The sequence below is a fragment of the Marinobacter sp. AL4B genome, assembly GCF_019916045.1.
GTDB lineage: Bacteria > Pseudomonadota > Gammaproteobacteria > Pseudomonadales > Oleiphilaceae > Marinobacter.
In genome coordinates, this window is record NZ_JAILWZ010000013.1 from 514542 (window position 1) to 629884 (window position 115343).

102 protein-coding genes (2 of these 102 cut by a window edge) are annotated in these 115343 nt (G+C 54.9%); 44 read left to right on the forward strand and 58 right to left on the reverse strand.

The window, feature by feature from the left end; genetic code table 11:
* Positions 1-2465: the 5' portion of a DUF1631 family protein gene (locus tag K5L82_RS12735; protein WP_223134399.1), read on the reverse strand. 1270 nt of this gene lie to the left of the window's left edge; only the first 2465 of its 3735 coding nucleotides appear in the window; its start codon is at positions 2463-2465; its stop codon lies beyond the left edge, outside the window.
* A gap of 189 nt (positions 2466-2654) precedes the next feature.
* On the opposite strand from K5L82_RS12735, the gene K5L82_RS12740 reads away from it, so the two are divergent.
* The gene (locus K5L82_RS12740) at positions 2655-3725 is read left to right on the forward strand and encodes an aminopeptidase (protein ID WP_223134400.1); all 1071 of its coding nucleotides are present in this window, start codon (positions 2655-2657) and stop codon (positions 3723-3725) included.
* On the opposite strand, the gene argA is transcribed toward K5L82_RS12740, so the two are convergent.
* The 7 genes from argA to coaBC form a co-directional block, all read right to left on the reverse strand.
* Complete coding sequence (gene argA / locus K5L82_RS12745; protein ID WP_133007233.1) at positions 3699-5006, reverse strand: amino-acid N-acetyltransferase; 1308 nt, start codon at positions 5004-5006, stop codon at positions 3699-3701. The genes K5L82_RS12740 and argA overlap by 27 nt on opposite strands.
* 52 nt (positions 5007-5058) lie before the next feature.
* The gene (gene argE / locus K5L82_RS12750) at positions 5059-6228 is read right to left on the reverse strand and encodes an acetylornithine deacetylase (RefSeq protein ID WP_223134401.1); all 1170 of its coding nucleotides are present in this window, start codon (positions 6226-6228) and stop codon (positions 5059-5061) included.
* A 20-nt stretch (positions 6229-6248) separates the two neighbouring features.
* Positions 6249-7493 carry an acetylornithine deacetylase gene (locus K5L82_RS12755; RefSeq protein WP_223134402.1) on the reverse strand — a complete coding sequence of 415 codons (1245 nt, stop codon included), beginning with the start codon at positions 7491-7493 and terminating at the stop codon, positions 6249-6251.
* 23 nt (positions 7494-7516) lie between these two features.
* The gene (argB, locus tag K5L82_RS12760; RefSeq protein ID WP_133007230.1) at positions 7517-8413 is read right to left on the reverse strand and encodes an acetylglutamate kinase; all 897 of its coding nucleotides are present in this window, start codon (positions 8411-8413) and stop codon (positions 7517-7519) included.
* A 39-nt stretch (positions 8414-8452) separates the two neighbouring features.
* Positions 8453-11086 carry a phosphomannomutase/phosphoglucomutase gene (locus tag K5L82_RS16755; RefSeq protein ID WP_223134403.1) on the reverse strand — a complete coding sequence of 878 codons (2634 nt, stop codon included), beginning with the start codon at positions 11084-11086 and terminating at the stop codon, positions 8453-8455.
* A gap of 96 nt (positions 11087-11182) precedes the next feature.
* Complete coding sequence (gene dut / locus K5L82_RS12770; RefSeq protein ID WP_133007228.1) at positions 11183-11644, reverse strand: dUTP diphosphatase; 462 nt, start codon at positions 11642-11644, stop codon at positions 11183-11185.
* Entirely contained in the window at positions 11644-12855 is a 1212-nt protein-coding gene (coaBC, locus tag K5L82_RS12775; RefSeq protein WP_223134404.1) for a bifunctional phosphopantothenoylcysteine decarboxylase/phosphopantothenate--cysteine ligase CoaBC, read from the reverse strand. Before coaBC ends, dut begins: the two co-directional genes overlap by 1 nt.
* Before the next feature lie 175 nt (positions 12856-13030).
* Between coaBC and radC the strand changes: the two genes are divergently transcribed.
* The 3 genes from radC (at position 13031) to rpmG (ending at position 14327) form a co-directional block, all read left to right on the forward strand.
* Positions 13031-13705, forward strand: coding sequence for a RadC family protein (radC, locus tag K5L82_RS12780; protein ID WP_223134405.1), 675 nt, complete (start codon positions 13031-13033; stop codon positions 13703-13705).
* A gap of 218 nt (positions 13706-13923) precedes the next feature.
* Positions 13924-14160, forward strand: coding sequence for a 50S ribosomal protein L28 (gene rpmB / locus K5L82_RS12785; protein WP_114335425.1), 237 nt, complete (start codon positions 13924-13926; stop codon positions 14158-14160).
* A gap of 11 nt (positions 14161-14171) precedes the next feature.
* On the forward strand, positions 14172-14327 hold the full coding sequence (gene rpmG, locus K5L82_RS12790; RefSeq protein WP_114335424.1) for a 50S ribosomal protein L33: 156 nt from the start codon (positions 14172-14174) through the stop codon (positions 14325-14327).
* A 69-nt stretch (positions 14328-14396) separates the two neighbouring features.
* Here rpmG and K5L82_RS12795 read toward each other — a convergent pair whose 3' ends face one another.
* The 6 genes from K5L82_RS12795 to K5L82_RS12820 form a co-directional block, all read right to left on the reverse strand.
* A complete protein-coding gene (locus K5L82_RS12795) occupies positions 14397-15443 on the reverse strand; it encodes a glycine betaine/L-proline ABC transporter ATP-binding protein (RefSeq protein ID WP_223134406.1) in 1047 nt (348 codons plus the stop codon).
* 9 nt (positions 15444-15452) lie between these two features.
* Entirely contained in the window at positions 15453-16487 is a 1035-nt protein-coding gene (locus K5L82_RS12800; protein ID WP_223134407.1) for an ABC transporter permease, read from the reverse strand.
* 97 nt (positions 16488-16584) lie between these two features.
* Positions 16585-17553 (reverse strand): ABC transporter substrate-binding protein, encoded by a 969-nt coding sequence (locus tag K5L82_RS12805; RefSeq protein WP_133007223.1) that lies wholly within the window; start codon positions 17551-17553, stop codon positions 16585-16587.
* Positions 17554-17792: 239 nt separating this feature from the next.
* Positions 17793-18656, reverse strand: a complete 864-nt coding sequence (locus K5L82_RS12810; protein WP_223134929.1) for an endonuclease/exonuclease/phosphatase family protein — start codon at positions 18654-18656, stop codon at positions 17793-17795.
* Positions 18657-18711: 55 nt separating this feature from the next.
* Positions 18712-19347, reverse strand: coding sequence for a thiol:disulfide interchange protein DsbA/DsbL (locus K5L82_RS12815; protein ID WP_133007221.1), 636 nt, complete (start codon positions 19345-19347; stop codon positions 18712-18714).
* A gap of 184 nt (positions 19348-19531) precedes the next feature.
* Positions 19532-20146, reverse strand: coding sequence for a c-type cytochrome (locus tag K5L82_RS12820; protein WP_223134408.1), 615 nt, complete (start codon positions 20144-20146; stop codon positions 19532-19534).
* A 179-nt stretch (positions 20147-20325) separates the two neighbouring features.
* On the opposite strand from K5L82_RS12820, the gene yihA reads away from it, so the two are divergent.
* Positions 20326-20964, forward strand: coding sequence for a ribosome biogenesis GTP-binding protein YihA/YsxC (yihA, locus tag K5L82_RS12825; protein ID WP_223134409.1), 639 nt, complete (start codon positions 20326-20328; stop codon positions 20962-20964).
* A gap of 182 nt (positions 20965-21146) precedes the next feature.
* Here the strand turns inward: yihA and K5L82_RS12830 are convergent, their stop codons facing one another.
* Complete coding sequence (locus tag K5L82_RS12830) at positions 21147-21818, reverse strand: TetR/AcrR family transcriptional regulator (RefSeq protein ID WP_133007218.1); 672 nt, start codon at positions 21816-21818, stop codon at positions 21147-21149.
* Between the two features lie 175 nt (positions 21819-21993).
* Between K5L82_RS12830 and K5L82_RS12835 the strand changes: the two genes are divergently transcribed.
* From K5L82_RS12835 to coaD, 4 genes are all read left to right on the forward strand, one after another.
* A complete protein-coding gene (locus tag K5L82_RS12835; protein ID WP_223134410.1) occupies positions 21994-23439 on the forward strand; it encodes a coniferyl aldehyde dehydrogenase in 1446 nt (481 codons plus the stop codon).
* 80 nt (positions 23440-23519) lie between these two features.
* Positions 23520-24152: a hypothetical protein gene (locus K5L82_RS12840; protein WP_223134411.1), complete on the forward strand. Its 633-nt coding sequence runs from the start codon at positions 23520-23522 to the stop codon at positions 24150-24152.
* A gap of 24 nt (positions 24153-24176) precedes the next feature.
* The gene (locus tag K5L82_RS12845) at positions 24177-25775 is read left to right on the forward strand and encodes a GMC family oxidoreductase (protein WP_223134412.1); all 1599 of its coding nucleotides are present in this window, start codon (positions 24177-24179) and stop codon (positions 25773-25775) included.
* A gap of 159 nt (positions 25776-25934) precedes the next feature.
* The gene (gene coaD / locus K5L82_RS12850) at positions 25935-26417 is read left to right on the forward strand and encodes a pantetheine-phosphate adenylyltransferase (RefSeq protein WP_223134413.1); all 483 of its coding nucleotides are present in this window, start codon (positions 25935-25937) and stop codon (positions 26415-26417) included.
* Positions 26418-26472: 55 nt separating this feature from the next.
* On the opposite strand, the gene K5L82_RS12855 is transcribed toward coaD, so the two are convergent.
* From K5L82_RS12855 to hemB, 3 genes are read right to left on the reverse strand one after another with little or no spacing between them, the layout of a single operon-like run.
* Positions 26473-27765, reverse strand: coding sequence for a DUF945 family protein (locus tag K5L82_RS12855; RefSeq protein ID WP_223134414.1), 1293 nt, complete (start codon positions 27763-27765; stop codon positions 26473-26475).
* A gap of 55 nt (positions 27766-27820) precedes the next feature.
* Entirely contained in the window at positions 27821-29971 is a 2151-nt protein-coding gene (gene ppk1 / locus K5L82_RS12860) for a polyphosphate kinase 1 (protein ID WP_223134415.1), read from the reverse strand.
* A gap of 43 nt (positions 29972-30014) precedes the next feature.
* Positions 30015-31046 carry a porphobilinogen synthase gene (gene hemB, locus K5L82_RS12865; protein ID WP_316933395.1) on the reverse strand — a complete coding sequence of 344 codons (1032 nt, stop codon included), beginning with the start codon at positions 31044-31046 and terminating at the stop codon, positions 30015-30017.
* Positions 31047-31273: 227 nt separating this feature from the next.
* Here hemB and K5L82_RS12870 point away from each other — a divergent pair, with 227 nt between their 5' ends.
* The 4 genes from K5L82_RS12870 (at position 31274) to panP (ending at position 36050) form a co-directional block, all read left to right on the forward strand.
* Positions 31274-31903, forward strand: a complete 630-nt coding sequence (locus K5L82_RS12870; RefSeq protein WP_133007211.1) for a TetR/AcrR family transcriptional regulator — start codon at positions 31274-31276, stop codon at positions 31901-31903.
* Between the two features lie 2 nt (positions 31904-31905).
* On the forward strand, positions 31906-33612 hold the full coding sequence (locus K5L82_RS12875) for an isovaleryl-CoA dehydrogenase (RefSeq protein ID WP_223134416.1): 1707 nt from the start codon (positions 31906-31908) through the stop codon (positions 33610-33612).
* Positions 33613-33832: 220 nt separating this feature from the next.
* On the forward strand, positions 33833-34183 hold the full coding sequence (locus K5L82_RS12880; RefSeq protein WP_223134417.1) for a DUF503 domain-containing protein: 351 nt from the start codon (positions 33833-33835) through the stop codon (positions 34181-34183).
* Between the two features lie 196 nt (positions 34184-34379).
* On the forward strand, positions 34380-36050 hold the full coding sequence (panP, locus tag K5L82_RS12885; RefSeq protein WP_133007208.1) for a pyridoxal-dependent aspartate 1-decarboxylase PanP: 1671 nt from the start codon (positions 34380-34382) through the stop codon (positions 36048-36050).
* 67 nt (positions 36051-36117) lie between these two features.
* On the opposite strand, the gene K5L82_RS12890 is transcribed toward panP, so the two are convergent.
* Positions 36118-36384, reverse strand: coding sequence for a hypothetical protein (locus K5L82_RS12890; RefSeq protein WP_133007207.1), 267 nt, complete (start codon positions 36382-36384; stop codon positions 36118-36120).
* Positions 36385-36486: 102 nt separating this feature from the next.
* Positions 36487-38052 (reverse strand): inorganic phosphate transporter, encoded by a 1566-nt coding sequence (locus K5L82_RS12895; RefSeq protein ID WP_223134418.1) that lies wholly within the window; start codon positions 38050-38052, stop codon positions 36487-36489.
* A gap of 187 nt (positions 38053-38239) precedes the next feature.
* Between K5L82_RS12895 and K5L82_RS12900 the strand changes: the two genes are divergently transcribed.
* From K5L82_RS12900 to K5L82_RS12910, 3 genes are all read left to right on the forward strand, one after another.
* On the forward strand, positions 38240-39337 hold the full coding sequence (locus K5L82_RS12900; RefSeq protein WP_223134419.1) for a GGDEF domain-containing protein: 1098 nt from the start codon (positions 38240-38242) through the stop codon (positions 39335-39337).
* Positions 39338-39404: 67 nt separating this feature from the next.
* Complete coding sequence (locus K5L82_RS12905) at positions 39405-39851, forward strand: flavodoxin (protein ID WP_223134420.1); 447 nt, start codon at positions 39405-39407, stop codon at positions 39849-39851.
* A gap of 104 nt (positions 39852-39955) precedes the next feature.
* Complete coding sequence (locus tag K5L82_RS12910) at positions 39956-42511, forward strand: EAL domain-containing protein (RefSeq protein WP_316933396.1); 2556 nt, start codon at positions 39956-39958, stop codon at positions 42509-42511.
* On the opposite strand, the gene tesB is transcribed toward K5L82_RS12910, so the two are convergent.
* The 3 genes from tesB to K5L82_RS12925 all read right to left on the reverse strand — a co-directional run bounded on the left by tesB (position 42478) and on the right by K5L82_RS12925 (position 44823).
* The gene (gene tesB, locus K5L82_RS12915; RefSeq protein ID WP_223134421.1) at positions 42478-43338 is read right to left on the reverse strand and encodes an acyl-CoA thioesterase II; all 861 of its coding nucleotides are present in this window, start codon (positions 43336-43338) and stop codon (positions 42478-42480) included. The genes K5L82_RS12910 and tesB overlap by 34 nt on opposite strands.
* A gap of 143 nt (positions 43339-43481) precedes the next feature.
* A complete protein-coding gene (locus K5L82_RS12920; protein ID WP_223134422.1) occupies positions 43482-44639 on the reverse strand; it encodes an NAD(P)/FAD-dependent oxidoreductase in 1158 nt (385 codons plus the stop codon).
* 16 nt (positions 44640-44655) lie between these two features.
* Positions 44656-44823, reverse strand: a complete 168-nt coding sequence (locus tag K5L82_RS12925) for a rubredoxin (protein ID WP_133007201.1) — start codon at positions 44821-44823, stop codon at positions 44656-44658.
* A gap of 273 nt (positions 44824-45096) precedes the next feature.
* On the opposite strand from K5L82_RS12925, the gene K5L82_RS12930 reads away from it, so the two are divergent.
* The 8 genes from K5L82_RS12930 to K5L82_RS12965 all read left to right on the forward strand — a co-directional run bounded on the left by K5L82_RS12930 (position 45097) and on the right by K5L82_RS12965 (position 52501).
* Positions 45097-45654, forward strand: coding sequence for a hypoxanthine-guanine phosphoribosyltransferase (locus K5L82_RS12930; RefSeq protein WP_223134423.1), 558 nt, complete (start codon positions 45097-45099; stop codon positions 45652-45654).
* Positions 45635-46201 (forward strand): chorismate--pyruvate lyase family protein, encoded by a 567-nt coding sequence (locus K5L82_RS12935; protein ID WP_223134424.1) that lies wholly within the window; start codon positions 45635-45637, stop codon positions 46199-46201. The genes K5L82_RS12930 and K5L82_RS12935 overlap by 20 nt, the downstream gene beginning before the upstream one ends.
* A 55-nt stretch (positions 46202-46256) precedes the next feature.
* Positions 46257-47153 (forward strand): 4-hydroxybenzoate octaprenyltransferase, encoded by an 897-nt coding sequence (ubiA, locus tag K5L82_RS12940; RefSeq protein WP_207924310.1) that lies wholly within the window; start codon positions 46257-46259, stop codon positions 47151-47153.
* A gap of 105 nt (positions 47154-47258) precedes the next feature.
* A complete protein-coding gene (phoB, locus tag K5L82_RS12945) occupies positions 47259-47951 on the forward strand; it encodes a phosphate regulon transcriptional regulator PhoB (protein ID WP_133007197.1) in 693 nt (230 codons plus the stop codon).
* Positions 47952-48001: 50 nt separating this feature from the next.
* Entirely contained in the window at positions 48002-49321 is a 1320-nt protein-coding gene (phoR, locus tag K5L82_RS12950) for a phosphate regulon sensor histidine kinase PhoR (protein ID WP_223134425.1), read from the forward strand.
* Positions 49322-49580: 259 nt separating this feature from the next.
* Entirely contained in the window at positions 49581-50717 is a 1137-nt protein-coding gene (locus tag K5L82_RS12955; protein ID WP_262492654.1) for a lytic murein transglycosylase, read from the forward strand.
* Between the two features lie 60 nt (positions 50718-50777).
* A complete protein-coding gene (locus K5L82_RS12960; RefSeq protein ID WP_223134427.1) occupies positions 50778-51806 on the forward strand; it encodes a metal-dependent hydrolase in 1029 nt (342 codons plus the stop codon).
* Positions 51806-52501: a pseudouridine synthase gene (locus K5L82_RS12965; protein ID WP_133007193.1), complete on the forward strand. Its 696-nt coding sequence runs from the start codon at positions 51806-51808 to the stop codon at positions 52499-52501. Before K5L82_RS12960 ends, K5L82_RS12965 begins: the two co-directional genes overlap by 1 nt.
* Here the strand turns inward: K5L82_RS12965 and K5L82_RS12970 are convergent.
* On the reverse strand, positions 52488-53369 hold the full coding sequence (locus K5L82_RS12970) for a serine hydrolase (RefSeq protein WP_223134428.1): 882 nt from the start codon (positions 53367-53369) through the stop codon (positions 52488-52490). The two genes, K5L82_RS12965 and K5L82_RS12970, sit on opposite strands and share 14 nt — an antisense overlap.
* A 193-nt stretch (positions 53370-53562) precedes the next feature.
* Between K5L82_RS12970 and K5L82_RS12975 the strand changes: the two genes are divergently transcribed.
* Positions 53563-54192: an HPP family protein gene (locus K5L82_RS12975; RefSeq protein ID WP_133007191.1), complete on the forward strand. Its 630-nt coding sequence runs from the start codon at positions 53563-53565 to the stop codon at positions 54190-54192.
* A 4-nt stretch (positions 54193-54196) separates the two neighbouring features.
* Here the strand turns inward: K5L82_RS12975 and K5L82_RS12980 are convergent, their stop codons facing one another.
* The 7 genes from K5L82_RS12980 to cysZ form a co-directional block, all read right to left on the reverse strand.
* Complete coding sequence (locus K5L82_RS12980) at positions 54197-54487, reverse strand: type VI secretion system PAAR protein (protein WP_223134429.1); 291 nt, start codon at positions 54485-54487, stop codon at positions 54197-54199.
* Positions 54488-54597: 110 nt separating this feature from the next.
* Complete coding sequence (locus tag K5L82_RS12985; protein ID WP_133007189.1) at positions 54598-55209, reverse strand: Yip1 family protein; 612 nt, start codon at positions 55207-55209, stop codon at positions 54598-54600.
* 262 nt (positions 55210-55471) lie between these two features.
* The gene (locus tag K5L82_RS12990) at positions 55472-55678 is read right to left on the reverse strand and encodes a cold-shock protein (protein WP_058341996.1); all 207 of its coding nucleotides are present in this window, start codon (positions 55676-55678) and stop codon (positions 55472-55474) included.
* A 263-nt stretch (positions 55679-55941) separates the two neighbouring features.
* A complete protein-coding gene (gene crcB, locus K5L82_RS12995; RefSeq protein WP_133007188.1) occupies positions 55942-56322 on the reverse strand; it encodes a fluoride efflux transporter CrcB in 381 nt (126 codons plus the stop codon).
* Positions 56323-56336: 14 nt separating this feature from the next.
* Positions 56337-58784, reverse strand: a complete 2448-nt coding sequence (locus K5L82_RS13000; RefSeq protein ID WP_223134430.1) for an acyl-CoA dehydrogenase — start codon at positions 58782-58784, stop codon at positions 56337-56339.
* A gap of 138 nt (positions 58785-58922) precedes the next feature.
* Entirely contained in the window at positions 58923-61787 is a 2865-nt protein-coding gene (gene rapA / locus K5L82_RS13005) for an RNA polymerase-associated protein RapA (protein ID WP_223134431.1), read from the reverse strand.
* Positions 61788-61804: 17 nt separating this feature from the next.
* Positions 61805-62554 carry a sulfate transporter CysZ gene (gene cysZ / locus K5L82_RS13010; RefSeq protein ID WP_133007185.1) on the reverse strand — a complete coding sequence of 250 codons (750 nt, stop codon included), beginning with the start codon at positions 62552-62554 and terminating at the stop codon, positions 61805-61807.
* Between the two features lie 95 nt (positions 62555-62649).
* Here cysZ and K5L82_RS13015 point away from each other — a divergent pair, with 95 nt between their 5' ends.
* Positions 62650-63030, forward strand: coding sequence for a VanZ family protein (locus K5L82_RS13015; RefSeq protein ID WP_223134432.1), 381 nt, complete (start codon positions 62650-62652; stop codon positions 63028-63030).
* A gap of 483 nt (positions 63031-63513) precedes the next feature.
* Here the strand turns inward: K5L82_RS13015 and K5L82_RS13020 are convergent, their stop codons facing one another.
* Complete coding sequence (locus K5L82_RS13020) at positions 63514-64173, reverse strand: 50S ribosomal protein L11 methyltransferase (protein WP_223134433.1); 660 nt, start codon at positions 64171-64173, stop codon at positions 63514-63516.
* Between the two features lie 114 nt (positions 64174-64287).
* Here K5L82_RS13020 and mnmH point away from each other — a divergent pair, with 114 nt between their 5' ends.
* From mnmH to K5L82_RS13045, 5 genes are all read left to right on the forward strand, one after another.
* Positions 64288-65397: a tRNA 2-selenouridine(34) synthase MnmH gene (gene mnmH, locus K5L82_RS13025; protein WP_223134434.1), complete on the forward strand. Its 1110-nt coding sequence runs from the start codon at positions 64288-64290 to the stop codon at positions 65395-65397.
* A gap of 124 nt (positions 65398-65521) precedes the next feature.
* Positions 65522-66355 (forward strand): mechanosensitive ion channel family protein, encoded by an 834-nt coding sequence (locus tag K5L82_RS13030; protein ID WP_223134435.1) that lies wholly within the window; start codon positions 65522-65524, stop codon positions 66353-66355.
* A gap of 163 nt (positions 66356-66518) precedes the next feature.
* Complete coding sequence (locus K5L82_RS13035; RefSeq protein WP_223134436.1) at positions 66519-67073, forward strand: aminoacyl-tRNA deacylase; 555 nt, start codon at positions 66519-66521, stop codon at positions 67071-67073.
* Between the two features lie 92 nt (positions 67074-67165).
* A complete protein-coding gene (locus K5L82_RS13040; RefSeq protein ID WP_223134437.1) occupies positions 67166-68461 on the forward strand; it encodes an FAD-dependent monooxygenase in 1296 nt (431 codons plus the stop codon).
* A gap of 41 nt (positions 68462-68502) precedes the next feature.
* Complete coding sequence (locus K5L82_RS13045; protein ID WP_223134438.1) at positions 68503-68868, forward strand: histidine triad nucleotide-binding protein; 366 nt, start codon at positions 68503-68505, stop codon at positions 68866-68868.
* A gap of 102 nt (positions 68869-68970) precedes the next feature.
* Here the strand turns inward: K5L82_RS13045 and phoU are convergent, their stop codons facing one another.
* From phoU to K5L82_RS13070, 5 genes are all read right to left on the reverse strand, one after another.
* Entirely contained in the window at positions 68971-69693 is a 723-nt protein-coding gene (phoU, locus tag K5L82_RS13050) for a phosphate signaling complex protein PhoU (RefSeq protein ID WP_133007177.1), read from the reverse strand.
* A gap of 28 nt (positions 69694-69721) precedes the next feature.
* On the reverse strand, positions 69722-70609 hold the full coding sequence (gene pstB, locus K5L82_RS13055) for a phosphate ABC transporter ATP-binding protein PstB (protein WP_223134439.1): 888 nt from the start codon (positions 70607-70609) through the stop codon (positions 69722-69724).
* 11 nt (positions 70610-70620) lie between these two features.
* On the reverse strand, positions 70621-71898 hold the full coding sequence (pstA, locus tag K5L82_RS13060) for a phosphate ABC transporter permease PstA (protein WP_133007175.1): 1278 nt from the start codon (positions 71896-71898) through the stop codon (positions 70621-70623).
* The gene (pstC, locus tag K5L82_RS13065; RefSeq protein ID WP_133007174.1) at positions 71891-73279 is read right to left on the reverse strand and encodes a phosphate ABC transporter permease subunit PstC; all 1389 of its coding nucleotides are present in this window, start codon (positions 73277-73279) and stop codon (positions 71891-71893) included. Before pstC ends, pstA begins: the two co-directional genes overlap by 8 nt.
* Before the next feature lie 107 nt (positions 73280-73386).
* Positions 73387-74433: a substrate-binding domain-containing protein gene (locus K5L82_RS13070; protein ID WP_133007173.1), complete on the reverse strand. Its 1047-nt coding sequence runs from the start codon at positions 74431-74433 to the stop codon at positions 73387-73389.
* Between the two features lie 212 nt (positions 74434-74645).
* Between K5L82_RS13070 and K5L82_RS13075 the strand changes: the two genes are divergently transcribed.
* Positions 74646-75047, forward strand: coding sequence for an acyl-CoA thioesterase (locus tag K5L82_RS13075; protein ID WP_133007172.1), 402 nt, complete (start codon positions 74646-74648; stop codon positions 75045-75047).
* A gap of 7 nt (positions 75048-75054) precedes the next feature.
* On the opposite strand, the gene K5L82_RS13080 is transcribed toward K5L82_RS13075, so the two are convergent.
* Genes K5L82_RS13080 through K5L82_RS13100 form a run of 5 tightly spaced genes read right to left on the reverse strand, consistent with a single transcriptional unit; the run spans position 75055 to position 79474 of the window.
* A complete protein-coding gene (locus K5L82_RS13080) occupies positions 75055-76203 on the reverse strand; it encodes a DUF3524 domain-containing protein (RefSeq protein WP_223134440.1) in 1149 nt (382 codons plus the stop codon).
* The gene (locus K5L82_RS13085; protein WP_223134441.1) at positions 76181-76852 is read right to left on the reverse strand and encodes an SDR family oxidoreductase; all 672 of its coding nucleotides are present in this window, start codon (positions 76850-76852) and stop codon (positions 76181-76183) included. The genes K5L82_RS13080 and K5L82_RS13085 overlap by 23 nt, the downstream gene beginning before the upstream one ends.
* Positions 76845-78056: an organoarsenical effux MFS transporter ArsJ gene (arsJ, locus tag K5L82_RS13090; protein ID WP_223134442.1), complete on the reverse strand. Its 1212-nt coding sequence runs from the start codon at positions 78054-78056 to the stop codon at positions 76845-76847. The genes K5L82_RS13085 and arsJ overlap by 8 nt, the downstream gene beginning before the upstream one ends.
* Position 78057: 1 nt before the next feature.
* Positions 78058-79062 (reverse strand): ArsJ-associated glyceraldehyde-3-phosphate dehydrogenase, encoded by a 1005-nt coding sequence (locus K5L82_RS13095; RefSeq protein ID WP_223134443.1) that lies wholly within the window; start codon positions 79060-79062, stop codon positions 78058-78060.
* 37 nt (positions 79063-79099) lie between these two features.
* Positions 79100-79474, reverse strand: a complete 375-nt coding sequence (locus tag K5L82_RS13100) for an ArsR/SmtB family transcription factor (protein ID WP_262492655.1) — start codon at positions 79472-79474, stop codon at positions 79100-79102.
* A gap of 156 nt (positions 79475-79630) precedes the next feature.
* Between K5L82_RS13100 and arsH the strand changes: the two genes are divergently transcribed.
* The 3 genes from arsH (at position 79631) to K5L82_RS13115 (ending at position 82351) form a co-directional block, all read left to right on the forward strand.
* The gene (arsH, locus tag K5L82_RS13105; RefSeq protein WP_223134932.1) at positions 79631-80344 is read left to right on the forward strand and encodes an arsenical resistance protein ArsH; all 714 of its coding nucleotides are present in this window, start codon (positions 79631-79633) and stop codon (positions 80342-80344) included.
* Positions 80345-80353: 9 nt separating this feature from the next.
* Positions 80354-81424, forward strand: coding sequence for an ACR3 family arsenite efflux transporter (gene arsB, locus K5L82_RS13110; protein WP_223134445.1), 1071 nt, complete (start codon positions 80354-80356; stop codon positions 81422-81424).
* A 129-nt stretch (positions 81425-81553) separates the two neighbouring features.
* A complete protein-coding gene (locus tag K5L82_RS13115; RefSeq protein ID WP_133007165.1) occupies positions 81554-82351 on the forward strand; it encodes an undecaprenyl-diphosphate phosphatase in 798 nt (265 codons plus the stop codon).
* A 30-nt stretch (positions 82352-82381) separates the two neighbouring features.
* On the opposite strand, the gene K5L82_RS13120 is transcribed toward K5L82_RS13115, so the two are convergent.
* From K5L82_RS13120 to K5L82_RS13135, 4 genes are all read right to left on the reverse strand, one after another.
* Positions 82382-82804 (reverse strand): ArsR/SmtB family transcription factor, encoded by a 423-nt coding sequence (locus K5L82_RS13120; RefSeq protein ID WP_133007164.1) that lies wholly within the window; start codon positions 82802-82804, stop codon positions 82382-82384.
* A gap of 161 nt (positions 82805-82965) precedes the next feature.
* Positions 82966-84027, reverse strand: a complete 1062-nt coding sequence (locus tag K5L82_RS13125) for a permease (RefSeq protein ID WP_223134446.1) — start codon at positions 84025-84027, stop codon at positions 82966-82968.
* Positions 84028-84143: 116 nt separating this feature from the next.
* Positions 84144-86309 carry a DNA helicase II gene (gene uvrD, locus K5L82_RS13130; protein WP_223134447.1) on the reverse strand — a complete coding sequence of 722 codons (2166 nt, stop codon included), beginning with the start codon at positions 86307-86309 and terminating at the stop codon, positions 84144-84146.
* 238 nt (positions 86310-86547) lie between these two features.
* Entirely contained in the window at positions 86548-87996 is a 1449-nt protein-coding gene (locus tag K5L82_RS13135; protein WP_223134448.1) for an NAD-dependent succinate-semialdehyde dehydrogenase, read from the reverse strand.
* Positions 87997-88163: 167 nt separating this feature from the next.
* Between K5L82_RS13135 and K5L82_RS13140 the strand changes: the two genes are divergently transcribed.
* Positions 88164-89177, forward strand: coding sequence for a histone deacetylase family protein (locus K5L82_RS13140; RefSeq protein ID WP_133007160.1), 1014 nt, complete (start codon positions 88164-88166; stop codon positions 89175-89177).
* Here K5L82_RS13140 and thiI read toward each other — a convergent pair.
* On the reverse strand, positions 89174-90628 hold the full coding sequence (gene thiI / locus K5L82_RS13145) for a tRNA uracil 4-sulfurtransferase ThiI (RefSeq protein WP_223134449.1): 1455 nt from the start codon (positions 90626-90628) through the stop codon (positions 89174-89176). The genes K5L82_RS13140 and thiI overlap by 4 nt on opposite strands.
* Before the next feature lie 140 nt (positions 90629-90768).
* Here thiI and ppnN point away from each other — a divergent pair, with 140 nt between their 5' ends.
* On the forward strand, positions 90769-92151 hold the full coding sequence (ppnN, locus tag K5L82_RS13150) for a nucleotide 5'-monophosphate nucleosidase PpnN (protein WP_316933398.1): 1383 nt from the start codon (positions 90769-90771) through the stop codon (positions 92149-92151).
* Between the two features lie 35 nt (positions 92152-92186).
* Here ppnN and K5L82_RS13155 read toward each other — a convergent pair whose 3' ends face one another.
* Positions 92187-92522, reverse strand: a complete 336-nt coding sequence (locus K5L82_RS13155) for a c-type cytochrome (protein WP_223134450.1) — start codon at positions 92520-92522, stop codon at positions 92187-92189.
* Between the two features lie 221 nt (positions 92523-92743).
* Between K5L82_RS13155 and K5L82_RS13160 the strand changes: the two genes are divergently transcribed.
* Positions 92744-93847 carry an enoyl-CoA hydratase/isomerase family protein gene (locus tag K5L82_RS13160; RefSeq protein ID WP_223134451.1) on the forward strand — a complete coding sequence of 368 codons (1104 nt, stop codon included), beginning with the start codon at positions 92744-92746 and terminating at the stop codon, positions 93845-93847.
* Between the two features lie 15 nt (positions 93848-93862).
* Here the strand turns inward: K5L82_RS13160 and K5L82_RS13165 are convergent, their stop codons facing one another.
* Both K5L82_RS13165 and K5L82_RS13170 read right to left on the reverse strand, forming a co-directional pair.
* A complete protein-coding gene (locus K5L82_RS13165) occupies positions 93863-94438 on the reverse strand; it encodes an ankyrin repeat domain-containing protein (protein ID WP_223134452.1) in 576 nt (191 codons plus the stop codon).
* Positions 94439-94505: 67 nt separating this feature from the next.
* Complete coding sequence (locus K5L82_RS13170) at positions 94506-96638, reverse strand: tRNA(Met) cytidine acetyltransferase TmcA (protein ID WP_223134934.1); 2133 nt, start codon at positions 96636-96638, stop codon at positions 94506-94508.
* Positions 96639-96891: 253 nt separating this feature from the next.
* On the opposite strand from K5L82_RS13170, the gene K5L82_RS13175 reads away from it, so the two are divergent.
* Both K5L82_RS13175 and K5L82_RS13180 read left to right on the forward strand, forming a co-directional pair.
* A complete protein-coding gene (locus K5L82_RS13175) occupies positions 96892-99168 on the forward strand; it encodes an ATP-dependent helicase (protein ID WP_262492717.1) in 2277 nt (758 codons plus the stop codon).
* A 156-nt stretch (positions 99169-99324) separates the two neighbouring features.
* Positions 99325-100518: an OmpA family protein gene (locus tag K5L82_RS13180; protein ID WP_133007155.1), complete on the forward strand. Its 1194-nt coding sequence runs from the start codon at positions 99325-99327 to the stop codon at positions 100516-100518.
* Positions 100519-100582: 64 nt separating this feature from the next.
* Here K5L82_RS13180 and K5L82_RS13185 read toward each other — a convergent pair whose 3' ends face one another.
* Positions 100583-101833: a methyltransferase gene (locus K5L82_RS13185; protein ID WP_223134453.1), complete on the reverse strand. Its 1251-nt coding sequence runs from the start codon at positions 101831-101833 to the stop codon at positions 100583-100585.
* The gene (locus K5L82_RS13190) at positions 101796-103073 is read right to left on the reverse strand and encodes a D-amino acid dehydrogenase (protein WP_133007153.1); all 1278 of its coding nucleotides are present in this window, start codon (positions 103071-103073) and stop codon (positions 101796-101798) included. Before K5L82_RS13190 ends, K5L82_RS13185 begins: the two co-directional genes overlap by 38 nt.
* A gap of 134 nt (positions 103074-103207) precedes the next feature.
* On the opposite strand from K5L82_RS13190, the gene K5L82_RS13195 reads away from it, so the two are divergent.
* Both K5L82_RS13195 and K5L82_RS13200 read left to right on the forward strand, forming a co-directional pair.
* Positions 103208-104017 carry a TatD family hydrolase gene (locus K5L82_RS13195; RefSeq protein ID WP_133007152.1) on the forward strand — a complete coding sequence of 270 codons (810 nt, stop codon included), beginning with the start codon at positions 103208-103210 and terminating at the stop codon, positions 104015-104017.
* Entirely contained in the window at positions 104014-105225 is a 1212-nt protein-coding gene (locus K5L82_RS13200; protein WP_133007151.1) for an HD-GYP domain-containing protein, read from the forward strand. The genes K5L82_RS13195 and K5L82_RS13200 overlap by 4 nt, the downstream gene beginning before the upstream one ends.
* Here K5L82_RS13200 and K5L82_RS13205 read toward each other — a convergent pair.
* The 5 genes from K5L82_RS13205 to K5L82_RS13225 all read right to left on the reverse strand — a co-directional run bounded on the left by K5L82_RS13205 (position 105222) and on the right by K5L82_RS13225 (position 109862).
* Positions 105222-106130 carry a lysine exporter LysO family protein gene (locus tag K5L82_RS13205; RefSeq protein ID WP_223134454.1) on the reverse strand — a complete coding sequence of 303 codons (909 nt, stop codon included), beginning with the start codon at positions 106128-106130 and terminating at the stop codon, positions 105222-105224. The genes K5L82_RS13200 and K5L82_RS13205 overlap by 4 nt on opposite strands.
* Positions 106131-106197: 67 nt before the next feature.
* On the reverse strand, positions 106198-106509 hold the full coding sequence (locus tag K5L82_RS13210; protein ID WP_133007149.1) for a DUF2288 domain-containing protein: 312 nt from the start codon (positions 106507-106509) through the stop codon (positions 106198-106200).
* Between the two features lie 92 nt (positions 106510-106601).
* On the reverse strand, positions 106602-106997 hold the full coding sequence (locus K5L82_RS13215; protein ID WP_223134455.1) for a response regulator: 396 nt from the start codon (positions 106995-106997) through the stop codon (positions 106602-106604).
* Complete coding sequence (locus K5L82_RS13220; RefSeq protein ID WP_223134456.1) at positions 106987-108135, reverse strand: response regulator; 1149 nt, start codon at positions 108133-108135, stop codon at positions 106987-106989. Before K5L82_RS13220 ends, K5L82_RS13215 begins: the two co-directional genes overlap by 11 nt.
* A gap of 11 nt (positions 108136-108146) precedes the next feature.
* Positions 108147-109862: a diguanylate cyclase gene (locus K5L82_RS13225; protein ID WP_223134457.1), complete on the reverse strand. Its 1716-nt coding sequence runs from the start codon at positions 109860-109862 to the stop codon at positions 108147-108149.
* A gap of 98 nt (positions 109863-109960) precedes the next feature.
* Between K5L82_RS13225 and K5L82_RS13230 the strand changes: the two genes are divergently transcribed.
* Complete coding sequence (locus tag K5L82_RS13230) at positions 109961-111745, forward strand: sensor histidine kinase (RefSeq protein ID WP_223134458.1); 1785 nt, start codon at positions 109961-109963, stop codon at positions 111743-111745.
* On the forward strand, positions 111732-113798 hold the full coding sequence (locus tag K5L82_RS13235; protein WP_223134459.1) for a GAF domain-containing protein: 2067 nt from the start codon (positions 111732-111734) through the stop codon (positions 113796-113798). Before K5L82_RS13230 ends, K5L82_RS13235 begins: the two co-directional genes overlap by 14 nt.
* Before the next feature lie 34 nt (positions 113799-113832).
* Here the strand turns inward: K5L82_RS13235 and acnA are convergent, their stop codons facing one another.
* On the reverse strand, positions 113833-115343 hold the 3' portion of the coding sequence (acnA, locus tag K5L82_RS13240) for an aconitate hydratase AcnA (RefSeq protein WP_223134460.1). The gene runs 1258 nt beyond the window's last position; the window shows 1511 of its 2769 coding nt (coding positions 1259-2769); its start codon lies beyond the right edge, outside the window; its stop codon occupies positions 113833-113835.

Below are 115343 nucleotides of genomic sequence, written 5' to 3' on the forward strand. Positions count from 1 at the left end.
TGGTCGTATACATTCCGCACCATGCGATCAATACTTTCATCGACCAACGGCTTTTCGTACTGGCTGTCCAGAATGAGGACACCTTCCCGCATTTTCCGCGCCAGTGAGGTGGCGTCCAATTCGACCACACGCATACCCTGATGATTCACAAACACAAAGCGCGAGAAGTTATCTGCAACCCAAACCAGCCGGATGTAATGCAGGTCATCCGATTTACTTTGATCTTTAAACCAGTCTCCGACTTGCAATTGCTGGGCGCGATTGACCCAACGCTGAAGACTTATCATTTCTCGCTCGCCCGCGTCCGACTTGGCAGGTTTATCAGACTGAGCCTTCGGCACTTCAACCAACTCAAGAGGCTCGCCTGGCTGCCGAACCATCAGCTGTTTTAGCTCATCCCGTATCTGGGAAGACGGTGTACGGTTGCTGGAAATGGATGCCAAACCGTCCTGAATCAAGCGCAGAAGTTCCGGCAAATTACTGCTGTTGCCGGGGCTTTCAGCATAGGCCATTAACGAATCAATCACGGCCAGATAATCCTGCCACAGCTGCCCCTCTTCGCCCTGCCGTATCCAGGTCAGAGACAAGAGATCGCGCCACCCACTTTCCAACAGGCTGACAACCGCTTTGGGCACCTTGCGGCCGCCCAGTTTTGCATCCAGTGCGGCGGCCACTGCGGCTTTGGATTCGGCTACCTTCTGGGAACCCTGAGCGGCTGCCGTTACACGCTCTACGTTGCGACGGTAGGCGAGGTTTTGTCGTTCGATCAAGCTGTCGAGTTCCTCGACAGCTTCGTCAAAAATCACCGTATCCTTATCAAAGTCGGTCGCGATGCGTTGCACCAACTCATCGACCTTGCGTTGCACCACAGGATTGGGACGAGCGCCTTTTGCACCAATCTGTGCCAGTCGGTTCATCACACTGCGGACAGGGCTGGCCTGATCCTCAAAAAAGCTGGGATCACGCATCACCACTTTCAGCACCGGCACCTGCAATTGACGCATCTTGTCTTGAGCAAAACGGCTGAGTTTGGGGCTTTCGGTCACACTGCGGAAAAACCGATCCACCACATCCAGTGCGTCTTGGCTGTCTTCGTTCAAGCGCGCATTTTCAATGCTGCCTTTCACTTTTGCCACAACGCGTTCCTTAAGCGGAACATCGGGCTCGTTCAGATCAGCTGCCTGTATCTGCAGCTCTTGCAGTTCTTGGCTCAGCTCAGTGCTGGTCAGTGGCCGGGCATCGGGTTCAAACGATTCTGATGCTGGCACGTCGTCTGCAGAGCGGCTCCGCTTCAGGGATGACAACAGGTTTCGAACCGTTGCAAAGGCATTCTGCGCAGATTTGGAATACCCCCGGAACTCACCTGAGGCCTTCGACTCGATTTTGTCTTCTGGCCGGACTGGCGAGGGCTCTATCGCCTCATCCTCACGCGCGGGTTTAGGCTCCGGAGTTTTGGAGGTAACCCCCTCCGCGGCTTGTTCACTGAGGTATTTCGTTAAATCGAGGTCAGGCAATACACCGTGCCTGATAAGGATGTTATTCAGCTCACGGTAAAGCGGGGCTAACTGGCGAATCACCGTTTGCTCAAAAACTTTCAAACACACTTTTTCCACATCGCGACTCACCTTCAGCTGCACCAAAGCATGATGAAAGGCTTCGCAGACCAGCGCCGGCCCCAGTGGATTGTGATGGCCAGTCCGATTGGAGATACCCAAATGATCCAGCCGCAGCTTGAGTTCAAGCAGATCGCCCCGGTACAAGGTGTCCGCCCGGGTGACCATGACCTTAACCGCCAGCCAATCTTCGAATTCGTCTTTATCAACAACCGACAATAGCGCCCCCGGAGCGCCTTTTTGCTCCGGTTTTAAGGGCGACTCCAGGCTGCGGGCCATGTGGTGCCACAAGATGCGCTGACGACCTTCGATTTGCCCCGCCGCATCCATGTATTCATTCGCCAGCTGATCGCTTGACGCTTTCTGAGCCGCCGCTTTTAATCCGTCGACAGTGTTTACAAAACAGGCACCCATCAACGGTTCAATGAACTGGGTAATGGCACGGGCACATTGATGCAGTACAAACTGAACCCTATCGCTGGGCGCTTGCAGTGAAGATCGGCTTTGGTTGTCGCCACTGCCACACAGCCGTATTAGCGCCTCGATGGCCTCTGGGTTTGATCGGACAAAGGAAACCCCCATGGCACGTTCGATTCGTCGTGCAGGGCGAACGTGCAGCTCATGGTGAACGTTGCTGTCCAAGCCGCGAAAGCGCACAACAACTTCTTCCGGCTCCGACCGCTCAAACACACTCCCGAGTTTGAGAGAGGTCTGGCCCGAAAAACGGATGTAGAGGCCTTCGGCGCAAAAGTCTGCGATTTGGCAGGGTAATGACTCTCCGCTACCCACATCGATTTGGGCGGCGAGTTTAATTGGCTGTCGGGGGCTACTGCGACGTTCTCTCGGATCCATCAATAATTGACCAGTTGTTAAGCCGGTTCCGTCAGCGGGAACTAGATACCCGGACCATGTCCCTGTTCAGGTGGAACGTACCACCCACGAAAAATCGGTTAAAGTGGTTGAAGAAATAGCCTACAACCCTGCTCGCACAATGACAAAATATCGAATGCGAGCGTTCACTTCACCATAGCATGATGATTCATGAAACAGCTTAGTCAGGTCTATCTCATATTGCTACTGTTAGCGGCACTTCCGGGCTGCTCATCAATGCGTTATTACACTCAAGCTATTTCCGGCCATGTCTCGTTAATGATGCGCAGCGAGCCGGTAGAGAATGTTTTACAGCACTCCGACACCCCACCGGAATTGTCTAGGGCTTTGTCGTCGGCCCAGTCGGCACGCACCTTTGCAGAGCAAACACTCAGGCTTCCCGTTGACGGTGCGTTTTCCAGTTTTGTGGCGCTCGAGCATCCTTGGGTTGTGGTCAATCTGGTGGCAGCGCCCGAGTTTTCCCTAACGCCAAAACAGTGGTGCTATCCCTTTGTCGGGTGCCAGGCTTACCGGGGTTATTTCGATCTGGCCATGGCCAAAGAAGCCCAGAGACACTTCACCAACCAAGGGTACGATACCTTTATCGGCGCGGTCACGGCCTACTCCACGCTTGGCTGGTTTGATGACCTGCTGCACACCGGATTCACCCACCTTTCCGAAGACCGGATGATTGCCCTGATGTTTCATGAACTGGCGCATAGAGTGGTCTATCTGAATGGAGATACAGCGTTCAATGAGAGTTTTGCCACCGCAGTCGAGCTGGAGGGGTTGCGCTTGTGGCTAGAGCGCGAGGGCTCGCCTGAGGCCTTCGAACGTGCCCTGCTGCGATTGGAGCACCGCAATCGCACGCTGGAATTGGTTGGTGACACCAGCGAGACGTTACGCCGCCTGTATGCACAGCAGAACGAACTGGACCGCATTCAACTCAGGCAACGTAAACAGAAAACGCTGGATGATCTGGCAAGCCAGTACGAAGCTTTGGCGGCCCGCTACCCGGAGCCCGGCCCCTTAGGCTCTGCACCGGTGCAGCTGAACAACGCCAAGCTGGCGCTGTTTCAGCAATACAATCAGCATGTCCCGGCCTTCAGGCAGTTACTGAAAGAATCTGACTTCGATTTCGAGCGGTTTTACGAGACGGTTTCCCGGCTGTCAGACCAACCGGAAACCGAGCGCAAGGACACTCTCAACGCGCTGTCAGAGCGGTTTCACGAACACTTTTGATTTGCGTAGAGGATTGTACGCTGCCAGTTTGGGACCTGGCAGGTTTTCAACCACTGTTGGCTCGAACCCTCGCTCCCTAAACCAGTGCTCGGTTTGAGTGGTCAGCACAAACAACTTCTCAATGCCCTGCCCCCGTGCCTGCTTTTCGATCATCATCAGGATGTCGTCACCGCGCCCGGCGCGACGGTAGGATGGGTCCACGGCGAAACAGGACAGTTCACCGGCCGCTTCTTCGGGATAGTGATACAGGGCCGCACAGCCGACCACGGTGCCGTCCCGCTCTGCGACCACAAAGCGGTCAACTTCGGTTTCCAACATCTCACGGGAGCGCCGCACCAATATGCCCTGCTCTTCCAACGGCTGAATCAATTCCAGAATACCGCCGATGTCCTCTACCCGGGCCGGCCGAATTTGCTCGTAATGGTCTCCGCTGACCAGAGTGCCGGAGCCATCCCGTGTGAACAGCTCTTCCAGCAACGCGCCGTCTTCAGAGTAGCTGATGATGTGAGCACGGCGCACACCTTTCACGCAGGCATCGCAGGCCGCTTTCAAAAGAACCGCGTCATGACCGGTCACATTATTGGCGTTCAGCCGCTCTGTTGCCTGATGGGCACCCAATTCCCGAATCAGCGAGCCATCCTCGTCCAGCAGGCCTTCGTCGTCGATAAAAACAATCAGCTTCTCGGCCTTCAAGGCTGCCGCCACTTGGCTGCCTACGTTTTCGTAGGACAAATTGAAAGCATCACCCGTCGGCGAATACCCCATGGGTGGCAACAGGACTATATGACCCTGTTCAAGCAATCTCTCGATACCTAGGGTATCAATCCGGCGTACCCTGCCGGTATACCCGAAATCGATGCCATCCAGCACACCCACCGGCTTCGCAGTGACGTAGTTGCCGCTGCTGACACGGATTCTGGCGTTGTGCATGGGAGAGTTAACCAACCCCATCGACAACTGGCTTTCCATGTAGGCGCGCAAACCACCAATGGCTTCCATGACCAACGGCAGGTGATCATCCGGTGTCACCCGCAGGCCTCGCTCGAAGGTGGTTTCCAGACCGGCGTCTTCCAAGCGCGACTGAATTTGCGGACGGCCACCAAACGCCACAACCAAGCGCACCCCCAAGCTGCTGAGCAACGCAATGTCATGGATGATGTTGATGAAGTTCCGATGCTCAATAGCATCTCCGGGCATGGTCAACACCACGGTACGGCCTCGGTGGGCATTGATGTACGGAGATGAGTGGCGAAAGCCATGCAGCCAGTCGTTTGATTTCAATCCGGTCTCCCTTTTGAATCCTTTGTGGCCGATTATATTGGCCCGCTTTCTGTTACAAACAATACTGCTTTATCAGCCCGCTCAGAACCTCAATGGTCGGCTGCAATTGCGACAATTCCAGAAACTCATCCGGCTGGTGCGCCTGATCAATCGAGCCCGGCCCCATCACCAGGGTTTCCAGACCCAGTTTTTGCAGCCAGGGCGCCTCTGTGGCGAAGGCAACGGCGTGCGCTTTATGACCAGTCAGGGCTTCGCAGGCTTTCACCAAACCGGCATCCGCCGGGGTTTCAAAAGGCGGTACGCCATCGAACAACGGCTCAAACGTCAAGCTGAGCTGGCGGCGCTCGGCCAATGGATGAATACGGCTCAGAATGGCTTGGCGCAGGGTTTCCATGTTCATGCCCGGCAGCGGGCGCAGATCAAAGTGCAACTCACATTGGGCGCAAATTCGGTTTGGATTGTCGCCCCCGTGGATACAGCCCAAATTCAGGGTGGGCACCTGTACCGCAAAGTTCGGGTTTTGATATTTCTGCTGCCACTCGGACCGCAACGTCAGCAGTTCCGTCATGGCTTCGTGCATGCCTTCCAAGGCATTGCGGCCGAGATCCGGATTGGACGAATGGCCCGACTGCCCTTGGAATTTCAGCCGCTCCATCATGATGCCTTTGTGCATCCGCACTGGCCGGAGACCGGTCGGTTCGCCTATCACCGCATAGCGCGCCTTGGGCTTACCCGCTTCGGCCAACGCCCGGGCACCGTTCATCGAGCTTTCTTCGTCTGCGGTCGCCAGAATAATCAACGGCTGCTGCAACGGCTGGTCAATAAAGCGTTTGGCGGCTTCAATGGCCAGTGCGAAGAAGCCTTTCATATCGCAGGTGCCCAAACCGTACCAGCGGCCACCTTTCTCGGTCAGGGTAAAGGGGTCCGTCTGCCAGCGCTCATCATCGAACGGCACGGTATCGGTATGGCCAGACAACACTAAGCCACCCGAGCCACTGCCCAAGGTGGCGATCAGGTTGTATTTCCCGGGCATGCCCGGAACTTCAAGAATTTCTATGGCGAAGCCCAGCGCTTCCAGCCACTCGGCCAGCGTTCGCACGACGGCTTCGTTGCTGTGATCCCAATCCGGCGATGCACTGCTGATGGAAGGCAGGGATATCAGCCGTGCCATCATGTCGTGAACGCCCGGCACCCGGTTTTTCGTATCCGTACTTTGAACCATGCCCGCCTCCCGGCTTTAGATCAGTTTGCCCGGCCCCTCCGCCAGACTTCGAAGCGCGCAACCGCGCGAATCAACATAGGGTACGCCACTTCGCCGCCGGCAATCATGCGGGCCACTTCCAACTCCCGCTCACCGACACTCTCCAGCCTGCCCTCAACGGATTTACCGTTCGAAAGCGTGACTCGTACAGTTTGCCCCTGCCACATACTGGCGTTTTCCACAGGCTCTGCAAACCATTGAGGCCGGCTTGATGTTTCAGGGTGAGTGACCGGCTCATAGGCTTCGGGAGCCACTTCCGGCTCCGTAGGCTGCATTCGGGTCAAATACACATCTGGTACCTGCACACCGTTATATTTCACCTGCCAAGCAACTCTTGGACTTTCTTCGGTTCGGTCTGGCACTCCGAACGTTTCACTGCCAAAGTTGACGCTGAATTGAAGCTCTCCGCCTTCTGTCAGCCACTGACGATACAATGCAATCAGCTGCCCGCTCCCTTGATAGCCTCGCGCTTCCATCCCTCGCGCAAGGGCGTTAGCGGCCTTCACGCTCCACTCGTTGACGGTCAGGCCGGTTTCCCGGGCGCAATACGCTGAAATGCGTCGCATCAACCCACCGTCTCGCAAGGTTGCCTCGGCCGACTGTTCCTGACCGGTTAGGTCGATGCCCGTTCGGGAGACGTGCAAACGCGCACCTGGCCAGTTCAACTCGAGACTTCCTACCGCCGAGGTATGCAGTTCAACCGTTAAACCGTCGCGGCGTTGTGTCAGCCGAAAATTGCCGCCAATCGAATCAATACCCATACGTTTCAGGTCACCGCTGCCCAAATGCTGTCTGGGGTCGGGCGCACAAGCTAACGCAATCAGCGGGGCGCTCACCGAAGATTCGTCAACATCTTCGGTCACCCAGTTGCGGAACATAGTGGGCTCCAGGAGCATACGGGCCTGCTCGATGACTAAGGTCCAGTCGCCGGATACAGCTTCGGGATTCGCTAATCCGGTCACCAATTCAATCGGTGACTGCGCATCCAGCTCCACCAATCCCATGGTCAAAGGCTGGGTCAACCGGAAGTCGAGCCAACTTGCGCCTTTCAACAGCAGGCGCCCGTCCAGAGCTGAGCTAATTTGCCCCCGTTCGAGAACGCCCACACTCGACAATTCGGTGCGCGCTTCCGCCAGCCGTTGGTTCGCCAACCACCAGACACTGGCTTTGTAGCCGGCAAAAGCGACCAAACTGAATACAACAAGAAAAGACAGTAGACGCTTCATCCAATGGCTCCGGGTCAGACAAATCAGTTACGGGAAATCAGAGTACCAACACCCTCGTCGGTGAAGATTTCCAGTAAGCAGGCATTAGCGACTCGGCCATCAATGATGTGCGATGTGCGCACGCCATTTTCCACAGCACTCAACGCACAACGGATTTTCGGCAGCATACCGCCATGGATGGTGCCGTCTTCGATCAGCTCATTAACCTGCTGGGCGGTGAGGCCAGTGAGCACTTTGTCTTCCTTGCTCTTCAGGCCGGCCACGTTGGTCAACAGCATCAGCTTTTCGGCCTTCATGGCTTCAGCAACCTTACCAGCCACCAAGTCGGCGTTAATGTTGTATGAGGCACCGTCTGGCCCCACACCGATGGGTGCAATCACCGGAATAACATCGCTTCGTGTCAGCATGTCGATGACATTAACGTTCACGCTGGCGACTTCGCCCACGTGGCCGATATCGATGATCTCGGGGCGTTCGAGCTCTGGTGAACGATCAACCACTTCCAGCTTACGGGCGCGAATCAGATTTGCATCTTTACCAGTCAAACCGATAGCCGTGCCTCCCTGGGCGTTGATCAGGGACACAATCTCTTTATTGACCTGCCCACCCAACACCATTTCCACCACATCCATGGTTTCAGAATCGGTCACTCGCATGCCATTCACGAATCGGGACTGGATGTTCAAGCGCTTGAGTAATCCGCCAATTTGAGGCCCACCGCCATGAACAACAATCGGGTTAATTCCGACCAATTTCATCAACACCACGTCACGGGCAAAGCTGCTTTTCAGCTCCTCATTTTCCATGGCGTTACCGCCGTACTTAATGACGACGGTTTTACCGGTAAACCGTTGGATATAAGGCAGGCCTTGGCTCAGTACCGAGGCGACCTGCATGGCTGTTTCACGATTCAGCGCCATGATGATGTGTTGATCCTTACTGTCAGAGAATGGTTAAAATCAGAAATTTGCGACCAGATCCGGCGCAGCTTTCTGTAGTTGTTCCCGGAACACGGTCTTGATTCGCTCAAGTGCTTCTTCGGTTTCTGCTTCGAAACGCAGTACCAGAACAGGCGTGGTATTGGAGGCCCGGCATAGGCCCCAACCGTCAGGGTAATCTACGCGAATACCATCGATACTGCTGACGTTGCCCTCACGGAACTCGCCCAGTTCGCCAAAACGTTCAATGATCGCGAATTTATCGCTTTCCGTCACTTCGACATTCAGTTCCGGGGTGCTGATGTCTTCAGGGAAATCGTCAAATACTTCGTCACTGTGCCGGTCTTCGATGCCTAGAATCTCCAGCAGCCGGGCTGCCGAATACAAACCGTCGTCGAAGCCATACCAACGCTCGCCAAAGAACACGTGGCCGCTGAGTTCACCCGCCAGCAACGCTCCGGTTTCCTTCATCTTGGCTTTCATCAGGGAATGGCCACTTTTCCACATAACTGGGCGGCCACCGGCTTCGGAAATCACCCCTGCCAAGCGGCGGCTGCACTTCACGTCGTACAGCACGTCGGCCCCGGGGTTACGGGATACTACGTCTCGGGCAAATAACATCATTAGCCGGTCTGGCCAGATAATTTTGCCTTTGTTGGTGACCACGCCCAGGCGATCGCCATCGCCATCGAAGGCAATCCCAATGTCGGCGCCGACTTCCTGCACCTTGGCTATCAAGTGCTGAAGGTTATCAGGCTTGCCGGGGTCTGGGTGGTGGTTCGGGAAATCACCATCAATGTCGCAGAACAAAGGCACCACTTCGCACCCTAGCTCTTCAACCAGAATAGGTGCCAGCTCACCAGCGATACCGTTGCCGGCATCCACCACGACTTTAAGAGGCGCAGCCACCGCAATATCACCTACGATGCGATCAAGGTAAGCCCTACGAACGTCGTCTCCGGTCTGTTCGCCCTGCCCGGAGGTGAAATCACCAGTCTGAATACGCTGATAAAGTTTCTGGATGGCATCACCGGAAAGGGTTTCACCGCCCAGCATTATTTTCAGACCGTTGTAGTTGGCTGGGTTATGGCTCCCTGTCACCATGACACCCGACCCTGTGTCCAGATGATGCGTGGCAAAGTACAGGACCGGGGTGGGCACAGCGCCCACGCGAATCACGTTACAGCCAGCCGACATGACTCCTCGCGCCAAGGCGTCTGCCAGTTCGGGACTGGAATGGCGGCCGTCGTAACCTATACACAGAGAGGCAACACCCCGCTCGGTTGCCTCTGATCCGATCGCCTGGCCAATAATCTCCACAACGTCCGCTGAAAGATTTTCGCCTACAATACCGCGGATATCGTACGCCCGGAAGATCTCAGCTTCGACCTGAATATCCGGCACTGTGCTTTCAAGCACGTCCGGGATGTCCTCATCAAACAAGGGCGCATCGGAACTACCAAGCCCCAACACATCATCGTCACCATCGAGCATATCCATGCCCAGGGAACTGTCGCTGTCGAACAAGGCCTCGTCTTTCTCACCCTGCGGCGATGCGGGCGCAGAAGCCCCTTTCGGAGCAGCGGTACCTTTGGCCTGTGACACCCGTTTTTCTACCACTTGGGACACCCGGGATAGCACTTCTCCGGTCGACGCGACCATATCCCACTGCGTGCTTGGGAGCTTGTGGCGTTCGCCACTGAATACTTTGTAAGCCCACTGAGTCATGGCGCTGACATCTTCGCGTACACTTCGCTGCGCTTTACCCAGCAATAACCACACGACTGCCGCTGCCACAAGAACAGGGATAAGGACCAACAGCGCTAACAACATGGTATTGACAGGAGGTGCCGGAGTTTTACCGGGCTGGTACAGCACATCCCAGTCAGGATTCATCAGGCTACGTGACACTTCCGCCCCGCTACCGCTGCCTACGCTGATGACTGGACGCTTGCTGCCAGCTGCTGTTTGCGTCAATGCCAGGCGGCCGCCGAGTGTTTTGTTGCCCACTTGCAACAGGGGAGCCAAATGGTCGGCCTTGAACACCACCAAAACCGTGCCTATCACCGCCTTGCTGACCGAGCTCCTGATCGGGGCCGCGAATTGCAGATACCACTGGTTATTCCGAGGAAACGCGTCAGGCAACATCGGCTGGCCATTCTCCGCCCGCTGCGCCAACTCCAATCCCGCGAAGCCAAGCAGATTCTCGCTGTTCCCGGTTCTGGGGATGCCCCGTCGCGGAAACACGAACACCGCGGCAGCGCCGCTCACCGCCGACGCCAGCTGGCGTGACAAGGGTCTTAGATCAGACTCGTCAGATACTCTGTCAATTACATACTGTTGATTTGCCACGGCCTGAATCTGCCCCTGCAAAGCGTTCAGATAGTGATTCAGCCGATGTTGCGCACTAGTTATCTCAACGTTGACAGCGCGCTCAAAATCTTTCGTCGCAACAGGCTCCGACACTAGGAAATGCAGTAAGGCCGTAGAGATCACACCGGCAAAAACCACCACCAAGGCCTGAGAAACGGCTACCGAACTGAGTTTTTTCAAACCGTTGCCGGCTCGGCTGCGTTTTACTTTGGCTCTCGGTACGTCCGTTACCGGCTGCTCTTTTGCGGTATCGTCGCTGGCCTTTTTCTTACCGAATTTCATAGCGCTTCCCATCGTTATTTTCTTGTTCCGGACAGTCACTTACCTTCGCAGTATAGTCGTCAGACTTACAGCGCGCCGCCATCAGGCGACTCCGATTCAGTGGCTTCCTGTGGACCCAAAGCCACCTTCGCCGCGGTTGCTTGCGTCAAACTCGGACACCACTTCAAAATCCGCCTGTACCACCGGCACCAACACCATCTGGGCAAGGCGCTCGCCAATCTCGATGGTGAATTCCGTCTGGCCACGGTTCCAGCAGGACACCATCAGCTCGCCCTGATAATCCGAGTCGATTAGCCCCACCAGATTGCCTAACACAATGCCGTGCTTATGACCCAAACCACTGCGCGGCAGGATCATGGCAGCCAGAGCGGGGTCGGCTATGTGTACCGACAACCCCGTTGGAATCAAATAAGTTTCACCGGGGGCGACGGTAAGAGGCTCTTTCAGGCAGGCACGCAGGTCCAGACCGGCAGACCCTTCGGTTGCGTACTCAGGAAACGGAATATCTGAACCAATGCGATCATCCAGAATTCTTACCTGCAATTTTTTTCGCGTCATTACTTATCGGCCTTCTTGCTGTGTTCTTCGATTAGCGCCACCAAACGGGTGGCAATGGTCTGTTTACTGTCGGGCCCCATAGATTCCTGGCCGTCTGACCAAAAAACGGTGACCGCATTCTGATCACTGTTAAAGCCCAATCCGGGGGCTGATACATCATTGGCAACGATCATCTGAAGCTTCTTGCGCTGCATTTTATCCATCGCGTAACGGGCAACATCGGTGGTTTCGGCGGCAAACCCTACGGTAAATGGTGCATCAGGTCTGGCAGCGATGGTGGCCAGAGTGTCCGGGTTACGTACCAGGGAAAGACTCATCTCATCGTTGGTTTTCTTGATCTTATCCCCCGCACAGGACTCCGGCCGGTAGTCAGCGACGGCAGCGGTAGCGATAAACACATCGCAGCCTTCGCTGACGGCCTGCTGCGATGCCTGAAGCATATCTTCAGCGGTGACCACGGAACGCACTTTCAAGCCATCAGGGGCCGCCAAATTTACGGGACCACTGACCAAGGTAACCTCCGCACCCGCGGCCACCGCAGCCCGAGCAATGGCGTAGCCCATTTTGCCGGAGCTGTGATTGGAAATGTACCGTACCGGATCGATCGGCTCCCGCGTGGGGCCGGCGGTAATCACGAATCGCTTACCGGCGAGCGGTCCGGCTGGCGGCGGCACCTGCTCGGTCAGAATCAGCGTGGCAAGCGCAGAAGGTTCCAACATTCTTCCGGGGCCAGTGTCTCCGCACGCTTGTTCGCCCTGATCCGGGCCCCATATCGTCATTTGCGGGTCTTCTGACAATAACCGGAGGTTGCGCTGGGTACGGTGATTTTTCCACATGGCCTGATTCATGGCTGGTGCCACCGCAATGGGCGCTTCGGTCGCACAGCATACGGTGGTGAGCAGATCATCGGCCATGCCCTGAGCCAGCCGCGCCAGGAAGTCGGCAGAAGCTGGCGCGATCACCACCTGATCAGCCCATTTTGCCAATTCAATATGGCCCATACCGGCTTCTGCTTCCGGGTCCAATAATGACGTGCGCACCGGCTCGCCGCTTAACGCCTGAAACGTCAGCGGGGTAACAAAGGCTTCGGCCCCCTGAGTCATGATCACACGAACGTCCAACCCGGCTTTTTTCAGCTGCCGAACCAGTTCGGCACTTTTGTAGGCGGCGATGCCACCGGTGATTCCCAGCAGTATTCGTCTGACGGCCATGAGGGCTCCGTAATCCCGTAAAATGAAAGACTTGTAAGATAGCATGCGAGCCCAGACAGCGCAGCCTGCACGCACGATTGTTACGTTTACCAAATGTTACCTTTTCGAGTACCCTTTGTAACTTTGAGAACTCCGTGCAGGACGCACGGCTACACGACACTTGCAAGGAAGCAATATGAACGAATCCAGCTGGCCCAGCGACGAGCGGCCACGAGAGCGCCTGCTTGCCCACGGTGCCGAATCTTTGTCGGATGCCGAACTCCTGGCCATCTTTCTGCGAACCGGCACCGCCGGCATGCCGGTAATGGCGATGGCACGCCACCTGATCGAAGAATTCTCGAGCCTGCGAGGCCTGATGACCGCCTCTCGTCGCCAGTTTTGCCAAGTAAAAGGTCTGGGCACCGCAAAATACGCGCAGGTGCAGGCCGCCATGGAAATGGCGAGACGGGTGATGGATGAACCGCTGCGACAAGGCGATCCGCTGCGTTCTCCCGCCGATACCCGGCGTTTTCTGACCAGCCGACTGGCCACTTACCCCCACGAAGTTTTTGCCGGTTTATTTCTCGATAACCGCCATCGCGTTATTCAGTACCGGGAATTATTCCGCGGCACCATCGACGGCGCCGCCGTATACCCGCGGGAAGTTGTCCGTCAGGCCTTGGAAGATAATGCAGCGGCGGTGATTTTCGCGCATAATCACCCGTCCGGAGTAGCAGAACCGAGTCAGGCAGACATCTCTCTAACGCGTCGCCTGAAAGAAGCTCTGGGGTTGGTCGATATCAGGGTTCTTGACCATATGGTTATCGGTCACGGTGAGGTAATATCCCTCGCTGAAAGAGGGTTGATGTAACCGCCATGAAGTCGCCACCGAAAAACTGGCCAAAATCCCAACAATTTTTTGCGTTGGGCACCCGGTTCTGGTATAAAAGCGTCCCTTTCTGGCGGTATCTGGCGTGTTGCGCCCAGTTTACAGGCGCAAACCGGTAGCAAAGTTAGCTCCGGAGCATCCAGAGACGCGTTAAATAACGAATTCGCATTGATAGACCAGTGCTCAGGTCGGAGGCATGTATGTCCAGAGTTTGTCAGGTTACCGGTAAGCGTCCGGTTACCGGTAACAACGTATCCCACGCGATGAATCACACTCGTCGTCGTTTTCTGCCGAATTTGCAGAACCACCGTTTCTGGGTTGAGTCCGAGAAGCGTTTCGTGAAGCTGCGCGTATCCACTAAGGGCATGCGCATCATCGATAAAAAAGGTATTGACGCTGTACTGGCCGATCTTCGTGCCCGCGGCGAGAAATTTTAAGGAGCTGCATCATGCGCGAAAAAATTAAGCTGGTATCGTCAGCAAACACCGGTCACTTCTACACGACCATGAAGAACAAGCGTAACACTCCGGAAAAAATCGAGATCAAAAAGTACGATCCGGTTGTCCGTAAGCACGTTGCGTACAAGGAAGCCAAGATCAAGTAATTGGTCCTGCCTCCACGAAAAACCCGGCTCTTCAGCCGGGTTTTTTATTGTCTGAACAACAAGAAACACCTATGACACGCGGGCGCCGCTTCCTTCCGTCGGCACTAGTGCCTTAGTCAGCTCTGTCATCGAAAGACAGCCAACCGGCTGACCGTCACGCATAACCCGAAACACCTGACTCACGTCACCACCCGATTTAGCCAGCACCGACTCCAGGTTATCCGTTTCCAACAAATCACCAGAAAAGGACTCTGCATCGTTAACCGGCCCCATGACCGAACGCACCCTCAACACCCGGGCACGATTGATATCACTGATGAAGTCGACTATGTACGGATCATTGGGCTGCAGCAATATGCCTTGGGGGTCACCCTGCTGTACCACTTCGCCATCTTTGAGAATGACCAGATGGTCTGCCAGCTTCAACGCTTCATCCAGGTCGTGAGTGATGAATACAATGGTTTTGTGCAATTCAGCCTGCAACTCCAGCAACAGATCCTGCATGTCTGACCGAATCAGCGGATCCAAAGCCGAGAAGGCTTCGTCCATCAGCATGACCGGAGAATTAGACACCAATGCACGAGCAATTCCGACCCGCTGCTGCATACCACCAGACAACTGATGGGGATATTGTTCCTCGCTGCCTTCCAAACCGACACGGGCCAACCACTTGCGAGCCTCTTCTTCATAGGCATCGCGCCCCTGCCCTGAAATCTCCCAAGACAAACCGGCATTTTCCAACACGGTTTTGTGGGGCAACAAGGCGAACTTTTGAAACACCATGGACATTTTCTGGCGCCGCAGCGCACGCAAACCGTCCTCGCCCAACGCTAGAACGTCTTCGCCATCGAACAGGATTTCGCCTGCGGTCGGCTCAATCAGGCGATTAAGATGGCGAATTAAAGTCGATTTTCCCGAACCCGACAATCCCATAATGACGGTGACTTCGCCTTCATGCACATCCACGTTGATGTCTTTCAGACCAAGCACGTGCCCGTGTTCGTCTTGCAGCCCAGCTTTGCTTGCCCCTTGCTTCACATATTCAAGCGCGACTTCCGGCTCTGGCCCAAAAATTTTGTACAAGTTGCGAATCGCGATTTTGACATTCTTTGTCACGATACTGCCTCACTGTTTCTGTGCGGAATTGACCCGGGCCAAAGAGGCCTTGGTGACACGATCAAGAATGACGGCCAGCAAAACAATGCCCAGACCAGAAACCAAACCAACGCCTAATTCCAGATTTCGTATACCCCGCAATACCAACACCCCCAAACCCGGCGCAGACACCAGAGACGCAATGACCACCATCGCCAAGCTCATCATTATGGTCTGGTTCACACCGGCCATAATGTTGGGTAAAGCCAAGGGGATCTGCACTTTGAACAGCTTTTGCCGGGGTGTCATGCCGAATGCATCGGCCGCTTCAATCACCTCTTTGTCCACCAACCGAATACCCAGATCGGTCAGCCGCACCACCGGCACGATGGCGTAGAGGATAATGGCAATGCCGTACAACTTGGACTCTGTGACGCTGAACAGGAAAATCAGCGGGATCAGGTACACGAACGGCGGCAAGGTCTGCAGCATATCCAAAACCGGGATAGTGCCCCGTTGCAACCAATCGTTCCGCGCCATAGCGATGCCGATAGGAACCCCAATCAACACACACAGGAAGGCGCAGACAAAGATAATGGCGAGGGTCTGCATCGCGTATTCGTAGTAATCAATGAACGCTAACAGGCCGATGGAGAACGCAACAAACGCCACCAGCTTCCAAGACTTGCTCACCAAAAACACCACAGCCAACATCACCGGAATGACAATCCACCACGGCGTGCTGAGCATGATGTAAAGCGAACCATCGAGAAACCAGCTCAAAGGCTGTGTAAGCGGGTCCAGAACCAGACTGAGACTGTCTTTGATGTCCAAAAAGCCCTGTTCAAGCCCCTTGGTGAGATCCCGCGATTGCGGAAACGCTTCGCAAGATTCATTCAGCACATCCATTGAGGGGAACGGTAGGTCCCAAAGAGACTGGGGTTCGGCATCCTGCCCTTTGCTCTTGGCCAACAAATCAGCCATGGATAGGGGACCAGAATCTTTCTGTTGGCCACACCACTCCTTCAGACCCAAGGTTGAGAATAACCAGTCGTATGTTGCCATCGGGTATGCCTATTTTGTAAAACCGTCGATCAGAATTGGAAATTCAGAGCATACCCGGCCCACCTGACGGCGGCGTGCCGGGCTTAAGGCAGGCGTATTAGTTTCCTAGCACGCGGCTTAGACGCTTTCGGGCATCGTCGTTCAGCCATGAAGACCACTCTTCACCATAATTGGTCAGGTAGTAGACCGCGGCTTCCTCGGCCGTGGCATTGTTGGCATCCATCCAGGCAAGCAACGAGCTCATGGTTTCGGTTTCAAAACTCAGCTGAGCCAGCATCTCTGCAACTTCTGGCTCACGATCTTCAAAGTCCGGTGTTACCGTGGTCAGCACCGTCGCCGCTGGAAATTCCGACACCGTAGGGTTCTCGGCATCGGGCGATTGGTTCTTCGCATGCACTTCTGGCTTATAGTCTCCCAGCTTAACTCGAGTCATGTCGAACTTACCGAGAGGGACCGTCGGCCCCCAATAATAACCAAACCAAGGTTCCTGTTTCTGCACGGCTGATGCCATAGACGATGCCAACGTCTCACCCGAACCATGGTTGAACACATCGATACCCGCCGACTCCAGGTCAAGCGCTCGCACCAGATTATCGTTAGCCACACGGCAGCCCCACCCGTCAGGGCAGTTGTTGAAGCGGCCACCCACCAATTCCGGGTTATCCATGATCCCCTCAATAGTGGTCAGCTCAGGATGCTTTTCAGCTAGATAGGTCGGGATCCACCAACCCTCAATCCCACCGGGCCGCAGCACTTTCGTCAGCGGCTTAATTTTCCCCGCCGCCTCCAAACGTTCGTACGCTTCGCCGGCAGAGTTCTTCCAAAGTTCGGTAACGATATCCGGCTCGCCATTTTCGGCAACGGAAGTCACTGCCGGCACGGTGTCTGAGGGCACGACGGCGACATCACAACCGTAGCCCTGCTCCATGATGAACTTGGCAACGCTGGTAACCACCGTGTTAGAGGCCCAGTTCATTTCCGTTATCGATACCTCGCCACAGTCGGCGCTCGCTAGCGAAGGTATCGTTAGGGCACAAAGTAATGCTGAATAGGAAAGTTTTCTCATAACTCACTCCCGTCGGTAATAAAATATCTGGGCGCTTAGGCTGGACGCTGCAATAGCCAATATGAACAACAAGATAACTTAGACTATCGAAACAACCCGAGGATGTATGGTCGACGCTATACATTTTCTGCGACCACCCAGACCCATTACAATCCATAGACTTCTAAGCATAAGGCTTCAGCTCGAAGTTACAAGATTTTTACCAAAATAGGTAGCCTAAGAAGACACAGAATGGGAGGCTAGAAGGTTTCCAGGTAGCCCTTGGGCAAGGCAATATCGAGTGAGATCGGCAGGTGATCGGAGACCGGGTAACTCACCACGCCAGATTGACGGATTTCCAATGACGGGCTGACCAGAATATGATCCAGCGCCTTTTCGGGGCGCCAGCTGGGGAAGCTGTGGGCAGTAGCAGGCAGTGGCACCAGATCGGTTTCACTGAGAGGCGTTTGTGTGAGCAACTGCTCGGCGTGGGCGTTCATATCGCCCATCAACACCACATGCTGATATTGACTGATCAGATCACGAACGAAGCCAAGTTGACGCTGTTGCGCAGACTTGCTCAACGACAGATGCATCTGAACCAGCACCAATGGGTCTTCTTCCAAGCCATAACGCGCGACGATGGCACCCCGTCCAGGGATCAACCCCGGCAACTTGTGTTCCGTCACATCTAATGGCCGGTAGCGACTAAGGAAGCCGTTGCTATGCTGGGCGAGCTGCCCAAGATTGCGATTCAGCTGCTGGTACCAATATGGGATGCCTGCAGCCTCAGCCAAATATTGGACCTGGTTCACATAGCCACTGCGCAAACTGCCGCCGTCGCATTCCTGTAAAGCAACAACATCGTACTGCTTCAACAGCGTTGCAATACGATCAAGGTTTTCAAAACGGTGTCGATTCGGAAGGAAATGCTGCCAGCTACGAGTCACATAATGGCGATACGAAGAAGTGTTGATACCAACCTGTATATTAAAGGTCAGCAGCCGGATATGGCGATGAGGCTCGAAGTCTGGCACGTGCTCGCTTCCCGAACACGCACCACGCGGGGCGGCTTCCTGTGATTTCAATATGCCGTTGATCTGGCTACGAATCCGCTTATACATAATCGCCCGTAAGCTGAACAGAAACCCTGAAAGCCGCACGCATCAGACTTCTCCTTTATTCCGACACTCCGTGCTCTTTGCTGACCAGGTAATCAACAACCTTCAGCACGTTTTCATGCCCACGGGCCATAGTTGCATTGACCACGTACTTCCCGTTAACCAGCATAGTCGGAGTCCCGGTAACTTGCGCACCCATAATTTTGCTTTGCGCCTGACGCACGCGTGAGCGAACGGCAAAGCTGTTGTAGGCATCAACAAAAGCTTCAGCATCAACGTCGTAATCCGCCACAAAATCCCCCAGCGCTTCTGCCGAGTTCAGCGGCCGACGTTCACTTGCCAGGGCTTCAAACAAAGCATCGTGTACTTTATCCAGCTCACCCATGGATTCCAGCGCATAGAACGCAAAAGCGTGTGGTGCCCAGCTCTCACCCAGCACAGCCGGTAGTCGAACATAATTCACGTATTCCGGTGCCTTTTCTTCCCACGCTTCTGACAGCGGCTTGAAGTTGTAGCAGTGCGGGCAGCCGTACCAGAACACTTCAGCCACCTCGACTCCGCTGTCGGAAGCCGTGCTTACCGGTGTAGTCAAAGTGCGATAATGCACTCCGTTTTGCCATGTATCGGCACTGGCGGCGCCACTGAAAGCCAGCGTTGCAGCCATAGTTACTATCAGGCTTAGGGTTCTGATCATGAAACTCTCCGAGCTATAAGGTGTTTAGTCGTTCTATTTAAGTCGTTTGATTATGACCCAGCCACGCTCAAAAGTTCCACAGAGCGTAACGGTAAATAATTACAGAAGCTTAAGCGGCTTACTCCGCAAAAAAACAAAAACCCCGCCGGGGCGGGGTTTCCTTATTGAACAGAACTGATGGCGATCAGTGCAGTCCAGATACGTAGTTGGCAACCGCTTCAATTTCAGCATCGGTCAACTTGGAGGCCACATCCCCCATGATGCCGGCATTTGCAGTGGTGGCACGAGTGCCATCGCGGTACGCCTTCAGTTGCTTAGCAAGGTACTCGGCATTTTGACCACCCAGTGCTGGATAACCTGCAGGCTCGTTACCTTTGCCGCTTGGGTTGTGACAACCTGCGCAGGCCGGCACGCCAGAGGCCATGTTGCCACCACGGAAGATTGCTTGCCCCTGAGCGATCAGCTCATCGTCAGCATTCGCCTGATTAACCACCAATTCCTGCTTGTTGAAGTAGGCTGCCAGATCTTTCAGGTCTTGGTCTGTCATAGCGGTCAGCAAGCCGGTCATCTCTGGGATCGAACGGTCACCCGACTTGATATCTACCAGCTGTGTGTACAGGTACTTCTCACCCAATCCCGTCAGTTTCGGGTAGCTCGCCATCATCGGCTTACCGCCACCCTGGCCATGGCAGGCAGCGCACACTGCTGCATTTTGTTCACCCGCTGCCGGATCTCCTGCCCCGTGAGCCATGGTTGACAAGCTAACTCCGAGAACCACTCCTGCGATCAGTCTTTTCATGCCCGCTCCGCTTCTCTCATCTTAGAATCTTGAAAGTATTCTGGTTATTCGCCGGATGGCCCTGTTGAATCAGGCTCAAAACCGGGACTGACAGCGGAACGCGCAGCGTACCGCCGGAATTTGGTGTAGCATTATACATTAATCGTCGATAACTGAAATCCAAAGGAACAGCAACCGTCGTGGACCCTGATCTGACTCAAAAAAGCGTCTCATTCAACAGCGCCCGATTTTTAATCAGCGCTTCCAAACTGGACGAGTGCCCGCCCGATTACGGTGCCGAGGTTGCCTTCGCCGGCCGCTCTAACGCCGGTAAATCCAGCGCACTCAACGCCATCACCGTCAACGGCAAACTGGCACGTACCAGTAAAACACCTGGGCGCACCCGGCTGATCAATTTTTTCAGCCTGAACAAAGAAAACATGCACTTGGTAGATTTGCCGGGCTATGGCTACGCAAAAGTCTCCCGAGACATGAAAGATGACTGGCAAAAGCATCTTGGGCACTACCTTAACGAGCGTCGCTGCCTGCGCGGCTTGGTATTGGTCATGGACATTCGTCATCCGTTGACCGAATTTGACCAGATGATGATCGAATGGTGCGAGCACAACAAGCTACCACTCATGATTCTTGCCACCAAAGCTGACAAATTGAAGTTTGGACAGGCCAAGACGGCGATGCTGGGCATTGCGAATAAACTGAAGAAATACGAGTACATAGAACATCTGGTGATGTTCTCTGCTACGTCAAAATTGGGGCTTGATGAATGCCGGGCGGCACTGACGAATTGGCTGGAAGCGCCTGACGAAGTCGAAGACTGATTAGCCTGAAGAAAAAGCCGGCCTACTATAGAGTAGGCCGGTAAAACGTCAGGGTTTGCGACGTGCTTTGCCCCTCTGACGGGGCAAACCTGAGAACTCACTCAGGAGCAGCAGAAAAGTCCGGTTTTCTACTGTAATGAGTTCGATAGATGTCGTTCGAAAAAGTTCAATTTTTATTCAAATCAAGCGACAACCGGGGCGCGTTGCTCTGGCAAAGCTGGGCGATAATTCTCTCTTAGCCTCATCACTTCATCACGATATTCTGGCATCAAATAGGGCATTTCAAGCGTCAATACCTGATAGATACCTTGTTTGAGTGCCGTCAAGCTCAACGCCTCGTCCCCATTACTGGCATGAGCCGTTTTCAAAAATGCCATCCAGTTAGTAATCACCAACCAGACATTCAGGGTCATGGCTGAGCGTAACTCGTCCGGTTGCGGCTGCAGAATGCCTGCCTCGGCAAGCTTCTCCAGAATCTGGTTCATCGCTGACAAGCACCGGTTGGTAAAATCACGGTAATCGCACCGAAGCCGGATATCACTATCCAACAGATACTCAAGATCCCGATGGAAAAACCGGTAGCTCCAGAGACCGTCAAACACAGACTCAAGATAAAAAGTCATATCTTGCAGCGTTAGAAGCCGGTCGTCCGGAATATCCAGGTAGTAATCAACGAGTTTTTCGTATTCCTGAAAGATCTCGTAAATGATGTCCGACTTGTTCCGGAAGTGGTAGTACAAATTGCCCGGAGATATCGCCATATGTGCAGCAATATGATTCGTCGTTGTGTTCCGCTCCCCCCGCTCATTAAAAAGCTCGAGGCTTGCCAACAGTATTTTGTCTCTGGTCTTCATGCTCAGGCCGCAGTTTGTTGTTATCACATTGATGATGGCCCGTTAGGCCACCCAGCATTTCTTGACTGAATAGAGTATATACTCTAATAATAGCGGTTAGCGCAAATTTCATACACCGAGCGCCAACAACAACCGCTTCCAGCATCTTGACTGGATAGCTCAGGGAGATTGCAACATGGTAGCCACAGTCGTTCAGATGACGGAAAGCAGCACGCAGATTCAACACACCCATCGGGTTTTCGACATTCAGAAAAAAGCATTCCGGAATAATCCGATGCCCTCAGCGTCTGAGCGCAAAGAAAACCTGAAACGCCTCAAGCGCGCTTTGCTGGCCAATCAGGATCGCTTGCTGGACGCTATTGATCGCGACTTTAGCTGCCGCTCTAAGGACGAATCGCTGATTGCTGAAGTCATGCCGTCCATTCAGGGTATCAATTACACGCTAAAGAATCTTGATGGCTGGATGAAGCCCTCCAAGCGCCATGTCTCGGTGCTGTTCCAGCCCGCTAGTAACAAAGTACATTACCAGCCAAAGGGTGTTGTGGGTGTTATCGTTCCCTGGAACTACCCTTTGTATCTTGCCGTGGGCCCTCTGGTTGCGTCACTGGCCGCTGGCAACCGGGCGATGGTCAAAATGTCCGAATTTACCCCTCACACGTCGTCGCTATTTAAAGAAATCATCGAGAGCATGTTCCCCGAGGACCTGGTTGCGGTGATTACTGGTGAAGCCGATGTGGCAGCCGATTTTTCTCAGCGTCCGTTCGACCACCTGCTGTTCACAGGCTCCACCTCGGTGGGCAAATTGGTGATGCGAGCTGCGGCCGAAAATCTGACACCGGTAACCTTGGAGCTCGGCGGCAAATCCCCTGCGGTGGTATCCCCGGACGTGCCCCTTTCCGACGCGGCCCAACGCATCGCTTTCGGTAAAGCCATCAACGCCGGGCAAACCTGCGTAGCCCCGGATTACGTATTGTGCCCTGAAGACCGTGTTCAAGCGTTTGTCGACGAGTTCCGCACTCAGGCCTCAACCATGTACCCGAGCCTGCGCGACAACGATGATTACACCGCCATTATTAACGAACGCCAGTACGACCGCTTGCAGAGCTATCTCGAAGATGCTCGCACAAAAGGCGCTGAGGTCATCGCAATCAACCCGGCCAACGAGAATATGAAGGACGGCACCCGGAAGATTCCGCTGACCTTGGTTCTGAATGCTACTGAAGATATGAAGGTCATGCAGGATGAAATCTTTGGGCCAATCCTGCCCATCGTCACCTACTCTGACCTGGACGATGCAATTCATTACATCAACGAACGCCCTCGCCCACTGGCCCTGTACTTCTTTGGCTATGACAGAGCGCAACAAGAACACATCATCGATCAAACCCACTCCGGTGGCATGTGCATCAATGATGCTCTGATGCACGTTGCACAGGACGACTTACCCTTCGGTGGCGTTGGAGATTCCGGCATGGGCCATTACCACGGCAAGGAAGGTTTTATGACCTTCTCCCATCAAAGGTCAATCTTTAGCAAGCAGAAATTCAACAGCGGCAAATTCGTTTATGCACCGCACGGAACGGCCGCCCACAAGATGATCTACAAACTGTTTATTCGTTAAGACGGCCCGATGAGCACAGGCACCTGACAACAGGTTCAGGTCCTGTGCCATTCTTCATAGACCACCAGAAAAGGTGTCACATGCCTGAGCAGACAACCCACTCTGCCGAGAACAGTCCCCAACTGAGCCGACGCAGCTTCCTGAAAACCGGCGTAGGAGGCACCCTGTTTTTAGGCACCGTCAGCTTGACCGCAGGTCTGTCTGGTTGCGCAACAGCTCCCGCTGGCCGAATCAGCGCCGTTGAAAGCCGCATGAATGCGAGCTACCAATTCCAGTTTTTAAGCAAAGACGACATCGCTCTGTTCGAAGCCTTGCTACCAGCGCTGTTTGCCGGAGCCTTGCCCGAAGACCCCAACAAGCGTCAGTTCGAGATTGCTGCCACCATCGAGCGCGTTGATCAGGGAATCGTCCAGTTCGGCGCTCCGAACCAGAAGGAGCTTCGCAAGCTCTTCGACCTACTGAACTTCGCCCCTACTCGCATCACTCTGGCTCGGGTCTGGTCCGACTGGCCATCCGTCACCACCAAAGAAGCCGATGCCTTCTTGAACCGCTGGCGCAATAGCCGCCTCGGCCTACTAAACAACGGCTACATTGCATTGAGCAAAATCGCCAACGTAGCCTTCTATGGCCACGAAAATCAGTGGCACCTCACCGGTTACCCAGGACCACCCGCCTGGATGGTTGACGCCCTGCCTCAATTCAAAAACGCCTGATGCCCCCCGGAAACGGAGAACACTATGTCCATGAATGATCCCATCGCCCGGGGCTTGGCTTCCGGTTGGAACGTGGTCGATGCCAGCAAACTGACTGAAAACCGCACCGTCGAAGCCGACGTTGTCATCATCGGCACCGGCGCCGGCGGCGGCACCACCGCTGAAATTCTGTCCAAGCAAGGCCTGTCGGTAATACTGGTCGAAGAAGGTGGCCTGTATTACCAGAAAGACTTCAAGATGGACGAACAAACTGCCTACGCCACGCTGTACCAGGAAGGCATGAGTCGCACGACTGCCGATGGCGCTATTTCGATTCTACAGGGCCGCTGTGTGGGTGGTTCCACCACCATCAACTGGACCAGTAGTTTCCGAACACCTGAGCAGACCCTCGGCTACTGGAGCCAAAAGTTCGGACTGGAAGGCCTAGCCCCCGACGTGATGGCACCCTGGTTCCAGGGTCGCGAAGAACGCCACAACATGGCGCCTTGGGCAACCCCACCCAACCTTAACAACGACATCCTGCGCCAAGGCTGCGATACCCTTGGTTACTCTTGGAAAACCATCCCTCGCAACGTCAACGGATGCTGGAATTCGGGTTACTGCGGCGTAGGTTGCCCCACGAATGCCAAATTGGGCTCCCTGATGACCACCATCCCCGGTGCGCTCGACAATCAGGCCCAGATGTTTCACGGCTTACGTGCCGAGCGTCTGGTCATGAAGCAAGACCGCATCGATCATCTGGAAGCGTTAGCCATGAGCTCCGACGGCGTCACCCCATCGGGCGTTACCGTCACCCTCAAAGCCAGTCATTTTGTGGTCGCTGCCAGCGCCATCGGCTCGCCAGGACTACTTTTGCGCTCTGACCTTCCAGACCCCCACAACCGCGTCGGCAAACGCTCATTCATCCACCCAGTCAGCGCGACCGTCGCCCGTATGTCGGCGAAAGTAGACCCCTTCTACGGCGCGCCGCAATCGATCTACTCGGATGAATTCAACTTCAAAAACGGCAACGACGGCCCCATCGGCTACAAACTTGAAGTCCCACCGTTACACCCCGGCATGGCTGCCGGCGTTGTACCAGGTCACGGCCAACAGCAGCGAGATAACTTAGGTCAACTGCCTTGGCTTCAGTCCGTCATTGCCCTGCTCCGAGACGGCTTTCACCCCGAAAGCCCCGGCGGCACCGTCAGCCTGCGCGACGATGGCAGCCCCGTACTCGACTACCCGATGACCGACTACCTGTGGGATGGCGTCCGCCAGTCCTACCTGGACATGGCCGAAATCCAATTCGCCGCGGGTGCAGAAGCCGTCCAGGCCCTTCATATGGACTCGGCCTGGTATACCAGCTGGAAAGAAGCCAAAACCGCCATCAACGACCTCCCGATGCGACCCCACCGTGCCCGAATCTTCACCGCGCACCAAATGGGCGGCTGCGGCATGGGCAGCAATCCGGAAGAGTCCGTGGTCAACGGCTTCGGCGAACACCACCACGTGGCCAACCTGAGCGTCCACGACGCCTCCATCTTCCCCACCAGCATCGGCGCAAACCCGCAGCTGTCGGTTTACGCACTGGCGGCAAGAAACAGCGTGAGATTGGCTCAGAAGCTGACTGCGAAAGGGTGAAGGGAAAATAAGACTAGATTGTGATCGGGGAGACAAGCACCTAAACCGGGAGCGCGGGCACGCTCCCTCTCTCCTTTCAGTGCGGATCAAAAAGCACAGGACTACAGCCTGAAAACCAATGCTGCTATGCTACCAAGCATAAAAACCAAGGAGCTGTGCATGCCAAAAGTAATTTACCCAGGCACCTTTGACCCCATCACCAACGGCCACACCGACCTCATTGAACGGGCCGGCCGCATGTTTGATGAAATCGTCGTCGCCGTCGCCTACAACCCCAAAAAACAGCCTCTGCTCAACCTAGACGAGCGCTGCGAACTGGTCAGAAAAGCCACTGCACACGTCCCCAACGTCACCGTCACCGGCTTCAGCAACCTACTGGCAGAATTCGTACGGGAACAAAACGCCAGCGTTATCTTACGTGGCCTGCGGGCAGTATCAGATTTCGAATACGAATTTCAGCTTGCCGATATGAACCGCCGACTGGCACCAGAAGTTGAAAGCGTGTTCCTGACGCCATCCAACCACCTGTCCTACATCTCCTCTACCCTGATTCGGGAAATTGCCTCCCTGGGCGGCGATGTATCGGAGTTTGTTGATCCAGCCGTTGCTGAAGCTCTGAAGCAGAAATTCAGCAAGGCCTGAGAACACAAAGAAAGGGAAAGCAGCACCACCGACCAACGGTGGTGCCAAGACAGCCTTAAAGCAACGGCGGCAGAGGAATCTGAACGCCGTTAATGTCCAGAACCAAATCCTTCATCTGGCCGTTCATCACCAACTCATCACCATCACGTACGAACAACCCTTGCTTGACCAAAGGCGACAACTGCATCCGTACGGCCGGATCCTTCTCTGCTAGCGCCAAGGGCATCGTCAAGTTGACCGAGCCTTTCAAACGCTGCATCACCATCAGCATATTGGTGCGCTCATCCTCGGAAAGCTCCGGGTGCGAGATATCCAAAGAGCCCTGAACTTCACCTTCCGGCGTATCCAGACTCAATTCCCGAATACCCACCGAGAAGCCGCTTGCCGCCAACCCCCGCACCGACTCGTTAAACCGCTGCATCAAGGCCATTTGCTGTTCATAGGCCGAGCGCGGATCTGCCCCCGCATCCATTGCCATCAACTGCATATCCGTCATGGCCGAACTGAAATCGTTCCAGCTAGCCACATCCAAATGATCAACCGACACCGCCACACGATGCGGACCATACGCCTCATCGTTCACGCTGACCGCCTCCACCGCCAAAACCGCCTCTGAATCAAGCGTCTGGCCGCTGTTGCTGGCTTCACTGAGAGTCTCAAACGAAACGTTGCTAACCGATAAAGCAGGGATTTCGGCACTATCAACCACCAAAGCCCCCAACGTCACGGAGCCTGTACCGGTCCAAACATCACCACTGAGCAGCGACATGTTCTGTTCTACGTGCAAGTCCTGAAGCTTTACATCAGCCCGAGGACCAAGAATGCTCAACTCCGGCCATACCATTAATACCTCGGCCTGCTCGCCCATACGGCTTACGTCTACCCGGGCGAAACCGCCACTGGCGCTGACCGTCTCAGGCCTGTCTGATTGTTCCAATACAACCGGTGGGGTCTGAAGTTCGATAACAGCTGAGCCCCAAAGTCGGGTTTCCAGGGTCAAGCTTGGCTCTTCATCCTCAAGCCATTGAACACCCTCGTGCTGCCAGCCCCCATTCGGACTGAAATCCAACAAACTTCCAGTTACACCGTGGGATATGGCTACCTCGAAACCGATCTGATCGGTCTCACCGGTTTTCGGATCAATCAGGGCTAGTGTACCGCTGGCCTGGGCACTGAAAACGCCCCGCTGATAACGCGTTGTTTCTAATCGAACAAACGGCTGCGACTGGTTTACCTCCTCGGTTGCCTCTAGCCATTGTTGCTCTGTCACGTAGCCCACGGCCCAAGGTGCCACACCCGCAACCAGCAAAACGGCTGAGCCAATCATCGTCCATTTGTTCAATTTCAACGTATCTTTCCTATTTCGCACAAAGCGAAGTGAGTGTTTGTTAATCGCCTAGTAACTATGAGCTGGATTTGCCCGTCAGCTTTTCCAGTAAAACCAGCTGCGCCGCCACTCGAGGTTCACCCTCCGCAGGCTGGTTCGGGATGTAGCTGCCATCGGGCTGCAACATCCATGATTGGCAATTATCGGCAAGGTAAGCCTCTAGATCTTCCTGCAAGCGCGCGATCAAAGCGGGCTCTTCAATTGGAAACGCTACTTCGATACGGCTAAGCATGTTTCGCTCCATGCCATCGGCACTGGCGCAGTAAACATCCGGCTTACCTCTGTTTTCGAAGTAGTATATACGCGTGTGCTCCAAAAAACGCCCGACAATGGAGCGCACTCGTATGTTGTCCGATAATCCGGGTACACCGGGGCGCAAACAGCAAATACCCCGAACAATCAGATCAATGTGAACACCCGCCTGCGAGGCACGGTAAAGGGCCTTGATCAACTGGGCATCAGTCAGTGCATTAAATTTGAAAATAATGCGCCCGTCTTCGCCGTAGCTGGACTCCCGCTCGATGAGACTAATCAAGCGCTTGTGCATGGAAAACGGCGCATGAAACAACTTTTTAATCTTCAGCGCCTTACCCATGCCGGTCAGTTGCTGGAACAGCTTGTTAACATCATCACCAATGGATTCGTCACAGGTCATGAAGCTGTAATCGGTGTATAACCGTGCGTTCCCGGCGTGATAGTTGCCGGTACCCAAATGCACATAACGGGACAACTTGCCCTCTTCCCGACGCACAATCAGCAGCATCTTGGCGTGGGTCTTGTAGCCGACTACCCCATACACCACGATGACACCAGCCTCCTGCAGCCGGCTGGCGAGCTCAAGGTTCTCTGCTTCGCTGAACCTCGCCCTTAGCTCCACCACCGCCGTCACTTCTTTGCCGCGACGAGCCGCATCGGCCAACGCTTCAACAATTTCTGATCCGGTTCCCGCCCGATAGAGCGTTTGCCGGATCGCCAAGACCTGAGGGTCTTTCGCTGCCTGACGCAGTAAATCCACGACCGAACTGAAGTTTTCGAACGGGTGCGACAACAGAATCGGGCGCTTCCGAATCGCGTCGAACATCGAGTCTTTGCTGCGTATTTGCCGTGGGATGGCCGCTGAAAAACTGGAATAGGTCAGATCCGGGCGTTCAACCAAACCACTCACTGCAAGCAGCCGGGTCAAGTTTACCGGCCCGTTTACACGATAGAGATCTCTTTCCCCAAGACCAAACTCTCGCAACAGGAAGTGCACCAACTCTTCCGGACAGTTATCGGCCACCTCTAAACGCACACCGTCACCAAAACGGCGACTCAACAACTCACCCCGAAGTGCGGAAGCCAGATCTTCCAGATCGTCTTCAAGCTCCAAATCCGCGTTGCGGGTCAGACGGAACTGATAGCAGCCCTTCACTTCCATACCCGGGAACAGCTCATCAGCGTGGGCGTGGATCATCGATGACAAGAACACCAAATTCTCGCCACCGTCACAAACCTCATCCGGAAGCCGAACCAAGCGGGGCAAGGAACGTGGAGCGGGCAAAATCGCCATGCCGGTCTCGCGACCAAAAGCATCTTTGCCATCCAGTTCCACAATAAAGTTCAGGCTCTTGTTAACCAAGCGCGGAAACGGGTGCGAGGGGTCGAGTCCGATCGGGCTGACCACCGGCAGAATTTCCTCATCGAAGTAGTTTCTGACCCATTCGGCTTGCGCAGCGGTCCATTCACGACGTCGTATGAAGTGGATGTTTTCTTTTTCCAGTTCCGGAAACAACACGTTATTGAGAATGTCGTACTGCTCTTCGATGTACTCATGGGCAACACGACTGATTTCCGCCAACGCCTGTTCCGGCTGAATACCATCAGCACCGACGGTTTCCCGCCCGTACTCCAACTGTTCACGCAAGCCGGCAACCCGGATTTCGAAAAACTCATCCAGATTACTACTGAAAATACAGCAAAAAATCAGACGATTAATCAGCGGATGCGCCGGATCCATGGACTGCTTCAAAACCCGGTAGTTAAACTGAAGTTGACTCAACTCCCGGTTAAACCAGTTCTCACTCGCATCCAGATTAATCTGCTCGCCAACCGGAGGCACCGCTACAGGCGCGGGCACACTCAGGTCATCGCTGGTGATTGATTTTGCTGTTGTTATTTCAGTTGTCATCGTTCTCTGCTTCCCTATCCATCGCGAACGGCCTGCTCGAGTTTTACGCTCGTTGACGATCTCTCATCAATTTCGCTGCTCGCACTGCAAAATAGGTGAGAATGCCATCAGCACCTGCACGGCGCATCGCCATCAGGCTTTCCATCATCACCGCGTCGCCATCAAGCCAGCCGTTTTGCGCAGCGGCCATGTGCATGGCGTATTCACCACTCACCTGGTACACAAACGTCGGCACCTGAAGCTCCGTTTTAACGCGATGCACAATATCCAGATACGGCATGCCAGGCTTGATCATCACCATGTCAGCACCTTCCGCCAAATCCATGACAACTTCGTGAATGGCTTCATCGCTGTTCGCGGGATCCATCTGGTAAGTCGATTTATTGCTTTTGCCCAGATTACCCGCTGAACCGACCGCGTCCCGGAACGGGCCGTAATAACTCGACGCATACTTGGCAGAATAGGCCAGAATCCGGGTATTTACGTAACCGGCCGACTCCAACGCTTCACGAATCGCCGCAACCCGGCCGTCCATCATGTCTGACGGCGCCACCACATCGGCGCCCGCATCAGCGTGAGACAGTGCCTGGTTGACCAACGCCTCTACAGTGACATCGTTTAACACGTAGCCGTCGTTATCGATGATGCCGTCTTGGCCGTGAGTAGTGAACGGATCCAGTGCCACGTCGGTGATGACACCCAACTCAGGATGTGCTTTTTTCAACGCCCGTACCGCGCGCTGCGCCAAACCATCGGAATCCCAAGCGCCCGAGCCCGACAGGTTCTTATGCTCCACAGGTACCACCGGGAACAGCGCGATCGCCGGAATACCCAGCTCCACCAGTTCTGCCGCCTGTTCTACCAGCAAATCAATGCTCAGACGCTCGACCCCAGGCATGGAAGGAACGGCTTCCCGCTGGTTTTCTCCTTCCAGTACAAACACCGGATAGATTAGATTGTCCGGAGTCAGCTGGTTCTCACGAACCATACGGCGAGAAAAATCACTGGCGCGATTACGACGCGGACGGGTAAACGGAAAGCTTCGACCGGAAAGCGGCAGGCGGGGCTTTGACACAGGTAACCTCCTGAACATGAAACCATGAGAAGAGGCCCCATCATACACCTCGCGAGCGGCTTGGTGCAGGCCTGCGGTCATGCCGGCCAACTCACACCATCAAGGTTTGATGTAACATTTTGTAAACAATATTAACTTATTGATTTTATAGGCCATAATTAACGGCATCTGAGCAGTCTTAAATTGACACAAAAAATGAATCGTGATTCACTACTTGGAAATACAGTATGGCCTATCGTGAAACGGACAAAATGCGGCAACGGAAAGCCGAAGCGCGCCAAAACATTCTTAAATGCACGTCTCAGTGCGTGGCTGAAAACGGGTTCCGCAGTGCTCGAATCACGACCATTGCAAATTTGGCGGGCGTAGCAACCGGCACTATCTACCGCCATTTCGAGTCCCGCGAAGACCTGTTTGCCGAAATTTTCCGGCTGGCTACGCAGCGTGAAGTCGATAAGGTGGCCGAAGCGCTGTCCGTGGAAGGCGATGCCGTTCACCGATTAAACAACGCCTTGTGCCAGTTCGCCAGACGTGCCCTAAAAGGCCCCACCCGGGCGTGGGCAATGATTGCCGAACCGGTTGACCCGAAAGTTGAAGAAGAACGACTGTTATACAGAAAAGCCTACGCTAGCCTGTTTGAACAAACCATTCAGGAAGGTATCGCAGAAGGCTCTATACCCGAACAGGATGCCCGCATCACCAGCACCTGCTTGGTAGGCGCCATATCCGAATCACTAGTGGGACCGCTTTCGCTGGCGCAGACAGCCTCACTGCCAACAACAAAAACCGATCAAGAAGCGCTGATCAACACCATCGTCCGCTACTGCGTGAGGGGGTTGACCGGCACCAGGAGCTAAGTATGAGCAAGCCGCTAGACATCACCCGCGATCACAGCGCCGGTACCCCCCGAACGGATCGCTACCTGGCCGCCACCCACGAGGTGCTCAACCAGCCAAACGAGCTGGCCGGTTACAATCTGTTCGAGCAAGACACCGCCCTGCAGGAAGCCGTATTACGGGAAGGCGCTGCCCACGCCAGCGACAGCCTAAGCTGCTTTGGTGCCTGGGCCGGAAAAGCCGACACCATCGAACTCGGCCATCAGGCCAATCACAACAAGCCCAGCTTTCGCACCCATGACCGCTACGGCCACCGGATCGACGAGGTCGCCTTTCACCCGGCCTACCACGAACTGATGACCGCAGCATTGGAAAACGGCTTGCACAGCTCACCTTGGGCCAACCCCGGCCAAGGGGCCCACGTAGCCCGGGCCGCAAAATACTACATGCACTCGCAAGTAGAAGCCGCACACTGCTGCCCCATCACCATGACCTTCGCCGCAATCCCGTCGATCCGCAAACAACCGGAACTGGCGAAGCTTTGGGAACCCAAAATTCTGACCAACGCCTACGACGGCCGTAACCTGCCCGACCGCGAGAAAACCGCCGTCACCATCGGCATGGCGATGACCGAAAAACAAGGCGGCAGCGACGTGCGCGCCAACACCACTCGCGCTTACCCAATCGGAACCGAAGGCCCCGGACGAGCTTACGAACTGGTGGGCCACAAATGGTTTGTCTCTGCTCCAATGTGCGATGCCTTCTTGGTACTCGCCCAAACCACCAACGGCCTGTCTTGCTTCCTGATGCCCCGATGGCGCCCCGACGGCAGCAAAAACCCGTGGCAAATTCAACAGCTGAAAAACAAAATGGGCAACGTCGCCAACGCCTCCAGCGAGGTTGAACTGCGCGGAGCCATGGCCTGGATGGTTGGTGAAGAAGGCCGCGGCGTACCAACCATCATCGAAATGGTTGCCATGACCCGCTTCGACTGCATGATCGGCAGCTCTGCCGGCATGCGCCAAGCCGTCGCTCAAGCCGCCCACCACTGCCACAACCGCAGTGCCTTCGGAGCCCGCCTGAGCGACCAGCCCCTGATGCAAAACGTGCTGGCCGATCTGACCATCGAAAACGAAGCCGCCCTCGCCTACACCATGCGAGTTGCAAGGGCACTGGACAACCAGAACAACGAACACGAACGCCTGCTTGCCCGACTGGCCACCCCCGTCGGCAAATACTGGATCTGCAAGCGCACCCCAAACCACGCCTACGAAGCCATGGAATGCATCGGCGGCAGCGGCGTAATGGAAGACTGCATCATGCCCAGACTGTTCCGGGAATCCCCGGTCAACGCCATCTGGGAAGGTAGCGGCAACGTCCAATGCCTGGACACCCTACGCGCGATCCAAAAAGAACCCGAAACCCTCGACGCCTTCTTCAAAGAGGCCGCCGAAGCCAAAGGTACCGACCGCCGATTCGACCAGTTTCTGGCCCAACTGCAAGCCGATTTCTCCGACATCTGCGACTTCCAGTACCGCGCTAGAAACCTCGTCGACCGCCTTGCTCTCGCCATGCAAGCATCCGTACTGCTTCGCTTCGGCAACCACAACGTGGCCGACGCCTTCTGCGCCTCCCGACTGCAAAACAACGGTGGCATGAACTACGGCAACCTCCCGTCCGGCACCAACGCCGCAGCCATTATCAAACGGGCAACGCCTATAGTAGGCTAGGGCTTATTTCAGGACTCCTTCACCGGCTCCAGGAAACCTCCTGTCTATCCGGATTGCCTAGGGACTCCACTTAATATGTTCGCGAACCGGCGAGGGATGACTTTCCAAAAATGTGCGAAGCCATGGATGGCGAAGCAGAAGCGCCACATAGATGTGCCGAGGGAGCGGTTTTTGGAAAGCCATCCCTTGCCGGTTCATGCACCGAAACTCGGAATCCAAAATGTCTGAATCCCTGAGAAAGCTATTAAAAGAAGGCAAAACCCCAAAACAACAGCCACACACCATCACCCCCCACGTAGGCCTACTTATCCTGCACTTCCAGCTCTACGGCTGCGAAGACCTAAAAGCCAAACGCAAAGCCTTCGCTGCCATGAAAGCTATCTGGGGTAAAGAACCCGACCTAGCCGTCAGCGAAACCGCCGACCACGACGCCCTCGACTGCGCCACCTGGACCATCGCAGCCCTTGGCGACTCCCCCCAGCCGATCACCCAACGCCTCGACCAAGTCGAAAAAGACATTCAGGACCGCATCGACGCCGCAATACTCGACATCCACCGGGAAATACTCTGACTTCACCCACTCTCAGAGAACCGCGAGCACTGAAGGCATAGCGTCAACGCGGATCAAGCCTTATACTACGGCCCCTCAGGGACATATGACCTACTACCAGACAGGTCAGAAGTACATGTGTCAGGCCTAGCCTGGCCCCTCATCCGTAGGGTTTCCGGAACCAACCCTCGGACAATTACTGAAAGTGTGTGGCTCTATGACCGGAAACAAAAAATCCGCCCAAGCCTCAGTCGAGGCCATGTATCGCGTGTTTACGGTGCCCGAAGCGCCGGAGTCCACGCTGAGCCGCATCGACCAGAACATCTCCCGAAATCTCGCTGGTTTCCTCCAGGAACACATCGTCGCTGTCGAGCGGGACCTGTCTGAGGTAGAAAAGAACTTCGCTGATTCTGCCATCCCGGAAAAGCCCGTTTTCGTTTCCGAGCAAGCCCAATTTCTACTCGACAAACTGGTTGCCAACTCCGTACACACCGCATCCCCGGCTTTCATTGGACACATGACCTCAGCACTGCCCTACTTCATGCTGCCGCTGTCCAAGATTATGATCGCCCTGAACCAGAACCTGGTCAAAACCGAAACCTCCAAAGCGTTCACGCCAATGGAGCGCCAGGTATTGGGGATGATTCACCGACTGGTGTACGAACAAGACGGCTCTTTCTACCGGAAATGGATGCACAATCCCCGCCACTCTCTAGGCGCTATGTGCTCCGGCGGAACCGTCGCCAACCTCACCGCGCTTTGGGTCGCCCGCAACCGCGCCTTCCCGGCCGAAGGCAGCTTCCGCGGCTTACACGAAGAAGGGTTATTCCGGGCACTGAAATACTACGGCTACGAAGGCGCCGCCATCGTCGTTTCAAAGCGCGGACATTATTCCTTGCGTAAAGCGGCCGATGTACTGGGTTTGGGCCGAGACGCACTGGTTGCTGTTGAAACCGACGACAACAACTGTATCCAGACCGACGCTCTGCGTGACAAGTGCCTTGAACTGCAAAAGCAAAAAATCAAAGTCATGGCGATCTGTGGCGTTGCTGGCACCACCGAAACCGGCAATGTCGATCCCCTTGATGCCATGTCTGATATCGCTCGGGAGTTCGGTGCACACTTTCACGTGGATGCGGCCTGGGGCGGGCCAACACTGTTCTCTCGCACCTACAGAGGTTTGCTGCGCGGCATCGAAAAAGCCGATTCGGTTACCTTCGACGCCCACAAACAACTCTACGTGCCGATGGGCGCAGGCCTGGTAGTGTTCAAAGACCCCAGCCTCGCGAGTGCGGTTGAGCATCATGCTCAGTACATCATTCGGAAGGGCTCACGTGATTTGGGCAGCACCACGCTCGAAGGCTCACGCCCGGGCATGTCCATGCTGATTCATTCCGGCCTGAAAATTTTGGCCCGTGAAGGGTATGAAATCCTGATCGATCAGGGCATCGAAAAAGCGAAGCTGTTCGCGGACATGATCACCACAGAATCAGACTTCGAACTGGTCACAGAGCCCGAACTGAATATCCTGACCTATCGTTACTGTCCCGATATTGTCCAAGAAGCGTTGGCGGTAGCCGACGAGCTGCAAGCCGAGAAAATGAACAGCTGCCTGAACCGAATCACTAAGTTTATTCAGAAAACCCAGCGTGAACACGGTAAAGCTTTTGTTTCCCGAACCCGACTGGAACCCGCACGTTACTACCGCTTTCCGTGCATTGTGTTCCGGGTGGTACTCGCCAACCCGCTGACCACGCCCGAAATTTTGGAAGACATTCTCAAAGAACAGATAGAACTGTCCCACTCGGAAGGCATTGCGGACGAGATCGACATTCTCTACCAAATGGCGAACGCCGTGCTAAAACCAGCTCAAGCTAAAATCAGATAAGGCATTAAGCGATAAGCTGTCAGGAACGATACCCTGACAGCCTTTTCCGGACTGACCGGGAAGGGAATCAGTAAAGCGCGTCTTCGTCATCCAGCACTTCGTGCAGGATCTCTAAAAACATCTTATCCGCATCACTCCAGGCTTCCGGTATACGAATCGTCGTATTGGCGCTGATCTCGCGCGCGATCAACTCTTCAGCGTCGGCTTGGCCTTTATAATTGCGAGCGATATCTACCGACTTGACCGCAATCGTTGGATCACTCAGAACTTTCTTGATGAAAACTCTCAGCTCTCCAATTATCTTCGCCTGATGACTTTCAACAGATGAACTCATTCCTAACTCCCGAAAGTAAATAGCTGCGGGACAAAGCGACCCCACAAACGCACTGTCTATAGTATGGCTAAAGCGCGGGGCACTAACCAGCCCCGCCAGCGATCAGACCATGATGCCCCGTAGTGCGAAGAACAGGAAGGCTGCCATCAACGCCGATGCTGGCACAGTGATGATCCACGCCGCTGCAATCCGTGTCAGGTGAGAGCGTTTTACCATTTCTTCTTTGTAGATCTTCTTAAGACGCTTACGCTCGGATTTAGACAGCGGTACCTGCTGCTTCTTCTTTTTAGCGCGTTTCAGCAAGCTTTCCATCTCTTCCAATGTGGCATTGCGGAAGTCATCCAGAAACGGCTTCAGACGCTCCTGATCGGCCGGCTCGTGCGCTTCAATGATCTTGTGCAACTGGGTCGCGTAATTGGATTTCAAGTATTCCCGAAGGAAGCCGACCCCAAACACACCACCGATGGCGATGTGGGTCGAGCTCACAGGGAGCCCCAACTGCGATGCCAGAATAACCGTCAAAGCAGCCGACAAGGCAATACAAAAGGCACGGGTTTTATCCAGCTCGGTTATCTCGCTACCCACGGTTTTAATCAAGCGCGGGCCGAACAACATCAAACCAACGGCAAGCCCCAAAGCACCGACCAACATAACCCAAAGCGGGATGCTTGCGGAGGTTACCACGCCGCCGCCGGCTTGAATGGCATCGTTAATGGCTGCCAGAGGGCCAATCGCGTTGGCCACGTCGTTGGCACCGTGCGCAAAGCTGAGCAAGGCTGCGGCACAGATCAGAGGCCATGTGAACAGAGTGTTTACACCGTCTGTGCTGTTCTCCATGGTAGCAGCACGACGACTCACCAGACCTCGCATTGCAAAGAAGACCGCAGCGGCCACCGCCAGACCAATCAACGACGCATCGACAATGTCGACCTTTACAATTTTCTTAACGCCTTTGACCATCAGATACGTGGTAAAGGCCCAGGCCATAATCGACACGAGCCAAGGCACAAACGTGCGGGCTGACGACACCAGATTCTGGCGGTATAGAACGGTTTTATTAATGACGTACAAAAACAGCGCCGCCAACAGGCCACCCAAGACCGGGGAGATAACCCAGCTCGCGGCAATTTTGCCCATCACCGCCCAGTCAGCGATCTGCCAGCCCCCGGCCGCGATACCCGCACCCAGAACACCACCAACAATCGAGTGAGTCGTAGATACCGGAGCGCCCATCCAGGTGGCCAGGTTCAACCAGAGAGCACCCGCCAAAAGAGCCGCCGTCATTAACCAGACAAACGCACGGGGATCCTCCAGCGATGTGGGATCAATGATGCCACCTTTGATGGTCGAAACCACATCGCCACCCGCAATGAGTGCGCCCGCTGCTTCGAATAGAGCCGCCAGAATAACCGCTGCACCCAAAGATAGCGCACCGGAGCCTACTGCCGGCCCTACATTGTTGGCAACATCGTTGGCACCGATATTAATGGCCATGTAACCACCAATCACGGCTGCTGCCATCAATAACATACCGTTGGGCAGGTCATGGGCGAACGAGCCAACCACCAACCAGACACCAAGTAGAAAGAGCAAACTCAACCCCACGCGATACCGTTCGGTCGTTGGGCTGCTAAGAAGGGTATCCAGATAACCGCTGGAACGTGCCATAAGCGCTATGCTCTCTTTAACCATTATGGGTTTGACAGATCATCGGCCGCGCACTATAAAATTTTTGCCTCAAAAATGAAACAAAAGTGCGTTTCCGGTCATCCTTCACATTGTAGTCAAGTTGCGCTCCAATCTTCAGTTCTTTTGGCCCATACTGGGCAAAAATGTGTCAATAAGTACAACACAAATGCATGAAGACCTAACACTTAGCCAAGCGCTCTCGACTGAACATGAAGAGCAACAAGTATCTCGCTTACTGACCGGTGTGTCGGTGATGGCGTTGCTGTTTTTATTCGGTATTGGCACCAAGGCCTGGTACTCCGGCAACACGACTCACGGCGCTATACTCTGGTTTTTCAGCCTACCAATTTTCCTGAACATGATCTGGTTCGCTCACACCGGTAACCGGGACACCCAAAAAGCCGGCTTACTCACCTTTGTCGCCATTTTACTGTCTTACCTGATCGCCACCGGCGGTGAAAGCAGCACCGGCCCGCTCTGGTTTTATGCCTTGCCACCTTTACTGTTTTTTCTAACCAGCCTAAAAGCCGGTACCGCCATTCTGCTGTTCTGCTATCTCGCCGCGCTCATCGTATTCCAGTTTCCCGACTTGCCCGGCATCACCGCAACTTACAACAATGACTTCAAGATTCGTTTTTTCGCCACCCTCACCTTCGAATCCATTTTTTGTTTTGTTCTTGAAGCAACACGTCAGTCCGCGCGGAATAAACTGGTCAGCTTTGCACAGGCGCACGAACATGCTGCCCGCACAGATGAATTGACCGGCCTGGCCAACCGCCGGGAGATGTTGAAACGGCTAAACACCGAATTTTCGCGCTACCAGAGGGCTGGACATCATTTTTCCATCGTTCTGATCGATCTGGATTTATTCAAACAGGTCAACGACAACCACGGTCACGATGCCGGAGATAAAGTCCTTCAACGCTTTGCGGAAGTGACTCACGGAGTCACTCGGCAAACCGATGTGGCGGCCCGTTGGGGCGGCGAGGAATTTATGCTGTTATTGCCAGACACCACTTTACTGCAAGCTCTTGCTTTAGCCGAACGGCTGAGATCCGAGATAGCAAGCACCGCATTCACACACAATGAAACGACGGTGCCGGTCACCCTCAGTGCCGGTGTTTGTTCAATTTCCAACGCGACCTCAATTAACGAGCTACTGAAACAGGCCGACGTGCAGCTTTATACCGCCAAAGAGAGTGGCAGAAACCGAATCTCCCCCCGCGTTCGTAGCCAAGATAAAGTGCAGGTATCTCCGACTTGAGTGCATTCATCACCACCGCTATGATCTCGCCACGCACCAAGCTCCACTCTCAAATAAAGGCAAGATCATGGCAGCAATCCGCATCCTGACAGGCAGCGTCTATGGCGGCGCACTTCAAACGGCCAAAACCATCAAAGAAACGCTGGAGCCAGAAGGCCATCAGGTATCCGTGCTGGAATCGCCCAGCCTTGACGACATCACCACTAATAACGACGCTCTTTTGGTCTGTACGTCGACCACCGGCCAAGGCGAACTGCCACCCAATCTTCTGCCTTTCTATGTCGACCTCAAAGAGCAGCTACCCCAACAGCCCGGCCGGCCGTTCGGCATTATCGTGCTCGGCGACAGCTCTTATGGCGACACTTACTGTGGCGCCGGCGATTTGATGGAAGAAGCTCTTTACGAAACCTGCGCTCGTAAAGTAGGTGAGACGCTTAAAATAGATGCTCTGGAAACACTTGAGCCGGAAGCTGAAGCAGTGGAATGGGCCAGCCAATGGGCAAAAGAACTCTGAAGGGCATTTATCAGGCGTCAATCGCTACACATTCCAGCTTGAGCCGCCACCTTGTAGCGTTCATACTCGATGCAGAACGATAAGAATGATAAGAGCGGCGACGCGTGAAACTACTGAACTCGGCACAATGTTTGGGAATTCTATTGTTAATGCTGGCAGCCTTGTCTTCAGCATTCGCAGCCAGCTCGTCTTATATTCCGGACATGGATTATGTGCGCTTGGCCCCGGAAATCGAGGTTACGGCTTCGGACCTTCTAGAAACAGGTCGCTGGCAGCGACTGCCGGAACGCACAGCCAATTTTGGCTACACAGAGGATCAGATTTGGCTGCGGTTCAAGGTATCCAAACCCGCCAGTGACCAACTGGTTGAAATCAGCTACCCCGCGCTCGATTACATCGATCTTTACGTCTTTGATGGTGACAAGCTGATCCAACAGGAAAGCACAGGTGATCAAAAGCTGTTCTCTGAAAGAGTGATTCAGCACCCGCTTTTTCTGTTTCCGCTCCGCCTACAAACCGACGGTCAGTACAACATTCTGATTCGAGCTCAGACTCAAGGCGCGATGCAGATCCCCCTCAAACTATGGGATCGCCAGCACTACTTCGAACATACTTCCATTGAAACTCAGTTGCACGCGGGTTACTACGGCATCCTGCTAACCATCATTTGTTTCAACCTGTTTGTCTTCCTGGCCCTCCGGGAACCCGTCTACCTGCTATATGTACTTTCAACATCAGGCTACCTAATCTTGATTGGCAGCCTGAACGGCAGCACTTACCAACTCCTTTGGCCTCGCAGCCCCGACATCCAGAGCGTCGCGATGGCGGTGGTTGTGCCACTTGCGGTCGCTTTCTCCTGCATGTTTTCTGCCGTCTTCTTGAGACTGAAACAATCGAGTCCGCTCCTAAACCGGCTCCTGATGCTAGTCATCGGGCTGAATTTTGGCTTAGCAGGTTTCAGTTTGTTGGGCGACTACAGCACAGCCATCCGGTTGGATGTGGCCTTTGCGATTCCCAGCTGTCTGTTTCTGACCATTCTCGGGCCTATCCAGTGGTACAGAGGCAACCCGCAAGCGTCCTACTACACCATGGCATGGGGAGCTTTGACTCTGGGCAGCGCGATCACAGGGGCCAACAAAATGGGGTTCATTCCCAACAGTTTTCTCACCGCCTATGGCATGCAAATCGGCTCTGTTCTGGAAGCCCTATTGCTGAACCTTGCTTTGGCTTCACGACTCTACCATGAGCGACAAGATAGACTCACCGCCAGAGACGCCGAATTCAAGGCCCTGGAAGCTCGACGCTCAGCGGAATTAAAGCTGATGGATCAAGCCCTTCACTACCCGCTGACTGGGCTACCGAACCGCAGCAGTTTCGAAATGCTACTGAACGAGCTGATCCAGAATAACCCCGGCAAACGCTATGGCGTCGTTTTACTGCATCTCAACAATCTAGACCCAGTGACCAAGACCTTGGGCCATCGCAACACCGACGCCATCCTGATGAGAGCATCGAAGCACTTCAATGCTGTTGCGCGCGAAGTACCCGGTGCACAAATAATCGAAACCAGTAGCACCACCGATTTTTACCTGGCCCACTTCGACCCACAAACCTTTGCTTGCATCGTTGATGCCGACCAAACCGCTACAACCCAACGAAAGTTGATCCAAAGCCTGGACGAGGTTCGATGGCCCGTCGAGTTTCTCGGCATGGAAGTGCCGCTCGAGCCCCGCCTTGGCATCGCAGTACACCCTGAAAATGGCAACGACGCTAACACCCTCATACGCAGGGCGGCCATAGCCGAAGGCTCGGGCCGGGCCATCGAGCGCGGCCTGGCTTTCTACAAGCCATCACGTGACTCCTACAGCGCAGATCGGCTAACGCTTGTCTCCGAACTACGCCATGCCATCGACAACAATGAGCTGGCGTTGTACTTACAGCCCAAACTTGCACTCAAAACCCGCGAGATCATTGGTTTTGAAGCACTGCTGCGCTGGCGTGGCCGAGAGCAAAGCGTATTCGCTGATGAAATTATTGCCGTCGCCGAGCAGAGCGGCCTGATCAAACCGCTGACTCGCTGGGTGATATTAGAAGCGCTGAAAATGAGAGAACGGCTTGTCGAACTTGGCAACCAGGTAAGCATCGCTGTGAACATTTCACCGAATAATTTGAGAGAGCCGGATTTTGCGCTGTTTGTCCGTCAGCAAATGAAGCACTGCCCGTCTCATCTTGGATCGATCATTTTCGAGGTCACCGAAACCTCGATGATGCAAGATCCGGCGAATTCCCTGAAAGCCCTGAACTCACTCAACCAAGCTGGCATTCCTTTGTCGATTGACGACTTTGGCTCCGGCTATTCATCACTCTCTTACATCAAACAGTTGCCCGCCAAAGAGATCAAGATTGACCGGTCACTCATCACAGACTTATCGGATCGAAAAGAAGACCGGGTGATCGTTCAGACCACCATCAACATGTGTCATAGTTTGGGGTATACCGTCGTGGCCGAAGGGGTCGAGGACGAAGCCACCCTCAACTTGCTGTCAGACATGGGCTGCGACCAGATCCAGGGGTACTTTCTGAACCGGCCGTTGCCATTTGAGGAGGTAATCGAGTGGCTGGCAGATCAGCCCTGTCGCTCGCGGATCAGCGCCTCCTGAGTGGTTGATGCCACCAACACACCATCCCGCGTGTAGAAATTACCCCGATTGAAGCCACGGCCGCCTGACGAACTCGGGCTGTCTTTGTCGTACAACAGCCACTCATCCATCCGAAAATCCCGGTGGAACCAGATCGAATGGTCAAGGCTCGCCACCTGCATATTCTTGTTCATGAACGAACGGCCATGAGGGGCCATTGAGGTGCCCAGGAAGCTGAAATCCGAGGCATAGGTCAGCAGACAGCGATGTAATACCGGATCGTTCGGCAGAGGCCCGGCGGTGCGGAACCAGTTCTGCCGATATGGCGGCCGTTTCTGAGGGTTGAACGGATTGTCCGGGTTGACCGGGCGTATTTCAATGGGGCGATCACGAGAGAGCATGCCGCGGATCTTTTCCGGCACCTTATCGGCAATCATCTTGCCCAAGTCCTGTTCGGAGCGTAGCGTCTCTGGCGCGGGCGCATCGGGCATCTCGAACTGGTGACTCAACCCCTCTTCAGCCGTCTGAAAGGACATCGAGCCAGTCAGAATCTCCTTTCCATCCTGGCGGGCAATAACCCGACGTACAGCAAAAGAACCGCCATCCCGAACCCTCTGAACTTCGTAGTCGATGGGCATCCTGTGATTACCGGGGCGCAGGAAATAAGCATGCAAAGAGTGGCAAAGCCGGTCTTCAACGGTACGGCTCGCCGCCATCAAGGCTTGCCCCAACACCTGTCCGCCAAAAACATGGGGAAATCCCAGGTCTTCACTGTCCCCTTGGAAATGATCATCTCCGATCGGCGATAAATCCAGCAATTCCACCAGTTTCTTGGTTACTTCCAGCATGCCCACTCCTGTCCCGTCATTCGAGAGCTTTTCGCAGCTCCTTAGCTTACGAATAGTTTTCTACCTCAGGCGCCGGTTTTACGCAATGCTATTCGGGAAAAGAATCGTTCCCAGCCAACCCCAGCGCCTCGGTCACCTCTCTCTTATTCTTGGTGGATGGGCGGCACCTGTTTCGACAATGCTTGCTTTTCAACAGCAAATCGACCGGTCACAGCAAACCCGAGGATGTCGCCCGAGGCAGCCTTGAACACGGCTTTCACGTCGGAGCCCTCTTGCTCGACCTGCCATTCGCCTTCGGCGCCTTTTGGCGGCGGGCACACAGCGGTTGGGCAACACGGAGTTTTGATCATAATAGGCATGGTGCCGTAGCGCACTTCCGTTCGCTGGTCCGTCAGAGTTTTTGCCAGTGCCCGCGCGCTCGCCATTAAAGGAAGAACGTATAACAAAACCTGGCCATCTACTTCTGCGCAGTCTCCCAGTGCAAAAACATCTGGAGCCGAGGTTTCCAAAGCACGATTCACTGTGATGCCGCGGCCAACGTTCAAACCAGCCGCTTTCGCCAATTCAACTCGTGGGCGAAGGCCCACAGCTGAGACCACCAAATCGGCATCCAATTGAACCCCGTTGCCAAGCGTTAAGCTTACGCCTTGCTCTTGGCGATCAACACGATCGACTACGGTCCCCAAATGAAAACGCGCGCCTAACTCGGTCAGTTCATGCTGAACCGCTTTTGCAGCTGCTTCGGGCAACAGACTGGGCATTACGTTGGCATCCGGTGCAATCACATCCACCTCATAGCCACCATTACGCAGATCGTTGGCAAACTCGCAACCAATCAAACCCGCCCCCATGATGGCAACGCGCTTACCACCGTGCAGAGCATTTCGGAACGCGCGGTAATCAACCAGATCATTAATGGAATGGATATGCTCCTGGCCATCTCCCTCGATGCCCAAGCGAACCACATCTGCGCCCCAAGCCAGCACCAATTTGCCATACCTCAAACGCTCATCACCCAAGATCAACTCATGACTCTCGGTATCAATACCCGTCACGGTACTATACGTGCGCACCGTAACGTTCAGCTGTTCCGACATGGCTGCCGTTTCAGCCTGAGCCAGACCATCGGCATCTTTGCCTTTGGTAAAACCTGTCGAAAGCATCGGTTTGGAATAACTCACACCATCATCGGCGGTGATCATAATGACCGGCGTTTCTTTATCGAGCTTGCGCAGCTCTTTCACCAACGAATATCCGGCGAGTCCGGTTCCGACAATGATAATGGGTGCTGGTTGTGACATGGCTGTGCTCCGTTTATCAGCTGATTTCGATCATCTCGAAGTCTTCCTTACCCACGCCGCAGTCCGGGCATTCCCAATCTTCTGGCACATCTTCCCAAAGCGTTCCGGGCTCGATACCGTCTTCCGGCCAGCCTTCCGCTTCGTCGTAAATCAGCCCGCAAACCACACACTGCCACTTCTTCATAATCATTCCTCAATCAAAATATCCCGGCAAAAACCTGTCAGACAATACAGCAATAAATCATAAACTCAAAATAGCGAATGACTCGCCATTGCCTCAATCTGAAGACAGGGGTCATCATAACCGCCTCTCACCCACCGACCAATGCCGGATGCGACGAGCTTCGTCACTTTACCGGCCAATAGCTGTAATTACACATAACGATCACGCGATCCGCTCTCCCTTCAGACCTCTCGGTTCGGTATAATCTGCCGTTTTGAGACAGGACCGACCGTTATGACCGATACCGTCGCCGAAATGAACCAAGTCATGGCTGAAGCTGACTGCCTAGTGAATGACCAGCAAGTCAACACAGCAATCGACAACATGGCGAAAGAGATTACTGATCGCCTGAAACACAGCAATCCGCTGTTGTTCTGCGTCATGAATGGTGGTCTTATTCTGACCGGCCAGTTGCTGCCCCGGCTTAATTTCCCTGTTCAAGCTGAGTATCTGCATGCCACCCGTTACCGACAGGAAACCACCGGAGGCATCCTGGAATGGAAGCTTCAGCCCGAAGCCGACATGAAAGATCGCACCGTACTGATTGTCGACGACATTCTGGACGAAGGCACCACCCTGTGTGCAATCGCCGATTACTGCAAGGCACACGGTGCCCGTGAAGTTTTGACCGCCGTTCTGGTCGACAAAGACCACAACCGCAAGGCCAAACCCGATTTGAAAGCCGACTTCACCGGCATGTCGGTCGAAGACCGCTTCCTGTTCGGCTTCGGCATGGACTACAAAGGGTACTGGCGTAACGCCCCCGGTATTTATGCTGTCAAAGGACTTTGATACAGCGCCCGGGCTAAGCATCCCCCCTACCCAATGGTACCGATCACTGGCGGCTGCTGGCCTCCAAAACCCGGATGTTTACGGCCCGGCTTGCCACTGGTTGCAGGTGGAAGGTTCATTTACCAAAGCACTGCAGAAAAAATGCCGCGCAAGCTTTCAGGTAGATGTTATCCGGGAAGGGTTCACCGAGCCGTCTGACGAAGAAGCTCGGCGCCTATCCATTCCCCGCCGTCAAAAAGCCTGGATCCGGGAAGTCCAGCTATGCGGAGATGGTCAGCCTTGGGTACTCGCTCGCACCATCATTCCGGTCAGCTGTCTTGAAGGCCTTGGCCGACGCCTGTTGAACCTTGGCAACAAACCCTTGGGCGCGTACCTGTTCAGCAGCCCCGATTGGGAGCGCGGCCCGCTAGAAACCGGACTCTGCCAACCTGAACTCGCCAGCCAACCCAAATTGGCCCGCCGCTCGCTCTTCCATTGCGACCAAACAGCCCTCATGGTCTGTGAGTTTCTCTTGCCCGCACTGTATCAATCGGACCATCCGCTTTAACCGCCACCGCACTGGTGGCTATAATCAGCCCTCCACCCCTACGCTCGACGAACGGATGATCATCACCATGTTGCAGAATGCTCTGCCTGAGCACGTTCAAGCACGCTTAATCGATTATGCGAAGCTGCTTCGTATCGACCGTCCTATTGGCACCCTGTTACTGCTATGGCCGACCTACTGGGCGCTTTGGCTGGCCGGCGATGGCAGCCCATCCATGGCCAACGTTATTATATTCACGCTCGGTGTGTTCATGATGCGAGCAGCGGGATGTGCGATTAATGATTTCGCCGATCGGGAGTGGGACCGACACGTGGAGCGTACCCAAGACCGCCCACTGACCACCGGTCGCATCCAAGCCTGGGAAGCCATCGCGCTGTTCGGCGGCCTTTGCCTTATCTCGTTTCTGATGGTGGTACTGTTCACTAACTCGCTCACCTTGTACCTGTCGTTTGGCGGCGCGATTCTCGCATTCATTTACCCGTACATGAAGCGCTACACCCACCTACCCCAGCTGTTTCTTGGGGCTGCATTCAGCTGGGCCATCCCGATGGCCTGGGCCGCCGAAGCCAATGATCTCAGCCAACTCACCTGGCTGCTGTTTACTGCAAACGTGCTCTGGACTGTCGCTTACGATACGTTCTATGCCATGGTGGATCGCGATGATGATTTAAAAGTGGGGATCAAATCGACCGCTGTTCTGTTTGGTGAAGCCGATCGCACCATACTTGCGGTACTTCAGACCCTGGTGGTTCTGGTATTGATTATGGTTGGCAGGCAGGCTGATCTCGGTAGTTTCTATTATCTGGGCTTGGTGGTAATGGCCTGTTTGTTCGTTTACCAGCAGTATCTGGCAAAGGATCGCGCCCGGGACGGTTGTTTCAAAGCTTTTTTGAACAACAATTGGGCCGGGTTTGCCGTGTTCGTCGGCTTAATTCTCGACTTAGCGCTGTAACCACCCGCTCTTGTCATAAACTTGTAACCTAGGCGCGTTGTAATGGGTCGGTAACAATACTAGGAGCGACAAACGGACTCCGCCGCTTGATACAGGTTGAAGCTCATGACTGGAAAAACTGTGCTGATTGTTGACGACGAAGCGTCAATCCGAGAAATGATTGCCGTCGCATTGGAGATGGCCGACTACAATTGCCTGGAGGCTGCCGACGCCCTCGAAGCGCACACGCTGATCGTCGATAAACAACCCGACTTAATTCTGCTGGATTGGATGTTGCCCGGCACCAGCGGGGTCGAGCTCGCCCGGCGCCTGAAAAAAGACGAGGCCACCGCCGATATCCCCATCATCATGCTCACGGCGAAGGTTGAGGAAGACAACAAAATCCAGGGGCTTGAAGTTGGCGCTGACGATTACATCACCAAGCCATTCAGCCCAAGGGAGTTGGTCGCTCGCCTTAAAGCCGTATTGCGCAGGGCAACCCCTGCCGGTGTAGATAGCCCGATCGACGTCGAGGGTCTGATACTCGACCCCGTCAGCCATCGCGTTTCTACGCCTGCCGGCCCTCTCAATATAGGGCCGACCGAATACCGTTTACTTCAGTTTTTTATGACGCACCAGGAGCGGGTTTATACTCGTACTCAACTGTTGGATCAGGTTTGGGGTGGCAACGTCTATGTCGAGGAGCGCACCGTTGATGTTCACATCCGGCGGTTACGAAAGGCCTTGGGGTCCGACTACGACCATCTGGTACAAACCGTTCGCGGTGCCGGCTATCGTTTTTCAATCCAAGCGGCCTGACCTATGCGGCACTTACATTTATTAGAAGCAGCACTGCCGGGCGGGTATTGATGCAGTATAACTGGTCCCGATATTTACGACTGATTTTGGCGGGCATCACCGGCACCACCCTGCTTGGCTGGTACTTTGGCGTTCCGCTGTACGGCCTGCTTACCGGGCTAACGGTCTATTTATGGTGGACGTTGTTACAGGCCCGCCGCCTCTACCAGTGGTTGGGCAATCCCAGCGCGTCTGACGAGCCCCCCCAAAGCATCGGCATGTGGGGGCATATTTTCGATAGCCTGCACAAACTTCATCAAAGCCACCTGAGCAAACAGGACACTCTGCGTTCGCGCATTAATCGGGTACAAGACTCCACCAACTCCATGCGTGAAGGCGTCATCATGACCAACACCCGGGGGGAGATGGAGTGGTGGAACGATGCCGCCGAATATCTGTTGGGCTTCAGGCGCAGCACTGACCGCGGCCAGTACATACATAACCTGATTCGATCTCCGGCCTTCAAAACCTACTTCGAAGCCCGAAACTACGCAGAGCCCCTAGAGCTGAATTCGCCCGCCAAGCCGCACATCCATCTGGAATTCCAGATTAACCAGTTCGGCGATGATGACCGCTTAATCGTGGCCAAAGACGTCACCCGTTTGTTTCAACTCGAGCAAATGCGCCGTGATTTTATCGGGAACGTCTCGCACGAGATGCGCACTCCACTAACAGTGATCAGCGGTTACCTGGAAACGCTCATTGATCACGTAGAGGAGTTGCCGCCGAAGTGGCGTCGGGCGATCCACACCATGCAGACTCAATCGTCTCGGATGGAGGCACTGATTACCGACCTGATCCTGCTGTCCAAGATTGAAACCGGCGAGCACACCGCCGATCAGGTGCCCACCGATGTTGAGGTAATGCTCAACCAGATACGAAACGATGCCAAAGCACTCAGTGGCGAGAAGGGCCACCAGATCGACATCCAAATCACCGAACACCGCCTGCTTAAGGGCGACGGCAATCAGCTTCGGAGCGCCTTTTCGAACCTTATCTTTAACGCGGTGAAATACACGCCGGCGGGCGGTCAAATTACGGTGATATGGGGCACCAACCGGGACGGGGCTCACTTGACGGTTAAGGACACCGGCATCGGAATTGATCCGGTGCATATCCCCCGGCTGACGGAACGTTTTTATCGTGCCGACCCCAGCCGGCATCAGGGTACTGGCGGCACAGGCCTAGGGCTAGCCATCGTCAAACACGTTCTGATCAATCACGATGGCCATCTGGAAATTCAAAGTAACCTCGGTGAGGGCAGCAGATTCATCTGCCACTTCCCTTACGAGCGCTTGGTTGAGCGCGCCCCCGAGAACACGTCGAGTTAAACAGCCCGAGAGGACAACAACCCAAGGCTTTTCACAAACCCGATTAAACAATTGTCACCTCTCCAGCCTTATGGTGATGTTTCCTTATTCCGAAAACACGCTACCATGGCTGTTCCGATTTCATTATTTATGGCTTACGAGGTTCACTGTGGCTCAGCTCCTGACACGGACGACAATACGGCGTGCAATTACCGCTTTAACCCTCTCGGCTCTGTCACTTACCGCGCAGGCAGATACAGAGTCAGCCGGCCAGCCTAAAATGACGGAAACAGCCTTCGCTGAGTGCAAAGAAACGCTGCACGCTAAAGCGATTCAAGGGGGCGTAAGCGAAGACACGGCAACATCGGTATTGGCAGAGGTTGAGTATCTGGAACGCGTGATTGAACTGGATCGCCGCCAGCCCGAGTTCACCACCACCTTCGCGGACTACTTCAACCGCAGAGTCAACGAAGCTCGTATCACCAAAGGCCGAGAACTGCTCAAGGAGCACCACGACCTGCTTGCACGCGTAACCGATGAAACCGGCGTACCCGCACCCTACCTTCTGGCATTTTGGGGCCTTGAAACCAATTTCGGCAGCTATTTCGGGAAAATGCAGGTACCCAGCGCCTTGGCCACCCTGGCCTGCGACCCTCGGCGCACCACTTTTTTTACAAAGCAGTTTGTTGCCGCGCTTCAGATCATCGACGAAGGCGCTATCCCACTTGAACAGATGGAAGGCTCTTGGGCTGGCGCCATGGGCCATGTGCAATTCATGCCGACGGTCTTTTTGAAGCATGCGGTTGATGCCGATGGTGACGGCCGAAGAGATCTCTGGAATAGCCTTCCGGATGCCATGATGTCCGCAGGCCACTTTCTTCAATCCATGGGCTGGGACGGCGATTATCGTTGGGGGCGCGAAGTGTCGATTCCACGTGACTTCGATTTCAATCTGGCCGATGGCCGCCGACTGCCACTGAGCCAATGGAACCAGCTGGGCATCACCGACATTTACGGTCACGCTCTTGCTGACGAACCCATCAACGCGTCGTTAGTGGTTCCGGCGGGACATCAGGGCCCCGCCTTTTTGGCGTACAAAAACTTCCGCGTCATCATGGGCTGGAACCGCTCAGAGTTCTACGCCATCTCGGTTGGCCATCTTGCCGACCGGATTGCCGGGGCCGGCGGGTTAGAGAACCCACCGCCGGAAAACCAGCCTGCGTTGTCACGGGACCAAGTGATCCAGCTTCAGGAAACCCTGAGCGACGAAGGTTACCCCAGCGGGAAAGCCGACGGCATCCTGGGCTCCAACACCCGCAAAGCCATTCGCGCTTTCCAGAAAGCTGAAGGCATGATTGCCGATGGCTTTCCCTCGGCGCAGTTGCTCCAAAAGCTCGAGATAGCGACTAACGGCTGAACTCCTGAATGAATCCGCGCATAATATCGGCATCTTCAGCAACGACGTTATCCGGACGCCATGGACTCAATCACTCAAATAGCTTTAGGCGCATCTATTGCTGGCGCTGTAGCGGGCAAAACCCTTGGCCGGTCAGCATTGCTGACCGGCGCGGTTCTGGGCACTCTGCCCGATTTGGATGTACTGATTGACTACGGCACCGCGGTAGCAAACTTTACCCAACACCGCGGTTTTAGCCATTCGATGTTGGTGTTGGCCCCCTTGTCATTGCTGATTGCATGGGGATTGTCGCGCTGGCAACCGAAGTTGTCATACCCGCGCTGGCTGACGCTAGTGGGGTTGGTGCTGCTTACCCACCCGCTGCTCGATGCCTTTACCACCTACGGCACCCAATTGTTCTGGCCATTCGGCAGGCCGCTTGCCGTCAATAGTATCTTCATCATTGACCCACTTTACACCCTGCCCTTACTGTTTGGATGTGTGGCGTTTCTCATTCGCCCCCCTGCGTCAAAAGCCCTCGCACTGGGCTTGGTGCTCTCATCGCTGTATCTGGGGTGGAGCGTTAGCGCTCAGCACTTGATCACCGAGAGGATCAAGCCGGCCCTTGCCGACGCCGGTTTCGACGATGCGGCCTTAATGGTACAGCCGATGCCATTCAATACGGTACTGTGGCGGGTCACAGCCATCACCAATGAGATGCGCGTGGAAATCGTAACCGGCTTTTTCGACGGGGATAATGATCTAACGCTGGAGAGGTTCGTTCGTGACCCAAAACTCACCCAGTCAGTTTCCAATCTCCCGGAAGCCCAACGGCTGGAATGGTTTACCGACGGATTTCTTCATTACGAGCTTAACCGAGGGCGGATAACCGCGACCGATATCCGCTTAGGCATACCTGGCGCACACCCATTCACCTTTGCATTGGCCGAAGTTCAGGGCTCAGACCTAACCGCACTTCCCAGTGGCCAACTCCCGCGACCCGCCCTAAATCCGGATGCCCTGCCGGTGCTTTGGTCTCGGCTCACCGGCAAAACACCCGCCCTTTGTCTTCGTACCCTCAGTGCGCCTCTGGAAGGGGGAACCTGTTAATGCGGCTGGATCAATACCTTGCCACCAGCACCGAGCTCTCGCGTAAAGATGCCAAGAAAGCCATCACAAAAGGCCGGGTGCGTGTCGATGGCACGGTTGTCCAATCAGCCAATATGCAGACCTCGAACGAGGCAGTCGTCGAACTGGACGGCTCCGAGCTTCATTTACCGGGTGAAATCTACTTGATGATGAATAAACCCGATGGCGTCATCAGCGCCACCAATGATAGCAGTCAGCCTACGGCCGTTGATCTGCTTCCTTCCCAGTTGGCCTCGAAGGTGCACATTGCGGGTCGTCTGGATAAAGACACCACCGGCCTGTTACTGCTGACAAGTGACGGCCAGTGGTCACACCAAGTCACCTCCCCCCGGCGGGATTGCCCAAAGACCTATCAGGTTTTGTTGGCAGAGCCGCTTTCAAGCGAGGCCAAAGTGAAGCTGGAAACCGGCGTGCTGCTCAAAGACGAAGAGAAACTCACGCTACCGGCAACCGTGGTCATGTGTTCAGACTCAAAAATTGAGCTGACCATAAACGAAGGCCGGTATCATCAGGTCAAACGGATGCTGGCTGCGACCGGCAATCACGTAAAGGGACTGCACCGTTTGCAAATCGGTGAAATCACACTGGACCCGGCATTGGAGCCGGGCCAATACCGGGAGCTAACCGAAGAAGAACTTCGTTCTATTGCCCGTTAGGTTCGCCTAAGGCAGCGTTCTTTTCCTGCTCATAACGCTTAGCAGCCTTCGCGACCGAACCTGGCTCGCCTGTCGCCAACCATCGTTTAATGCGACCGGCATCCCCCATCGGGGAGCGGGTACCCAACGAATCCAGCAACACGGTAATCACACCTTTTCCGTCCATCTCGGACACCATGACCAAACACCGCCCGGCCTCTTTGAGATAGCCGGTCTTACTCAGGCTCACTCCCCATCGCTCACTGTGCACCAGGGAATTCGTATTGCCATAAGACAAGTTATAACGGGGCTTTCGGAACTCGGCCTGAAAATACCCGCTGGTAGAATACTCACGAATTTGCGGATGTTTTAACGCAGCCTTTGCCAACAATATAAGGTCAGCGGCCGACGAGATATTTTGCGCCGACAACCCCGTGGGATCAACAAACCGGGTATTGGTCATACCTAAGACTCTGGCTTTCCGATTCATCGCTTCAACAAAGCCATCAAAGCCTTTCGGGAATGCTCGGGCCAGGGTATAAGCTGCGAAGTTCTCAGAGGCCATCAGAGCGATCCGCAAAACATCCTTCCGGCGCAACTGAGAGCCGATTCGAATGCGAGTCCAGGCATTTGCGGCCGCGGGCCGGTGCCGCTCTTCGAATGTCAGCCATTCGTTCATATTCAAACCTGATTCCACAACGACCAAGGCCGTCATCAGTTTGGTGACAGAAGCGACAGGTACGGGCCGGTCCGCGAACTTATCTACCAATAAACTGCTGTCATCGACCAGAGAAACCGCAGCACTCGCGGAAGCCAGGCTGGGAGCCTCAAAGGTTTTACCATGGCTCGCAAACGACACCAGAACAAGTAACAACAACCACGATCTCATGAAACAACCCATACCCCTATGAACCCGTCTTTTGCACCATCTAAAGGGTGGCTACTATATCAATGCTGACGTGTTGGCGCAGTCTCGGGGTAGGGTTATTCATAACCCCCTTAAGCGTTATCGGAAATCCTTGTTTGTTTTGATTTTCGACAAGCCGTACTATTGCGCACCCTTTTGGTGCAATGGAATAAGCATGGGTATTCGTAATGAAAGGTTGCGCTGGCAACTCGCCACTGGGCTGCTGAAAGCGCTTCATCTGGAAAATCTGGCACAAAAATACAGTCGTACAACTGTGTTGGCCGGCTTCAACCTTATTAATGGCGGTCTCAGTATTGCGCTGGTGTCGTTTGTCGCTCTGGTTACTCAGGAAGCCTTCATCTTCCCGTCCTTGGGTGCGACTGCCTTTATCCTTTTTTACGTCCCCATGGCTCAACCCGCGTCACCTAAGAACACGTTGTGTGGTCATTTGATTGGTGCGTTAATGGGTTTGCTGAGTCTTTATCTGTTTGGCCTGCAAGAACAGTCGTCGGCATTTCTGACAGGCGTAGATCTGCCTCGTGTCGGTGCAGCGGCGCTGTCGCTCGGATTAACAGGATGCTTGATGGTGTTGTTTAATGTTGCGCACCCACCCGCGGGTGCAACGGCATTGATCGTATCTTTAGGATTAATGCCAAACCCTGCCCAGCTTCCTGTCCTGATGGCAGGCGTCGCCTTGTTGATCGCTCATGCTTTTGCCATGAACCGGCTAGCGGGCATTCCTTACCCGCTTTGGTCAACAAAAGCCGGATCGTCCGCACCCGCAGCATCGTCGGTGGCGCAGTAAACCGTCAATTGCCGATGAGAACGGTGCCGCTACCGACGGTTACGCCCCCACAGGACACGGCGCTGCCGGTGATTGCGGCTGGCTGCCCATTGATCATGACGGTCGCCGAGCCTGCTGCAATTGCCCGGGGATGGGGAGGATGTTTAGGCTTAGAGTGGGGCGCTAAAGGATCACCTAGCCGGGCAACGGGTTTGCCATCAACCAAGACATCTGGAGAACCTGCAATAACGGGTGTTGGCGGAAAGCCGGCGTGATCCATGCCGAGATCACCCAATAGGACAATCGGCTTACTCATTATCTGATTCCTTTCAAAATTGAGTGTTAGGCCATCATCCTATAACGATTCCTGCCCCAACCCAAGCAAGCACTTCCGTCCTTAGAGGTGCCGCACACTACAAATCAAAATCAACCGCTGATGAAAACCGGACCGGCTCCTAAGTTCCATAGAATAACCGAACCACCTCGTGTCGAAACCAGGATCACTAAGGCAACCGTTAACAACGCTCCGCCGTACATGACGGCCCGATCCTTCTCGATGCCCATAACGATGGGTAGGCCATCGTACATCAACCAAGCACTGTAAGCGGCAGCCGCCAAAAAGACAAAGGCGTTAAACCATGGAACGGGATACAGCAGAGCAAAGCCTGCCAGAAACATAGGGGTACAAGAGTAGGCAGCCAGTGCCACACCATTGGAAGGTACGTATTCTTCTTTCGCACCATAAGTTTTAGCCATCCAGTTAATGGCATAACCCAGCGCGAACACACCGACCAACATCGCTACATAGGTTAGAACACTCAACTGTAAGGCACTGATTTCGGTTAGCTTGATCAAACGCTCGTTGCCGATCGTCCAACCGAAGTGAGCAGTGGAGATATAGGCGCAGATTGGCGCAATGGCGGCTAATGCCAGCACATAGGCCACGTAGAGCTTCATCGGACTTTCATGTTCTTTACGTATCGATGCCCATTCCTCGCCAGGATGGGTAAAGAGACCGAACGCATGAGACAGCAGCATAAACTACCCCGCATTTTACTGTTGTTAGTATCGGGACACACGGCACCCGAGATTACTCAAGCTTTCTGCCGTTTGTAGTCTTAACTATAGTCAAGAACCGCGGGCGCAACAGGCGCATTTGATTCTATTTAGTTCATAGCCGTGCGCGGTCAGATCATTTGGTTCTTTGCAGCCGACGCGACATCGATTTTTTTCTCTTTCCTTGGAAACGCAAAAAGGCAGCCGAAGCTGCCTTTTTATGTTGTGCCTGAATCTTTACAGATTACAGAGGAACAACGTTCTCCGCCTGAGGACCTTTCTGGCCCTGAGTCACGGTGAACTCTACCTGCTGGCCTTCGGCCAGAGTCTTGAATCCTGAGCCTTGAATGGCGCTGTAGTGAACAAATACGTCCGGGCCGCCTTCACGAGTGATAAAACCAAAACCTTTAGCTTCGTTGAAGAACTTAACAGTACCGGTAACAGTAGACATACGTAAACTTCCTGAAATCAATCATTTTATCTGCTGCCACACACCATTCTGGTGCTGATCAGCGTGTATACGGAAAAACTGAACTCGCGGGATCAAAAACAGGACGGCACTACTAACTGCGGAGGTACGTCTTATTCATGAACTGCTTTGCTAATCTTTCCTTCAGTAAACACTCTACTCTGGAATATCGGGCTTGCCAAGAGTCTTCGTGAGATTTTGTGTAGGTAAAGATATACGGGCAGAAAACGGCCTATTTTCTGGCGTTAGCCTTTAAGCAAAGCGAAGGTCCAGAAGCCAAAAGCGGTCATTAATATGGAGCCCATCACGTGCAACAAGATGCCGGCCAAGGCTACCGCCCATTTACCTTCCTGAAGCGCTCCAAACATTTCCAGAGAAAAGGTTGAGAAGGTCGTCAAGGCACCGCACAAACCGGTAATAGCAAACAAACGCCATTCCGGTGCCAGCGCACTGTTATGAGTGAAAAAGCCAATCAATACGCCGACAAGCCAGCCACCAACCAGGTTGGCGGCCAAGGTACCCCAAGGTACGGCATGATAAGACCCATTGAGCCAAAGCCCCAATACCCAACGAAGGTTGGCGCCAATCACGGCGCCAACACTCACGGCAAGGGCAGACAACCACATCTCGGCTTAATTCCTCAAGCCGGGTTGTGGTCGATAAGAGTGTCCTTGTTACGGGCAAACTCATCGAACGGGAAGTCATCTACGGTCAACATTTCAAGCACCAGCGACTCATACTCCCGCATGAAGTCGGCTTCTTCCTGGGTGAACACCTCTGCTTTAAGAGCCGCTTCGAAACGCTCTTCCGGATGCAAGGCCGTCATGGGCAGCTCACCTTTGGCGTAGGCTTTAGTGGCCTTCCGGTACAGCTGCTCCGCTTTGTCGTAATCCTTCAGGAGATGGTTGTACTGGGCCACAGGATTTGGCACCTCGCCTTCTCCGTCAGTGGTCCAGGCACCCGCCAGCAACTTGTTGCGCAACGGCGTATCTTTGGAGATGGCTTGAGCCAGCGTCCGGGTCAGCTTGTCGTTCGGCTCCGCCCAGCAACGGCCAAGCGGCAGAGTGATCACCCGCAACGCCATCGCCACCGGTCGATTTGGCAAGTTCTTGAGGAACTCATCCAGCGCGGCTTCCGTACGGTTCAACAGCAAGATCATGCTGTATTCCATCAACTCTTTTTCGCCTTCAGCCGGCTGCCCTTCATGCCAATTCTTCAGCACCATGGATCCGAGGTACAAGTTCGCCAGCATGTCGCCCAATCGAGCCGACAACAGCTCACGCATTTTCAGCTCGCCACCTAACGTGGACATCGCTGCATCGGCACAAAGCCCAAACGCAGAGCTGAAGCGCGCCAACGCTTGAGCGTATTTACTGGAAGCACTGTCGAGGGGCACATCCGCTTTACCGATACCAAAGGCTTGAGTAAAGGCACGAGCGGCGTTTCCGAAGATCAACCCGGCATGACCAAAGAAGGCTTCATCGAAGGCCTTCAAATCATCGTTGTCTTTGGCTGCCAGCTCTTTAAGAACATACGGGTGGCAACGAATGGCACCCTGCCCGAAGATCATCAGGCTGCGGGTCATGATGTTGGCACCCTCCACCGTGATCGACACCGGCATGCCGCTGTAGCCAATGCCCAGATAGTTGCGGGGCCCCAGTGTGACCGCTTTACCACCGTGTACGTCCATGGCGTCAGTCAGAATGTCGCGTTGGAATTCGGTCAGGTGATATTTCAGGATGGCAGACGGCACTGCCGGTTTCTCACCCCTATCAATCATGTTCGCCGTGTGATTAACCGCAGATTGTGCGATGTAGGTCTTACTGGCAATTCGCGCAAGAGGTGCCTGCACGCCTTCCATTTCAGCCACTGGGGTATTGAACTGGCGGCGAACACGGGTAAAGCCGCCTGCGGTACCAACCGAGTAGGCAGCCGCACCGGCCGCTCCGGATGGCAGCGTGATACAACGACCGACCGACAGACATTCAACCAGCATACGCCAGCCTTGGCCTGCCATTTCCTGACCACCAATGATGAAGTCCAGTGGGATGAAGACATCTTTACCTTTGATTGGCCCGTTCATGAACGGCGCACCAATCGGGCAATGGCGACGGCCAATTTCCATGCCATCGGTATCACGAGGAATCAACGCACAGGTAATGCCGTGATCTTCGGTTTCACCCAACAAACCATCGGGGTCGAACATTCGGAACGCCAAGCCAACCACCGTGGCCACCGGAGCCAAGGTAATCCAGCGTTTCTCGAAGTTGAGGCGGATACCCAGCACTTCTTTCCCGTCAACTTCCTGTTTGCACACAATACCGGTGTCAGGCAACGACGTAGCATCAGAGCCGGCACGAGGGCCGGTCAAACCGAAGCAGGGAATCTCGCGACCATCGGCCAGACGCGGCAGATAATGTTTTTTCTGTTCTTCCGTACCGTACTTCAGCAACAATTCGCCCGGCCCAAGAGAGTTTGGCACACCGACGGTCACCATCAACATTTCATTGGCAGCCAACTTCTGCAGCACGGCCGTCTGTGCTTTCGCGGAGAATCCCAAGCCGCCGTATTCTTTCGGGATAATCATGCCGAAAAACTTTTCTTTCTTCAGAAAATCCCACAGTTCTTTGGGCAGATCTGCACGCTCAACGGCCAGATCCCACGCATTACACATGCTCACGGCTTGCGTGCACTGGCTATCCACGAAGGCCTGTTCTTCTTCATTCAAACCACTGTGGCGATTAATCAGCAGGTTGTGCCAATCCGGGCGACCGGTGAACAGCTCACCGTCCCAGCTTACTGTGCCGGCTTCCAAAGCGACCTTCTCGGTCTCCGAGACTTTGGGAGCGACCTTTTTGAACGTAGCAAACACCCGCGGTGTCAGCCAATTGATGCGGAATTGCGGCAAACCAGCGGCTGCGGTGATGGCGGCACCAACGAACAGCACCAAACTTAGCCAGCCGGAGCCAACAAAAAGGGATAACACGCCCACGACCAACATCACGCCAATAGCGTGTTTGGCACCCGACTCTCGACGCATTACAAAGAGCAAGCCGGCTAGTGCCGCCAGGAAAAGAATCAAGGTCATTTTAGGTTCTCTCTGTCTTCCATGGATTAAAGCCTTTGTCGTATTGACCCAAGGCTCTGGCTAATGATTCGTCTATTCAACTTACCTTAACAGGTGTGCTTGCGCTAGATAACCACGAGAGCAAATTCACGGTTTAGGTCACGATGTGACAATCACTCGAATGCCTTCCAACGCCAAGCTGGCATGACCTACGGCTTCGCGCGCTGCGGCCAACTGGTCACGCAGGAAGTCGATTTCCTCATCGCGGATCGCCGGGTTGACCTTTCGCAATGCTTCCAGGCGCCGGATTTCTGGCTCGAAACCCGCTTCAACCTGAGCAAGCGCCTGCTCTTTCAGCGGTGTCAGGTGCGGGTCAGACAGCCGCTCTGCGTGATCCACCATGGTTTCCACCTCAGCCCGGATCTTGGGCACGATAGCCTGTGCCGTACGCCGACGAATGTTCGAACACAATTCATTCAAACGGTCATGAGGCAAAGCCTTAGACAAATCACGACCATTAACGTCTACCACCAACCGCAGCGGCGACACCGGCAAGTAACGGGTCAATTGCAGGCTCTCAGGGGCCGGGCAATGCACAGCAAAAACCGCTTCCAGCAACAGAGTTCCCGGAGGCAGAGCTTTGACGGACAAATTAGCGAGTGCTGCCTTGCCCAAACCGGAACTGGTGACGGAGTCCATCACGCCCGTCACCATCGGGTGCTCCCAGCTTATGAACGCCATATCTTCACGCTGCAACGCCTGTTCGCGCTCCCAGGTCACCGTCAGGCCGTCTTCCGGTAGCTCAGAGACGTGGCCAGACTGGTACTGCTCACCGGGTTTAAGCACGTCTGCGTGTTCGCTGTGGTCTTCAATATCGACACCCAAAATATCGAAGGCCTGCACCATGTAATCGCGCACCTGCGCCGATCCTTCTTCTTTCTCGATCTCGGCGATCAGAGCTTCTGCCTCATTCCGGCGGCAGGAATTTAATTCGATCAGCGCATCCCGCCCGTTGTGCAACAGTGTTTTCAAGCGCTTGGTTTCGTCGGCGCTGGCCGCCAGCAACGGCTCCAGTGTTGCCTGATCTCCGTCGAGGGCCTTCTGCCAATCGTTACTGACGTGTTCATGTACCGCAACGCCCACGGCACAGCTTTCCGCAAAGGCATTCAGGCCGTCCTCGAACCAACGGTACTGAACTTCCTGGCTGGTGCCCTGCAGATAGGGGATATGAATCTTGATAGCTTCGGTCTGACCAATGCGGTCCAAACGGCCAATCCGCTGTTCCAACAAATCGGCGTTTGCCGGCAAATCAAACAACACAAGGTGATGGGCAAACTGGAAGTTTCGGCCTTCACTGCCAATTTCCGAACAGATCAGCGCTTGGGCCCCCTGCTCAGTATCTGCAAAGTAGGCCGAAGCACGATCCCGCTCGACTAGGCTCAAGTGCTCATGGAAGGCAGCACTACGGATGCCCGCCCGTAGCTGCAAATAGCTTTCCAGCGCCATGGCCGTATCGGCGCGAGCACAGATGACGACGACTTTCGCCGGGCGCAGGCTGGCCAGTTTTTTCTCCAGCCAGGCCACGCGTGGATCTTCCGCCAACCACTGCTCTTCCCCGGCTGTTTGCTCCGGTGTCAGCCCTGCATCGCCGTAACGGGTTTCTTCATAGAGTTTCGGGCAAGGTAGAGGTTCTGGCAGCGGCTGGCGTTCAGGGAAACCTTTAATCGCGGCACGGGTATTCCGGAACAACACTCGCCCGGTTCCGTGACGGTCCAGCAAAGCGTCGATAACTGCTTGATGCGACTCGCCCCGCTCCAGCAGTGCGCCCAGCTCATCGCCTAACCAGTTTGCCAAAGCTGCTTTATCATCCTCGGCAATTTGATCTGGCGATGCCTGCAAGCGCCGCACCACCGAGTTGATGGCTTCGTACTGCTGCTCTTCCGAACGAAACGCTTCCAAATCGTGGAAACGGGCCGGGTCCAGCAAGCGCAAGCGAGCAAAATGACTGGCTATCCCGACCTGTTCCGGGGTTGCGGTCAGCAACAACAGCCCTTTACTGGCCGTCGACAGTTCTTCCACCACTTCATATTCTGGGCTTGCTTGTTCTGGCGCCCACGCCAAGTGGTGAGCTTCGTCTACCACCATCAGGTCCCAACCCGCGGACAAAGCGTGGTCACGGGCCTTCTTGCTATTCACCAGGAAGTCCAGGCTGCAAAGAACCAGCTGGTCTGATTCAAACGGGTTTTCACCATCATCTTCGTCACCGAAAATGTGATTAACCAGCGCATCAACATCGTCTTCCTGAGCCTTGATGTCATCGTAACGACTTTGATCAACAATCGAGAACCGCAGGTTGAACCGACGAAGCATTTCTACCAACCACTGGTGCACCAATGAATCCGGCACCACAATCAACGCTCGGCGTGCCCGACCGGTATGCAACTGGTAGTGCAGAATGAGACCAGCCTCAATGGTTTTACCCAAACCCACTTCGTCTGCCAACAACACCCGTGGCGCGTGGCGACGAGCCACTTCATGGGCGATGTACAGCTGATGAGGCAAGTGTTGGGTACGAGCACCAATAAGCCCTTGAGCTGCAGAAGCCCGAAGCCGATCCTGATGCTCTAACGTGGACACCCGCAAACGGAAAGCGCCATTGCGATCGAACTGGCCGGCAAACAAACGCTGGTGAGGTGCCGAGAAGTTAACCGAACCCGCCAATTTTACTTCAGAAACCTGAACAATCTCATCGCCGTCATCGGCGTGATACATCAGAATCCCGCCCACTTCCTCCACGGCACGCACGGTATATTTGTTGCCATCAAAGGTTTCTATATCCTCACCCAGCTGATACACAATTCGCGAAAGAGGTGCGTTATCGATCGCGTATGTGCGTTCTTCATCAGCCGCAGGAAACCCCAGCGTGACTCGGCGACCGGAGATGTCGGTAACAATTCCCAACCCCAAAGCCGTATCACTGTGGCTAACCCAACGCTGACCGATGGCAAATTCCGATGTGTCCAAGAAACCTCCGCTAGAAATTACTGATGTTTTGAATCGTTTTCGCGAACCCAATAGGCGGTTGCGCCGCATACGGCGGCCGGCACAACAATCAGGTTCAGTATGGGCACCATGGCTGCCAGCGCGACCGGCAAGCCAAATCCCAGAGCCGACAGCCGGCTGGCCGCAAGATCTCTACGCAGCTTGGGGAAACTGACCTTGTGATTATCGGCGGGAAAATCCACGTACTGCAGGGCCATCATCCAGCTATTGAACAGGAACCACAGCACTGCTGCTGCCAGATTGACCACAGGGATCAGGCCGATGATGAACAACCCTAGAGCTCTGGGCAGGTAATAGGCTATTTTCTGCAGTTCGCGCCAGAGCGCCCGGGGAACGTCTTTCACGATCGCCGCCCAACTCCCCTCAGTGCTGACCTCTTGGCCGGTGAGATGTTTTTCCGTTAATTCGGCGAGATAGCCATAGAAAGGTGAGCCAATCAAATTGGCGATGATGACAAAACCGTAGGCCAGCATCAGCAAGATCACCACGCCATACAGTAGCCAGAACAGCCAGTCCAAAGCCTGCAACCAGGCCCAATCAGGCAGCCACGCCATAGCGCCGGCAATCATTACCGCAAATAATTCAGCCAGAAAGTAAAATAATAGTCCGAACAACAGAACGTTGATCACAAGTGGAATGATCACGAACAGCCTAAGGCCGGGTTGGCGAATCAGCCTGAACCCCTCTCCCAGGTAGCCCAGTCCTCGAAAAAAGTTTCCCTTGAGCATTGCTGGTGATCCTCCGCTGCCATGACAATAACGGGGCGCAAAGCATATCATGTCACGCACAATCCCACAGCCTGCAACTACATTCGGATTTACCTATGCGTCGTTTTTGGCAAACCCTGCATTCACTAATGCGCATGACACGGCTCTGGCAAGCGGTACTTTTTCTGTCCCTTGCCGCCATCTTGTATCTGGCGACGACCAACCAGAGCTACCCCATTCCGTCGTCCGCAAATGACAAGATCAATCACTTAATCGCTTTCGCCGAACTGACCATCGTCACGCGCCTAGCTTGGCCGCGCATCCGATTTTACTGGTACGCACCGGCTTTATTGGGCTTTGGCTTTATTCTTGAGGCGGTCCAGGCCACTCTGCCCTATCGAGATTTTTCTCTGGCCGATGTGCTGGCAGATGCTCTCGGCATCGCAGTCGGCATGTTGCCTTGGCCGGGTCTCCGGCGCATCCGGGCAACCACGTAGGACAACCCCTTACGAGCTTGTGCGATATATCTCACAAACTCGTAGGAACTTTCGGCTTCCTGACGTACGCAGCTCTTCACCGATCAGTCCGAAAAATGTGTAAGCCATTAATTTTACGTAACTATCACAAAAAACATCCTAAACAGGCCCAACTCTCCGTGCCGGGGTCACAGGTATGCAACAGAAGCCTTGGTATAGTGTTTCTCGTCAGGGATGACAGGGAAACGGACGACGCATTGGACGCACCCCCACAAGGATTGCGGGGAGAGGCAAGGACACATGGACGCCTCGCTTAAGGGAAACCAAATTGGATTGCTGGCTCGGATGCTGGCACCAGGGAAAGGCAAAGGATCCAGCAACATGGCTGTTGCTCACCGCGCAAGGACGCGCTATTTGTTCCGACTGTGAACTGCTCAGGATGGCGGTTCAGTACCTGTAAAGGGCGGCTCCCGAGTCGCCCTTTATTTTTTGTACTCCCGTCAGCTAGTGCTCACCATCTGCCAGATAAATCCGCACTTTATTAAACTCTTCAAACTCATTGAGATCAGGCCAGGTTCGCGCTTCCACTACGCCTTGACGCACATAATCCGCATTACCCAAATTCTTCACCCGGGAATCGGCCAACAGCACCTGCTTAGCCGCCGCTTGAAACGCCTCTAATAACGGCCTGTTCTCAGGGTCGTAAAGCACATCAGCAGCCGTAATTAGATCCAGGTGTTGAGGCCGGTTTGCCCAATCGTCACACAGCTCCACATTCACGCCGTTAAGGCCGGCATTCACGGCTGCCGCATCCAAGGCTGCGGGATCGATATCACACGCAATAGAACGGACGGCTCCCGCCCGCGCCGCCGCAACCGCAACCACTCCCGACCCCGAACCGAAATCCAACACTGTTTTCCCACGGACCAATTCAGGGTGATCAAGTATCCACTGCGCCAGTACCTGCCCGCTGGCCCAACAGAACGACCAATAAGCTGGCTCGGCAACAACCGCCTGCGCTTCATCATGGCTGAGCGGGCCTTCCAGTACAGAAGGATCAAACAGATAAAGCGGCATGCTCGGGCAACCTGCGGGGGCCGATTCGGCCACGCGCCCCCGGCTTAGGGTCTTACGGAGGTGCTGATTGAGATGTTCTGGCGTCATCATAGATCCTGATCAGGTGCATAAACGAGCGACATTGTATCCTTAGCCATGATGCCGGAATAATGGCAGTCCGGTATACTTCCGGCTCACTCAAAACCACAGTGACCCGAGGACATGGCCAGTAGACCCGATACCGATGATTATCTGAACCTGTTCCTGAACGACGTGCCGTTAATGGACGTACGGGCACCGATTGAATACGACAAAGGCAGTTTTCCCGGTGCCGTCAACGCCCCGTTGATGAACGATGAAGAGCGCCACCGCATCGGCATCTGCTACAAAGAGAAGGGACAGGATAAGGCCATCGAACTCGGTCACCAATTGGTCTCCGGCGACATCAAAGCACAGCGGATCGAAGCCTGGAAGCGTTTTACCACCCAACACCCGGACGGCTATCTGTTTTGCTTCCGAGGCGGCCTGCGCTCCCGATTGACCCAGCAGTGGATCAAGGATTCCGGCATTGACTACCCGCTAATTAAAGGCGGTTACAAAGCGCTGCGCCGATTCCTGATCGACAGCCTCGACACCCTCATCGAACAACAGGAGTTCCAGGTACTCAGTGGCCGCACCGGCACCGGAAAAACCCGGGTCCTGCTCGACTTGCCCAACCCGGTCGATCTCGAAGGCTTGGCCAACCACCGAGGCTCCAGCTTTGGCCGGCAGGTCAGCCCGCAACCTTCTCAGATCGACTTCGAGAACCGTCTGGCGGTGGCCATGCTGAAAGCCCACCATCAGGTAGGCGGCCCCATTTACCTGGAAGACGAAAGCCGGCTAATCGGCCGCTGCGCGATGCCCGAGCGCCAGCGGGCCCGGATGAGCGAGTCTGGATTGCTGATCCTGGAACAACCGATGGAAGAGCGCATCGCCATCATCCGCACCGATTACGTTGAAAACATGTTGGCCGATTACATTGCGCGTGACGGTGAAGAAGCTGGCTGGCTCAATTTTCGAGAGTACCTGCTCAGCGCCTTGGATCGCATTCGAAAACGCTTAGGCGGTGAGCGTCACCAACAGTTACGCACACTGATGGAACAAGCACTGGAACAGCAGGCACAAGGATCCTTAGATGCACACAACCGCTGGATCGAATGCCTGCTCAGCGACTACTACGACCCTATGTACGACTACCAGCTCAGCAAAAAACAAGGAAAGATACTGGTGCGCGGCGGCCCTGAGATAATTGTCGAGTACGCCCGCGCACACCGGAACCTACGGACACAGTAAGCCACTGTGCCATCATCAGGTTCGCTGACTCCCGGATACCTGCCTATAATGGAGCAAGTTAGACCTGCTAAGACAGCAAGTTACTCTGATTACACGATCACTTTAACGACCAAGGAGCGTTATTATGGAAGAGCTTTTCGGCGACAGCGGCCAAGCCTCCGAATTACTGGATCAGGGCATAGCGATGGTTATGACCTATGCCCCCAAAGTAGTGTTGGCCATTATCACTCTGATGATCGGCCTATGGTTGATCAACCGTTTTGTATCTGTACTGGACAACAAACTGGGCAAAAAAGACCCAACCCTGAATAAATTCCTGTGCGGTCTGGTTGGCGCAATCCTCAAGATTCTACTGCTGATCTCTGTTGCCTCCATGATTGGCATTGCCACAACCTCCTTCGTCGCCATCATCGGTGCTGCCGGCCTGGCCGTTGGTTTTGCGCTGCAGGGAAGCCTGGCCAACTTTGCAGGTGGTGTACTGATCCTGATTTTCAAACCGTTCAAGGTGGGCGACGCTATCGAAGCCCAAGGCTTCCTCGGCTCAGTTCGTGAAATCACCATTCTCTACACCATCGTCGACACTTTCGACAACCGCCGTGTTGTCATCCCGAATGGCCAACTTTCTAACTCCAGCCTGACCAACATGAGCGTTTATGAAACACGGCGCTGTGATATGACGTTCGGCATCGGTTACAACGATGACATCGACAAGGCCAAAGCCATCTGCAAGCGTTTGATCGAAGAAGACGAGCGTGCTTTGAAAGATCCTGAACCAATGATCGTCGTTGGCGGGTTGGGCGAGAGCTCTGTTGATCTGAAGGTTCGCGCCTGGACCAGCTCTGGAGATCTGTGGCCGTTCTACTGGGACATGCAGGAACGCGTAAAGAAGGCGTTCGATGCAGAAGGGATTACCATCCCATACCCGCAACGCAGCGTTCATATGATCAACGGCGACTAACCGGAACCCTGTCACGCAGGACGAACGATTATTCGCAAAGCAAAAATCCTGGGCTAAGCTGTCGGTAAGGCGGGCGAACAATGCTCCGCCGGCTACCGGAGCCAGCCCGGGATTTTTTCGGAAGGCTCTACAACCCTGTCCGTACTGTCAGGAGGTTGTATTTATGCCAGTACAGCAGCTTAAAGATTTCCTGGACGAATCCGGCACCGAATACATGTGCCTCAACCACCCACCCGCCTTCACCGCTCAAGAACTTGCTCACCACGTCCAGATCGCCGGTGACAAAGTGGCTAAAACCGTCATTCTCGAACTCGATGGCAAAATGGCCATGCTGGTGATGCCTGCTACCTGGCGCATTCGCTGGGACAGCCTGTCCAGAATTCTCGATACGGACTTCGTGGATCTCGCCGACGAACAAGCCTTTCAGGACCGTTTCCCCAACTGTGAAGTCGGTGCCATGCCACCTTTCGGCAACCTTTTTGACATGACCGTCTACTGCGCAGAATCGCTAACCGAACAGGAAGACCTGGCCTTCGCGGCCGGTAGCCACACAGAAACCCTCCACATGAAAACCAAAGATTTTCTAAACCTCGTGCAGCCTATGGTGCTAACACGCGGGTTTAAAAAACCGGGTGCCCAAAAGCCAGCATGGCTGGCAAAAGGCCGGCAGCAATCCACGGAACCTTCACGCCAACGGGTATCCGGCATGACCGGCTGACCGCTCCCATCAACCAACGGAGTCGATTGCGTTCCATCGCTTGTCAGTTCTTTGCCTTCGCGTAAACTGTGGGCATCAGACAGGAACCCGATATGACTCAAGCTTTTGATATTGTGATCGTCGGCGCCGGCATGGTCGGCGCCGCCCTCGCCACCGGTCTGGGCCGCGAGGGCTTCAATGTTGCCATGGTAGACCGTGCTCCGGCTCCGGCGTTCAACCCGGACGCAGCGCCCGACATTCGCGTTTCTGCTTTAAGTGCAGGTAGCGAAGCCTACTTGCAAAGCCTCGGCGCCTGGGCCCCTATTCTGGCGATGCGTGCCACACCCTACCGCCGCCTTGCCGTTTGGGATGAAGCCCCACACCGACTGAGCAAACTGCTTCCCAGAACCGTCAATCAGGTTGAGTTCACGGCCGATGGGCTGAACGCCACCCATCTGGGCCACATTGTCGAAAACTCCGTCACTCAGAAGGGGCTGTGGCAAGCGGCAGAAGCCGAGCCGACCGTCTCAATACTGGCGGGCCACGGTGTTTCCAGCATTACCCAAACCGAGGCCAGCGCCACCGTTACACTTCAGAACGGCCAGGAACTGACTGCAGCCTTGGTAATCGGTGCCGATGGCGCACAATCCCGGGTGCGGGACATGGCCGGCATTGGCATCACCAAAGACCAGTACAGCCAACAAGCGATGATTATTTCCGTGCGCTACCAAGGCGAGGTGCAGGACATCACCTGGCAAGGCTTTTACCCGTCAGGGCCCAGAGCGTTTTTACCGCTGTACAGCGCCGATGCGCACTACCCGGGTGAGAGCCGCGGGTCTCTGGTTTGGTACGACTCTCCGGCGGAAATCGCACGCTTGAAAAGCTTGAGTGATGAAGCCTTGATGGCGGAAATACAGAAAGCTTTTCCTCAAGAGCTACCGCCACTGACCCATATTGAAGACCGAGGTAGCTTCCCCATCGCCCGTCAGCACGCCAAACGGTATTACTCTGGCCGAGTCGTGCTCACCGGCGATGCCGCCCACACCATCAACCCACTAGCCGGCCAAGGGGTGAATCTGGGCTTTCAGGACGCAGAATGTTTGCAGGGGTTATTAAAAGAAGCTCGCCGCGGCGGAGATGACCTGGCCAGCGCACATTGGCTGGACCTTTACGAACAACAGCGCCGCCCGGCCAACCGGCGCATGATGCTGGCCATGGACCTATTCTATCACCTGTTCAGCAACACCATTCCGCCGCTGCATCTGGCCCGTAACCTCGGCCTCAGCGCAGCCCGCGCCCTGCCCTTTGCCCGCAACAAAGTGGCCCGCTACGCGATGGGGCTGGACAGCCAGCCGCCGGCGATATTTCGGGAAATCACCAATCGGTTACCTATGCCAAACTGGCTTTAAACAAACACTCAACGGATTCAGAGAACAACCAAGGAGCCATTATGTCTGAAACACTCTTTACCAAGATCATCAACCGGGAGATCCCGGCCGACATCGTTTACGAAGACGATCTTACCCTGGCGTTCAAGGACATCAACCCGCAAGCGCCGGTGCACCTGTTGATCATTCCCAAGAAGCACATTGCCACCATCAACGACATCGAAGAAGGTGACCGCGAGGTGGTTGGACACCTGTACTGGGTGGCAGCAAAGCTGGCCAAAGAGATGGGCTTTGCCGAAGATGGCTACCGGGTGGTTATGAACTGCGGTGAAAACTCCGGGCAGACGGTGTTCCATATCCATCTGCACTTGCTGGCTGGCAAGCCACTGGGCTGGCCGCCGTATACCGACAAAATGAAGCAGGCCTGATTCGGCGGGAGGCAAGCGCTGTTCGGGACACGTTCAAGGCATCCCTGCGCGCTTAGCCTTCGCCATCCTTGGCGAAAGATAGTCCCAACTTAAACCCGAACGTTAGCGCCCAACCACCCGCTCGGCTTCTTCCATGGGCGAATGCCGCACATCTTCGCCTTTGGCCATGAAAATCACATGCTCGGCAATGTTGCAGGCATGATCGCCGATGCGCTCCAAAGCACGCAATACCCACATCACCATCATGCAACGCGTAATATTGCGCGCATCTTCCATCATGAAGGTCAGCAACGCACGAGCAGCAGCCTGATACTCCTCATCAACTTGTTTGTCTTCTTTCATCACCCGTAACGCCTGATCGGAATCCAACCGAGCAAACGCGTCCAGCGCATCGTGCAGCATACTCAACACGTGCTTACCAATGTGACGGATTTCAACGTAACCACGCGGTGCTTGCCCTTCTTCAGACAGTTTGATGGCCATCTGGGCGATCTTTTTCGCCTCATCGCCCACCCGCTCAAGGTCGGCGACCATCTTGATCACCGAGATCACCAAACGCAGATCACGCGCGGCGGGTTGGCGGCGGGCGATCACCAGGATGGCTTCTTCATCAAGGTCCATCTCCATCCGGTCGACCGCCTTGTCGTTCTGTCGTACGTCCTCCGCCAACTGACTATCGTTGTTGGTCAAGGCCTCAATGGACCTTTCCACCTGACTTTCCACCATACCCCCCATATTCAGAAACTGGGTTTTCAGCTCGGTCAGTTCGTCATTAAATCGGGCGGAAATGTGGTCGCCATATACATCATCTTTAGAGTTCGGCATGTCTTTTCTCCAGCAGTGCCAGACCGGTTTAACCAAAGCGACCGGTAATGTAGGACTCGGTCAATTTGTGATCAGGGGAGGTAAATACTTTGTCGGTGTCGTTCACTTCCACCAGATGCCCAAGGTGGAAGTAAGCCGTGCGATCTGAAACCCGGGCCGCCTGCTGCATCGAGTGGGTTACAATCACGATGGTATAGCTTTCCGACATTTCTGCGATCAACTCTTCTACCTTCGCGGTCGCAATGGGATCCAGCGCCGAGCAGGGTTCGTCCATCAGGATAACTTCCGGGCTGACAGCAATCGCACGAGCAATGCACAACCGCTGCTGCTGCCCACCGGACATACCGGTTGCCGTGGCATCCAGGCGATCTTTTACTTCATCCCACAAGCCGGCTTTGCGCAGACTGTTTTCAACGATGTTGTCCAAGTCGGACTTCCGGTTCGCCAAGCCGTGAATCCTGGGGCCATAAGCCACGTTGTCGTAAATCGACTTGGGAAACGGGTTTGGCTTCTGGAATACCATGCCCACCCGGGCGCGCAATTCCACCACATCCCGCTTGGGGTCGTAGATGTCGTGATCGTCCAACATCAGTGACCCTTTCACCCGACAGATATCGATGCTGTCGTTCATGCGGTTCAGGCAGCGCAAAAAGGTGGATTTACCGCAGCCCGACGGCCCGATAAATGCAATCACTTCGTTGCGGCCAATATCCAGACTGATGTTCTTGATAGCTGGGCTCTCGCCATAAGACACTTCCACATTACGCAGTTTGAATTTGGGGTCATCCGCAAACGGTTGGCCTACGGTGGTGCCTTCGGTAATCACTGCGTTTTCGGGTTTTTCGTCAATCACTGGTTTAGCCACCTTTTCGGACACATTCTCTGCAGGCATTGCTGCTGTATTCATACTGTTCATTGCTGTACTCCTCACCACCGGCGCTCAAGGCGTTTACGCAGCCAAATGGCCAACCCGTTCATGGAAATCATAAAAGCCAGCAGGATCATAATGCCGGCAGAGGCCAGCTCGACAAAGCCCTGCTCCGCACTGCTCGCCCACTGATAAATCTGCACTGGCAGGACCGTGGCAGAACTGAGGAAGCCTTCCGGCACCTCGACGATAAACGCCACCATCCCGATCAATAGCAGGGGCGCGGTTTCACCCAGCGCCTGCGCCATCCCAATGATCGAGCCGGTCATCATGCCGGGCATCGCCAGTGGTATCACGTGGTGCAACACCACCTGCATCTTCGAGGCACCAATGCCTTCAGCCGCCTCACGGATGGACGGCGGCACGCTTTTAATCGCCGCCCGGCTGGAAATGATGATGGTGGGCAAGGTCATCAGCGCCAGCACCAAACCACCTAATACTGGCACCGACCGGGGCATCCCGAACACGCCGATAAACACGGCCAGCCCGAGTAGACCGAAGATGATGGACGGCACGGCCGCCAAGTTGTTTATGTTCACCTCAATGAAGTCGGTCAACTTGTTTTGCGGGGCAAACTCTTCCAGATACACCGCAGCAGCCACACCGGTCGGGAACGCAATCACTAGAGTGACCAGCATGGTCAGCAGCGACCCCACGATCGCCCCCAGAATGCCTGCATTGGAGGGCTCCCGGGAATCTCCGCGGCTAAACAGCACATCGTTGAAACTGGTTGAAACCACGCCTTGTGCGACCAGTTCATCCACCCAACGCTGCTGCTGCTCGGTCAGCCGAATGCTATAGGCCGGGTTGTCGGCATGTTTGACGTACACAGACACGGTGTCGTGTACCAGAAACTCCAGAGTTTGAGTGGAGCCCAGCAAATCCGGCTGTGCTTGCAAAAGATCACGTATCTGATTGCTGGCGTAGTTGCCCGATAGCCGGCTCAACTCGCGCACATCTTTTCGAGACTGCGCCTCCGGAAAATAGCCCTGCAAGGCTGCAATGATCGGTGCCTGAAAATCCGCCATAGAGATCTGGTCTTTATCTGTCGGATCTTCCAGGTACATCTGCTCACCATCCAGCACCACCTCCAGCGTCATCGTGGTCTTGATGAACCCGGTGTAGCCCTTGCCAATGATGTCAGTAAACAGCACCACCAGAGACAAAAGCGCAACGGCGATGGCGGTCATGCCATAGAGCCGGAACCTGCGCTCCTTACGGTACCGCCGCTTCAGCGACTGGCGAACAATCTCCGCCTGTGTGCGTTGGTTAGTCATATTGTTCCCTATATTTGCGAACCACTTTCAGGGCAATCATGTTGAGCGCCAGAGTCAGAATGAACAGCATCATGCCCAGGGCAAAGGCTGCGAGGGTTTTGGCGCTGTCGAACTCCTGGTCACCGGTCAGCAGCGTGACGATCTGAACCGTAACGGTGGTCACCGAATCCAGAGGATTGGCCGTCAGATTGGCCGCCAGGCCCGCCGCCATGACCACAATCATGGTTTCACCAATCGCCCGGGATGCCGCCAGCAAAATACCGCCCATGATGCCGGGCAAGGCCGCCGGGAAAATTACGTTCTTCATGGTTTCGGACTGGGTAGCGCCGAGCGCGAGCGAACCATCCCGCAGGGTGCGAGGTACGGCGTTGATCACGTCGTCCGACAACGACGACACAAATGGAATGATCATGATCCCCATGACCAAGCCCGCTGCCAATGCACTCTGGGAGGAGGCCTCCAACCCAATCGCCTCAGCCAGATCGCGGATAAAAGGCGCCACCGTTAACGCAGCAAAAAAGCCGTAAACGACGGTCGGCACACCCGCTAGCATTTCTAATAAAGGCTTAATAACAGAGCGGGCCGGTTTGGAGGCGTATTCCGACAAGTAGACCGCTGACAACAAGCCCGTGGGCACCGCCACCAGCAAAGCGATCGCAGAAATCAGCAAGGTACCGGTAAACAGGGGAATGATGCCGAACGCACCGTCGGAGCCCACCTGATCGGCTCGAAGTGCCGTTTGCGGGCTCCAGGACGTACCAAACAGAAAATCGGAAATCGGCACCTTGCCGAAGAAGCGGACGGTTTCAAAAATCACGGAGAATACAATGCCAACAGTGGTCAGTACCGCCAACGCCGCACAGGCGAAGAAAATCCACCGAAGGGTGCGCTCAACGTTTTCACGAGCATTGATCTGGGGCTGCACCCGGCTCCACGCAAAAGCCGCACCGAGCACGGCAATCAGAACCACTAGAACCGTCTTGAACTGGCTGCTATGGGCTTTCAGCGCACCCAGTTTATCGGCAGCACTCACCACATCTGCCGGAACGAAATTCGGATTTAACTTACCCGCCGCCACGTTGTTGATTTGCGACATCAGCAAGCTGGCTTCGCCGGCCGATGTCGGCAACAGCTCGGTCGGCAGGGAACCCACCACCAGATTTTGAATCACTTTGCCTTCGAACACCGCCCAAGCGCTCAACACAATCAAGGCGGGAATGGCACACCACAAAGCTGCCCGGGCAGCATAATAAAAGGGCAATGCCTTGAGGTTACGGATACCACCCATCGGGCCAGCAACCGTTCGTGACCGCATGTACGCCAATCCATAGGCTATGACGGCAATCACCAGAATCAGGGGCAATAGATTGGCCGTTTGCATAGAGTTCTCTGTGTTATGTGAATAATTAGCTTTTGTCAGATACAACAAAAGAACGCGAACCTTTCGGCTCGCATTCTCTCATCTTCCTTGATGATTCTGAGTAATGCTCAGAGCTCGCTACCCGTCATCGGCGTCAGGTTGCGTACCTTCTTGGCCACTTCCATTCGCACGTTCCGCGGGTTTGGAATCAGGCCAACATCAACCAGATAGCCGTTGTCACCCCAGGCACTTTCACTGGTGAACGCTTCGGCGTATTCCTTGATACCCGGAATCACGCTGACGTGGGCACTTTTGATGTAGAAGAACAACGACCGGGCAACCGGATAGTCTTCATCAGCAATGGTGTCCGGCGTCGGCTCAACACCGTTGATCGTCGCAGGCTGAATCTGGCTCGCATTTTCCATCAGGAAACTGTAGCCGAAGATACCCAAAGTGTCTTTGTCCTGGGCCAGACGCTGAACGATCAGGTTGTCGTTCTCCCCGGCTTCAACAAACAGACCGTCTTCACGCATGCTGTGGCAAACACTGCGCATCTCTTTCTTCTCCATCGCCTTGATGAAATCGAAGGATTTGCAACCACCTTCCATGGCAATTTCAACAAATGCATCGCGGGTGCCGGAGGTCGGTGGCGGACCCATTACGCTGATCTCTTTGTTCGGCAGGCTGGAATCAATATCGCTCCACTTCTGGTAAGGGTTGGCGACCAACTTGTCCCCGCCCTTCGGATCGGGAACTTCTTTAGCCAAAGCCAGAAACACCTGACGCAGGCTGAGGTCCATTTGATCCGCCTCTTTGGAATTCGCGATCACGATGCCATCAGCGCCGATTTTTACTTCGGTGATGTCTTTCACACCGTTGCTCTGACACATCTCAAACTCGCTCTTCTTCATACGGCGAGACGCGTTTGTAATATCCGGATGCTGAGTACCAATCCCCGCACAGAACAGTTTTAAACCGCCACCAGAACCGGTGGACTCAAGCTTCGGAGTCGGAAAATCTGTATTGCGGCCAAAACGCTCTGCAACCACGGTCGCAAACGGGTAGACCGTCGAGGAACCAACAATGTTTACGGTATCACGTGCCATAGCCGGAGCCGACACAGCGGCAAGGCTTCCCGCCAAAGCAACAGTCGTCAGAGCTGATTTCAATGTCATCACGTAGTTATCTCCAATATAAGTGGCGCTATTTACGTTTATCGTTCTTCGATAAGTGCATCTTAAGGAGACTCTGTGACAACTTTGTTACAGCTTTTCATAAATATTGCGCCGCACTATGACCATCATTAGTCGAATTTGCTTGCAGACCGCTGCGGCCTCGCTAACATGCAGGAAAACAATTCACAACATCAGCAGTAACAGGCTAACCAATGACAGCGTTTGATGATGATAGACCGAACCCTCGCGGCGCACTGACCCTTCAGGTCGTGCCACTTCCCTCCGACACCAATGCTAACGGCGATGTGTTTGCTGGCTGGCTGGTTAAGCAGATGGATATTGCCGCCGCCACCATGGCTGGGCGAATTTCCCGTGGCCGCAGCGCGACGGTCGCGATGGATCGGATGGAGTTTCTATCGCCACTGCGCGTCGGCTCTCAGGTCAGTTGCTATTGCGAACTGGTGGACATTGGCCGCAGCTCTATGAAGATCAACGTGGAAGTGTGGATGCTGGACCGCTTCTCCAAAACGCCGAGAAAGGTCACCGAAGGCCTATTTGTGTACGTGGCCATAGACGAACAGGGCCGCATCCGGGAAGTGCCGGACCAACCGTAAAAAACGTTCAGGCGCGTTGATCCTTGGTGATCAATTCATTGATCAGCATTCGATAGCGATGCGCCAACTCAGAAGATTTCCAAGCGTTCGGCGGGCACAGTGCGGGTGGCGTTTTGAGAATTTCCTGAAAGCAATCAAGCGCTGCGATGGCTTCTGCCTCTGCATCTTGCTCGTGGCTTTGGTATCGGCAACCGATGGATACGTATTCGCGATAGGCCAAGCGGTCCGGCGCCAAGGGCACACACCCGGATGCCATAGCTTCCAGCATCGACAGGCCCTGAAAATCATGCAGGGCTGTGGAGAGCACCACATCCGCCTTACGCAACAAACCATCGTACTCGGACCGGCTGGCCAGAAAGCCCCAATTTTCGAGCCGATGGGCAAACCTTGCTTGAATCTCGCCAAACGCCTTCGGGTGATTGCGGAAACCTTCCCCCACCACACTCAACTTGTAGGGCTGCAGGCTCTGCTCCAGCCGCTCCAGGAAGTTCAGCAATCGGTCCGGGCCTTTGTCGTATTCCCAACGGTGGTTCCACAATATGTGGGGGCAGGCCCGGTTGATAACACGGGGTTCGCCTGTGAACAAACGGTCCTCTATGGGCACAGGGATCACATCGGATTTTTGCTGAATGCGTTCAATGATTCCGCTGGGGACGGCATCCGGCAATTTATCCAGCAAGGCTTGAGCGCCACTTAAAAAACTGTCGCGATTCCAGGCACTGTTAAAAACCACACGATTCGCCGCGACCGCGCTGTAAAGATTTACCATTTGGGGTTCAACACGCCCCTGCTGCTGTTGGCTAAGCGGAAAGGCGAATTGATTTTCGTGCATGTAAAGCACACAAGGCGTGCTCGCCAGCTGGGAATGCACGCCCCGCAACGTTGCCAGGTCTACCATGGAGGTAGCAACCACCAGATCCCAATGCTCTTGCAAGCAAGGCTCATCGAGCCAGCTCAGAGCGTTGCCCCGAATCCGCCACTGAAAAAACCGTGGAGGCAAGACTAGGCTGTGCCACTGGTAATCCGGCAAGAGATGCGTCAACTGCTCCCGCCAGCGTTTATGACTGGCGGCGTCGTAGGCTGACAGGAGCAGAATGCGCGGCCTGGACTTCAACGCGGGTTCCTTATCTGCATCACCACGGCAGTGCTTCGCCATTGCTGTGCCAGAAGGAACCGGTGTTCTCAAGAGTCAGGTTGGCAATTCGTTCCGCCAGTCCCCGGGCGGAGTCTTCCGGCGTAATCAGACCACCAAAGTTCACCATTCGGGTCTTCACATATCCCGGGTGTAACTGTGCCACGGCGATCCCTTTAGGCTGCAGATCTACCGCCAGCGATTTGCCGAAAGCGTTCAGAGCCGCTTTGGACGCCCGATAACCATAACGACCACCGGAGTCATTATCGGCAATCGACCCCATGCGACTGGTGATATTAGCAATCTTGCTGCCCTGCCCCATCAAATGCACCAAAGCTTCGGTTACACGCAACGGTGCGAAGGCGTTGATCTCCATCTGGGTGCGGAGGGAATCAAGGTCGATGCTGCCGAGTTGCTCGTCCTGCAGCAGGCCGGCGTTGTTGATCAGCAGATGGATGCGTTTGCCCACCAGGCCAGATTCGAGTTTTTCGATTCCGACATCGGTGGTCACATCCACGCCGTCGATCACTTGGGCGGCAACACTGGCCAGCTCGTCCGACGACTGCCGGCAGACACCGATCACTTCGCACCCTTCGGCGGCATAATGCCGGGCCAGTTCCAGCCCAATGCCGCGATTAGCACCGGTAATAACAACCACCTTGGAATCAGACATAACCTTGCTCCCCTATCGAGTCGTTCATACGCTCCGGCAACCATACCGATAGTAGGGCCGCGATGGCTATCAATGCGGAAGATATCCACAAGCAAGCTTCCAGCCCGTATGCCTGATAAACCCATCCGGATAACACAGTGCCCAGCAATCGGCCAGCGGCGTTAGACATGTAATAAAAACCCACATCCAGAGAAACGCCATCGCCTCGGGCGTAGCTGACAATCAGATAGCTGTGGAGGGATGAATTGATGGCAAACAACACGCCGAATAGCAGCAAACCACCGATCACAACGCCCTGCGCTGGCCAACCTGCCATGAGTGCACCGGCAATCGCCGCTGGAACCACTGCCAACAGTGCAGCCCAAAGCACAGTGCCGGATTTACGGCGGGTATCGCCGGTAATTCGGGGGGCAATCGTCTGGACAAAGCCGTAGCCTATGACCCAGGTGGCCATAAATCCGCCGACTTTCCAAAAATCCCAGCCGAATGCCGTGTGCAGGTACACAGGCAATGCCACCACAAACCACACATCCCGGGCACCAAACAAAAACATCCGCGCCGCAGACAACACATTGATAGCCCGGCTTTTGGACAAAATTTCCCGGAACTTGGGCTTCGCTTTACTCTTACCCAGCTCCTGCTTGAGCAAAAACAGGCTAGCCAACCACACCAACCCCAGCGCGACGGCCATCATAACCACCGCCCCGGTGAAGCCTGCAGTCATTAACAGCACCCCCCCCAAAAAGAAACCCACGCCTTTCAGGGTATTTTTAGAGCCCGTGAGAATCGCCACCCACTTGTACAACGCACCTTGCTGCTCATCCGGCACTAACAGCTTGATACCGCTCTTGGCGGACATCTTGTTGAGGTCCTTGGCTATGCCGGATAAAGCTTGCGCGGCCATCACCCAAGGCACCGTCAACATAGCTGCCGGCACCGCCAGCATCACCAGAGCAACAATCTGTAGAAACAACCCGATGTTCATGGTGCGGTTCAGCCCAAGCCGGGCACCGAGATAGCCGCCCACCAGATTGGTCACCACCCCGAACAACTCGTAGAAGATGAACAACAGGGCGATGGCCAACGGTGAATAACCCAACTGGTGGAAATGCAGCACCACCAGCATGCGCAACGCGCCATCGGTCAGAGTAAACGCCCAGTAATTGCCGGTGATCACGAGGTACTGGCGGATGGAGGCAGTCATATCAGGCCAGGCCCACCTTGCGCGCCAGCTCTACGGTGCGATTGGCATAGCCCCATTCGTTGTCGTACCAAGCGTAAATTTTCACATGGGTGCCGTTGACCACCAGAGTGGATAAGGCATCGACGATGGAAGACCGGGGATCGGTTTTGTAATCAATCGAAACCAGCGGGCGTTCTTCGTAGCCCAGAATGCCTTTCAGCTCGCCCTCGGCGGCATCCTTCAAGAGTTGGTTAACGGTGTCCCTGTCTGTGGGTGTTTCCACCTCGAATACGCAGTCGGTCAGTGACGCGTTGATCAATGGAATGCGCACCGCATGGCCATCCAGTTTATTCTTCAGCTCCGGAAATATCTCGATGATCGCCGTCGCGGAACCGGTGCTGGTGGGAATCAGCGAACTGCCACAGGCGCGGGCCCGGCGCAGGTCTTTGTGGGGCGCATCAATAATCGTTTGAGTGTTGGTCAAACTGTGAATAGTGGTCAGCGAACCGTGCTTGATGCCCAGTTTCTCGTGAATCACCTTAACCACCGGCGCCAGACAGTTGGTGGTGCAAGAAGCTGCGGTCACGATCCGGTCATTGACCGGATCGAAGTTGTGTTCATTCACGCCCAGCACAATGTTCTTGGCGCCTTTTTCTTTCACCGGCGCCGTTACCACCACTCGCTTCACGCCTTGATCCAGATAAGCCTGCAATACAGCAACGGTTTTGTTCGCGCCGCTGGCCTCAATCACCAGATCACAGCCAGACCAGTCGGTGTCGCCGATGGCTCGGTTTTGGGTAACGGCAATGCGCTGGCCGTCGATCACCAACTCGTTACCGCTCACTTCGGCTTCATGGTGCCAACGTCCGTGAACACTGTCGAAGTTCAACAGGTGCGCCAGCGTCCCTGGGTCTGCGCCCGGATCGTTGATCGCGACAAATTCCAACTCCGGCCACTCCCAGGCCGCCCTCAAAGCCAGCCGGCCAATACGACCGAACCCGTTAATACCTACTTTGATCTTGCTCATGGCGATCTCCTTTTATAAATGGCCATTCGATCAATCTTCAGGGACACCTGAGTGCTGGGCGCTCAGCCAATGCGCTAAGCTTCGCCAACGGTGATTGAATCAACACCTCATTGTGCGCCGCTGTTTCATCCAGAACTCGCAGGACCCACAAGGGCAAATCAGGGTTAATAGAATAATAGACCCACTGTCCCCGACGTTCTGTTGCTACCAAACCGGAATCGCGCAATATTGCCAAATGGCGGCTGACTTTCGGTTGAGCCGCCCCGAATGCTTCCGTCAATTCACAGACGCATAGTTCTTTCTCACGCCGAATCAGCAACAGCGTGATCAACCTCAGCTCATCACTTAAAGCTCTGAATAGGCTGGTGGGACCGACCCCGGCCGATTGTTCGTCGGTTTCATGTGTAGGCATAGAGCTTCTTGTATTCATCAGACGAGTTTCACACTATTGAATATTCGGTTATCCATATATATGCTTTAAGCGATATTAGGTGTGAAAAGTGACAAAGTAAAGACACCAGCCAACGCTTTCGCTTATCCAACTTTCGGAATTTTAAGCTGCCCTATGATGCCAACCGACCTACCCAACATTGACCGTGAACTGTTTCAGGCTCCCACCAAGAAACAGCTGTTCGCCAACGCGCCTTCCGAACACGCACCAAGAATTCTGCTGCTGTACGGCTCGCTGCGCGACCGTTCCTTCAGCCGTCTGGCCACAGAAGAAGCCGCCCGATTGCTGGAAGCCATGGGCGCAGAAACCCGCATATTCAATCCTCGCGGCCTGCCACTGGCTGACGCCGAGGAAGCTTCACACCCAAAGGTGCAGGAACTGAGGGAGCTGGCCCGATGGTCTGAAGGCATGGTGTGGTGCTCACCGGAACGTCACGGTTCGATGACCGGCATCATGAAAACCCAAATCGACTGGATACCGCTGTCCATGGGCGCGGTTCGCCCCACTCAGGGCAAAACCCTGGCCGTGATGCAGGTGTGTGGTGGTTCCCAGTCTTTCAACGTGGTCAATCAGCTACGGGTACTGGGCCGATGGATGCGCATGGTAACCATCCCGAACCAGTCCTCGGTGGCCAAAGCCTTTATGGAATTTGATGACAACGACCGCATGAAGCCATCGTCTTACTACGACCGGATCGTGGATGTGATGGAAGAATTGGTGAAATTCACTCTGCTGGTGCGCGACCGCAGTGACTATCTCACCGACCGCTATTCCGAACGTAAGGAAAGTGCGGAAGAGCTGTCCAAACGTGTGAACCAACGCGCTATCTGAGGAACCAGCATGAGCAACAGCACCGAAGCCAGCGCGAATGAGTCTGGCGCAGAGGGTATGGATCTATTTGGCCGCTATCTGTCGGTTTGGGTCGCCTTGGCCATCATCACCGGCGTTGCTTTGGGACAATTGGCCCCGTCTGTGCCGGAAGCCCTGTCCCGCTTCGAGTACGCTCAGGTTTCCATCCCCATTGCCATTCTGATCTGGGCGATGATTTTCCCGATGATGGCACAAATCGATTTCAGCGCCGTCGTCGGCGTCAGAAAAGAACCGAAGGGTCTGGCCATTACCACGGTCGTCAACTGGCTGATCAAGCCCTTCACCATGTTCGCCATCGCCTGGTTTTTCCTGATGGTGGCTTTCAAGCCTTTTATTGCGCCTGATCTGGCCAGCGAATACCTCGCCGGTGCCATTTTACTGGGTGCGGCCCCCTGCACCGCCATGGTATTTGTCTGGAGTTATCTGACCAAAGGTGACGCCGCCTACACCCTGGTACAAGTGTCTCTGAACGACATCATCATGCTGTTCGCCTTCGCTCCCATCGTGGTTTTCCTGCTTGGGGTCTCCGACATTCAGGTGCCCTGGAATACCGTGATCTTGTCCGTCGTGCTGTACATCGTTATCCCCCTCACCGCCGGGTACCTAACTCGCCGTGTTCTAATCGCCCGCCACGGCCAGCAATGGTACGACGGTGTATTCCTGAAACGCCTTGGCCCGGTCACGCCGGCCGCGCTGATAATCACACTGGTCCTCTTGTTCGCCTTTCAGGGCGAAGTGATCTTGGAAAACCCGATTCACATTGCGCTGATTGCCGTGCCGTTAATCATCCAGACGGTGTTTATCTTCCTGCTGGCCTATGGCTGGGCCCGGCTATGGAAAGTACGCCACTGCATTGCCGCGCCTGGTGCAATGATCGGTGCCAGCAACTTCTTCGAACTGGCCGTGGCGGCTGCCATTGCGCTGTTCGGCCTGCAATCCGGTGCGGCACTGGCAACAGTGGTGGGCGTATTGGTGGAAGTGCCATTGATGCTGGCACTGGTAAAAATCGCCAACAAAACACGCGACCAGTTCCCTACCTGAACCGAACGGACCCGGCTCTCACAACGGGCAGAGCCGGGCGATCTGTTAACCACCCCAACACCCTGCTAATATCCCGCCTGTCTATTTGAACCATGAACAGCCATCGCTGAACCGAACGGAACCGATACCATGGATTTTTTTCAGGCCCTTTTCCTTGGCCTTCTCCAGGGACTGACTGAATTTCTGCCTATTTCCAGCTCCGCCCATTTGATCCTCACCCCGGCATTCTTTGACTGGAACGACCAGGGCGTTGGCTTCGACCTCTCGGTTCACATCGGCACTCTGCTGGCCGTCGTGCTGTATTTCCGTCGCGATGTCTTCGGTATTGCCAGAGACGGCCTGATCTCCGTTGCCCAGCGCAAGATCGTTGGGCAGGGCGCGCTGGCCTGGTACCTCGTTATCGGTACCATCCCCGCCGGACTCGCCGGGCTGGCTTTGTTGGACATGATTGACAACGAACTTCGGGCTGTTGAAGTTATCTTTGTCACCACCCTGATCTTCGGCCTGCTGCTGGGCATCGCTGATTGGCTACCCAAACGCCAGCGCACGCTGGATTCCCTGAACTGGAAAGACGCCGTTCTGGTGGGCATCGCCCAAGCCATGGCCCTGGTGCCGGGCACCTCCCGCTCCGGCGTCACCATCACAGCGGGCCTGTTTCTGGGCATGAGCCGTGAAACAGCCTCTCGCTTCTCTTTTTTGCTGGCTATTCCCATCATCGTGCTGGCATCTGCCGTGAAATTACTGGAAGTGGCAACTTCAGACGTGATCGTCGATTGGAGTGGTTTTCTAATTGGCGGGGTCACATCCTTCCTGATGGCCATTACCGCGATCCATTTCTTCCTGAAATGGCTCAACAAGGTCGGCATGTGGCCTTATGTGATCTATCGCATTGCATTGGCAGGGGTTATTTACGCGGTTCTGATGTAGGTCTTGAGGCCAGGCAAACCCTCTTCAGGGTCAAGCCTGGCCATTTTCGCTGAGGCCTTGGCGCTTAATAATATCGGCCCACTCCGTGCTGTCGGGCCCGACCACACATTGACCGCTTTCACGCAACGCCAGGCGCAGGTGGCATTTTCGGATCTCGGTCTCCAATTCTTGCTCGGGAATACTTTTCACCGCCGCCAGTAACTTTATCTGGAAAGGAGACCCTTCACGGTTAAGCGTATAGAAAACCCATTTTCCTTCTTTATGCGCAGTCACCAGACCCGCTTTTTGCAGAATTTTCAGATTGCGCGAAACGTTGTAATGGGTTTCTCCCAGTACATCCATCGCTTCGGCAACACAAATTCGCTCGTCGACATGCACCAACAGCCAGAAAAGCCGCAAGCGATTCGTGTCCGCAACGGCCTTTAACGCATCGGTATAACAGGCATCTATCATGCTATTTCCAAACCTCCGTTGGCTTGGATCTTAAGTGATTACTACCGGGGCAGCAATCGTGAACTCTGAAACAGCGTATGTCGTCGCCTGAATCCAGCGCGCCCGCGGCGAACACGCTGGAAAACGGCCACTCATCCAATCGGCATCAGCTCCCAGATCTTTTAAAAGATAACACTGAATACAACCCCACCGACGATAGCGAGCGTGATGACGGTGATCACGAAAGCCACAACCGCTTTCGGCTTGAGTACGGAAGAGATTATGGCAATCTCAGGCAAGCTGGCACCGGTTCCGCCGATCAACAACGCCATGGCAGCCCCCAGCCCCATACCTTTGGCAATGAGTACCTGAAGCAAGGGAAGCGCCATCTCAATTCGCAGATACAGGGGCACACCAATGCTTGCGGCCACGGGAATGGCGTACCAGCTATCCTCTCCGATGTATTGCTCGACGATTTCCGCGGGGAGAAAAGCTGCAGATAACGCACTGATCACGGCACCAATCAAGACATACGGAATAATACGCTTGAACAGTGCCCAGGCGAAGCGCATGGCCAGTTTCAGTCGGTCTTTGTGCGCCACGGAGGCGGTACTGCTGGAGGGGGCACAGGCGGTGGCTATACATTCTTGCAGCTGCCCTGCCGGTGATTCTATCGCCATGGCCTCAGCGTTACAGCTGGGCATGGCGGTTGCGGTGCACGCTGTGGCGGCTGGAGTCGAGACGGGAGCCGAAGTAGAGCACGCAGGCTCCGGCGCACCGCCACATCCGCTTGCTGGCACAGCCTCAATACGGCGGAAAGCATTTTTTAACGGTGTGCGGCTGATGACGAACCCCGCCAGCATGGCACCGCTGAGCGTCAGAGCCAGGTACACAAGCGCTACCTGCCAACCCAACACCGCAACGATCAGACCGACAACAACAAAATTGCACAGAGGGGCGGAAATCAGAAAGCCAAACACCATGCCCATGGACGCTCGCATTTCGACCATCCCCATCACCACTGGTACCATGGACGCACTACAAAACGGTGTCAGCGTGCCGAGTAACGCGCCCACCAACGGGCCTCGTTTTTCATTTTTGGCCAGTTTTTTCTGCAGCTTATCTTGAGGAATATATTCCCGGATGATGCCTGTCAGAACCGCAACCACCGCAATTATAAGTACCAGAGCACCACCCACATGCAGCAACTCGTCCAGGGCGACTGCCCAGCTATTCTTGTCCATAACCGTTCCTTCAATGACGTAAAATACTCGATATATGCACATATGCACATTTATGCGTTTGTGCACATTAAAGGATTGGTCCACGCCTGACAAGAACAAACCATACTCAATACACGCTAGCAGGCCTCCAAAGGCGCATACGCAAGAACAAGCCACTTGGCCCCTTCATCAAAGTTCACCTGAACTCGCGTATGATGCCCCGTGCCCTCGGAATTCATCACAATACCCTCGCCGAACTTCGGATGACGCACCCGCTGCCCAAGACTAAAACCCGATTGCTTGGCTGAATCCTGCGCAAACATACTTTCATTAGGCCGCCCTACCATCGCCGGGCGAGTCACCGTATTGCGTAGCCGAACTTCCTGCAGGCAATCCGCTGGAATCTCACGAACAAAACGAGACAGCGCGTGGAACTTTTCCTGACCGTATAAACGGCGGGATTCCGCGTAAGTAAGCACCAGCTTCTTCATCGCCCGAGTGATGCCGACATAAGCCAACCGGCGCTCTTCCTCCATCCGCCCCGGCTCTTCAAGAGACATGCTATGGGGGAACAAACCTTCCTCAACACCCGCCAGAAACACCATGGGGAACTCCAGGCCCTTGGCCGAGTGCAAGGTCATCAACTGGACGCTGTCTTCATGATCCTCAGCTTGGGACTCTCCGGCATCCAATGCGGCTTGAGCAAGGAACTCCGCAAGCGGATCTACCCCGTCTTCCACTTCAAAATCAGACAAGGCGTTGACCAATTCCTCCAGGTTTTCCACCCGCGCCTGGCCTTTTTCGCCTTTCTCACTGGCGTGGTAGTCCTTCAACCCACTGTTTTCAATGGCTTGCTTCATCAAGCCCTGCAACGAAGCCTCGCCTAACATTTCAGACAAGCCGTTAATGATGTCCAAGAATGACTGCAAGCCGGTTTTGGCGCGGCCTTTTACCTGACCTGCCGCCAGCATACGCTCGGAGGATTCCCACAAAGAAATGCCCTGCTCCGTCGCGTAGGACCGAATCTCTGAGAGGCTCTTCGCACCAATGCCGCGGGTGGGAATATTCACCACTCGTTCAAACGCCGCATCGTCCCGGTGATACTGAACCAAACGCAGGTACGCCAGTGCGTTACGAATTTCCTGACGGTCGTAGAAACGCAAACCGCCATACACCCGATACGGAATACCCTGGCGCATCAGAGATTCTTCCAACACCCGTGACTGGGCGTTAGAGCGGTAGAGTATGGCCGCTTCGCTACGCAAATTACCCTGATTCACCCAGTCGGTGATGGAGTCAGCGATGTAGTTAGCTTCGTCCTGTTCGTTAAACGCCGCATACAAACTAATGGGATCGCCATCAGGGCCATCGGTCCAAAGCTCTTTGCCCAGCCGGCCCTGGTTATTTGCAATCACCGCGTTTGCGGCCTTCAGAATCATCTGTGTCGAACGGTAATTTTGCTCCAACCGCACCATCCGAGCGTTAGGAAAGTCTCGCTGGTACTGCTGAATGTTCTCGATCTTAGCGCCGCGCCAGCCATAGATCGACTGGTCATCATCACCCACCACGGTCAGTGGTACCCGGTTGCTGGCCAGCACCTGCAGCCAGGCGTATTGGATGGTGTTGGTGTCCTGGAACTCGTCCACCAAAATGTGCTGGAAGCGTTCCTGGTAATGGGCCAGCAGCTCAGGCCGGTGCAGCCAAAGCTCGTGGGAGCGCAACAGCAATTCGCCAAAATCGACCAAACCGCCCTGATGGCACAGTTTTTCGTACTGGCGGTAGATTTTCAGCATGGTATTGGTGAAGTGATCGCCCGGGTTTTCCTGAATGTGGTCAGCCCGCAAACCTTCGTCTTTCTGGCTGTTGATGAACCACTGGGCCTGTTTGGGTGGCCACTGGCTTTCATCAATCTGGAACTCCCGCATCACCCGTTTGATCAGGCGCAGCTGATCGTCACTGTCCAGCACCTGGAAATTTTCCGGCAGACCGGCGTCTTTCCAATGGGAACGCAACAGGCGGTGAGCAATACCGTGGAAGGTGCCGAACCACAGGCCACGAGCGGGAATGTTCATCATCTGCTCGATGCGCGAACGCATTTCCTTAGCGGCTTTGTTGGTGAAAGTCACCGCCAGAATGCCCGTAGGTGGCACCCGGTCTACAGTCATCAACCACGCCATTCGGTGAACCAGCACCCGAGTTTTGCCACTGCCTGCACCGGCCAGCACCAACAGGTGGTCATTTTGAGCTGTAACAGCCTCGCGTTGGGCATCGTTCAGGGGGTCAATGATGTGGGAAACGTCCATAGCACCTAGCTTTTTCTACTGGTTAAATAAACAGGTTGGGAAGTATAACAGGAGATAACGGGGATTTCTGTTGGACCGAGGAGTTGAACAATCTCTGGTGCAGACGCACACGAGCGGGGAGGTCTTTTCAGGACTATTGATGGCCAGGGATGGCCCGAAATAAGCCTCAGGGACGACTTGCAGCCTGCCCTGAAAAGACCTCCCCGCCCGTAAGCGTTAACTCCAAAAGTTAGGAGCGTCAGAAGCCCCGCGGAACTGTCTGCGCTTCCACAAACTCGAACAAACCTTCCAAACCACCTTCGCGGCCAATGCCGGATGCCTTCATGCCCCCAAACGGTGCTTCCGGCGTCGGGCCGGTGCCCGTGTTCCAGCCTACGTGACCAAAACGGAGTCCGGCAGCCACACGTTGGGCTCGTTCCGCATCGGCTGTGAACACATAAGACGCTAAGCCGAATTCGGTATCGTTGCCCGCCTCGATCACTTCGTCCTCGGTGCGGAACAACGCCATCGGCACCAGCGGGCCGAAGGTTTCTTCCCTGTAGCAACACATGTCGCGGGTAACGCCCATCACCGCGGTCGGCGGGAAAAACAGACCATCGCCCAGTTCCCCGGGCGCTTTACCTGCGACCAGAGTTGCACCTTTGTTCAACGCATCTTCAAGGTGACGTTTCACTTTGTCGAATCCAGCCTGATTCACCAGCGGCCCGATATCGACACCGTCTTTCATACCGTCACCAACGGTCATGCGGCCAATTCTCTGCGCCAGTTTTTCGCCAAACGCTTCGGCCACGTCCTCGTGGATAAACACCCGGTTGGCGCACACGCAGGTTTGGCCACCACCGCGAAATTTGTTGGCAATCAGATTATCCGCAGCGGCATCCAGATCGGCATCGTCGAAGATAATAAACGGGGCGTTGCCACCCAACTCCAGCGCCAGCTTTTTAACCTGCTCCGCGGTATCCAAAACCAGCTTACGGCCTACTTCGGTAGACCCGGTAAAGCTGAGCATCGGCACGTCCTGGTGCTCACACAGCACTTTGCCGATCACGCTGGCTTTGCCCATCACCAGGTTAACCATGCCATCGGGTAGGTCGAGCTTATCCATCAACGTAAACAGCGCCACCATGGTCAGCGGGGTTTCGCTGGCCGGTTTTATCACCGACGGACAACCCGCCGCCAGAGCCGCCGACAGTTTTTTCGCGATCATGCCGATTGGAAAGTTCCAGGGAACGATCAGGCCAACTACTCCCACCGGCCGATAATGAACCGTCCAGGTGCAGTCTTTGGGTTTTTCGGGAATGGTGTGGGCGTCCAGAGCTTCGATGTGCTTGGCACAGTAATCGAAAAAGCCAGCCGCGTATTCCGCTTCCCCCTGCGCCTCAGCCAAGGGTTTGCCGTGTTCCATGCACAGAATCCGGCCAATTTCGGCTTTGTTTTCTTTCAAGGCATCGCGGATGTCTTCCAGCCATTTCCTGCGAGTTTCGATGGGCCACGGCGTCGCCAGCCTCAGTGCGGACTTGCCCGCCTCAACCGCTGCCAAAATGTCGTTTTCCGACATGGACGGCACCTCGGCAATGCGCTCTCGAGTCGCCGGATTAAACACCTCGAAGGTACTGCCTCCGTCATTATCTACCCAACGTCCGCCAATATAGCCCTTAACATTCTGCAGCAATGGTGACTCAATCATCTCGGCTCCTTTTGGATCACGGATACCACCCCGGTTCGGGATAGAACGGCTTGTTCATTTATGTCCCTCATAGTGGTAGCTGACAGTCACCCTGTAAAGTACCAGTGCGTTTTTGACGCCACCGAGTTCGAGCCTATACTCGAAGGAGTTAACCAAGGAGGCCGGACATGAAAGCATTTTTCCATCCCTCGCAGGATCTACACATTCCGAAGACGTATTTTACGCGGGGGCAAATGCGCCAGCCCCAGGAGGTGCCGGATCGAACCGTGCAAATGCTGGAAGGCTTGAAGGAATTGGGTATACCCGTGCTTCAGCCGGCGGACCAGGGCATGGCTTCAATTTCCCGGGTGCACGATTTAGGCTATCTGCGGTTTCTGGAGTCGGCTCACCGCCGCTGGCAGGAAATGGATGATTGGGGCGACGAAGTCATCTCCAACATTTTTGTACGCTCCCCCAATGCTTTGCGCGGCGTTCTGGCAGAGGCTGCCCGCTATCTAGCCGACGGCAGTTGCCCGATTGGCGCAAACACCTGGGAGGCCGCGTACTGGTCGGCGCAAACCGCACTCGGCGCTGCCGATACGTTGATGACGGGCGAGCGCGCGGCTTATGCGGTGTGCCGGCCACCGGGACATCACGCTCGCAAAGACGCGGCTGGCGGATTCTGCTATCTGAACAATGCAGCGATTGCGGCAGAACATCTGAAAAGCCGCTTTCCACGGACGGTCATTCTGGATACCGACATGCACCACGGTCAGGGCATTCAGGAGATTTTTTACGACCGCAGTGACGTGCTTTATATATCCATCCACGGTGACCCAACCAATTTCTATCCCGTAGTGACAGGCTTTGAAGACGAGCGGGGCGAAGGCGATGGCCTGGGCTATAACATCAATCTGCCCATGCCACACGGCTCCAGCGAGGATGATTTCTTTGCCAAGCTGCAAGACGCGCTCGCCGCTATCCGCCTGTACCAGCCGGATGTGCTGATTCTGACGCTGGGTTTTGATATCTACAAAGACGACCCACAGGCAAAAGTGTCCGTTAGCTCAGAAGGCTTTTGCCGGCTCAGCACCCATATACGACAGCTGGGGCTACCGACGTTGGTCATTCAGGAAGGGGGGTATGATCTGGACACTCTCAAAGAGAATGTCCAGCAATTCGTCCAGGGACTCAGCGTTTAGCGCGAGGGCGTGTAGACCTTCACATTGGCGTGCCCGTCGGCCTTCAAATGGCCGGCGTGCATACGGCTCATGGTGCCGCGATCGCAATACAGCAGGTACTGACTATCCGTCGGAAGATCCGCTAACTTCTGGTTGATTTCATAGAAAGGAATCTTCAACACATCATTACTGGTCAAAGACAGCGGCGCCCGCTCTTCCTCGGAAGGATGACGGATATCGATAATGACATCGCCTACAGACGGCGTTTCCACCAGTTCGACCTCTTCCGGCGTCACCACGCTGTCGAGCAATTGGTTAACCATCACATCCGTACGGTCCTCAATAGCCTTGGCCAGAACCTCCGGATTCATTTTCTCTTCTTCTTCCTCAACCCGGTGCAACTTGGCACGGGTCACCGGCCGGCTGGAAATCACACCGCAATATTCCGGCATGGTACGGGAAAATGGCTCGGTGCCGATGTCCCTCGCAATGCGAATGATGTCTTGCTTGTCCATGGCGATCAGCGGGCGTAGCACCACTTCGTCGCTGGCTCGGTCAACCACGTTCAGGTTGGTCAACGTCTGACTGGACACCTGCGCCACCGCATCGCCCATCACCAAACCGCCCACGTTGTAGTACTGGCCAATCTCAGCTGCGGCTTTCAGCATCATACGCTTTAGGACCACGCCCCAATGACGGTGGTTCACCGTGCGCATGATCTCCGCCACCACCCCTTCAAAAGGCACAGAGATGAACTTCACGTTGTGCGAAGAGGCGTATCGGTCCCACAGGTAATGGCTGACCTGACGAACGCCAACCTCGTGAGCAGCGCCTCCGAGATTGAAGAACAGAAAGTGGCTGCGCATGCCCCGGCGCATCATCAGGTAGGCCGCAACCGAGGAATCGTAGCCACCCGAGATCAGCGTCATCACGGTCTCAACGGCCCCGATCGGGTAACCGCCAGCACCCTCGTGGCGGCGATGGGCTATATGGAACTGATCGTCTTTAACCTCAATGCGCACTTCGATCTGAGGATTTTTTAAATCAACGCCGCGAGCATTGGTGGCCTGCAGAAGCATACCACCCACCAAACGCTCAAGATCAATCGAGCGGAAATCGTGATTGCCGATTCGCCGGGCCCTTACCACAAAGCTCTTACCATCCAAGCGATCAGCGAAAGCCGAAATGGCTTTGTCAGCCACATCCTGAATATCCACAAACGGGAATACACCGATTTCCTGGATGGTAGAGATGCCCGGAATCCGAACCAGCTCATCAATCACCGGGCTGGCCAAGCCGCGCTCTTCTGGTACATCCACATCGATTCGGTCCCAGCTGCCATCCACCCGGATATCAGAATCCAGCCGCGACAGTATTTTTCGGATGTTCTGCCGCAAATGACGCATTTGCTGCTTACGAACGGGTTTACTCTTGATGGCGACTTCAGAGGCAGGGCGAATCAGCAATTTCATAAGATAAGGACTTCAAATAGATAGAGACGTCGGTTGGAGAAACGTCGGGTAGCGAATTAGCGGGAAAGTGCTTAGTGTAACCTTAAGACCGTTATGATCAAAATCAGTCATAGCCGAAACACTCAGGAGCTCTCCAAACGATGACAGAATCCACCATGAATGCACTGGTTTCACCGGAAGGCAGCCTCGAGATCTTGTCCAGCCACGAGGTCGCCCGTCTCAAGGACAAGAGCGAAGGAGGTCTGTATCGATTATTCCGTCAATGCGCGCTAGCGGTCTTGAACACCGGTGTAGAAACGGACGACTGCAAAGAGTTAATGGAAACCCACGCGGATTTCGAGGTGCATCTTGTGCCTCAACCCAGAGGTTTAAAACTGGAGTTGGTTAACGCCCCCGCCCACGCCTTCGTGGACGGCGAAATGCTGCGAGCCAACCGGGAGCATCTGTTTTCGGTACTGCGAGATATTGTTTACAGCCATTCCCTTCCCAACTTTGTTGAAGGCTTCCGCAAAGACAACCCGGAAGACCTCACCAATCTGGTGTTTCACATCCTCCGGAATGCGCGTGTCCTAGAAGCCGGTCGGCAACCGGACATTGTCGTCTGCTGGGGCGGGCACTCCATCAGTCACAACGAGTATCAATACAGTAAAGAAGTGGGGCACCAACTGGGTCTGCGCGGGCTAAGCATTTGCACAGGCTGTGGTCCAGGTGCCATGAAAGGCCCGATGAAGGGCGCCACTATCGGCCATGCCAAGCAACGCATCAAAAATGGCCGCTACATCGGCATCACAGAACCGGGGATTATTGGCGCAGAAGCCCCCAACCCGATCGTCAACGAACTGGTGATCATGCCAGATATCGAAAAACGCCTGGAAGCCTTTGTTCGGGCTGGCCACGGTGTCATCGTTTTCCCAGGCGGCGTAGGTACGGCGGAAGAAATTCTCTATCTGCTAGGCATACTGCTGCATCCGGACAATGCCGACCTGCCCTTCCCGGTGGTGTTCACAGGCCTTCAGGAGAATGCCGAGTATTTCGAGATGATCGACCGTTTCATCCGCGATGCTCTGGGCGATGAAGCCGCCAGCAAATACAGCATCATTATTGATGATCCGGAAAAAGTGGCACAGACCATGAGCCAAGGCATGAAGGACGTGGAAACCTTCCGCCGCGCCATGCAGGATGCTTACTATTTCAACTGGATGCTGAAAATCGATCCGGTGTTCCAGCTGCCGTTTGAGCCCGATCACGACAACATGCGGGCGCTAGAGCTTCACCGGGACCAACCGCCGCACATGGTTGCCGCCAACTTGCGCAAAGCATTTAGCGGAATCGTTGCGGGGAACGTGAAGGAAAGTGGTATTCGGAAAATTCAGGAGAAGGGGCCATTCGAGATTGCGGGGGATCCGGCACTGATCGAACCGCTAGAGGAAATGCTGGCGCAGTTTATCGAACAAAACCGAATGAAGCTGCCCAGTTCATCCGCTTACAAACCCTGCTATCGAATTGTCAGTGGCGCGGTTTAAGCCGCACCACTGACAACTGACTTCCAAGCCGGAGCTTACTTTCCGCCGGCCGGCAGGCTGGCGAAGTAGGCGGCCAGGTTGGCAATGTCCGCATCGCTCAAGCTTGATGCCTGTCCTTGCATTACGGGCGCTTGGCCACCTTGGCGCTGTCCGGCCTTGTAGGCTTTCAAAGCAGCGACCAGATACTGTTCGTTCTGGCCCGCCAGGTTAGGATAAATTGGAATCTGAGCAACACCGTTCTGGCCGTGACAGGCTGCACAAACCGCCGCTTTTGCCTTACCAGCAGCGGCATCGCCTGCTGCCATAGAAGCGGCCGGGGCCAAGGCCCCCAACGCGAACAAACCAGCAACTGCGAAGTGTTTCATATTCATAGGGATAACCCTCTCATCTTTTAGGTTTTATAGCCGGCTCAACGCCGATCCAAATCTAGAAGTTACTTATAGCACAACCCTTGTGAGCTACAAATGCGATAGATCAAGGACATTGAAAGCATCATAATGTCCTTTTACTCCTGAACATACGATGCCAAAGTAAGAACACACCACAAAAACTCATCAGTTGAATCACCTGCCGATTATCGGAGACAGCGCTCATGCCAGTAGAGGTCCAGGAACTCGCCTGCCGGGAAGGCCACATCGGCCTACTGACCCTGAATTCGCCGAAAACTCTCAACGCCCTCACCGAAGAGATGGTCGTGCAGGCACAGAGCGCGCTTGACCGTTGGGCAGACGACAGCCGCATTTGTTTGGTCATTTTGCGCGGCAGTGGCGACCGCGCCTTCTGCGCCGGTGGTAATATCCGCGCCCTCTACGAAAACATACGCGCCGACGGCAACAGCGACGCCACCGAACGATTTTTTACACAGGAATACCGGCTGAATTACAGCCTGCACCGCTTCCCTAAACCCGTGGTCGGCTTGGTTCACGGCATTGTTATGGGCGGCGGCATGGGGCTAATGTCGGGCTGCCGCTACCGCCTGGTGACACCCGATGTCACCTTGGCCATGCCGGAAATCAGTATTGGCCTTTTCCCTGACGTTGGCGCCAGCTGGTTTCTCAACCGCCTGCCGGGCCGACTCGGTTTGTTCATGGGCCTGACCGGTGCGCACCTGAACGCTGCCGACGCTCTGCGAGTGGGGCTGGCCGATATGATCATAGAACCCGATCACATCGACGTATTACTGCAAAAGCTCCAGGAAGAGTATTGGCGAGGAGAGCCCGCGGCCGACGATAACCGCCTGTTCCGTTTGCTAAACCAAGTGGAAGCTGTGGATTATCGGGCATTGCCGCCGGGCCATCTGGAGCAACACGAACAGCACATTGCTAAACTCACCGCCGGTACCGAACTCCCCGCCGTGGTTGAACAACTGCTTGGCAGCGACAATAACGACCCGTGGTGGCAAGGCTGCATCCAGTCCTTGCGTAACGGATCTCCGGTTACCGCCTGGCTCATTTGGCATCAGCTGCAGAAGGGACAGCAGATGTCGCTTAAAGATGTGTTTCGAATGGAGCTGGCCATGGCACTGGAATGTGTCCGGCGCCCTGACTTAGCCGAAGGCATTCGAGCCTTAATGGTAGACAAAGACCAAACGCCCGTGTGGAGCTACCCGTCGGTGGCGGAAGTGCCTACGGAGGTTGTGGAACAACACTTCCAACCCGAATGGGACGACCAAACCGATCCCATGGCGCTGGAGTAACCAAGTTTGCGGGTGTTACCGGGTGGCACCTGCATGAATCAATAGCATTTCCAGATCGCGATTGTTCCGGGCACGAGCCAGGTCCAACGCTGTGCGGCCGTCATCGCTTCGGTAATTCACCTCGGCACCGGCGGCTAGCAGCATTTCGGCGGTCAGAAGATTCCCACTGCCCACCACTTTCATCAACAATGACTCGCCGTCCTGACTGACGTTCACATTCGCACCTGCCGCCAACAACGCCCGCACCACCGACAAATGGCCACTTTCAGACGCATGGATCACGGGGGTATAACCGGCGGAGTCCTCACCATTCACATCAGCGCCCGCCGCCAACAGCAACCGCACGATTCGCCGATTACCATTTGCTGCGGCTACCATTAAGGCAGATTCGCCTGCGGCGGTTGTCGGGTTCGGATTCACACCTTGTATCAGCAGGTTAAGCACCTCAAGGTCGTTACTGGCCGCCACCGCATTCATCAACGTACTGGAGTGTTCGCTTGCTATCGGATCCGGCTTCGTGTCCATCGAGCCACAGCCAACCAACAGCAGCACAACTAAACCCCAGAAGCACTTCCCCACGTCCATGATCATCGCTCTGAATCCCTGATTAACGTTCGGCTATTTTGAGCGGCAACCAGCACCATTTAAATCGAACTGATCACAACTCGGGTCCATTTTTCAGAAGTTCACCCACCAGCTTTCGCAGCCGTGTCTCACCCTCTTTCTGCCCGGAGCAAAAGCCTGCATACCGAACCGCATTCCAAGACCAACCCTGAGTGACCACCCGACACCACAAAGGAAAGTCCGGAAAATTTACCAACCAAGCCACCACTCCTGCGCACTGTTCCAGCTGTCGCAATACCGGCAACGTTAACTCGAAACCTCGGCATCCTTCGGAAAAGTTCATCAGATCCCGGCGGTCATCGGCATCCAGTCGAACCGCCGCCGGGAAACTGGCAGCCACAGCCGCAAGCAACTCGGGGGCCAACTCGGCCCAGTGTCGAGGCACTAGCACCGGCCAGTGAAGGGCAAACCGATCGCATAGGCTCTGCTCCAGTTGCTGCCCGAATTCAGACACACCACACAGCATTTGCAACGGAAACTCGCCGGTGCTGGATTCCTGTCGCAACCCCAAACGCACCACTCGCAGACCGCAAGCCTGCCAGAACGCCAGCAACCCCGGCTCGCCACCAAAACTGGTGCCCAAACCATCTAATTCTTGTTCCACGCAGGCTCGTTCAGCCTGAGCCACCAACTGTTTACCAATACCTAGCTGACGACACTCCTCGGAAACCGCCACCCGCACGATCCTGAGCGTACGCTGCACTGCCGCTTCCGGAAAACCGCCATGCGTCGCCAACGATTGAGCCAGCAGATGACCACGAGGCCTGCGAACCCCTTGCGCCACCTGCTCCGCCAACTCCGGCGCCAAGCCGCCTTCCACCGAAGCCCACAGCACGCCCACCGTTACCCCGTTGACGACAGCACGCCAACTTTGCGCACCCGTATCATCTAGCCACTGCCGGAGATCCGCCGGTGTGGTCCGGTAATGAGCATCCACCAGTAATCCGAAGGCTTCAGAAAGCACCTGCTCGTTGGCCCTTGCCGGGTACCAGCGTTCAAGCACCACGTCATCTTCAGACGGGCGCCCCCCCTTCGGGCTATCCGCCGACAACAAAAATAACGCCGAAACCAGCCTTTCCAGCGGATCACCATCCGCCCAGCGCACCGGCTCTGTCACATGAACCGACTGCCAATGCGGCGTTTCCCGGTCCAACACCTGCCGAAACCGAATGGCAAAACCCCGGCCCGTCCCTTCGTAACCATGCACCGTGCTGGCAAACGCCACCCGCGGCCATCCAAGAAGAACTTCCCGCAACCAATGCGCTGGCACACCGGCAGCCTCGTCCACCATCACCACCTCGGCGTCGGGTTTGTCGGCCAACAAATCCTGCACCGACAGATACCGAATAGACGACCCGCCTTCCATCACCAACGCATCATCGCGACGCTCCACCAGCCGCTCACCCAACCGCTCGGCCGCATGCCGGAAAAAACTCGTTAAATTGTCCACCGAAGGCGATGTCACCAACACCCGCTGCCGCCCTGCCAACAACAACTCCGCCGCTGCCATACCCAACGCCGCAGACTTCCCTCGCCCACGGTCCGCCGTCACCACCAACGGCCGACGCCGCCGACCCAAACCAAACCGCACCAACTGCGAAACCAGCTGCGCCTGCTCCGGCGTTGTAGTTGGCGCAAAAACTGACCGGCCAAATTCCGCCAGAGGCAAAACCGGCACCTCTTCATGACCTTGCCGAACCCGAATCACATCCGAATCTGCCGCCAAAACACCGGCCATACGCGCCGCAAACGCATGCTGCTCAGCTTGCTCCAGCCCCGTACGCACATAATCCGGATCCTTAAACGTGACCCAATCCTCCAATGGCGGCATCAGCCAGAACAACAAACCACCCGCCTGCAAGGTCCCCGGCAACGCCGCCAAACCGTCCGGCGGATTCCCCTGCCAACCGTCCCAAACCAAAACGGAGGTTTCTCGCCCTAGCCAGCGCTTGAACTGCTTCGACGCAATACCGGTCACACCGGCCAACTCCGCATCCTCGGCACGCCCCACCCATAGCGCCTGAGAAGTATCCAGCGTTTCTAAGCAACCAGACACCCATGAGCGACACCACTCCGGTTCACCTTCCACCAGCACCAGACGGCGTTCACCGGCAGCCCGCAAGCTGCCGGCAAGCGCTTGCCAGTTCCTTTTAGAAACAGATTTCATCGTCAAAAACAGACTCCAAGAGAATACGAAGCTCAAGGCCAATCCAAAGCAGTACCTTGTCGGAGACTACCTTCCAAAACTGTGCGCAGCCATGGATGGCGGAGCTCAAGCGTCACATGGACGTGCCGAAGGAGCGTGTTTTGGAAGGTAGTTCCCGACAAGGTGCGGGCGTAGAGCACAAGGTATGACCGTAAAGACAACCATTATGGAGCCCAACTACCCCCACTGCCAGTTGCCAAGTACAATACCCACCATGCCAACCAATCCCCAAACACCCGACACCAGCTTCCTCCCGGATTACCTCACCGACGAACAGCGGAACATCATCACCGCCGGTTACGAACACTCGGTGATCACCGCCGTCGCTGGCAGCGGAAAAACCTCCACCCTGGCCTGGCGCATCCGCTACCTACTGGCCCAAGGCCACGACCCCAACCGCATGCTGGTACTCATGTTCAACCGCAGCGCCCGGGTCGACTTTGAACGCAAACTCCACCAAGTCTGCGATCAATCCGGATTAGCACCACCGGAAATTCGCACCTACCACGCCATGGGCTACCGACTTTACAAACGCTTCGTGCGGGAAGGTTACCTACCGAACTTTTCGGACAAAATACTGACCGAACAAGAAATCGGCTACCAAGCCTGGATGCTCACCCGCAGGCTGGCTCCCGAAGATCTGGCCGACGAGATCCGCCGCAACAAAAAAGACTATGTCGAAACCGCCACTGGCTTCATCGACCTGGTAAAAACCTGCTTATCACCCGCCGAAATCGTCTTCGAAGAACTGGGTTACTCAGACAAGCACAAATACCTGATCGACCTGTTCCACAGCTTCGAACAATGGCGCAAAAGCCAAGGCCGAATCAGCTACGCCGACATGATTTACGAACCGGTCATGGCCATCCATCAGAACCCGCCACTACAGCGACTGGTAGGCAACAAAATGGACCTGATTTTGGTGGACGAATATCAGGACACCAACGAAATCCAGCACCTGCTGTTGCGCTACGTGGCGGGCGATCGGGCCAGGGTGACCGTGGTCGGCGATCCCGACCAGACCATTTACGAATTCCGCGGCGCCAAGCCAGAATTCATCTTGCGCCGATTCAGTGACGAATTCGAAAGCCCACTCGAGCAAACCCTGAGTTTTACGTTCCGCTACGGCCATCAGGTTGCGCTACTCGCCAACCACCTGATCTGCCATAACACTGGCCGGAAAGACGTGCTGTGCCATTCGCATCCGTCCACTGCGGCGACCCAAACCGAATTGCACCGTGCGGAAAACGATGGCGATCAGGTGCTGAAAATTCTGCAAACCCAAAGTCAGGACGAAAACGACCAGACCGCCGTGCTGCTACGGGTTTGGAGCCAGAGTGTTCCGATTGAGCTGAAGCTGTTGGCCCGACAGGTTCCCTATCGGATAGACGCTGGTAAAGGTGCCCTGTTTAGTCGAGAAGTGCAGGCAATGACCGCATTGTTGATGGTGGTCAGTGGCCGCATCAAACAGCTTCCCGATGCCGACCGGTTAGACATAGCCCGACAAATATTGCGTTTCCCTCACGCCGGCCTCAAAGAACCAGAACTGGAAAATCTTGCCCAGTTTTTGGCAGGATTCAGCGAACTCTGGCACGAACGTCTGCTGGCGATGGACTTTGATGCCCTGCAACCGATGCCTGCCCGAAAACTGCGCAAACTCGGCGAAGTTCTGGCCCAGCTAAAGAGTTACCAAGGGCCGGTGGCCGGCGTGATTCGAGTCTACGCCGAGTACACCGACTTGTATGACGGCATCCGAAGCCTGGCACTGACCCACGACAGTGCCGAAGAACGCATCGACACCATCCAGGGCTTTCGGGATTATTTGAAGAGTCTGGACACCGATGCCGGGGGCGCGCTGGATCATCTCAAAGCCCTGAAACAACAGGCCGGCACAAATGCCGACAAAGGCGTGCTGCTGTCCACGATCCATCGCACCAAAGGGTTGGAATGGCCGGTGGTAATTATTCCCGGTTTACAAGAAAAGTACCTGCCCTACAGCCCGCGACCGCAGGACAACGCTCAAGCTCTGTTGGAGAGTGAACGGCGACTGTTATACGTCGGTATGACCCGCGCCCGGCGAGCCTTGCACCTGATCACTCGCCCGCCCAGTCAGCGGCCCCACCTGGATGGCGATCAGGGACCCAGCCGATTCGTCTCGGAACTCTGCTATGAGCTGTCACGCGAGCTGGGGTCGCACCTTGATGGGTCCCCTTCTTCGCCTGCAGGTTCCTTGTCCTTGAGCTGCGCCACAACCACCGTCAGTACCCGATACGCGACGCGCGCAGGCTTAACGTTGGAGGGCGCCAAACCAGATCATGACTCCGATTTAATGGAACCGGTATGGCATCACCGACGTATTACCCATACGGTATTCGGCGCCGGAGAAGTGATCAGTGAAGACGAGAGCTCGTTCGAGGTCTGCTTTGACAATTCGGACACTCTGAACTTCAGTAAAAAGAGTGCGCACCTGTACTTCTCGGCGAGTACGTAACTGCACTATCGGTAGAAATCCGAAGACGTTAACACGGTAATATTTTTGTGTTTTTGTGACGGCTGCCCTATTCTTTAGTGGACTAAAGGTATCTGTGCAGGTATCGAAATATCCGAATAATAGTCGGACTCAAAAAAACGAAACAGGAGGTTCCGCATGAAATTCATGCGTCCGGTGGCCCTGGCTGCCCTTGCTACAACCCTTACAGCTCCCGCTCTGGCCGAAAGCCAGGAGACCATCTACCTGAACCCGTTCGCCGGTTACCAGTACTTCGGTGACAAACGCGATCTGAGTGAAAGCGACACCTACGGTGTGGGTATTGAATACCGTTTCCGTCCGCATTGGGCTGTAGAAGCTGTGTACTCGCGTGCCGACGTAGACCGCAAGTACGCTTCAGGCGAATCCGAGTTCGATGAAATCCGTGTGGATGGTCTTTACTACTTCGCCGGCCAGGACAAAGCCTGGAACCCGTACGTTTCTGCAGGTGCCGGCCACGCTGACTTCGGTTCAGGCCCAGCAGGTCTCCGTACTCCGGGTACCGATCACGACGAAACCCGAGTCAACGTGGGTGCGGGTGTTCGTTACAACATCAGCGACATGATTTCTCTGCGTGCCGACCTTCGCGAATTCCACGGTATCGATGAAAGCACCTTCGACACCATGGCATCTCTGGGTTTGAGCTTCGCGTTCCATCGCACGACTGCGGAACCGGCTCCAGCCGACGCTGATAACGATGGTGTACCTGATACCCGCGACCAGTGTCCAAATACTCCGGCAGGTGTCCAGGTAGACAGCAACGGTTGTGAGCTAGACAGCGACAACGATGGCGTGGTCAACAGCAAAGACCAGTGCCCGAACACCCCTGCTGGCGCTCAAGTGAACAGCCGCGGCTGTGAGCTGGACAGCGACAACGACGGTGTGGTCAACAGCAAAGACCAGTGCCCGAATACCGCGGCTGGCGTTGAAGTGGACGAAAACGGTTGTGAAGGTGTTACCGACACCATCGAAACCATCAACCTGCGTGTTCAATTCCCGCTCAACAGCTCGGTGATTGACGATGCATACGACCTCGAAATCCGCCAAGTTGCTGATTTCATGGAAGAGCATTCGGGTACGACCGTTGAGATTGCCGGCCACACCGATAACACCGGTAAAGCCGAGTACAACCGCTTCCTGTCTCAGCGTCGCGCTGAAGCCGTCGCTGATCGTCTGGTATCCGCGCTGGGCGTTGATGCCGATCGCGTCAGAGCCGTTGGTTATGGTGAAGTTGAACCGATTGCCACAAACGACACCTCTGCTGGCCGTGCCCAGAACCGTCGTGTAGAAGCCCGCATCCAAGTGCTCCGCTAAGACACTTTGATTCGGTCATACCAAAGAAGGCGCCCTCGGGCGCCTTCTTTATTTCTGCTATTTCTCATTTGCTAGCGTGAGCGGCATCCAGCAGCAAATTTCGGGGCGTTAATGAGCGCTCACAGAACGTTCCCAGATTAACCTGATACCCCTGCTCTTCCAGATACACCGCATAGTCGAATACCAACCACAGCTCGAGCGGTCGTCGAAACAGATGCCGAAGCAACTCATGCCGGCGAACCTGTCGGGACCGTTTCTGCCCAACCGCCAGCCAGTATGACCAATCAATGTCTGCGGGTAACGACACTCTTTTCTTGTCCGCCGCCCACTGACAAAACGCTTCGAAACTGCCGGTGTTCAATCGCGAAGGGTGCGACGGCACAGGCAAATACTGCCCGTCTGCAGACACACTTCGTTGCAGCGCATCGAAGCCCAACCGCCAAGCGCGCACCCGCGCCGCCTGAGCACGCTCTCTAGCCGGGGCTGTCACCGTCTCTTGCACAGCCAAACGAAGTCCCGACCGTTCCATACAAAGCGCATTCTCAGAATGCAGGGCCTGCTGCGAAAGCAAACGGTAAGCCCCCCGTCCACCCAAATGGTAGCAGCAAGGCGACACACTCAATCGCGCCAGCCCTGCTTCGCTGCCTGCGCGCAAAAACTGCCGGTGCAGATCACCACACGCGTGCAACGCAGCCCCATGATCAATAGCGGGCCAATGCAACGCTCCAGCCATAACATCCTGCTGCACCACGCGCACAGGGTCACCGTATTTCCTCGCAAGGCGATTGCCGTCTTGCACCAACTCCGCGTCCCACTCAAAGCCGAACACGGCCTCCGCCCCTTGCGCCACCATAGTACGAGCCAAATGGCCTTTGCCACAGCACCAATCCAGCACGCGGCCGTGCAAAGGCATAACGGAAGCCGCGAAGGCTCCGGCTTGCAGCCGCTTTCGGCCCGGCATATCCACTGCTTGGACTTCCCTTAAAGCCACATGCGGGCCGCGATCATGGCCAGACAATACCGGTAGAGTCACTAACGTGTCATAAACCGACATGGCCGGCACAAAACGGGCGACCTCCTGCGCAAACTCTGAGAAATGCCCATCCCATGAGTCGCATTCTGCGTCTGAAAGCTGACCCAACCAAGTCGCCAGATCCGGATACTGTTCGCACCAGTCAGGCTTCGGCTCGATAAACGGCACCGGCCGCCACAAAGTTTCATGGCGAAGCAGCCAATCATTGACTGACTGCCACCGCGAGAAGAACGATGCGGAGATCTTATAGCCCTCCAGCGAAGCGACCCGGGCGGAACGCATCCAGCGACACCGCGGGCTCTTCACCGTCAATAACTTGGGCAATCACCGCGGCGCTGCCAGCAGCCAGTGTCCAGCCAAAAGTCCCGTGGCCGGTGTTCAAGTACAGGTTTTCGCGGGGCCCCTTCCCAATAATGGCAGGGCCGTCTGGTGTCATCGGACGGAAACCAGTCCAGGTTTCAGCCGTATCCAGATCAGCACAACCGGGGTAACGGGACTGCACCGACTTTTTGATCGTGGCAATTCTGGTCTCGGGAATGTCTCGATTGAAATCGGCCAGCTCAACAAACCCCGTCGCTCTCAAACGATTGCCCAGCCGCGTTGAAACCACTTTGAAGTTATCATCATGAACCGTCGCTGTGGGTGCTTTGTCCGGATTGTTCAGCGGTACGGTAATGCTGTATCCCTTAATCGGATAAATTGGTAGCGTTAGCCCCAACGGCTTCACCAACTCCGGTGACCAACAACCGGCTGCCACCACCACCGCATCTGCTTCCAGGCGTTCAGGTTGACCGTTCGCGGTACGGAACTGCACCGCATTAACCCGCTGGTGATCGGCCAACAGAGCCTCTACCTCCACCTCATAACGGAAGTTCACACCCAGCTCTTCGCACACTTGGGCAAGCGCTCGAGAGAACAAATGGCAATCACCGGTGCCATCGGTTTCATACCGTATCGCACCGTATAGGGGCCCATCGCCGGTCATGCCGGGTTCCACGTCGCGAACTTCTTGCGGGGAAAGCAAATGCGACGGGATGCCTACCTCGTTGAGAAACGCATGGGTCTTGCGCAATTCATCCAACGCGTCTGGTGTGCTAGCCAAATGCACTAATCCATCATGGGCACCGTCAAACGCCAGTTCGTGCTCTTGCTCCAGCGCCAAAAAGCGCTCGCGGCTATAAGCACCCAACTTCAACATAGCCCGCTTGTTTAGCCCGAACAACCCGGGCGACCAAGCATAACGAAGCGTCGCCAGCATAAACCGTGTAGCCGCCAGCGAGGGTGGCATGCGCATCTTCAGAGGGCCATCGGTTTTCAACAGCCAAGGCAACGCCTTGAACACCATTGACGGATCGGCCCAGGGATAAACTACGCCGTAGGAACGCTGTGCCGCATTACCTTTACTGGTTTCATTTCCGGGCAGCCCGTGGCGTTCCAGAACCGTTACCTGATGGCCCCGCCGCACCAGTTCCCTGGCTGTCGTTATGCCAATTACACCGCCTCCCACAATCACAATATGCATGCTGTTCTTCCCCTAATTACAGCTTCTGAATTATCGCCCTACTCTCTTCACTCGGTGCAAACTGGTAAACTCGACCATAGTCGCCCTCAGCAGAACACCCACTCAACTTCCGAGATGGAGTCAGGACACCGGACATGAGCAAAAAACGTCGCGAAATTCCCGTATTTGACCACCCAATCATCGAGACTCATTGCCATCTGGATTATCTGAAAGATCGCCCTCTGGAAGAGACTCTCGAACAAAGCCGGCAGGTGAACATCGAAAAAGTGATCACCATCGCCGTATCCCCTGACAATCTTGCGGCCGTCAGAGAACTCAGCCAGACGAAAGACTGGCTGTATGGCACGCAAGGCATCCACCCCCATGAAGCCGAAACATACAACGATCGGATAGAGGCAGAAATACGTACCCATGCGCAGGACGAGAAGATCGTTGCCGTGGGCGAAATCGGTCTGGACTACTTTTACGACAAAGCCGACAGGGCCACCCAACGGGATGTGTTTCGCCGTCAGCTTCAAATTGCCTGTGACAATGATCGGCCCGTGGTGATCCACAGCCGTGAGGCCGATGACGAAACCATCGAGATTCTAAAAGAGTTTGAAACTTCTCTTAAACGCCGCGGTGTGATCCACAGTTTCACATCCGGCCCGGGTTTAGCTCAATACGCATTGGATCAAGGCTGGAACTTGGGCTTTAATGGTATTACCACGTTCAACAAAGCTGAGAACGTCAGGGACATCGTTCGTATGACGCCGATAAGCCAGATTCTTCTTGAAACAGATGCTCCGTTTTTGACCCCGGTGCCTTATCGTGGCAAGGAGAACGCACCGTTTTATTTGCCGTTTGTCGCTGAAAAAATCGCGGAGGTGAAAGACTTGGCACTCGAAGATGTAATCGTTCAAACCTATCAGAACAGCCTGAGAACGTTTTTTCCCGGGCGATGATCAAACGCATTCCTGTCGCCGCGCTAAAGGTCGGGATGTTCATCACCGACCTGAACAACGACTGGATACCCCATAACACCCAGAGAAAGCGCGGCGTCATTCGCAACGAAGCAACCATCAACAAAATTCGTGCCATGGGCGTGCAGTTTGTCTATATCGATGCTGAAAAAGGCCGGGATACCCAAGATTACGAAACCGCTTCAGAAGTAGACGCTCGCAATGAGGAAACCCTGCAAAGCGTTGGCGGTCATAAACCCGGCACTTCCGCCAAAGTCTCCCTCGAACAAGAAATGGAAACCGCTCAAGGCATCCATACTCAGGCGCAAGGGCTGGTGGACAGTTTTATGGGCAACGTCAAAATCGGCGGTGCCGTGGATGTTGTGGCCATCCACAAACTCGCCGACGACCTGCAAAATTCCGTGATCCGAAATCCCAACGCATTGGGTTGCCTGGGACGTATTCGCGACAAAGACAATTACCTACTAGAACACTCCGTTAATCTCAGTGTCTTAATGACTCTGTTTGGGCAATACCGAAAGCTCTCCGCGGATGTTCTGCACCAAACCGTGGTGGGTGCCCTGCTTCACGATCTCGGTAAGATCCTGACGCCAGACGATATACTCCACAAAGCGGGCAGACTAACGGCAGAAGAGTTCGAAGTAATGAAGCTCCATGCCCGCCAATCCCGGGACATCCTTCTTGCAACCGAAGGCATCGGTGAGCTCACCGTTATTACTGCGGCCCAGCATCATGAACGCGTAGATGGCACCGGTTACCCAGAAGGTCTGAAGGGTGATGAGATCTCGATCTACGGGCGCATGGTGGCCATAGCGGATGTTTATGATGCCATCACCGCCGATCGCGTTTACCACAAAGGCATGACCCCGACTCAAGGCTTGAAAAAGTTGCTGGAGTGGAGTGGTTCCCACCTCGACAGCACTCTGGTTCAGGAATTCATTCACTGTGTAGGCTTGTACCCGGTAGGATCACTGGTATTACTGGAAAGCGGACGGTTGGGCGTGGTGACCGAGACCAACGAGGACGATTTACGGTTGCCGGTGGTACGGGTTATGTACCACACCAAATTCCGGGGCCCCATTACCGTTACCGACGTTGATCTTGCCAAACCGGGCAATCAGGACCGGATTAAACGAGCGGTTGACCCCGGCTTATACAAGATCAATGTGGGTAAATTCTTAAGCTACTAACCCAGAGATAAAAACACTCCCATCAGCACGGGCGACAGGAACGACAGCAGAAAGCCCGAGGCAATGGCGACCGGCACGCACGCCAGGCCACCGCTGCTGCGAATCACAGGCAGGGTAAAGTCCATGGACGTTGCGCCTCCGTATCCGATCGCCATGGCGGGTCGAGCGCTGATCACCACCGGAATCAATGCCAGAGCAATAATTTCGCGCAGAACATCGTTCAGAAACGCAACTCCGCCCCACGCTGGCCCCATGGCATCACCGATCATGATGCCGGATAAAGAGTACCAACCAAACCCCGAAGCAATCGCCAGTGCTTGATTCCAGGAAACATCCAACCAAGGCGTGAGGGCCAGCCCTGCAATCAGCGAACTCGCCCCCATCGTCAGCGCGATCCCCAATCCCTGACGGTTCATCAACAGCTTGCGCAACGACAAGCCGGCATTACGAAGCTGAAGCCCAATCAAAAACAACAGCAGCATCAACGCCCAAGTGGCAACATCTTCAACCATGGGCAGCTCGGAAAACCAGAGATAGCCCAGAAAGCCCCCCACAACCACTGCCAATAGGGGTTTCAGGCCGGCCATAAACAACCGCCGATAGCTCGGTTTTGCACTTTCGCCCGTGGGCCCGATGTCTAACGGCAAAAAGTAGTGAAATAACCAAAGCGCCGCGAGGTTCGCTACCAGCATCGCAACCACCAACCCGGAGACCTGATAAGCCATTGTGCCCAAATGCGAAAGCAATCCTTCCATTTGTCCCAAACCGAGTCCCAACAACACCAGAATGAAGTACACCAAACCTTCAACCAGATAATGAATCACCGTCATCAGGCGGCGATTGGAAAGGGCGAACGCAAAGCCCAAAAACAACGGGGCCAGAATCAGCAAAGCGCCGGTCAGCATAACAGCCTCTGAAAAAAGGTATCAAAGAGAAAGCCGGCAGACGAATGCCTGCCGTCGGAGAAAAAACTTAGTGGAGTTTGCTCGCGGAGCGATCCTGAACCAGTACCCAAGGTGCAACCACAACGGCCCAGAGCTCGCTGTTTTTTTCGTACCAAGCGCGGGCAAGATCCGGCGACACATCGCCGACCAAACTGCGGGCCAACCATTGTTCAAACTGCGCCTTGTTATCCGCAGTAAGCTGCGCCGCCACGTCGAGAAGATCCAGCTCTGACTCTACACGTACAACGTGGCCCCGGGCGTAATACGTCTGTAGTTCATGCCAATGAATCCGAGAGGTTTCCAGATTGAGTTTGGCTTTCAATTCGTCCGGCGATGACATGCGATCCTCGTTAACTCGTACGCGTATTTTAAAGCGGACAGCCTATCTCAAAATGCCGTTGTTCGCACCTGAGACAATGATCCAAACAAGGCTCAGGCAAGCTCTTGGTATATTCGCCGTATTTCATCGGCCAACGTCATCGGGTCAAACGGTTTCGGGATAACCCCCAGCGCCCCCAGCGACAGATATTCATCAATCTCCGTTCGCTGGATCCGGGCAGTCATGAAAATAACCGGCGTCGTTTGAGTTGCCTCAATCTTGCGCAATGCCTTCAAGGTCTCGGGGCCGTCCATTTCCGGCATCATCACATCCAAAAGGATCAAATCCGGCTGAAAATCCGGCGCAGCCTCAACGGCTTCCGCGCCGGAACTACAAAGCCTGGCGGAAAAACCTCCCACGTCCTGCAACGCCAACTCCGCGATGGCTCGAATGTCGGCATCATCTTCCACGTATAACACTTTGTTCAAATCGTTTCCCTCATACGACATCACTCGGCGCCTCCTTGGCAAGCTCCGTTGCATCCAAACCAAGTTGGCGCAATAAACGCTGGCACTCTTTCTCATTTTGACGGTTTTCGGCAATCAACGCGGCAGCCCGCATAATGATCGGCCCCTCCCGATGGTTGTCGGACGATAAAAAATGCACGGCCCCGATCAACTCCCTCAAACCTAACGGGAACTTCCAGTGCACTTTCAGGCGGTTGCCGTACTCCTCAGACCAGCGTACCAAACACTGCTCAATCTCTGCCTCGGCAAGGGTTCCGCCAGCCGCGTCAAACTGATTCAGCACTTTGAGCACCGCCATTTCACCCAACCGACTCAACACCCCGGCACTTCGATACATCGTGGACGCTTTCCCAATACGGAGAGCAAGTTGATTCGCTTCCCGAGAAACCCGAAGCGAGATATCCTGGTATCGGTCTGCGATCGTTTTCAGTTCGGGGTGCGTCAGCTTGGCTGTCACATCTAGCGCAAGGGCTAGCGCCTGGTTCAGGGCCATGGGAACACCGATACTTCCGATGGCAACTCTAAGAGACTCAACCGGTTTACCCGTCCGCCTGAACGAACTGCTATTAGCCACATCCAGAATGCGGGCCGTCAAACCAATCTGCTCACGCCAGCGCTCCGCCAGTTCCGAGGCGGATAACGTATCGACCCGGCCAATCAGTTCGATGATCTCGGCCGGGTCAAGTTCGGTCGGCAGTTGAACCACCGAATTCGAAGACTTGGCCATGAACTCATGCACGGAGGCACGTTCAATACCGTGTGTGGGGATGAGATCCGTCAACCGTTGATGCAGTAGCTCGATATCCAGCGGTTTGGTGATATACCCGCTGATGCCATAATGCGCTGCTTTAATCACGGACTCGCGGTCCGAACGCCCGGATACAATAACCACCGGCACCACCGAATCGGATCGCCGTATTTGCTTCACCAGCTCCAGACCAGACCCATCTGGTAACTCCCAATCCACCAGATACAGCCCATACGATTCTTCGGCAACACGCCTCATGGCTTCTGTCAGCGACCGTGCCAGTGTGACTTGCTGAACACCGCTCAAGCCAGCGACAATCGACTCAACCAGCTCACCCACAAGCTCATCGTCTTCCAGTACCAAGGCCTTCAATGGTCTACTCCTCAATCATCCTGATTTTCGTCTTGGCGCTTATAAACGGACACACCATTACGCCCTGCCTGCTTACGCTCATAAAGCGCCTGATCTGCCGCTTCAATCGCCTCGCTGGCCAATGGGAAATTATTAATCGCGGCAATACCCGCGCTCATGGTCACCTGAAAACTGTCTTCGCCCACCGTAAACACCAGTTCCGAGAATCTGGACCGGATATCGTCGATCAGCTCAGCGGCTTGCTCAATCGCGCAATCAGATAGCACTACCAGAAATTCTTCGCCGCCGTAGCGCCCGATGGTATCGGACTCTCTAAGCCGGTTACGCAGCAGATGCGCCAAGGTTCGAATTACGATGTCCCCCTGCCCATGCCCCCAAGTGTCATTTACCTTTTTAAAGTGATCCAGATCCAGCATCACCACGCAGGATAAATGACTGGAACGGCGGCAGCGGGCCAGTTCACGCTCCACTTCCTGCTTGATCAACGAATGTTTTAGCAATCCGGTCAAACTGTCGCGGTTCATCAAATCAGACAATTGGCGGGCGCGGTAGCAGCGAATACGAACAGAACGAACCAGATACTCGTCGGTGACCGGCTTTACCAGGAATTCATCGGCCCCCTTGGCCAGCGCATCAAGCTGGATTTCCGGGTTATCTTCCGATGACAAATACACAATCGGCAATCCCAACCAACGGGGCTCGTACCGTATCATTCGGGCCAGAGTCACCCCAGAATGCGCTCGTAACTGGACATCCATCAAAACGATATCTGGTTCAAACGCCGACAAATCAGACATCATCTTCCTGGGATCAGAAACCAGCTTGGTTTTCATCCCAGCGTTGTTCAGCACCAAACAATAGCGCTCACCCAGTTCCTTATCATCATCAACAATCAGCACTCGCCCCTGAGGACGGGACCCTCGCTCCAGCGCCAGCGACTCAATTCGTTCCGCCAGTGCTGGCATATCCAGAGGCTCACTGAAATACGCCGTCGCGCCCAGCTCAGCAACGTGATAAAGACTTTCAAAGGTATTTTGACGACCAATGCCCACCACCGGAAAGCGGCGAAATTCGTTCTTTTCAATATGGTCCGCACGAAAGCCGAGTACGTCATCCAGCTCAGAATCCTGACACAGCAAAATGGTGGCACCCGAACACTGTTTAAGGCTTTCAATTGCCGCTTCTGAGTCACTCAATGACACCAACTCACAGGCAAATCCATACCCCTGCAAATCAGCCATCAAATTCAACAAATAACCGGTATCATGGGTCAGCCCCATCACCTGAACTTGCATGCCGTGAGAGCCTTCATAGGCATCTACCGATTGATGAGCGTGCTTATCCGTCGATTTCGGCTTCGTTTGATCAACGCCCTTTTGCACTAACGCCGTCAGTTCATGGATCTGCATGGCAACGTCTGCGGGCAAAGCTACAGGATCACCCTGTCCGTTCGCCTGCTTGGCTCTGGCTTCAACGACCGGCTTGAGCTGATTCTCGATCGAGCGTGCCGCTACGCCAAGCTCTGGAAGCCCAAACGTGCCTGCAGACCCTGCCATACGATGCAGCAACTGGTAGCATTCCACCAACTCTAGACGGCTTAACTGTTGTTGCTCGATTTGCCGGGCAAAACGGCCCAACGTTTCGACGTCAGTCTGGGCACGCTCGACAAAACGATCCTGCAACAGTTTCAGGCGTTTCTGAAGTTGATCATGGGCTGCGGTGGTCAAAGCACTTCCTCACCAGTTCATTCAGCAGAAGAAATCCACTATCCTCACCTTATGTAAGCATGTTTTCATCATTACGACCACAACCATAAGAGTCTTCCTTGAAAACACTAAACCTTGGCACCCGTGTTGTCCTGATTACCAGCCTGAGCATCATTTTCAGTGTTTGTCTGATCTTGTTTGTAGCGTACGGCCGATTACTTCACGATTTCGAAGAGGTTGTGAGCGAAAGGCAAGCACTTCAGGCCAATTCAATGGCCAGTCGAGTCAATGGAGAACTCTCCATTCGGCTGAATTCCCTGGGCGCTTTTGCCAGTACTCTGACCGATGGCGAAGACCTGCTTTCGATGGACCAACTCACGTTCGCCATGGCGCGACAGCCGGGGCTGGAAAACTTGTTCCACGGCGATTTACTTATCTTTAACAATAACGGCATAGCGATTGCCGAAAACCGTTACGTACCGAACCGGATTGGGACCTCCTATGCAGATCGCCCCCATTTCAAACGGGCTATGGCTGCCAACACTCCCATTGTCAGCCGCCCGATCATTGGCAGACGAACGGGGTTGCCCTTGCTCTCGTTTCTGGCACCAATACGGAGCGACGACGGCGATTTGTTAGGGCTAGCGGGCGGCACAATCAATCTGGCGCAAAAGGGCATCCTTCCTGACAACCTCAACACCGAACCCGGAACGTTGCTGAAAGTGCTGGATACCGGGCATTTCATTCAAGTAGATGCATTACAACCGGGAACGCCTGCCCCGGACTTACCACCGCCGGGTGAAGACATACTCGTTGATGCAGCCTTATCGGGTGTCAATGCTGGCGTTGTCACCGACGGTTCCGGTGAGCACTGGGTGTACGCAACCCAACATCTTGACCGGCTCGGATGGCTATTTCTTAGCGCAGCCCCTTACGCTCAGGCGACACAACCTGCCAAGGCGTGGTTTAAGACTTTCCTTTGGGCCAGCCTGGCGGTCATGGTCCCGCTGCTGTTTTTTACCTACCTTTTGACCCGCGCGGCCACCCATAGCCTCAGCAGCATGTCTGAAAAAATCCACGAAATGACCACAGGCAACGCACGCAACACCCGCCTGAGTATCGCGGGCACAACCGAAACCCGAAATTTGGCCAACGCTTTCAACGCCTTAATGGACGAAAAGGAAGCGTTGGATAATCTCAAAAACCAGTTTGTATCCAACGTCAGCCATGAACTTCGCACCCCGCTCACATCTATCAACGGCTCTTTGAAGCTACTGAACTCCGGAGCGACCGGCCAGCTTCCCGACAAGGCCACCCCCTTAATCAAGGTGGCCCTTCGCAATGGCGAGCACCTACAAGCACTGATCACGGATCTGCTGGACTTTGACAAAGCAATATCTGGCAAACTGAGGATCAACGCCACCACAGTTCATTTGGGCGAAACCATACAAAAAGCCTGCGAAAACAACCAAGCGATGGCAAATCAGTACGGCGTTCGGCTGGCCAGCAAACACTCGGAGAGCGTAGCGGCCTGTGCCGATCCTGAACGATTGCGGCAAATCCTCAATAACTTCATCAGCAACGCCATTAAGTACTCACCCAAAGACGGGTTGATTACAGTAAAGGCTGAGGCCGTCCAAACGGGTTATATCCGCATCACCGTTAGCGATCAAGGCGACGGTGTTCCCGAGCATTTTGTGCCCAGTTTGTTCCAGAGATTTGCGCAGGCCGAGGTCGGATCCTCTCGGGCGAAATCGGGCACGGGGCTAGGGCTGGCTATCTGCAAAGAACTGGCAGACCTCATGAGCGGTAAAGTGGGCTACTTTTATAATCACGGCGCCCACTTCTGGCTTGAGCTGCCAACATCACCTTGTATGCAAGGAAGCCTTCATGAAAACGCCTGACTTCCCAACCAACGAAGCCAGTCGGCTCGCTGCGCTTCGCACGACCCAATTACTGGACACGCCGCCCGAGGAGCGTTTTGATCGGGTTACCCGCCTCGCCGCAGAGCTATTCGACGTGCCGATATGTTTGGTTTCTCTGATTGATTCAGACCGGCAATGGTTCAAATCCTGTTATGGCCTGGATGCGAGGGAAACTGCAAGAAACGTTTCATTCTGTGGCCATGCCATCCTCGGCAGCAACCTTTTTGTCGTGGAAAACGCCCTCACCGATGAACGCTTCGCCGACAACCCCTTGGTCACCGGCCCGCCCGACATACGCTTCTACGCTGGAGCACCCTTAACCGACCTTGAAGGTTACCGCTTGGGTACCTTGTGCCTGATTGACCGCCGGCCACGGACCTTTTCCGAAGAGGAACAGCAAGCGTTACGAGACTTCGCGGATATCATCGAGCGGGAGTTCCGGTATCAGGAACTCAACAGCTACTACGCGGATCGAACTCGCGCTCTTAACATCCTCAATGACATCGCCCTGGATACGAGTGGCAAAATTGGCAATCGCATTGAGCGCGCCTTGGCCATCGCCTGCCAGTATCTGAATATCGATACCGCCATCGTCAGCAAAATCGAAGGCGAAGCTTACACCATACTTTGGCACCACGAGCGGCAAGCACCCTCACTGGAAAACGGTTTGACGTTGCCTCTGGCACAAACCTACTGCGCCATTTTAATGAATCAGCCCGATGTATTAGCCATCGACCACATGGCAAAGTCGCCCTATCGTGACTTGCCCTGTTACAAAATGTTCGGATTGGAAAGCTATTTAGCTGCTCCCATATGGGTTAACGGCGAGGCCGTGGGCACTCTGAACTTTTCGTCAACCGCACCTCGGCTACCGGGCTTTTCGGAAACAGAAAAAACCTTCGTCAGTCTGCTAGCCCGCTGGGTTGCGGACATTATCCAGCAACAAGAACAGGCCGAGACGCTCGATAAGCTGGTCTCCAACGCCCCGGGCATGCTGTACCAGTACCGGCTGTGGCCCGATCGCCATGCCAGCTTCCCCTATACCAGCGAAGGTATTGAAGCTCTCTTCGGCTTATCGGCTGACGACGTTCTTGAAGATGCAACTCCGGCCTTTGAGCGCATACATCCGGACGATCTTCCCCGGGTAGCCGAATCCATCGAACAATCTGCCGCTTCTCTGGAGCCTTGGGAAGCGCAATATCGCATTATGGTGTCGGAAGAAGGCCGCTGGCGCTGGGTTGAGGGTAAAGCCAACCCGGAGAAACTACCCGAAGGCAGTATCTTATGGCACGGCTATCTCGTCGATATCGATGAACGGCGGAAAAACGAAGAAATGAAAAATCAGTTCGTATCCACCGTAAGTCACGAGCTGCGCACGCCACTCACGTCTATTGCGGGTTCTTTAGGCTTGATTCTTGGGGGTGTCACGGGGGACATCTCTGAAAAAACCCGGCAAATGCTGAACATCACCCACCGTAACGCTGATCAGCTCCGGGCGCTCATCGACGACCTGCTGGATATCGAAAAGCTGATCAGTGGAAATATGTTGTTGGTTATGGAGCAGCATCCCATCACTAAGGTCGTCTCAACGGCCGTCGAACACATTCAGTCGTACGCAAATCAGAAACACGTTCAGTTACGTCTGAAAGAAACTTCCCCAGGCCTTGAAGCAAACATAGATCCACAACGCCTTCAACAGGCCGTCGCCAATTTGCTATCCAATGCCGTAAAGTTCTCGCCCGCCCACGAGGCGGTCACAATCGAAATCCGCCGAGCAGGGGATAAGGCCGTGGTTGAAGTTTCAGACAAAGGTTCTGGCGTTCCCGAAAGCTTTCGAAACCGTATTTTCGAGAAGTTTGCCCAGGCAGACGGCTCATCAGCCCGTGCGAAGGAAGGCACAGGTCTGGGCCTTGCGATCACCAAGCAGCTCATGAATGCGATGGGGGGCGAGATCGGATATGAGTCGGAGGAAGAAGCCGGCGCCCTGTTCTGGCTTTCGGTGCCAATTCAGGCGTCGGCCGATAACGAGTAACCGAAGCAGGCGGGTTCCCTGCTTCGATTCCGTGTCACGCAGACTTCAGCATTTCCCGCACCACATAGTGCAGGATGCCACCGTGCATGAAGTAAATTGCCTCATTGGCGGTATCAATCCGCGATTTCAGATCACAGGTCTTGGTAGAGCCATCGGCATACTTCACCGTCATTTTCAGAGTCTGACCCGGCTTAATGTCACCAGACAGCCCTTCGATGCTGATGGTCTCTTCCCCTGTCAATTTCAATGATTGGCGGTTTTCGCCTTCAGGGAACTGCAAGGGCATCACGCCCATACCAATCAGGTTGGAACGGTGAATCCGCTCATAGGATTCGGCCACCACGGCACGAACACCCAGCAGCCGTGTCCCCTTAGCCGCCCAGTCCCGACTGGAACCGGTGCCGTATTCCTTACCGGCAATAACCACCAGCGGCGTGCCCTTCTCCTGATACTTCATGGCGGCATCGTAGATCGGCATTTGCTCGCCAGTGGGGACGAATTTCGTGACACCCCCTTCCACTCCGTCAAGCATCTCGTTGCGGATGCGAACGTTGGCGAAGGTGCCGCGCATCATCACCTCGTGATTACCGCGACGAGACCCGTAGGAGTTGAAGTTCTTCGGTTCCACTCCATGCTCCTGAAGGTATTTTCCGGCAGGGCTATCGGGACTGAATGAACCCGCGGGAGAGATGTGGTCGGTGGTCACCGAATCACCCAGCAAAGCCAGAATATGCGCGTCCTGGATGTCTTCCACCGCATCAGGCTCAGGCCCCATGCCTTCAAAGAAAGGCGGATGCTGAATGTAAGTAGAGTCGTCAGACCACGTATACACCTTGGTTTGCGGCACATCGATCGACTGCCAAGTCGCATCGCCATCGAACACAGCCGCATATTCGCTGCTGAACATACCGGTTTTCACTTTCTCCACCGCTTCGGCGACCTCCTGCTGGCTGGGCCAGAGATCTTTCAGATACACCGGATTGCCGTCTTTGTCTTTACCCAGCGGATCGGTGTTCAGGTTCACACGGACGTTACCTGCCAGCGCGTAGGCCACCACCAACGGGGGTGACGCTAACCAGTTGGTTTTCACCAGCGGATGAATTCGGCCCTCAAAGTTACGGTTACCCGACAACACCGACGCGACGGTAATATCGCCATCCTCGATCGCTTTTTCCACCTCATCCGGCAGCGGTCCGGAGTTACCGATACAGGTTGTGCAACCGTAACCCACCAAGTCAAAGCCCAATTTGTTCAGGTCATCCTGAAAGCCACCGGCGTTCAGATACTCCGTCACCACCTTGGAGCCAGGCGCCAACGAAGTTTTCACCCACGGCTTGGTTTGCAAGCCTTTTTCAACCGCTTTCCGAGCGACCAGCCCGGCCGCCATCATGACGCTGGGATTGGAGGTGTTGGTACAGGAAGTAATTGCCGCAATCACCACCGCGCCCGGGTCCAGCCGGGTCTCCTGACCGTTCAAGGTCAACGGACGGCTGCAAGGATGGTGATAACTGTTATCAACACCTACGGCCGTTTGCCCACCTTCGG

Excerpts from the sequence above, each read along its gene's own strand:
- uvrD (WP_223134447.1), bottom strand. The coding sequence starts at position 86,309 with ATGGACGTTTCCCACATCATTGACCCCCTGAACGATGCCCAACGCGAG.
- K5L82_RS13045 (WP_223134438.1), top strand. The coding sequence starts at position 68,503 with ATGTCTGAAACACTCTTTACCAAGATCATCAACCGGGAGATCCCGGCC.
- crcB (WP_133007188.1), bottom strand. The coding sequence starts at position 56,322 with ATGTGGTTGTCTGCCCTTGCCGTGAGTGTTGGCGCCGTGATTGGCGCC.
- K5L82_RS13180 (WP_133007155.1), top strand. The coding sequence starts at position 99,325 with ATGAAATTCATGCGTCCGGTGGCCCTGGCTGCCCTTGCTACAACCCTT.
- K5L82_RS12830 (WP_133007218.1), bottom strand. The coding sequence starts at position 21,818 with ATGAAGACCAGAGACAAAATACTGTTGGCAAGCCTCGAGCTTTTTAAT.
- K5L82_RS13165 (WP_223134452.1), bottom strand. The coding sequence starts at position 94,438 with ATGATCATGGACGTGGGGAAGTGCTTCTGGGGTTTAGTTGTGCTGCTG.
- K5L82_RS12975 (WP_133007191.1), top strand. The coding sequence starts at position 53,563 with ATGGGTATTCGTAATGAAAGGTTGCGCTGGCAACTCGCCACTGGGCTG.
- panP (WP_133007208.1), top strand. The coding sequence starts at position 34,380 with ATGACCGGAAACAAAAAATCCGCCCAAGCCTCAGTCGAGGCCATGTAT.
- pstB (WP_223134439.1), bottom strand. The coding sequence starts at position 70,609 with ATGAACAGTATGAATACAGCAGCAATGCCTGCAGAGAATGTGTCCGAA.
- mnmH (WP_223134434.1), top strand. The coding sequence starts at position 64,288 with ATGGCCAGTAGACCCGATACCGATGATTATCTGAACCTGTTCCTGAAC.
- ubiA (WP_207924310.1), top strand. The coding sequence starts at position 46,257 with ATGATCATCACCATGTTGCAGAATGCTCTGCCTGAGCACGTTCAAGCA.
- radC (WP_223134405.1), top strand. The coding sequence starts at position 13,031 with ATGAACGAATCCAGCTGGCCCAGCGACGAGCGGCCACGAGAGCGCCTG.
- K5L82_RS13120 (WP_133007164.1), bottom strand. The coding sequence starts at position 82,804 with ATGATAGATGCCTGTTATACCGATGCGTTAAAGGCCGTTGCGGACACG.
- argE (WP_223134401.1), bottom strand. The coding sequence starts at position 6,228 with ATGGTTCAAAGTACGGATACGAAAAACCGGGTGCCGGGCGTTCACGAC.
- K5L82_RS12820 (WP_223134408.1), bottom strand. The coding sequence starts at position 20,146 with ATGAAAAGACTGATCGCAGGAGTGGTTCTCGGAGTTAGCTTGTCAACC.
- K5L82_RS13140 (WP_133007160.1), top strand. The coding sequence starts at position 88,164 with ATGAAAGCATTTTTCCATCCCTCGCAGGATCTACACATTCCGAAGACG.
- K5L82_RS13095 (WP_223134443.1), bottom strand. The coding sequence starts at position 79,062 with ATGAGCAAGATCAAAGTAGGTATTAACGGGTTCGGTCGTATTGGCCGG.
- K5L82_RS13215 (WP_223134455.1), bottom strand. The coding sequence starts at position 106,997 with ATGTCGTATGAGGGAAACGATTTGAACAAAGTGTTATACGTGGAAGAT.
- rpmB (WP_114335425.1), top strand. The coding sequence starts at position 13,924 with ATGTCCAGAGTTTGTCAGGTTACCGGTAAGCGTCCGGTTACCGGTAAC.
- K5L82_RS13015 (WP_223134432.1), top strand. The coding sequence starts at position 62,650 with ATGCGTCGTTTTTGGCAAACCCTGCATTCACTAATGCGCATGACACGG.
- rpmG (WP_114335424.1), top strand. The coding sequence starts at position 14,172 with ATGCGCGAAAAAATTAAGCTGGTATCGTCAGCAAACACCGGTCACTTC.
- pstA (WP_133007175.1), bottom strand. The coding sequence starts at position 71,898 with ATGACTAACCAACGCACACAGGCGGAGATTGTTCGCCAGTCGCTGAAG.
- K5L82_RS12930 (WP_223134423.1), top strand. The coding sequence starts at position 45,097 with ATGACCGATACCGTCGCCGAAATGAACCAAGTCATGGCTGAAGCTGAC.
- K5L82_RS13085 (WP_223134441.1), bottom strand. The coding sequence starts at position 76,852 with ATGTCTGATTCCAAGGTGGTTGTTATTACCGGTGCTAATCGCGGCATT.
- K5L82_RS12840 (WP_223134411.1), top strand. The coding sequence starts at position 23,520 with ATGCCTGAGCAGACAACCCACTCTGCCGAGAACAGTCCCCAACTGAGC.
- phoR (WP_223134425.1), top strand. The coding sequence starts at position 48,002 with ATGCAGTATAACTGGTCCCGATATTTACGACTGATTTTGGCGGGCATC.
- K5L82_RS13075 (WP_133007172.1), top strand. The coding sequence starts at position 74,646 with ATGACAGCGTTTGATGATGATAGACCGAACCCTCGCGGCGCACTGACC.
- K5L82_RS12965 (WP_133007193.1), top strand. The coding sequence starts at position 51,806 with ATGCGGCTGGATCAATACCTTGCCACCAGCACCGAGCTCTCGCGTAAA.
- K5L82_RS13000 (WP_223134430.1), bottom strand. The coding sequence starts at position 58,784 with ATGACCTTGATTCTTTTCCTGGCGGCACTAGCCGGCTTGCTCTTTGTA.
- K5L82_RS13190 (WP_133007153.1), bottom strand. The coding sequence starts at position 103,073 with ATGCATATTGTGATTGTGGGAGGCGGTGTAATTGGCATAACGACAGCC.
- K5L82_RS12740 (WP_223134400.1), top strand. The coding sequence starts at position 2,655 with ATGAAACAGCTTAGTCAGGTCTATCTCATATTGCTACTGTTAGCGGCA.
- K5L82_RS12970 (WP_223134428.1), bottom strand. The coding sequence starts at position 53,369 with ATGAGATCGTGGTTGTTGTTACTTGTTCTGGTGTCGTTTGCGAGCCAT.
- K5L82_RS13070 (WP_133007173.1), bottom strand. The coding sequence starts at position 74,433 with ATGACATTGAAATCAGCTCTGACGACTGTTGCTTTGGCGGGAAGCCTT.
- K5L82_RS13235 (WP_223134459.1), top strand. The coding sequence starts at position 111,732 with ATGAAAACGCCTGACTTCCCAACCAACGAAGCCAGTCGGCTCGCTGCG.
- dut (WP_133007228.1), bottom strand. The coding sequence starts at position 11,644 with ATGACGCGAAAAAAATTGCAGGTAAGAATTCTGGATGATCGCATTGGT.
- K5L82_RS12800 (WP_223134407.1), bottom strand. The coding sequence starts at position 16,487 with ATGGCAACATACGACTGGTTATTCTCAACCTTGGGTCTGAAGGAGTGG.
- K5L82_RS13135 (WP_223134448.1), bottom strand. The coding sequence starts at position 87,996 with ATGATTGAGTCACCATTGCTGCAGAATGTTAAGGGCTATATTGGCGGA.
- K5L82_RS13175 (WP_262492717.1), top strand. The coding sequence starts at position 96,892 with ATGCCAACCAATCCCCAAACACCCGACACCAGCTTCCTCCCGGATTAC.
- K5L82_RS13020 (WP_223134433.1), bottom strand. The coding sequence starts at position 64,173 with ATGACGCCAGAACATCTCAATCAGCACCTCCGTAAGACCCTAAGCCGG.
- K5L82_RS12810 (WP_223134929.1), bottom strand. The coding sequence starts at position 18,656 with ATGTATAAGCGGATTCGTAGCCAGATCAACGGCATATTGAAATCACAG.
- phoU (WP_133007177.1), bottom strand. The coding sequence starts at position 69,693 with ATGCCGAACTCTAAAGATGATGTATATGGCGACCACATTTCCGCCCGA.
- K5L82_RS12990 (WP_058341996.1), bottom strand. The coding sequence starts at position 55,678 with ATGTCTACTGTTACCGGTACTGTTAAGTTCTTCAACGAAGCTAAAGGT.
- K5L82_RS13195 (WP_133007152.1), top strand. The coding sequence starts at position 103,208 with ATGAGCAAAAAACGTCGCGAAATTCCCGTATTTGACCACCCAATCATC.
- K5L82_RS12935 (WP_223134424.1), top strand. The coding sequence starts at position 45,635 with ATGCTGTCAAAGGACTTTGATACAGCGCCCGGGCTAAGCATCCCCCCT.
- K5L82_RS13100 (WP_262492655.1), bottom strand. The coding sequence starts at position 79,474 with ATGCCTACACATGAAACCGACGAACAATCGGCCGGGGTCGGTCCCACC.
- K5L82_RS12900 (WP_223134419.1), top strand. The coding sequence starts at position 38,240 with ATGCATGAAGACCTAACACTTAGCCAAGCGCTCTCGACTGAACATGAA.
- K5L82_RS12835 (WP_223134410.1), top strand. The coding sequence starts at position 21,994 with ATGGTAGCCACAGTCGTTCAGATGACGGAAAGCAGCACGCAGATTCAA.
- K5L82_RS13155 (WP_223134450.1), bottom strand. The coding sequence starts at position 92,522 with ATGAATATGAAACACTTCGCAGTTGCTGGTTTGTTCGCGTTGGGGGCC.
- K5L82_RS12870 (WP_133007211.1), top strand. The coding sequence starts at position 31,274 with ATGGCCTATCGTGAAACGGACAAAATGCGGCAACGGAAAGCCGAAGCG.
- K5L82_RS12925 (WP_133007201.1), bottom strand. The coding sequence starts at position 44,823 with ATGAAGAAGTGGCAGTGTGTGGTTTGCGGGCTGATTTACGACGAAGCG.
- K5L82_RS12920 (WP_223134422.1), bottom strand. The coding sequence starts at position 44,639 with ATGTCACAACCAGCACCCATTATCATTGTCGGAACCGGACTCGCCGGA.
- arsJ (WP_223134442.1), bottom strand. The coding sequence starts at position 78,056 with ATGACTGCCTCCATCCGCCAGTACCTCGTGATCACCGGCAATTACTGG.
- K5L82_RS13080 (WP_223134440.1), bottom strand. The coding sequence starts at position 76,203 with ATGGCGAAGCACTGCCGTGGTGATGCAGATAAGGAACCCGCGTTGAAG.
- K5L82_RS12895 (WP_223134418.1), bottom strand. The coding sequence starts at position 38,052 with ATGGCACGTTCCAGCGGTTATCTGGATACCCTTCTTAGCAGCCCAACG.
- K5L82_RS13030 (WP_223134435.1), top strand. The coding sequence starts at position 65,522 with ATGGAAGAGCTTTTCGGCGACAGCGGCCAAGCCTCCGAATTACTGGAT.
- K5L82_RS12960 (WP_223134427.1), top strand. The coding sequence starts at position 50,778 with ATGGACTCAATCACTCAAATAGCTTTAGGCGCATCTATTGCTGGCGCT.
- K5L82_RS12905 (WP_223134420.1), top strand. The coding sequence starts at position 39,405 with ATGGCAGCAATCCGCATCCTGACAGGCAGCGTCTATGGCGGCGCACTT.
- K5L82_RS13040 (WP_223134437.1), top strand. The coding sequence starts at position 67,166 with ATGACTCAAGCTTTTGATATTGTGATCGTCGGCGCCGGCATGGTCGGC.
- K5L82_RS13035 (WP_223134436.1), top strand. The coding sequence starts at position 66,519 with ATGCCAGTACAGCAGCTTAAAGATTTCCTGGACGAATCCGGCACCGAA.
- K5L82_RS12875 (WP_223134416.1), top strand. The coding sequence starts at position 31,906 with ATGAGCAAGCCGCTAGACATCACCCGCGATCACAGCGCCGGTACCCCC.
- K5L82_RS13170 (WP_223134934.1), bottom strand. The coding sequence starts at position 96,638 with ATGAAATCTGTTTCTAAAAGGAACTGGCAAGCGCTTGCCGGCAGCTTG.
- thiI (WP_223134449.1), bottom strand. The coding sequence starts at position 90,628 with ATGAAATTGCTGATTCGCCCTGCCTCTGAAGTCGCCATCAAGAGTAAA.
- coaBC (WP_223134404.1), bottom strand. The coding sequence starts at position 12,855 with ATGGCCGTCAGACGAATACTGCTGGGAATCACCGGTGGCATCGCCGCC.
- ppnN (WP_316933398.1), top strand. The coding sequence starts at position 90,769 with ATGACAGAATCCACCATGAATGCACTGGTTTCACCGGAAGGCAGCCTC.
- coaD (WP_223134413.1), top strand. The coding sequence starts at position 25,935 with ATGCCAAAAGTAATTTACCCAGGCACCTTTGACCCCATCACCAACGGC.
- argB (WP_133007230.1), bottom strand. The coding sequence starts at position 8,413 with ATGGCGCTGAATCGTGAAACAGCCATGCAGGTCGCCTCGGTACTGAGC.
- K5L82_RS12815 (WP_133007221.1), bottom strand. The coding sequence starts at position 19,347 with ATGATCAGAACCCTAAGCCTGATAGTAACTATGGCTGCAACGCTGGCT.
- K5L82_RS13210 (WP_133007149.1), bottom strand. The coding sequence starts at position 106,509 with ATGTCATCGCCGGACGAATTGAAAGCCAAACTCAATCTGGAAACCTCT.
- K5L82_RS12980 (WP_223134429.1), bottom strand. The coding sequence starts at position 54,487 with ATGAGTAAGCCGATTGTCCTATTGGGTGATCTCGGCATGGATCACGCC.
- K5L82_RS13200 (WP_133007151.1), top strand. The coding sequence starts at position 104,014 with ATGATCAAACGCATTCCTGTCGCCGCGCTAAAGGTCGGGATGTTCATC.
- pstC (WP_133007174.1), bottom strand. The coding sequence starts at position 73,279 with ATGCAAACGGCCAATCTATTGCCCCTGATTCTGGTGATTGCCGTCATA.
- tesB (WP_223134421.1), bottom strand. The coding sequence starts at position 43,338 with ATGCTGGAAGTAACCAAGAAACTGGTGGAATTGCTGGATTTATCGCCG.
- arsB (WP_223134445.1), top strand. The coding sequence starts at position 80,354 with ATGAGCAACAGCACCGAAGCCAGCGCGAATGAGTCTGGCGCAGAGGGT.
- K5L82_RS12955 (WP_262492654.1), top strand. The coding sequence starts at position 49,581 with ATGACGGAAACAGCCTTCGCTGAGTGCAAAGAAACGCTGCACGCTAAA.
- K5L82_RS12805 (WP_133007223.1), bottom strand. The coding sequence starts at position 17,553 with ATGAGAAAACTTTCCTATTCAGCATTACTTTGTGCCCTAACGATACCT.
- K5L82_RS13205 (WP_223134454.1), bottom strand. The coding sequence starts at position 106,130 with ATGCTGACCGGCGCTTTGCTGATTCTGGCCCCGTTGTTTTTGGGCTTT.
- cysZ (WP_133007185.1), bottom strand. The coding sequence starts at position 62,554 with ATGCTCAAGGGAAACTTTTTTCGAGGACTGGGCTACCTGGGAGAGGGG.
- K5L82_RS13115 (WP_133007165.1), top strand. The coding sequence starts at position 81,554 with ATGGATTTTTTTCAGGCCCTTTTCCTTGGCCTTCTCCAGGGACTGACT.
- K5L82_RS13160 (WP_223134451.1), top strand. The coding sequence starts at position 92,744 with ATGCCAGTAGAGGTCCAGGAACTCGCCTGCCGGGAAGGCCACATCGGC.
- K5L82_RS12890 (WP_133007207.1), bottom strand. The coding sequence starts at position 36,384 with ATGAGTTCATCTGTTGAAAGTCATCAGGCGAAGATAATTGGAGAGCTG.
- ppk1 (WP_223134415.1), bottom strand. The coding sequence starts at position 29,971 with ATGACAACTGAAATAACAACAGCAAAATCAATCACCAGCGATGACCTG.
- K5L82_RS16755 (WP_223134403.1), bottom strand. The coding sequence starts at position 11,086 with ATGAAATTCGGTAAGAAAAAGGCCAGCGACGATACCGCAAAAGAGCAG.
- K5L82_RS13185 (WP_223134453.1), bottom strand. The coding sequence starts at position 101,833 with ATGCGTTCCGCCCGGGTCGCTTCGCTGGAGGGCTATAAGATCTCCGCA.
- K5L82_RS12985 (WP_133007189.1), bottom strand. The coding sequence starts at position 55,209 with ATGCTGCTGTCTCATGCGTTCGGTCTCTTTACCCATCCTGGCGAGGAA.
- arsH (WP_223134932.1), top strand. The coding sequence starts at position 79,631 with ATGCCAACCGACCTACCCAACATTGACCGTGAACTGTTTCAGGCTCCC.
- K5L82_RS12880 (WP_223134417.1), top strand. The coding sequence starts at position 33,833 with ATGTCTGAATCCCTGAGAAAGCTATTAAAAGAAGGCAAAACCCCAAAA.
- K5L82_RS12755 (WP_223134402.1), bottom strand. The coding sequence starts at position 7,493 with ATGAAGCGTCTACTGTCTTTTCTTGTTGTATTCAGTTTGGTCGCTTTT.
- K5L82_RS13125 (WP_223134446.1), bottom strand. The coding sequence starts at position 84,027 with ATGGACAAGAATAGCTGGGCAGTCGCCCTGGACGAGTTGCTGCATGTG.
- phoB (WP_133007197.1), top strand. The coding sequence starts at position 47,259 with ATGACTGGAAAAACTGTGCTGATTGTTGACGACGAAGCGTCAATCCGA.
- K5L82_RS12845 (WP_223134412.1), top strand. The coding sequence starts at position 24,177 with ATGTCCATGAATGATCCCATCGCCCGGGGCTTGGCTTCCGGTTGGAAC.